The sequence below is a fragment of the Nonomuraea sp. NPDC003754 genome, assembly GCF_053605785.1.
Genome location: NZ_JBSGJX010000001.1, coordinates 397,730 through 511,072 on the forward strand (window position 1 = coordinate 397,730; position 113,343 = coordinate 511,072).

98 protein-coding genes (2 of these 98 only partly in view) are annotated in these 113,343 nt (G+C 71.4%); 52 read left to right on the top strand and 46 right to left on the bottom strand.

The window, feature by feature from the left end:
- The 3 genes in view from ACWEVS_RS01795 to ACWEVS_RS01805 are tightly spaced (each overlapping or abutting the next) and all read left to right on the top strand, a layout consistent with a single transcriptional unit that may run on beyond the window.
- Positions 1 to 3,945, top strand: the 3' portion of a protein-coding gene (locus ACWEVS_RS01795; protein WP_452549463.1) for a glycoside hydrolase family 38 N-terminal domain-containing protein. It extends 273 nt beyond the left edge of the window; the window shows 3,945 of its 4,218 coding nt (coding positions 274-4,218); its start codon lies off the left edge, out of view; the stop codon is at positions 3,943 to 3,945.
- A complete protein-coding gene (locus tag ACWEVS_RS01800; RefSeq protein WP_452549464.1) occupies positions 3,942 to 4,715 on the top strand; it encodes a DUF7158 domain-containing protein in 774 nt (257 codons plus the stop codon). Before ACWEVS_RS01795 ends, ACWEVS_RS01800 begins: the two co-directional genes overlap by 4 nt.
- Positions 4,715 to 5,659: an ROK family protein gene (locus ACWEVS_RS01805; RefSeq protein WP_354906286.1), complete on the top strand. Its 945-nt coding sequence runs from the start codon at positions 4,715 to 4,717 to the stop codon at positions 5,657 to 5,659. The genes ACWEVS_RS01800 and ACWEVS_RS01805 overlap by 1 nt, the downstream gene beginning before the upstream one ends.
- On the opposite strand, the gene ACWEVS_RS01810 is transcribed toward ACWEVS_RS01805, so the two are convergent.
- Positions 5,622 to 5,801 (bottom strand): hypothetical protein, encoded by a 180-nt coding sequence (locus ACWEVS_RS01810; protein WP_354906287.1) that lies wholly within the window; start codon positions 5,799 to 5,801, stop codon positions 5,622 to 5,624. The genes ACWEVS_RS01805 and ACWEVS_RS01810 overlap by 38 nt on opposite strands.
- 475 nt (positions 5,802 to 6,276) lie before the next feature.
- Between ACWEVS_RS01810 and ACWEVS_RS01815 the strand changes: the two genes are divergently transcribed.
- The 3 genes from ACWEVS_RS01815 (at position 6,277) to ACWEVS_RS01825 (ending at position 11,382) form a co-directional block, all read left to right on the top strand.
- The gene (locus tag ACWEVS_RS01815) at positions 6,277 to 7,494 is read left to right on the top strand and encodes a hypothetical protein (RefSeq protein ID WP_452549466.1); all 1,218 of its coding nucleotides are present in this window, start codon (positions 6,277 to 6,279) and stop codon (positions 7,492 to 7,494) included.
- Positions 7,491 to 8,054 carry a DUF3105 domain-containing protein gene (locus ACWEVS_RS01820; RefSeq protein WP_452549468.1) on the top strand — a complete coding sequence of 188 codons (564 nt, stop codon included), beginning with the start codon at positions 7,491 to 7,493 and terminating at the stop codon, positions 8,052 to 8,054. Before ACWEVS_RS01815 ends, ACWEVS_RS01820 begins: the two co-directional genes overlap by 4 nt.
- A 235-nt stretch (positions 8,055 to 8,289) precedes the next feature.
- Positions 8,290 to 11,382: a tetratricopeptide repeat protein gene (locus tag ACWEVS_RS01825; RefSeq protein WP_452549469.1), complete on the top strand. Its 3,093-nt coding sequence runs from the start codon at positions 8,290 to 8,292 to the stop codon at positions 11,380 to 11,382.
- An 8-nt stretch (positions 11,383 to 11,390) separates the two neighbouring features.
- On the opposite strand, the gene purH is transcribed toward ACWEVS_RS01825, so the two are convergent.
- Together purH and purN are read right to left on the bottom strand one after the other, a co-directional pair.
- Positions 11,391 to 12,956 carry a bifunctional phosphoribosylaminoimidazolecarboxamide formyltransferase/IMP cyclohydrolase gene (gene purH / locus ACWEVS_RS01830; protein WP_452549470.1) on the bottom strand — a complete coding sequence of 522 codons (1,566 nt, stop codon included), beginning with the start codon at positions 12,954 to 12,956 and terminating at the stop codon, positions 11,391 to 11,393.
- The gene (gene purN, locus ACWEVS_RS01835) at positions 12,953 to 13,576 is read right to left on the bottom strand and encodes a phosphoribosylglycinamide formyltransferase (protein WP_452549472.1); all 624 of its coding nucleotides are present in this window, start codon (positions 13,574 to 13,576) and stop codon (positions 12,953 to 12,955) included. Before purN ends, purH begins: the two co-directional genes overlap by 4 nt.
- 77 nt (positions 13,577 to 13,653) lie before the next feature.
- On the opposite strand from purN, the gene ACWEVS_RS01840 reads away from it, so the two are divergent.
- A complete protein-coding gene (locus tag ACWEVS_RS01840) occupies positions 13,654 to 14,070 on the top strand; it encodes a hypothetical protein (RefSeq protein WP_449919999.1) in 417 nt (138 codons plus the stop codon).
- Between the two features lie 4 nt (positions 14,071 to 14,074).
- On the opposite strand, the gene ACWEVS_RS01845 is transcribed toward ACWEVS_RS01840, so the two are convergent.
- The 3 genes from ACWEVS_RS01845 to sucC all read right to left on the bottom strand — a co-directional run bounded on the left by ACWEVS_RS01845 (position 14,075) and on the right by sucC (position 17,975).
- Positions 14,075 to 15,697 (bottom strand): cell division protein PerM, encoded by a 1,623-nt coding sequence (locus ACWEVS_RS01845; RefSeq protein ID WP_452549474.1) that lies wholly within the window; start codon positions 15,695 to 15,697, stop codon positions 14,075 to 14,077.
- A gap of 221 nt (positions 15,698 to 15,918) precedes the next feature.
- Positions 15,919 to 16,794, bottom strand: a complete 876-nt coding sequence (gene sucD / locus ACWEVS_RS01850; RefSeq protein WP_354906295.1) for a succinate--CoA ligase subunit alpha — start codon at positions 16,792 to 16,794, stop codon at positions 15,919 to 15,921.
- Positions 16,794 to 17,975: an ADP-forming succinate--CoA ligase subunit beta gene (sucC, locus tag ACWEVS_RS01855; protein WP_354906297.1), complete on the bottom strand. Its 1,182-nt coding sequence runs from the start codon at positions 17,973 to 17,975 to the stop codon at positions 16,794 to 16,796. Before sucC ends, sucD begins: the two co-directional genes overlap by 1 nt.
- A 310-nt stretch (positions 17,976 to 18,285) precedes the next feature.
- Between sucC and ACWEVS_RS01860 the strand changes: the two genes are divergently transcribed.
- The 5 genes from ACWEVS_RS01860 to ACWEVS_RS01880 all read left to right on the top strand — a co-directional run bounded on the left by ACWEVS_RS01860 (position 18,286) and on the right by ACWEVS_RS01880 (position 21,981).
- Positions 18,286 to 19,107, top strand: a complete 822-nt coding sequence (locus ACWEVS_RS01860) for a hypothetical protein (RefSeq protein ID WP_452549476.1) — start codon at positions 18,286 to 18,288, stop codon at positions 19,105 to 19,107.
- A gap of 182 nt (positions 19,108 to 19,289) precedes the next feature.
- Positions 19,290 to 20,129, top strand: a complete 840-nt coding sequence (locus tag ACWEVS_RS01865; protein ID WP_452549478.1) for a hypothetical protein — start codon at positions 19,290 to 19,292, stop codon at positions 20,127 to 20,129.
- A 323-nt stretch (positions 20,130 to 20,452) separates the two neighbouring features.
- Complete coding sequence (locus tag ACWEVS_RS01870) at positions 20,453 to 20,827, top strand: hypothetical protein (protein WP_452549479.1); 375 nt, start codon at positions 20,453 to 20,455, stop codon at positions 20,825 to 20,827.
- The gene (locus ACWEVS_RS01875) at positions 20,824 to 21,378 is read left to right on the top strand and encodes a hypothetical protein (RefSeq protein ID WP_452417276.1); all 555 of its coding nucleotides are present in this window, start codon (positions 20,824 to 20,826) and stop codon (positions 21,376 to 21,378) included. Before ACWEVS_RS01870 ends, ACWEVS_RS01875 begins: the two co-directional genes overlap by 4 nt.
- A 132-nt stretch (positions 21,379 to 21,510) precedes the next feature.
- A complete protein-coding gene (locus tag ACWEVS_RS01880) occupies positions 21,511 to 21,981 on the top strand; it encodes a hypothetical protein (protein ID WP_452549481.1) in 471 nt (156 codons plus the stop codon).
- A 131-nt stretch (positions 21,982 to 22,112) separates the two neighbouring features.
- Here the strand turns inward: ACWEVS_RS01880 and pcrA are convergent, their stop codons facing one another.
- The gene (gene pcrA / locus ACWEVS_RS01885; RefSeq protein ID WP_449919978.1) at positions 22,113 to 24,362 is read right to left on the bottom strand and encodes a DNA helicase PcrA; all 2,250 of its coding nucleotides are present in this window, start codon (positions 24,360 to 24,362) and stop codon (positions 22,113 to 22,115) included.
- 95 nt (positions 24,363 to 24,457) lie between these two features.
- Between pcrA and ACWEVS_RS01890 the strand changes: the two genes are divergently transcribed.
- Together ACWEVS_RS01890 and ACWEVS_RS01895 are read left to right on the top strand one after the other, a co-directional pair.
- A complete protein-coding gene (locus ACWEVS_RS01890) occupies positions 24,458 to 25,159 on the top strand; it encodes a PIG-L deacetylase family protein (protein ID WP_449919976.1) in 702 nt (233 codons plus the stop codon).
- A gap of 51 nt (positions 25,160 to 25,210) precedes the next feature.
- Positions 25,211 to 25,957: an ABC transporter permease gene (locus ACWEVS_RS01895; protein ID WP_449919973.1), complete on the top strand. Its 747-nt coding sequence runs from the start codon at positions 25,211 to 25,213 to the stop codon at positions 25,955 to 25,957.
- On the opposite strand, the gene ACWEVS_RS01900 is transcribed toward ACWEVS_RS01895, so the two are convergent.
- From ACWEVS_RS01900 to ACWEVS_RS01925, 6 genes are all read right to left on the bottom strand, one after another.
- Positions 25,899 to 26,579: a CPBP family intramembrane glutamic endopeptidase gene (locus tag ACWEVS_RS01900; protein WP_449919972.1), complete on the bottom strand. Its 681-nt coding sequence runs from the start codon at positions 26,577 to 26,579 to the stop codon at positions 25,899 to 25,901. The two genes, ACWEVS_RS01895 and ACWEVS_RS01900, sit on opposite strands and share 59 nt — an antisense overlap.
- Before the next feature lie 9 nt (positions 26,580 to 26,588).
- The gene (locus ACWEVS_RS01905; protein WP_354906309.1) at positions 26,589 to 26,852 is read right to left on the bottom strand and encodes a WhiB family transcriptional regulator; all 264 of its coding nucleotides are present in this window, start codon (positions 26,850 to 26,852) and stop codon (positions 26,589 to 26,591) included.
- A 62-nt stretch (positions 26,853 to 26,914) separates the two neighbouring features.
- Complete coding sequence (locus ACWEVS_RS01910; RefSeq protein WP_449919969.1) at positions 26,915 to 27,577, bottom strand: neutral zinc metallopeptidase; 663 nt, start codon at positions 27,575 to 27,577, stop codon at positions 26,915 to 26,917.
- Positions 27,578 to 27,681: 104 nt separating this feature from the next.
- A complete protein-coding gene (locus tag ACWEVS_RS01915; protein WP_354906312.1) occupies positions 27,682 to 29,082 on the bottom strand; it encodes a glutamate--cysteine ligase in 1,401 nt (466 codons plus the stop codon).
- Between the two features lie 140 nt (positions 29,083 to 29,222).
- Positions 29,223 to 29,855 (bottom strand): response regulator transcription factor, encoded by a 633-nt coding sequence (locus tag ACWEVS_RS01920; protein WP_354906314.1) that lies wholly within the window; start codon positions 29,853 to 29,855, stop codon positions 29,223 to 29,225.
- Positions 29,852 to 31,054: an ATP-binding protein gene (locus ACWEVS_RS01925; RefSeq protein ID WP_449919966.1), complete on the bottom strand. Its 1,203-nt coding sequence runs from the start codon at positions 31,052 to 31,054 to the stop codon at positions 29,852 to 29,854. The genes ACWEVS_RS01920 and ACWEVS_RS01925 overlap by 4 nt, the downstream gene beginning before the upstream one ends.
- Positions 31,055 to 31,178: 124 nt before the next feature.
- On the opposite strand from ACWEVS_RS01925, the gene ACWEVS_RS01930 reads away from it, so the two are divergent.
- The 8 genes from ACWEVS_RS01930 (at position 31,179) to ACWEVS_RS01965 (ending at position 41,774) form a co-directional block, all read left to right on the top strand.
- Positions 31,179 to 32,942, top strand: a complete 1,764-nt coding sequence (locus ACWEVS_RS01930) for a PspC domain-containing protein (RefSeq protein ID WP_452549484.1) — start codon at positions 31,179 to 31,181, stop codon at positions 32,940 to 32,942.
- On the top strand, positions 32,932 to 33,150 hold the full coding sequence (locus tag ACWEVS_RS01935; protein WP_449919960.1) for a hypothetical protein: 219 nt from the start codon (positions 32,932 to 32,934) through the stop codon (positions 33,148 to 33,150). Before ACWEVS_RS01930 ends, ACWEVS_RS01935 begins: the two co-directional genes overlap by 11 nt.
- A gap of 138 nt (positions 33,151 to 33,288) precedes the next feature.
- Positions 33,289 to 33,756 carry a (2Fe-2S)-binding protein gene (locus tag ACWEVS_RS01940; RefSeq protein WP_354906321.1) on the top strand — a complete coding sequence of 156 codons (468 nt, stop codon included), beginning with the start codon at positions 33,289 to 33,291 and terminating at the stop codon, positions 33,754 to 33,756.
- Complete coding sequence (locus ACWEVS_RS01945) at positions 33,753 to 36,143, top strand: xanthine dehydrogenase family protein molybdopterin-binding subunit (protein ID WP_449919958.1); 2,391 nt, start codon at positions 33,753 to 33,755, stop codon at positions 36,141 to 36,143. Before ACWEVS_RS01940 ends, ACWEVS_RS01945 begins: the two co-directional genes overlap by 4 nt.
- Positions 36,140 to 36,982: an FAD binding domain-containing protein gene (locus ACWEVS_RS01950; RefSeq protein WP_452549486.1), complete on the top strand. Its 843-nt coding sequence runs from the start codon at positions 36,140 to 36,142 to the stop codon at positions 36,980 to 36,982. Before ACWEVS_RS01945 ends, ACWEVS_RS01950 begins: the two co-directional genes overlap by 4 nt.
- A 310-nt stretch (positions 36,983 to 37,292) precedes the next feature.
- On the top strand, positions 37,293 to 37,964 hold the full coding sequence (locus ACWEVS_RS01955) for an SRPBCC family protein (RefSeq protein WP_452417271.1): 672 nt from the start codon (positions 37,293 to 37,295) through the stop codon (positions 37,962 to 37,964).
- Between the two features lie 79 nt (positions 37,965 to 38,043).
- The gene (locus tag ACWEVS_RS01960; RefSeq protein ID WP_452549488.1) at positions 38,044 to 40,728 is read left to right on the top strand and encodes a CDP-glycerol glycerophosphotransferase family protein; all 2,685 of its coding nucleotides are present in this window, start codon (positions 38,044 to 38,046) and stop codon (positions 40,726 to 40,728) included.
- A complete protein-coding gene (locus tag ACWEVS_RS01965; protein WP_452549490.1) occupies positions 40,725 to 41,774 on the top strand; it encodes a glycosyltransferase in 1,050 nt (349 codons plus the stop codon). Before ACWEVS_RS01960 ends, ACWEVS_RS01965 begins: the two co-directional genes overlap by 4 nt.
- Here ACWEVS_RS01965 and ACWEVS_RS01970 read toward each other — a convergent pair.
- The 3 genes from ACWEVS_RS01970 to ACWEVS_RS01980 are packed head-to-tail and all read right to left on the bottom strand — an operon-like array spanning position 41,759 to position 45,238.
- Positions 41,759 to 42,802, bottom strand: a complete 1,044-nt coding sequence (locus tag ACWEVS_RS01970; RefSeq protein ID WP_354906330.1) for a sulfotransferase family protein — start codon at positions 42,800 to 42,802, stop codon at positions 41,759 to 41,761. The two genes, ACWEVS_RS01965 and ACWEVS_RS01970, sit on opposite strands and share 16 nt — an antisense overlap.
- Positions 42,795 to 43,703, bottom strand: a complete 909-nt coding sequence (locus ACWEVS_RS01975; RefSeq protein ID WP_354906331.1) for a CDP-alcohol phosphatidyltransferase family protein — start codon at positions 43,701 to 43,703, stop codon at positions 42,795 to 42,797. The genes ACWEVS_RS01970 and ACWEVS_RS01975 overlap by 8 nt, the downstream gene beginning before the upstream one ends.
- A 35-nt stretch (positions 43,704 to 43,738) precedes the next feature.
- Positions 43,739 to 45,238, bottom strand: coding sequence for a glycosyltransferase family 2 protein (locus ACWEVS_RS01980; protein WP_452417266.1), 1,500 nt, complete (start codon positions 45,236 to 45,238; stop codon positions 43,739 to 43,741).
- Positions 45,239 to 45,362: 124 nt separating this feature from the next.
- Between ACWEVS_RS01980 and ACWEVS_RS01985 the strand changes: the two genes are divergently transcribed.
- Both ACWEVS_RS01985 and pseI read left to right on the top strand, forming a co-directional pair.
- Positions 45,363 to 45,863, top strand: a complete 501-nt coding sequence (locus ACWEVS_RS01985) for a GNAT family N-acetyltransferase (protein WP_452549492.1) — start codon at positions 45,363 to 45,365, stop codon at positions 45,861 to 45,863.
- Positions 45,860 to 46,903 (top strand): pseudaminic acid synthase, encoded by a 1,044-nt coding sequence (gene pseI / locus ACWEVS_RS01990; protein ID WP_449919942.1) that lies wholly within the window; start codon positions 45,860 to 45,862, stop codon positions 46,901 to 46,903. Before ACWEVS_RS01985 ends, pseI begins: the two co-directional genes overlap by 4 nt.
- Here pseI and ACWEVS_RS01995 read toward each other — a convergent pair.
- Positions 46,896 to 47,843, bottom strand: a complete 948-nt coding sequence (locus tag ACWEVS_RS01995; protein WP_449919939.1) for a PseG/SpsG family protein — start codon at positions 47,841 to 47,843, stop codon at positions 46,896 to 46,898. The two genes, pseI and ACWEVS_RS01995, sit on opposite strands and share 8 nt — an antisense overlap.
- Before the next feature lies 1 nt (position 47,844).
- The gene (locus ACWEVS_RS02000) at positions 47,845 to 48,573 is read right to left on the bottom strand and encodes a cytidylyltransferase domain-containing protein (RefSeq protein ID WP_449919936.1); all 729 of its coding nucleotides are present in this window, start codon (positions 48,571 to 48,573) and stop codon (positions 47,845 to 47,847) included.
- Between the two features lie 128 nt (positions 48,574 to 48,701).
- On the opposite strand from ACWEVS_RS02000, the gene pseB reads away from it, so the two are divergent.
- Positions 48,702 to 49,661: a UDP-N-acetylglucosamine 4,6-dehydratase (inverting) gene (gene pseB, locus ACWEVS_RS02005; RefSeq protein WP_354906340.1), complete on the top strand. Its 960-nt coding sequence runs from the start codon at positions 48,702 to 48,704 to the stop codon at positions 49,659 to 49,661.
- Positions 49,661 to 50,800 (top strand): DegT/DnrJ/EryC1/StrS family aminotransferase, encoded by a 1,140-nt coding sequence (locus tag ACWEVS_RS02010; RefSeq protein WP_452549494.1) that lies wholly within the window; start codon positions 49,661 to 49,663, stop codon positions 50,798 to 50,800. Before pseB ends, ACWEVS_RS02010 begins: the two co-directional genes overlap by 1 nt.
- On the opposite strand, the gene ACWEVS_RS02015 is transcribed toward ACWEVS_RS02010, so the two are convergent.
- Genes ACWEVS_RS02015 through ACWEVS_RS02025 form a run of 3 tightly spaced genes read right to left on the bottom strand, consistent with a single transcriptional unit; the run spans position 50,778 to position 55,155 of the window.
- Positions 50,778 to 52,655, bottom strand: coding sequence for a glycosyltransferase family 2 protein (locus ACWEVS_RS02015; RefSeq protein ID WP_452417258.1), 1,878 nt, complete (start codon positions 52,653 to 52,655; stop codon positions 50,778 to 50,780). The genes ACWEVS_RS02010 and ACWEVS_RS02015 overlap by 23 nt on opposite strands.
- 11 nt (positions 52,656 to 52,666) lie before the next feature.
- Positions 52,667 to 54,325, bottom strand: a complete 1,659-nt coding sequence (locus ACWEVS_RS02020; RefSeq protein WP_452549496.1) for a hypothetical protein — start codon at positions 54,323 to 54,325, stop codon at positions 52,667 to 52,669.
- Entirely contained in the window at positions 54,316 to 55,155 is an 840-nt protein-coding gene (locus ACWEVS_RS02025) for a hypothetical protein (protein ID WP_354906346.1), read from the bottom strand. The genes ACWEVS_RS02020 and ACWEVS_RS02025 overlap by 10 nt, the downstream gene beginning before the upstream one ends.
- Positions 55,156 to 55,328: 173 nt before the next feature.
- Here ACWEVS_RS02025 and ACWEVS_RS02030 point away from each other — a divergent pair, with 173 nt between their 5' ends.
- The 8 genes from ACWEVS_RS02030 (at position 55,329) to ACWEVS_RS02065 (ending at position 63,541) form a co-directional block, all read left to right on the top strand.
- Positions 55,329 to 55,568: an acyl carrier protein gene (locus ACWEVS_RS02030; RefSeq protein ID WP_354906348.1), complete on the top strand. Its 240-nt coding sequence runs from the start codon at positions 55,329 to 55,331 to the stop codon at positions 55,566 to 55,568.
- Positions 55,555 to 56,301: an SDR family NAD(P)-dependent oxidoreductase gene (locus ACWEVS_RS02035; protein WP_354906350.1), complete on the top strand. Its 747-nt coding sequence runs from the start codon at positions 55,555 to 55,557 to the stop codon at positions 56,299 to 56,301. The genes ACWEVS_RS02030 and ACWEVS_RS02035 overlap by 14 nt, the downstream gene beginning before the upstream one ends.
- A 69-nt stretch (positions 56,302 to 56,370) precedes the next feature.
- On the top strand, positions 56,371 to 57,762 hold the full coding sequence (locus tag ACWEVS_RS02040; RefSeq protein ID WP_452549498.1) for an AMP-binding protein: 1,392 nt from the start codon (positions 56,371 to 56,373) through the stop codon (positions 57,760 to 57,762).
- The gene (locus ACWEVS_RS02045) at positions 57,759 to 58,787 is read left to right on the top strand and encodes a LuxE/PaaK family acyltransferase (RefSeq protein WP_449919921.1); all 1,029 of its coding nucleotides are present in this window, start codon (positions 57,759 to 57,761) and stop codon (positions 58,785 to 58,787) included. The genes ACWEVS_RS02040 and ACWEVS_RS02045 overlap by 4 nt, the downstream gene beginning before the upstream one ends.
- On the top strand, positions 58,787 to 60,154 hold the full coding sequence (locus ACWEVS_RS02050; RefSeq protein ID WP_452549500.1) for an acyl-CoA reductase: 1,368 nt from the start codon (positions 58,787 to 58,789) through the stop codon (positions 60,152 to 60,154). The genes ACWEVS_RS02045 and ACWEVS_RS02050 overlap by 1 nt, the downstream gene beginning before the upstream one ends.
- A 71-nt stretch (positions 60,155 to 60,225) precedes the next feature.
- Entirely contained in the window at positions 60,226 to 60,954 is a 729-nt protein-coding gene (locus ACWEVS_RS02055) for a polysaccharide deacetylase family protein (RefSeq protein ID WP_449919915.1), read from the top strand.
- A 42-nt stretch (positions 60,955 to 60,996) separates the two neighbouring features.
- Positions 60,997 to 62,376, top strand: a complete 1,380-nt coding sequence (locus ACWEVS_RS02060; protein ID WP_449919912.1) for a hypothetical protein — start codon at positions 60,997 to 60,999, stop codon at positions 62,374 to 62,376.
- 10 nt (positions 62,377 to 62,386) lie between these two features.
- Entirely contained in the window at positions 62,387 to 63,541 is a 1,155-nt protein-coding gene (locus ACWEVS_RS02065; protein WP_452549502.1) for an acyltransferase family protein, read from the top strand.
- On the opposite strand, the gene ACWEVS_RS02070 is transcribed toward ACWEVS_RS02065, so the two are convergent.
- The 6 genes from ACWEVS_RS02070 to ACWEVS_RS02095 form a co-directional block, all read right to left on the bottom strand.
- The gene (locus ACWEVS_RS02070) at positions 63,528 to 63,914 is read right to left on the bottom strand and encodes a winged helix-turn-helix transcriptional regulator (protein WP_452549584.1); all 387 of its coding nucleotides are present in this window, start codon (positions 63,912 to 63,914) and stop codon (positions 63,528 to 63,530) included. The two genes, ACWEVS_RS02065 and ACWEVS_RS02070, sit on opposite strands and share 14 nt — an antisense overlap.
- 170 nt (positions 63,915 to 64,084) lie before the next feature.
- Positions 64,085 to 64,261: a hypothetical protein gene (locus ACWEVS_RS02075; protein WP_452549504.1), complete on the bottom strand. Its 177-nt coding sequence runs from the start codon at positions 64,259 to 64,261 to the stop codon at positions 64,085 to 64,087.
- 425 nt (positions 64,262 to 64,686) lie between these two features.
- On the bottom strand, positions 64,687 to 66,237 hold the full coding sequence (gene guaA / locus ACWEVS_RS02080) for a glutamine-hydrolyzing GMP synthase (protein ID WP_452549506.1): 1,551 nt from the start codon (positions 66,235 to 66,237) through the stop codon (positions 64,687 to 64,689).
- Between the two features lie 178 nt (positions 66,238 to 66,415).
- The gene (locus ACWEVS_RS02085; RefSeq protein ID WP_452549508.1) at positions 66,416 to 67,246 is read right to left on the bottom strand and encodes an SDR family NAD(P)-dependent oxidoreductase; all 831 of its coding nucleotides are present in this window, start codon (positions 67,244 to 67,246) and stop codon (positions 66,416 to 66,418) included.
- Positions 67,247 to 67,358: 112 nt separating this feature from the next.
- Positions 67,359 to 68,852 carry a DUF885 family protein gene (locus ACWEVS_RS02090; protein WP_452549510.1) on the bottom strand — a complete coding sequence of 498 codons (1,494 nt, stop codon included), beginning with the start codon at positions 68,850 to 68,852 and terminating at the stop codon, positions 67,359 to 67,361.
- A complete protein-coding gene (locus ACWEVS_RS02095) occupies positions 68,849 to 69,829 on the bottom strand; it encodes a LacI family DNA-binding transcriptional regulator (RefSeq protein WP_452417245.1) in 981 nt (326 codons plus the stop codon). Before ACWEVS_RS02095 ends, ACWEVS_RS02090 begins: the two co-directional genes overlap by 4 nt.
- A 91-nt stretch (positions 69,830 to 69,920) precedes the next feature.
- Here ACWEVS_RS02095 and ACWEVS_RS02100 point away from each other — a divergent pair, with 91 nt between their 5' ends.
- Entirely contained in the window at positions 69,921 to 71,153 is a 1,233-nt protein-coding gene (locus ACWEVS_RS02100; protein ID WP_452549512.1) for an MFS transporter, read from the top strand.
- Here the strand turns inward: ACWEVS_RS02100 and ACWEVS_RS02105 are convergent.
- Complete coding sequence (locus ACWEVS_RS02105; RefSeq protein WP_449919894.1) at positions 71,146 to 72,507, bottom strand: pyridoxal phosphate-dependent decarboxylase family protein; 1,362 nt, start codon at positions 72,505 to 72,507, stop codon at positions 71,146 to 71,148. The two genes, ACWEVS_RS02100 and ACWEVS_RS02105, sit on opposite strands and share 8 nt — an antisense overlap.
- A 66-nt stretch (positions 72,508 to 72,573) precedes the next feature.
- On the opposite strand from ACWEVS_RS02105, the gene ACWEVS_RS02110 reads away from it, so the two are divergent.
- Positions 72,574 to 73,041, top strand: coding sequence for an Lrp/AsnC family transcriptional regulator (locus ACWEVS_RS02110; RefSeq protein ID WP_449919891.1), 468 nt, complete (start codon positions 72,574 to 72,576; stop codon positions 73,039 to 73,041).
- Positions 73,042 to 73,052: 11 nt separating this feature from the next.
- Positions 73,053 to 73,793 (top strand): N-acetyltransferase, encoded by a 741-nt coding sequence (locus ACWEVS_RS02115; RefSeq protein WP_452417240.1) that lies wholly within the window; start codon positions 73,053 to 73,055, stop codon positions 73,791 to 73,793.
- On the opposite strand, the gene ACWEVS_RS02120 is transcribed toward ACWEVS_RS02115, so the two are convergent.
- The 4 genes from ACWEVS_RS02120 to ACWEVS_RS02135 are packed head-to-tail and all read right to left on the bottom strand — an operon-like array spanning position 73,777 to position 78,550.
- Positions 73,777 to 74,520 (bottom strand): MBL fold metallo-hydrolase, encoded by a 744-nt coding sequence (locus ACWEVS_RS02120; protein ID WP_449919888.1) that lies wholly within the window; start codon positions 74,518 to 74,520, stop codon positions 73,777 to 73,779. The genes ACWEVS_RS02115 and ACWEVS_RS02120 overlap by 17 nt on opposite strands.
- A gap of 15 nt (positions 74,521 to 74,535) precedes the next feature.
- Positions 74,536 to 75,390, bottom strand: coding sequence for a pyridoxal-phosphate dependent enzyme (locus tag ACWEVS_RS02125; RefSeq protein ID WP_452417238.1), 855 nt, complete (start codon positions 75,388 to 75,390; stop codon positions 74,536 to 74,538).
- Positions 75,387 to 77,033, bottom strand: coding sequence for an FAD-dependent oxidoreductase (locus ACWEVS_RS02130; RefSeq protein WP_452417236.1), 1,647 nt, complete (start codon positions 77,031 to 77,033; stop codon positions 75,387 to 75,389). Before ACWEVS_RS02130 ends, ACWEVS_RS02125 begins: the two co-directional genes overlap by 4 nt.
- Entirely contained in the window at positions 77,030 to 78,550 is a 1,521-nt protein-coding gene (locus tag ACWEVS_RS02135) for a succinic semialdehyde dehydrogenase (RefSeq protein WP_449919881.1), read from the bottom strand. The genes ACWEVS_RS02130 and ACWEVS_RS02135 overlap by 4 nt, the downstream gene beginning before the upstream one ends.
- Before the next feature lie 56 nt (positions 78,551 to 78,606).
- Here ACWEVS_RS02135 and ACWEVS_RS02140 point away from each other — a divergent pair, with 56 nt between their 5' ends.
- Positions 78,607 to 80,664: a serine/threonine protein kinase gene (locus ACWEVS_RS02140; RefSeq protein WP_452549514.1), complete on the top strand. Its 2,058-nt coding sequence runs from the start codon at positions 78,607 to 78,609 to the stop codon at positions 80,662 to 80,664.
- 66 nt (positions 80,665 to 80,730) lie between these two features.
- Positions 80,731 to 82,935 carry a protein kinase domain-containing protein gene (locus ACWEVS_RS02145; RefSeq protein ID WP_452549516.1) on the top strand — a complete coding sequence of 735 codons (2,205 nt, stop codon included), beginning with the start codon at positions 80,731 to 80,733 and terminating at the stop codon, positions 82,933 to 82,935.
- Here the strand turns inward: ACWEVS_RS02145 and ACWEVS_RS02150 are convergent.
- On the bottom strand, positions 82,905 to 83,156 hold the full coding sequence (locus ACWEVS_RS02150) for a hypothetical protein (RefSeq protein WP_452549518.1): 252 nt from the start codon (positions 83,154 to 83,156) through the stop codon (positions 82,905 to 82,907). The genes ACWEVS_RS02145 and ACWEVS_RS02150 overlap by 31 nt on opposite strands.
- Between ACWEVS_RS02150 and ACWEVS_RS02155 the strand changes: the two genes are divergently transcribed.
- Complete coding sequence (locus ACWEVS_RS02155; protein ID WP_452549519.1) at positions 83,155 to 85,221, top strand: beta-propeller domain-containing protein; 2,067 nt, start codon at positions 83,155 to 83,157, stop codon at positions 85,219 to 85,221. The two genes, ACWEVS_RS02150 and ACWEVS_RS02155, sit on opposite strands and share 2 nt — an antisense overlap.
- A 126-nt stretch (positions 85,222 to 85,347) precedes the next feature.
- Here ACWEVS_RS02155 and ACWEVS_RS02160 read toward each other — a convergent pair whose 3' ends face one another.
- Together ACWEVS_RS02160 and ACWEVS_RS02165 are read right to left on the bottom strand one after the other, a co-directional pair.
- Positions 85,348 to 87,084, bottom strand: a complete 1,737-nt coding sequence (locus ACWEVS_RS02160) for a glycerol-3-phosphate dehydrogenase/oxidase (RefSeq protein WP_354906388.1) — start codon at positions 87,082 to 87,084, stop codon at positions 85,348 to 85,350.
- A 65-nt stretch (positions 87,085 to 87,149) separates the two neighbouring features.
- Positions 87,150 to 87,920, bottom strand: a complete 771-nt coding sequence (locus ACWEVS_RS02165; RefSeq protein ID WP_449919872.1) for a DeoR/GlpR family DNA-binding transcription regulator — start codon at positions 87,918 to 87,920, stop codon at positions 87,150 to 87,152.
- A gap of 103 nt (positions 87,921 to 88,023) precedes the next feature.
- Here ACWEVS_RS02165 and ACWEVS_RS02170 point away from each other — a divergent pair, with 103 nt between their 5' ends.
- The 5 genes from ACWEVS_RS02170 to ACWEVS_RS02190 are packed head-to-tail and all read left to right on the top strand — an operon-like array spanning position 88,024 to position 92,473.
- Positions 88,024 to 88,896 carry an SIS domain-containing protein gene (locus tag ACWEVS_RS02170; protein WP_449919870.1) on the top strand — a complete coding sequence of 291 codons (873 nt, stop codon included), beginning with the start codon at positions 88,024 to 88,026 and terminating at the stop codon, positions 88,894 to 88,896.
- Positions 88,893 to 90,026, top strand: a complete 1,134-nt coding sequence (gene nagA / locus ACWEVS_RS02175; RefSeq protein ID WP_452417228.1) for an N-acetylglucosamine-6-phosphate deacetylase — start codon at positions 88,893 to 88,895, stop codon at positions 90,024 to 90,026. Before ACWEVS_RS02170 ends, nagA begins: the two co-directional genes overlap by 4 nt.
- Positions 90,026 to 90,904: a 1-phosphofructokinase family hexose kinase gene (locus tag ACWEVS_RS02180; protein WP_452549522.1), complete on the top strand. Its 879-nt coding sequence runs from the start codon at positions 90,026 to 90,028 to the stop codon at positions 90,902 to 90,904. Before nagA ends, ACWEVS_RS02180 begins: the two co-directional genes overlap by 1 nt.
- A gap of 10 nt (positions 90,905 to 90,914) precedes the next feature.
- Positions 90,915 to 91,736, top strand: a complete 822-nt coding sequence (locus ACWEVS_RS02185) for a class II fructose-bisphosphate aldolase (RefSeq protein ID WP_449919863.1) — start codon at positions 90,915 to 90,917, stop codon at positions 91,734 to 91,736.
- A gap of 32 nt (positions 91,737 to 91,768) precedes the next feature.
- A complete protein-coding gene (locus ACWEVS_RS02190) occupies positions 91,769 to 92,473 on the top strand; it encodes a hypothetical protein (protein ID WP_452549524.1) in 705 nt (234 codons plus the stop codon).
- Positions 92,474 to 92,596: 123 nt separating this feature from the next.
- Here the strand turns inward: ACWEVS_RS02190 and ACWEVS_RS02195 are convergent, their stop codons facing one another.
- On the bottom strand, positions 92,597 to 93,376 hold the full coding sequence (locus tag ACWEVS_RS02195; RefSeq protein ID WP_452417223.1) for a phosphotransferase family protein: 780 nt from the start codon (positions 93,374 to 93,376) through the stop codon (positions 92,597 to 92,599).
- Positions 93,377 to 93,432: 56 nt separating this feature from the next.
- Positions 93,433 to 94,005 (bottom strand): TetR/AcrR family transcriptional regulator, encoded by a 573-nt coding sequence (locus ACWEVS_RS02200; protein ID WP_449919856.1) that lies wholly within the window; start codon positions 94,003 to 94,005, stop codon positions 93,433 to 93,435.
- A gap of 72 nt (positions 94,006 to 94,077) precedes the next feature.
- Between ACWEVS_RS02200 and ACWEVS_RS02205 the strand changes: the two genes are divergently transcribed.
- Complete coding sequence (locus ACWEVS_RS02205; protein ID WP_452549526.1) at positions 94,078 to 94,647, top strand: dihydrofolate reductase family protein; 570 nt, start codon at positions 94,078 to 94,080, stop codon at positions 94,645 to 94,647.
- A gap of 123 nt (positions 94,648 to 94,770) precedes the next feature.
- Here ACWEVS_RS02205 and ACWEVS_RS02210 read toward each other — a convergent pair whose 3' ends face one another.
- Positions 94,771 to 95,889: a GuaB3 family IMP dehydrogenase-related protein gene (locus ACWEVS_RS02210; RefSeq protein WP_449919853.1), complete on the bottom strand. Its 1,119-nt coding sequence runs from the start codon at positions 95,887 to 95,889 to the stop codon at positions 94,771 to 94,773.
- 9 nt (positions 95,890 to 95,898) lie between these two features.
- Positions 95,899 to 97,383, bottom strand: coding sequence for an IMP dehydrogenase (gene guaB / locus ACWEVS_RS02215; RefSeq protein ID WP_452549529.1), 1,485 nt, complete (start codon positions 97,381 to 97,383; stop codon positions 95,899 to 95,901).
- Between the two features lie 419 nt (positions 97,384 to 97,802).
- On the opposite strand from guaB, the gene ACWEVS_RS02220 reads away from it, so the two are divergent.
- Positions 97,803 to 98,813 (top strand): helix-turn-helix transcriptional regulator, encoded by a 1,011-nt coding sequence (locus tag ACWEVS_RS02220; protein WP_354906406.1) that lies wholly within the window; start codon positions 97,803 to 97,805, stop codon positions 98,811 to 98,813.
- A gap of 28 nt (positions 98,814 to 98,841) precedes the next feature.
- Entirely contained in the window at positions 98,842 to 99,219 is a 378-nt protein-coding gene (locus ACWEVS_RS02225) for a DUF5319 domain-containing protein (protein WP_354906407.1), read from the top strand.
- 106 nt (positions 99,220 to 99,325) lie between these two features.
- Here ACWEVS_RS02225 and ACWEVS_RS02230 read toward each other — a convergent pair whose 3' ends face one another.
- From ACWEVS_RS02230 to groES, 3 genes are all read right to left on the bottom strand, one after another.
- The gene (locus ACWEVS_RS02230; protein ID WP_354906501.1) at positions 99,326 to 99,964 is read right to left on the bottom strand and encodes a sigma-70 family RNA polymerase sigma factor; all 639 of its coding nucleotides are present in this window, start codon (positions 99,962 to 99,964) and stop codon (positions 99,326 to 99,328) included.
- A 618-nt stretch (positions 99,965 to 100,582) separates the two neighbouring features.
- Entirely contained in the window at positions 100,583 to 102,205 is a 1,623-nt protein-coding gene (gene groL, locus ACWEVS_RS02235; RefSeq protein WP_449919847.1) for a chaperonin GroEL, read from the bottom strand.
- A 151-nt stretch (positions 102,206 to 102,356) separates the two neighbouring features.
- Positions 102,357 to 102,668 carry a co-chaperone GroES gene (groES, locus tag ACWEVS_RS02240; protein WP_148036826.1) on the bottom strand — a complete coding sequence of 104 codons (312 nt, stop codon included), beginning with the start codon at positions 102,666 to 102,668 and terminating at the stop codon, positions 102,357 to 102,359.
- Positions 102,669 to 102,951: 283 nt separating this feature from the next.
- Between groES and ACWEVS_RS02245 the strand changes: the two genes are divergently transcribed.
- From ACWEVS_RS02245 to ACWEVS_RS02255, 3 genes are all read left to right on the top strand, one after another.
- Positions 102,952 to 103,575: a Uma2 family endonuclease gene (locus ACWEVS_RS02245; protein WP_449920565.1), complete on the top strand. Its 624-nt coding sequence runs from the start codon at positions 102,952 to 102,954 to the stop codon at positions 103,573 to 103,575.
- Positions 103,576 to 103,586: 11 nt separating this feature from the next.
- On the top strand, positions 103,587 to 104,972 hold the full coding sequence (locus ACWEVS_RS02250; protein WP_452549531.1) for a class I SAM-dependent methyltransferase: 1,386 nt from the start codon (positions 103,587 to 103,589) through the stop codon (positions 104,970 to 104,972).
- A gap of 148 nt (positions 104,973 to 105,120) precedes the next feature.
- A complete protein-coding gene (locus ACWEVS_RS02255) occupies positions 105,121 to 106,701 on the top strand; it encodes a hypothetical protein (RefSeq protein WP_452549533.1) in 1,581 nt (526 codons plus the stop codon).
- Positions 106,702 to 106,720: 19 nt separating this feature from the next.
- On the opposite strand, the gene ACWEVS_RS02260 is transcribed toward ACWEVS_RS02255, so the two are convergent.
- Genes ACWEVS_RS02260 through ACWEVS_RS02275 form a run of 4 tightly spaced genes read right to left on the bottom strand, consistent with a single transcriptional unit; the run spans position 106,721 to position 112,782 of the window.
- Positions 106,721 to 109,732 carry an alpha-mannosidase gene (locus ACWEVS_RS02260; RefSeq protein ID WP_452549535.1) on the bottom strand — a complete coding sequence of 1,004 codons (3,012 nt, stop codon included), beginning with the start codon at positions 109,730 to 109,732 and terminating at the stop codon, positions 106,721 to 106,723.
- Between the two features lie 27 nt (positions 109,733 to 109,759).
- A complete protein-coding gene (locus ACWEVS_RS02265; protein WP_452549537.1) occupies positions 109,760 to 110,626 on the bottom strand; it encodes a carbohydrate ABC transporter permease in 867 nt (288 codons plus the stop codon).
- A gap of 1 nt (position 110,627) precedes the next feature.
- Positions 110,628 to 111,500, bottom strand: a complete 873-nt coding sequence (locus ACWEVS_RS02270; protein WP_452549539.1) for a carbohydrate ABC transporter permease — start codon at positions 111,498 to 111,500, stop codon at positions 110,628 to 110,630.
- Positions 111,501 to 111,504: 4 nt separating this feature from the next.
- The gene (locus ACWEVS_RS02275; RefSeq protein ID WP_449919835.1) at positions 111,505 to 112,782 is read right to left on the bottom strand and encodes an ABC transporter substrate-binding protein; all 1,278 of its coding nucleotides are present in this window, start codon (positions 112,780 to 112,782) and stop codon (positions 111,505 to 111,507) included.
- Between the two features lie 100 nt (positions 112,783 to 112,882).
- Between ACWEVS_RS02275 and ACWEVS_RS02280 the strand changes: the two genes are divergently transcribed.
- On the top strand, positions 112,883 to 113,343 hold the start of the coding sequence (locus ACWEVS_RS02280; protein WP_452549542.1) for a LacI family DNA-binding transcriptional regulator. 571 nt of this gene lie beyond the right edge of the window; 461 of the gene's 1,032 nt are visible here — the first part of the coding sequence; the start codon lies at positions 112,883 to 112,885; its stop codon lies beyond the right edge, outside the window.

The window sequence follows — 113,343 nt, forward strand, 5'->3', positions numbered from 1 at the left end:
GAGGAGCCGGGCTGGACGATGCACATGGTGTCGCACTTCCACTACGACCCCGTCTGGTGGAACACGCAGGCCGCCTACACCAGCCCGTGGGAGCTGCTGTCGGGTGACGCGACCACCAGGCCGCTGTGGGAGCGCAACGCGTTCGCCCTGGTGGAGGCGCATCTGGCGCTCGCGGCACGCGACCCCGACTACAAGTTCGTGCTGGCCGAGATCGACTACCTGAAGCCGTTCTTCGACACCCACCCCGAGCGCAGGGCCGACCTGCGCCGCCTGATGGCCGAGGGCAGGGTGGAGCTGATGGGCGGCACCTACAACGAGCCCAACACCAACCTGACCGGCGCCGAGACCACGATCCGCAACATCGTGTACGGCATCGGCTACCAGCGCGACATCCTCGGCGGCGAGCCCCGTACGGCATGGCAGCTCGACGCCTTCGGCCACGACCCGCAGTTCCCCGGCTACCTCGCCGCCGCCGGGCTGACCGGCAGCGCGTGGGCGCGCGGCCCCTTCCACCAGTGGGGCCCGATCAGCAAGAACTTCAAGCAGGCCAAGAACGACGCCACGCTGATGCAGTTCCCGAGCGAGTTCGAGTGGATCTCGCCCTCGGGGCTCGGTGTCGTGACGCACTACATGCCCGCGCACTACTCGGCGGGCTGGTGGATGGACTCCTCGGCGACGCTGGAGGAGGCGATGGCGGCGGTTCACGAGCTGTTCGCGAGCCTGAAGCCGGTGGCCGCCACCAGGAACGTGCTGCTGCCCGTCGGCACCGACTACACCCCGCCGAACAAGTGGGTGACGGAGATCCACCGGGAGTGGGCGGCGCGGTACGTGTGGCCGAGGTTCGTCTGCGCGGTGCCGCGCGACTTCTTCGCCGCGGTCAGGGCGGAGACCAGCACGTTCAGCCCGCAGACGCGCGACATGAACCCTGTCTACACCGGCAAGGACGTCTCCTACATCGACACCAAGCAGGCCCAGCGCGCCGCCGAGGTGGCCGCGCTCGACGCCGAGCGGCTGGCCGCCTTCGCGTCGCTGCTGGGTCTGGGCCGCTACCCGCACACGGCGCTGGACAAGGTGTGGCGGCAGCTGGCCTACGGCGCCCACCACGACGCGATCACCGGCTCCGAGTCCGACCAGGTCTACATCGACCTGCTCACCGGCTGGCGGGAGGCCTACGACCTGGCGGCCGACGCCCGCGACCGCGCGCTCGACGCGCTGCTGGGCCGGGTGGCCGTGGACGGCCGCTCGGTCGTCGTCACCAACACGCTCTCCTTCGCCCGTGACGGCCTGGTCAGGGTACGGCTGGAGCCCGGGCTGCGGGTGGACGCCCCCTCCGTCGTCGAGGACGGCACGCACGTCTTCCTCGCCGAGGACGTGCCCGCGCTCGGCTGGCGGTCCTACCCGGTGGTCGAGGGCGAGGCGGACGGCTGGCGGCCCGTCGAGGGCCACACCGTCGAGAGCAACCGCTGGCGTGTCACCGCCGACCCGACCCAGGGCGGCGGCCTGACCTCCGTCACCCGTGACGGCCGCGAACTGCTCACCGGTCTGGCCAACGAGCTGCGGCTCTACGAGGAGTACCCGCAGCACCCGGACATGGGCGAGGGCCCGTGGCACCTCATGCCGACGGGCGCGACCACCGCCTCGGGCGCGACCACCGCGACCGTGCGGGCGGAGACCAGCCCGCACGGCTCCCGCCTGGTCGTCTCAGGAGAGGTCGGCGACCTGACCTACGAGCAGGTCGTCACGCTGAGGGACGAGCGGGTCGAGTTCACCACCCGCGTCCTCGACCACACGGGCGCCGACCGGCTGCTCAGGGTTCGCTTCCCGGCTCAGGTGCGCGGCGCGCTGCCGGTCTCGGACGTGGCGGGCGCGGTCGTCGGGCGCGGTTTCGCCCTGCCCGACGTGGACAGCGCCGAGCACCCGTGGACGCTGGACAACCCGGCCAACACCTGGTTCGGCCTGTCGTCGACCGCCCGCGTCGACCTCGGGCCCGCCGGTGCCCGCGCCATCGGCGTGGCGGAGATCGTCGTGTCCTCCCAGGAGGCGGCGGCCACCGCCCGTGACCTGGTGGTGGCGCTGGCCAGGGTGGGCGTGACGGCGACCGTCTCGTCGGCCTCGGGCTCCAGGTACGGCTGGCTGGACGTCGACTCCAACCTGCCCGACGTGCGCATCGTCCTGGGCGGCCCCGACACCAACCCGCTGGCCGCCGAGCTGCTGTCGCGCAGCGACCCGGCCTTCCTCGACGCGCTCAAGTCGGGCGAGCGGCGCGTGTGGGTGCCGGCCGAGAAGCCGCTGGCCGAGGTGTGGCAGCCGAGCGCCGACCTGCGCGACGTGCGGGCCCTGCCCGCGCTGATCGTGGCCGACCCCGCCGACACGCTGCTGGACGGCGCGGTCGTCCACGCGTCGTGCCCGCTGGGGCGCGAGGAGCTGGAGGACAGGACGGTCGCGCTGCTCGCCTACGGCCTGCCGGGCTTCGCCGTCGACCCCTCGGGCGCGCTGCACCTGTCGTTGATGCGGTCGTGCACGGGCTGGCCGTCCGGCGTGTGGCTGGATCCGCCGCGCCGTACGACGCCTGACGGGTCGGGCTTCCAGCTGCAGCACTGGACGCACGAGTTCTCCTACGCGCTGGCGGCCGGTGACGGCGACTGGCGCGCGCTCGGCCTGCCCGCGGCGGGACAGGAGTTCATCACGCCGCTGCTGCCGCGCGTCCTGGACGCGCAGGGCGGCGACCTGCCGTCGCCGCACTCGCTGCTGCGCGTGGACCCGCCGCGCGAGGTGCTGTTCAGCACGGTCAAGGCCACCGGCAACCCGCACGCGCACGGCCTGTCCGGGGCCGGGGCCGGGGACGGGAACGGGGACGGGGACGGGGACGGGGTGACGATCAGGCTTGTCGAGTCGACCGGCCTGGGCGCGACCGCCGCCCTGCACTCGCCGGTGCTCCCGCTCGACGCGCTGGTCCCCTCCGACCTGCTCGAAACCCCCGACCGGCCGACCCCGTCCGGAGAGAGCCACGCCACGCCCGACCGGCCGACCTCGTCTGGGGCAGGCCACGCCGCTTCCGACCGGTCGGCCGGCTCCGGGCCCGTCGCGCCGCTCGAGCTGTCCGGCGCCGAGGTGGCCACGTTCGTCGTCCCTGCGGTGCTCGACCAGGCGGGCGCGGAGCTCGGTGCGACGGCTGAGCCGGCGCAGCCGGTCTACAGCCGGTACTGGCTGCACAACAAGGGCCCGGCGCCGCTCGGCTACCTGCCCGTGAGCCTGGCCGTCTCCCCCGGCCTGGTCACCCCCGAGGGCCCGTTCGAGGTGGACGTCGTCGTCTCCTCCCACCTGGTGGACGCGGCCCACGAGGGCGTCGTGACCCTGGACCTGCCCGGCGGCTGGACGGCCGAGCCGTCCCGGCGGGTCTTCCGCCTGGAGCCCGGCGGTCATGCCCGCTTCCCCTTCACCGTCACGCCGGCGCAGGGCTCCGGCCTCCACTTCGTGACCGCCCGCACCCGGGTGGGCGAGCAGGTGATCGAGGACGCCGTCACCGTCGCCCTCGGCCCGGTCCCCGAGCTGCCCGCGCCGGTCGAGTCGGTGCCCGAGGACGGGGTCGCGGCGCGGGGCACCACGGCCGCCGACGGCAGGCCGACCGGGTTGACGGTCCGCGCCGTCACCGGCTCGCTGTCGCTGCGTCCCGGCGACCGGGCGGCCCTGACCGTGCGGCTGGCCAACACGACCGCGGGGACCATCCGCGGCGAGGCCCAGCTCGCCTCCCCGTGGGGCACGTGGGAGTTGCTGCCCGAGGTCGTCCAGGGCTTCGAGGTGGCTCCCGGCGAGACGGTGGACGTCGCCTTCCCCGTCACGGTCCCGCCCGACGCTCAGGAGCTGCGCTCGTGGGCGCTGGCCAAGGTCATGTGGTTCGGCAGGTGCCAGTACGCGCCAGCCGTCCGCCTGGAGGTGGCACGATGACGCGCCCGCAGGTGATCGGCACGGTCGACGGGCAGCCCGTCCCCCGTGAGCTGCTCGACGTCCGCCTGCGCGACCTGCGCGAGGGGCCGCTCAGCGCCGCGCTGCCCACGCCCGGCAGCCCCGAGGACAGGCAGATGGCCCGCTGGGTGACGCAGGTCGTCCTGACCGAGGTCCTGTGCGAGCGGGAGGCGCTGGCCAGGGGCCTGGCGCCGCTCGAAGGACCGCCGCTCGACCGCCTCGCCGCGGTCGAGCTGGGCTCCATCAACGCCGCCGCCTGCAACGGCAGCCCGTGGGTGCGCGCCGTCCACCGTGCCGTGGCCGCCGCGGCGCAGGTCCCGCCGGCCTGGTCGGCTCCCCCTCCGGCCGCCCGCACCCCCCTCCACCTGGTACGGCACGCCCTGTTCGGCGACGAGCCGGCCGCCCGCGCCGCCACGCCCGGCGACCTGGAACGGCTCGGCGCGATCAGTCTCGACTCGCTGCCTTCCGCGATCGCCGAGGCGTTGCGGCGCCTGCCGTACGGGACGCAGGCCGGGCCGGTCCGCGACCCGCTGGGCTGGCACGTGGCCGTCGCCGAGCCCGCGCCCGTCACCGACCCGGGCGCCCGCAGCGACAGCGGCAGCGGCTCCGGGGACGCGCCGCTCGCCGAGGCCGCCGGGCGGCGCGCGTTCGCCCGCTGGCTGGACGAGCAGCGGGCCACCCGGGTGGAACTCGTCCCCGGTCTCGAACATCCTGGCGACCCTCGCCAGCCCGACAACCACCACAAACACTGATGACCCACGTACTGGCCGTCGACATCGGCGGCACCAAGCTCGCGGCGGCCCTCGTCGACCGCGCGGGAACCGTCCTGCGCTCGGCCACCCGCCCCACTCCGCGCGAGGACGTCTTCGGCGCGCTCGCCCTGCTCGTCGGCGAGGTCGTGGCCGAGGGCCCGGCGCCCGTCGCGGTCGGGATCGGCTGCGCGGGCCCGCTGAACCTGGCCACCGGCACGGTCAGCCCCGTCAACATCGGCACCTGGCGCGGCTTCCCGCTGCGCGAGCGGGTGCGGGAGCTCACCGGGCTGCCCACCGTGCTGGCGGGCGACGCCCAGTGCTTCGCGCTGGGCGAGCACTGGCTCGGCACCGGCGCCCGAAGCCCGTCGATGCTCGGCATCGTGGTCTCGACGGGCATCGGCGGAGGGCTGGTCATCGACGGCGCGCCGCTGCTCGGCCCCACAGGGAACGCCGGACACGTCGGGCACATGACGGTCGACCCCGCCGGCGAGCCGTGCGCGTGCGGGAGCCGGGGCTGCGTCGAGAGGTACGCCAGCGGGCCCAACCTGGTCCGCTGGGCCGTCGAGAACGGCTGGACCCCCTCGCCGGAGGGGGCCGCTCCCGACGGGGCGCTGCTGGCCGGGGACGCCGCGGCGGGTCACCCCGTGGCGCTGGCGGCGTTCGAGCGGGGCGCCCGCGCGCTGGCCGCGATGATCGTCTCCACGGCCGCCGCGGTCGAGGTGACGGATGTGGTCATCGGCGGCGGCGTGGCCAACGCGGGCCCGATCCTGTTCGACCCGCTCCGCCGCGCGATGGACGAGCTGGCAGGACTCGACTTCGTCCGGCGGGTCGAGATCCGCCGGTCCAGGCTGGGTGTGCGGGCCGCGCTGGCCGGGGCCGCCAAGCTGGCCTGGACGGCGACGCCGGCTACCGCCGTTCCGCCTGAGCCTCGCGACGCTCGATGATCCTTCGCGTGTAGGGGATGACCTCCACGACCTTCGCCCCGAGGTAGGCGCCGATGAAGGCCAGCACCAGCAGGACGATCGGACTCGTGGCGAACCCGTTCACCGTCACGAACACCTGCAGGATCACGTCGAGCATCGGCATATGCGGACTCCGGGGAAAGAACCAGACAGAGGACTCACCATAACCGGCGGCCACGCATGGTCGACGCGGTTCAAACCTGTCCCGGCCGCCACTGTCTTCTCCCATTCGCCTTCGCCTTTCCGCGGCAAGGAGGCGAAGAGGATTCGGATGCCGATCCGATAGCCGGCGTTTCTACGGTTGTCCCATGCCTCGAGGAGAGCGGCCTCCAATGGGGGGGCGGGGGCACTCGCCTGCGCTGGTCGCCGCGCTCTTCCTGGCCGGAACACCCGACGCGGGCACGCCATCGGGCCGCCCGCCGACCGTGGAAGGGAGGCGAACCATGAGGATCGAGATCAAGCGGATCGAGAACGTCCGTCTGACCGGCGACTGCTTTGGCACCTGGAACAACCCTTGCGGGTGACGAGTCGCGTGGTCATGAGTCCCGGACGGCGCAGCCGTCCGGGACTCATGACCGGAGGAAGGAAGGAGGGGCACCTTGTCCGAGGAGGAGGCAAGGGCGGCGCTGTGCCGCTTCGTCGTCGGTCACGACGGGAACGATTTCGTGATCGGCCGGCCCGATCTCGGCGTGTACGTAGCGGTGCCCGAGCCAGGGGCCGTGTTCGTCGAGGCCGTGCGGAACGGAAGCGCACTCGCCGAGGCGACGGCCAAGGCCAGTGACGTGGCAGGTCAACCGGTCGACGCCGACGACTTCCTGGACGGGCTGGCCGCGGCGGGGCTCCTGGAGCCGCCGCACCTCCCCGGCGCCGGGCGCGCGCGGAGCAGGCGCCGGATCCGCTGGATCGAGGGCGTCAGCCAGGTGTCGGCCCGGCGCCTGTTCGGCGTCGGCGCGTGGACCGTCTACGGCCTGGCATGGGTGTTCGTCGTGGCCGTGCTGGCGCTGCGGCCCGACCTGCGGCCCGCCTACGAGCACGGGTGGTGGTTACCCGATCCGGTGATATCGGTTCTCGTGCTGTTCCCCGTCAGCGTCGCGCTGACCGCCTGCCATGAGGGGTGGCACTGGCTCGCCGGACGCGCCGCCGGCATACCGGCGGTCTTCCGCGTGTCCTACCGGGGCGCTTTCCTGGTCTTCGAGACCGATCTCACGCAGATCGTGGCCACGCCGCGGAACCGGCGTTACGGTCCCTTTCTCGCCGGGATCGCCATCGACGGCCTCGTCATCGCCTGCGCGCTGGCCGTACGGCTGGCCAATCGCGACGGGTGGCTGGCCGTGCCCGGCGTTGTGGACCGGTTGCTCGCGGCCGTGGTCCTGGTCCAGTGCCTCGCCGTCGCCTGGCAGTTCGCGGCCGTGTTCATGCGCAGCGACATGTACGCGGTGCTGGCCAACGCGCTCCGCTGCCACGACCTGTACCGGACCACCTGGCTGCTGTTGAAGGACCGTCTGTGGCGGCTGTCCGCGGGCGAGGCGGCTGAACTGGCCGCGACGGGCGAGCGCGATCGGGCGGTCGCCCGGTGGTTCTCCCTGCTGTACCTGGCCGGAATGATCGGCGTCGTATGGCTGGTACTGAACTTCGGCCTCCCCTTCATGATCGGAATGGTGACCTGGGCGGCCGCGAATCTCGCCGGATTCCAGCTCACGTCCTGGGTGTTCTGGTCGTCGCTGCTCATGGCGATGTTCGTGGTGGTTCCCCGGGTGGCCCCCGCGTTCCTCGCTGTCCGGGAGCACCGGCGGCGGAAGGAGGGCGCGTTGCGATGAGCCGGCGATGGATCTGGCGGCTGGCGACCGGCGCCGCTCTTGCCGCCACGCTCATGGCGCTCGCCTCAGGGCCGTACCAGGTCATCTTCGGCTCCGTCACGGGGTCGGTCGCGAGCAGCAGGCACGCGCCGTGCCTGCCCGGCCTCGAGGTGCCCGTTCTCGACAGCCCGCACATCCCCGAGGCGGAAGGCGCGGGCGTCCGCTACAACTCCCAGCCGCCGACGTCGGGGCCGCACTTCGCCTTCACCGTGGCGACCGGAATCTACGACTCCCCTGTCCCTCCCGGCCTGTACGTGCACGCGATGGAACACGGTCATGTCGTCATCCACTACTCACCGGACACGCCACCGGCGCGGGTGGACGCGCTGAAACGGATCGCCCGCCGGTACGGCGCCGACGTCGTCATGTTCCCCGACCCGGCGATGGGCGGCGGCATCGCCCTCACCGCCTGGGGCAGGCTCGACAGGATGATCGAGCCCGACGAGCCTCGCATCTCGGCCTTCATCGAGAGGCTGAGCGGGCGCTACGTCCACGGCTGGAGCAACCCGACCGACTGCTGAGTCGATAGCGATTGGATAGCGCGGTTTCGGAGGATACCTGGGACATCGTTCGTCTCCGAGAGGAATCCTGATGCGCGCGTTCTTCGCCTCGTTACTGAGCGGGCTCGCCCTTGTCACCGTGCTCACCGCGGCGTCCACACCATCCGAGAACGAGGGACAGACGCGACCGGCGACCGTCCTGGCAGGGCCGTGCGGCCCCTTGTGGGGGACGATCTGCTGATCTCATGATCTTCCCATGGACGACAAGACCGGTACCGGCGAAGCGACAGCGGGCGAGGGCTCAGGCGACGTCGAGTTCCGCCTGCTCGGTTCGTTCGAGGTGCGAGCCGGCGGTCGCGCCCTCCGCCTCGGCGGCCCGAGGCAGGAGAAGGTGCTGGCGGCGCTTCTGCTCAACGCCAACACGGCGGTGAGCACCTCGGCGCTCGTCGACGCGATGTGGGACGACGACCCTCCGGAGACGGCGAGGGAACAGGTCCACAACGCGGTCGCGACGCTTCGCAGGAAGCTGGGGCCGCTGAGCCGGATCCTGGTCACGGAAGGGCGCGGATACCGGCTCGACATCGCCGAGGAGCAGGTCGACGCCAGCCGGTTCTCGCGCGCGATCGAGGCCGCGCGGAGACAGCGTGACGCCTCTGCCGCCGTCACCATGGTGTCCGAGGCGCTGGAGCTGTGGCGTGGCCCCGCGCTGTGCGGGATGACCGGGCGCGTCATCGAGGCCGCCGCGACCCGGATGAACGAACACCGGCTGTCGGCATGGGAACTCCTCATAGATCATCAGCTCGAGCTCGGCGAGGTGGCGGGTCTGGTACCCGACCTCGCCGAGCTGGCGGCGGCGAACCCGTTACGCGAAAGCCTGGTCGGCAGGTTCGCGCTCGTGCTCGCCCACGCGGGACGCCAGTCGGAGGCGCTGGAGGTCTACGAGCGCACCCGCGTGCTCCTTGCCGACGAACTCGGCGTCGACCCCAGTCCCGAACTGCGAGCCGTTCACGCCCGGTTGCTGCGCGACGAGGCCCGGCCCGCGCCACGCGAACGGCGCGACATCGGGCCGAACGCCAGGCCGAACGTCCTGCCGTACGACATCGCCGACTTCACGGGACGGACGCGGGAGATCGACCGGCTGCTCGGGATGACGGCCGCGCCCGCGACCACCGCGATCGTGATCACGGCTGTGGACGGCATGCCAGGTGTCGGCAAGACCGCGCTCGCGGTCCACGCCGCGCATCTGCTCGCGGCCCGATATCCCGACGGGCAGCTGTTCATCGATCTGCACGGTCATACACCGGGCCAACGCCCGCTCGACCCGTTCACGGCGCTCGACCTGCTCCTGCGGGATCTCGGCCATCCGCCGGAGCAGATACCCGACACGCTGGAGAAGCGGATCGGCCTCTGGCGGGCCGAGGTGGGCGGCAAGAGCGTGCTCGTGGTCCTCGACAACGCGAAGGACGCCGCCCAGGTTCGCCCGCTCCTGCCGGGAACTCCCTCGGCGCGGGTCCTGGTGACCAGCAGGCGGCGGCTGACCGCGCTCGAGGGAGCGACGTCGTTCTCGCTCGAGCAGCTGACCCCCGCTGAGGCCGCTGAGCTGTTCGTCCGCATCGCCGGCGCCGACCGCACGGCCGCGCGTCCCGAGCTGGTGGACCAGGTGGTGGCCATGTGCGGGTTGCTGCCGCTGGCCATCCGGATCGCGGCCTCCCGGTTCGCGCACCGCCCGGCCTGGACCCTGACGACCCTGCTCGACCGGTTACGCGACGAGCGCCGCCGCCTGGCCGAGCTCACCGCGAGCGACCGGGGCGTCATCGCCGCGTTCACCGTCTCCTACCAGCACCTCTCCGATGCCGAACAGCGCCTGTTCCGCATGCTCGGCGTCCATCCCGGCGCCGACTTCGACGCCTACGGCGTGGCGTCGCTCATCGGCGTGGACGTGGCGGAGACCGAGCGACTTCTGGAGAACCTTCTCGACGTCCACCTGCTGATCCAGCTCGCCGCCGGCCGCTACCAGTTCCACGATCTGATCAGGCACCACGCGCGGATGCTGGCGGAGCAGGAGGAGAGCGAGCAGTCCCGCCTGTCGGCGGTGCGGCGGCTGGTGGACTACTCTCTCAGGCTCGGGCACGCGTGCGAGACCCTGATCAATCCGGGCCGCCAGCTCGGCGAGATGGACGCGGAGGACCACCGCTCGCCGTTGCCCGTTCTGCGGACCACCACCGGCGTCCGCGACCTGATCAGGGCCGAGCACCGCAACCTCACCGCCGTCATCGGCCGGGCGGAGGAACTCGGGCTGCTGACACCGACGTGGCGGCTGTCCGCGACGTTGGGACCGCTGTTGCAACGGCACGGCCACGGCGACGAGGCGCTCGAGTGCTACGGCGCCGGGCTGCGCGCGGCCCGAGCCGCCGGTGACCGCGCGGGCGAGGCGACCGTGTGCCGGCACCTGGGCGTGGCCTACATCGGGATCGGCCGGTACGGCGACGCCCTGGAGGCGCTGAGCGCCGGCCTCGCCCTCGAGGAGACCCAGGACGGCACCGCCCGGTTGCTGAGCAACATGGGGATCGCGCTCATCCGGATCGGACGGTTCGAGGAGGCCCTCGGCCATCTGGACAGGGCGCTGGATCTCCTGAGGGTGGAGGGCACACCACACGATCTCGCCATGGTGCTGACCAACATCGGCGTGGCCCACACCCAGCTGGGCCGCTATGCCACGGCGACCGACAGTCACCTGCGCGCGCTGGAGATCCAGCGCCCGCTCGGCAACCCCTTCGCCGAGCTGCTGAGCCTGGTGAACGTGGGATGGGTGGCGACGCTGTCCGGCGATCTGGAGACCGCGTCGGACCATCTCGAGCGCGGGCTGGCCCTCAGCCGCCAGATCGGCGCGAGAGAGGTCGAGGCACGTGCGCTGTTCCTGCGCGCCGACTGCCTGCGGCGGGCCGGGAAACCCGCGCGGGCGCTGGAGGACTGCAGGCAGGCGCTCGTCTTCGCCAGGGAGATGGGTGATCGCGACATCGAGGGGTCGGTGCTCAACGTCCTGGGCCGGGTCCACCAGGCGATGGGCGACGTGGAGGCGGCGGCCGACTGCTTCACCACGGCGCTGCGCGTCATCGAGGACGGAGGGCAGGCGGCCAAGTCCGCCTCGGCGCATGAGGGGCTCGGCGAGGTCTGCTGGGCGAGAGGCGACCAGCGCGGGGCGCTGACCCATTGGGAGAGGGCGCTGACCATCGCCACCGCCGCGGGTCTTCCCGTCGCCGAGAACCTGCGCCACCGTGTGGCTGCGGCGAGGCAGGCGCTCGCCGGTCACGAACGGCCATCGCCCCCTGCCCAGGGGCGATGGCCGTAGCGTGCCGGTCAGTGGAAGAAGTGCCGCGTCCCGGTGAAGTACAGGGTGACGCCGGCCTTCTCGCAGGCCGCGATGACCTCGTCGTCCCTGATCGACCCGCCGGGCTCCACGATGGCCTTCACCCCGGCCGCGATGAGCACCTCGGGGCCGTCGGCGAACGGGAAGAACGCGTCGGAGGCCGCCACCGACCCGGCCGCCCTGTCGGCCGCGCGGGTGACCGCGAGACGGCAGGAGTCGACCCGGTTGACCTGGCCCATGCCGACGCCGACCGTCGCGCCCGCGGCCGCCAGCACGATCGCGTTGGACTTCACCGACCTGGACGCCCGCCAGGCGAAGTCGAGCTCCCGCAACAGCTCGGGCGTGGCCGCGGGCCCCGCCTTCAGCTCCCAGTTCCGCGGCGCGTCGCCGGGGGCGTCGATCCGGTCGGCGGTCTGCACCAGCAGCCCGCCGTCGACCCTGCGGAACTCGGTGGCGTTGGCCGGCCGCTGCCCGCACCGCAGCAGGCGCAGGTTCTTCTTCCCGGTGAGAACGGCCAGCGCCTCGTCGGCGAACGAGGGCGCGACCACCACCTCGGTGAACACCTCCGCGATCTGCCTGGCCAGCTCGACGCTCACCTCCCCGTTGACCGCGATGACCCCGCCGTAGGCCGACACCGGGTCGCAGGCGTGGGCCTTGCGGTGGGCGTCGGCCACGTCGGCGCCGACGGCGATGCCGCACGGGTTCTGGTGCTTGATGATCGCGACACACGGCGCGTCGAAGTCCCACGCGGCCCGCCAGGCGGCGTCGGCGTCGAGGTAGTTGTTGTAGGACATCTCCTTGCCGTGCAGCTGCTCGGCGTTGGCGAGCCCGCCGTCCTCGGAGACGTACAGCCAGGCCTGCTGGTGCGGGTTCTCGCCGTAGCGCAGGACGTTCTTGAGCCGGCCGGCCGTGCCGCTGAACCGCCGGTCGCCGGTGTAGGTCTCGGCGAACCAGGTCGCCACGGCGACGTCGTAGGCGGCCGTGTGCGCGTAGGCGCGGCCGGCCAGGCTCCTGCGCTCGTCGAGGGTGAAGCCGCCCTCGTCGAGGGCGCGGTAGATCTCGCCGTAGGAGCCGGTGTCGACCACGACGGCGCACGTGGCGTGGTTCTTGGCGGCACCGCGGATCATGGCGGGGCCGCCGATGTCGATCTGCTCGACGCACTCGGCGTCGGAGGCGCCCGAGGCCACGGTCTGCTCGAACGGGTAGAGGTTGACCACGACCAGCTGGAACGGGTCGATCTCCAGCTCGTTCAGCTGGGCGACGTGGTGCTCCTTGGTCAGGTCGGCCAGCAGGCCCGCGTGGACGCGCGGGTGCAGGGTCTTGACCCTGCCGTCCAGGCATTCGGGGAAACCCGTCAGCTGCTCGACCTTGGTGACGGCGATGCCGGATGAGGCGATCGCGGCCGCCGTGCCCCCCGTGGAGACGATCTCCACCCCCGCGGCGTCGAGCGCTCGGGCCAGCTCCTCGAGCCCGGACTTGTCGTACACCGCGATCAACGCGCGCCTGATGGCGATGCGGCTGTCGGGCTGGGCAGCGCCCTCGCTGCGCTCGGTCACTTCTTCTCTCCTCCTGGTCCGATGCGGACGGTACGGCCGGCGACGGTCCAGCCCTCGCGGACCATCCGGCCGACGGTGTCGACGAGCAGCTCTCGTTCGACGGTCTTGATGCGCTCGTGCAGCTGGTGCTCGTCGTCCCCGTCGAAGACGCGCACCGCCTCCTGCGCGATGATGGGCCCGGTGTCGACGCCCGCGTCGGCCAGCATCACCGTGCAGCCGGTGACCTTGACGCCGTGGGCCAGCGCGTCGCGCACGCCGTGGGCCCCGGGGAAGGACGGCAGCAGCGCGGGATGGGTGTTGACCACGGGGAAGGCGCTCAGCGTCGGCTCGCCGAGGATCTTCATGAAGCCGGCCGAGACGACCAGGTCGGGCCGGTAGGCGGCGATGCGCGCGGCGACGGCGGCGTCCCACTCGGCGCGGGAGCCGTACCCGGAGAGCTTCTCGACGAAGGTCGGCACGCCCGCGCGCTCGGCCCTGGCCAGCCCCTCGATGCCGTCGCGGTCCGCACCCACCGCCACGATCGTCGCGCCGTACGACGGATCTGCTGAGGCATCCAGAAGGGCCTGTAGGTTGGTTCCAGAGCCGGAGACGAGAACCACAAGCCGACCTGCCTGCGACACAGGCGCACTCCATTCACATGCTCGGGGTGGGGTTGCCAGGGTATCTGTTCCTCGTCCGGCAACGTTGAGGAGGTCAGGTGACGACACCGGTGCAGGCACCGGGCGACCAGCAGCTCGCGGAGTCCGCGGGCCGCAGGGCGATATGGCTGGCCATAGCGGCGCTGGCCATGACGTTCATGCTTCCGCTCGCCGGCCTGGTCATGGCGGTCTTCGCCCTGCTGGCGGGATTCAGGGCGCGGCCGGCGCTGCGCGCCGCCGGCAGGTCCACGGGCGTCGCGGTGGGCGGCATCGTGATCTCCGCGATCGCGCTGCTGCTGTCGGCGTCGGCGACGGCGATGCAGCTGTACCTGATGAACGAGTACGCCGCCTACCAGGAGTGCAGGAAGGGGGCGGGCACGGTGGCCGCGCAGAACGCGTGCTTCGCGGAGTTCAGGAACGCTGCGGCGGCCAAGCTCCCGCCCGGTGTGATCGAGTTCCTGGGCGCGGTGGAGTAGCCGCCTAGTCGCGGTCCCAGGCGTAGGGGTCGAGGTAGATGACGTGGCCGCCGCGGTCGTCGGACTCGTCCACGATGTCGCGGCGGGGCGGCCCTGACCGTTCGGGGCCGCGCGGCTTGGCCTGCGCCAGCGTCTCGGCCGCCGCTGAGGCGTGCTCGTCCTGCCAGTCGTCGCGGATGACCGGGATGGGCTGGGTGTCGGCCTCGGTGGCGTCCATCCAGTGGCCGGGCAGGGCGCGCCCCTCCGGCTCGGCGAAGCCGACCTTGCTCGCCGCCTTCGCGATGGCCGCGCCGGCCTTGCGCGCCGTGTCGAGCTTGCGGGCGATCGGGCCCTTGCCGCGCGCCCCCTGGTAGAGCAGCCACCAGTTGGCCAGCCCCGCCGAGATGCCGGCGGCGACGCCGACCTCCAGGCTGACCGACAGCGCCACCTCCCAGGCCGAGGGGCCGACCACGGCCAGCCTGGCCCCGCCGATCGAGCCGCCCGACAGCTCGGCCAGCAGCCCCGCGGCCAGTCCCGTGGTGACGCCGGTGACGAACCCCCACAGCGGTGCCGCCTCGTACGACGGCGACGGCGCGATCCTGGCGACCACCACGCCCGCCACGGCGCCGGCGGCGAACGGCAGCGCGATCAGCCCCATCATGACGGCCGGCACCGGCCCGTTCTCGGGGAGCGCGCCGAGCAGCGGCAGCGTCGGCACGTAGCCGAGCTGCACGCCCGTCGGCGCGACCAGCGTGCCGGTGCCGACGGCGAACCCGGGACCGGCGATGTAGGCCAGCCCCCAGATGACGGCGTTCAGCAGGTACAGGGCCTGGACCAGCAGGAGCAGCAGCCCGCCGACGAACCCCGGCGCCAGGCCGTCGGTCAGCTCGCGTACCTGCTGGAAGTTGACCGCGATCGCCACCAGCACCAGCACCAGGCCGGCGACCAGCATGACGGCGACGGCGACGGCCGTGCCGACCGTGACGGCGCGCACCCGCTCGGGCAGCAGCCGCAGCATCGACCGCCACGGGCCGATGGTGCGCGCGGTGGCCAGCACGCCCGCCACGAACGCCAGCAGGAAGTGGCTGAGCAGCGCCTCGCCGATGAACGGCTGGGTGACGTCGTTCCTGGCCACCAGCGCCATCAGCCCGGCCAGCAGCGCGTACGGCGCGGCCAGCGACACCCCCGCCTGCGCCACCAGCACCAGCTGGGCCTTGCGCCGGGCGCTCGCCTGCTCCTTCGGGCTGTTCTTCGGCAGCCGCGCGGGCAGCCGCAGCCGCAGGTCGGCGTCGCGCGCCATCCACATGGCCGCCTTGTACAGCAGCACCGAGGGCAGCACCATGAGCCCCAGCGGCAGCAGGCCGAGCTGCCCGCCCGACCAGGAGAACCCGGTGTGGTGCGCGGCCAGCCAGATCTGCGCCGCGGTGCGGAACACCCCCGGCAGGCCCGCCCCGAGCGCGCCCCTGGGCGCGGCGATCCAGCCGACCAGGGTGAGGGTGACGAGCACGGCCAGGCCCACCCCGAGCGTGGCCGCAGCCGCGAGCATCCCTGAGACGGGCAGCGGCCGCCGCGTCTCGTCGTCATCTCCGGAGATCTTGCTGAGTACCGTCCGGGGAGCTGTCCGCAGGTGATCGAGAAGGGCCGTCACAGTGCTCGATGTTCTCAAGTTTTCAGTCAAGAACCTCTCAGCCGCGCCGTGAGTCGCCATTCATCCTGGACGGCAGGCCGCGATCGAGCGGCGCCTGCCACGTCACGGCGGGCACCGGAGTCCCGCTGGAGTGGCGTGGACATGCGGACGGCCACCGGGTGACCCCGGTGGCCGTCATCACGCTCCGCCGTACGGAGGAGAGCCCCCGCGATGGACGGGAACTAGCGCGACTGCATGATCTCGCGCATGAGGCGGGCGGTCTCGGAGGGCGTCTTGCCGACGCGGACGCCGACCTTCTCCAGCGCCTCCTTCTTCGCCTGGGCGGTGCCGGCCGAGCCGGACACGATCGCGCCCGCGTGGCCCATGGTCTTGCCCTCGGGGGCGGTGAAGCCCGCCACGTAGGCCACGACCGGCTTGGTCACGTGCTGCTCGATGTAGGCGGCGGCCCGCTCCTCGGCGTCGCCGCCGATCTCGCCGATCATCACGATCGCGTCGGTGCCCGGGTCCTCCTGGAAGGCCTGGAGGGCGTCGATGTGCGTGGTGCCGATGACGGGGTCGCCGCCGATGCCGACGGCGGTGGAGAAGCCGAAGTCACGCAGCTCGTACATGAGCTGGTAGGTCAGCGTGCCGGACTTCGACACCAGGCCGATGCGGCCCGCGGTGGTGATGTCGGCGGGGATGATGCCCGCGTTGGACGCGCCGGGCGAGGCGATGCCGGGGCAGTTCGGCCCGATGATGCGGGTCTTGTTGCCCTTGGCGACCGCGTAGGCCCAGAAGGCCGTGGTGTCGTGGACCGGGACGCCCTCGGTGATGACCACGCAGAGCGGGATGCCCGCGTCGATGGCCTCGATGACCGCGTCCTTGGTGAAGGCCGGCGGCACGAAGACGACGGAGACGTCGGCCCCGGTCTGCTCCATGGCCTCCTTGACCGTGCCGAAGACGGGCAGGTCGAGGTGGGTGGTGCCGGCCTTGCGGGCGTTCACGCCGCCGACGACCCTGGCGCCGGAGGCGAGCATGCGCTTGGCGTGCTTGGTGCCCTCACCGCCGGTCATGCCCTGAACAATGATCTTGCTGTTCTCGGTCAGCCAGATTGCCATTACGCACCTACCGCAGCGAGCTCGGCGGCGCGCTTGGCCGCGTCGTCCATCGTGTCAACAAGCTCGACGCCCTTGAGCCCGGCGTCGCGCAGGATCTGCCGCCCCAGCAGGGCGTTGTTGCCGTCCAGCCGGACGACCAGCGGGCGGGTCACCGCCTCGCCGCGCTCCTCGAGCAGCTTGAAGGCCGCGACGATGCCGTTGGCGACCGCGTCGCAGGCGGTGATGCCGCCGAAGACGTTCACGAAGATCGACTTCACCGCGACGTCGGACAGGATGATCTCCAGGCCCGCGGCCATGACCTCGGCGCTGGCGCCGCCGCCGATGTCGAGGAAGTTGGCGGGCTTGGGCTGACCGGGGAAGGCCTCGCCCGCGTAGGCGACGACGTCGAGGGTGGACATGACCAGGCCCGCGCCGTTGCCGATGATGCCGACGTTGCCGTCGAGCTTGACGTAGTTGAGGTCCTTCTCCTTGGCCGCGGCCTCCAGCGGGTCCTCGGCGGCCTTGTCGGCGAACTTCTCGTGGTCGGCCTGGCGGAAGGTCGCGTTGTCGTCGAGCGTGACCTTGCCGTCGAGGGCCTTCACCTGGCCGTCGGCCGACAGGATCATGGGGTTGACCTCGACGAGCGAGGCGTCCTCGTCGACGAAGCAGCACCAGAGCTTCTCGATGAGCTCGGCCGCGCCGTCCAGGGACTTCTCGGGCAGCCCGCCGGCGACGGCGATCTCGCGCGCCTTGGCGCGGTCGACGCCGGTCAGCGCGGAGACCGGCACCTTGGCGACCTTCTCCGGGGCGCTGTGCGCGACCTCTTCGATGTCCATGCCGCCGGCGGCGGAGCAGATCGCGAGGAAGGTACGGTTCGCACGGTCGAGCAGGAAGGAGAAGTAGTACTCCTCCGCGATCGCGCTGGCCTCTTCCACCAGCACCTTGTGGACCGTGTGGCCCTTGATGTCCATCCCGAGGATGTCGGTGGCCTTCGCGACGGCGTCCGCCGCGTCGTCGGCGACCTTGACGCCGCCCGCCTTGCCGCGACCCCCGGTCTTGACCTGGGCCTTGACGACAACGCGGCCGGTCAGCTGCTCGGCAGCCGCACGCACCTCCTCCACGGTGTGCGCGACGATGCCGCGCGGCACCGGGATGCCGTAGTCCGCGAAGAGCTCCTTCGCCTGATGTTCGAACAGGTCCACGAGGGTCCGTCCTTCTCCTTGGTCGCTCCCCCTCCTCACTCGCTTCGCGGAACGCCTCGCTCCTCGGCCTTCCACTCCGCTCGCTCGGTCGGGCTCGCTCCCTGCTATTCGACTGATGTTCGACGGCCCGGGCCCACCCCCGTGTGCCGGGCGTTTCCGCCAAGGAAGCCTAGTCCCAAGCTCGACCTGCCCAGGTCATCGGGTCATAGATATCGCTCGCGCGCCATACCAATGTGCGGCAAATCGCCTGATTGTCCTCTTTAGCGATCTAGGATGTCCCGCACATCTGACCGAAGGGGCACAAACCAACATGAGGCGTTTGATCGCCGCCACCGCGCTCACCGCAGCCGCGGTCGCGGTCGCCACCCCCGCTTTCGCGTACTCCGCCGCGCCGAAGAACCCGGTGGAGGCGCTGAAGAAGCAGTTCGTCGCCGGCAAGGGCGTCAAGGTCTCCGAGACCACCACCATGACCACGGACGGCAAGCCGTCCGGCGGCGTCGGCCGCATGACCGGCGTCCTCGCGTTCGGCAAGAAGGGCGTCGTCGCCTCCGACCTGACCCGCCGCACCAAGGGCCCGAAGGTCGCGGACGACGACGAGTTCGCCGCCCTGTTCAGCCCCACCAGGTACATCAGCGTCAACGACCAGACATACGCCAAGGGCGGCATCTACTCCCGCGACCTGCCCGAGGGCAAGAAGTGGGTGCGCGTCGACGGCGCGCCCGACGCCACCATGTCCAGCAGCCAGCTGATCAACATCTTCGACGCCTCCGTCCTCAAGACGGTCCTCAAGGGCGCGTCGAGCGTCCGCGGCGGCGTCTACAAGGGCGCGATCAGCCTCAACGACCTCAGCAAGGCGTCGGGCGGCAGCCGCCTGCCCGGCAAGGTGGGCAAGGTGAAGGTCGCCTACGCGGTCACCGTGAACTCCAAGCTGCTCGTCACCAGGGTGACCACCGTGGCGAAGCTGGACTTCGGGCTGCTGGGGGTCATGAGCATGACCGCCGACACCCGCTACAGCGACTGGGGCACCAAGGTCGTCATCACCGCTCCCCCCGAGGAGGAGGTGGTCGACGCGGCCGACCTCGGGACCGAGGTTCCCGACCTGCCCAGCGTCCTCACCGAGGCCGCCGGCTAGGAGCCGACGCCGTCGAGAGCCCGGCCGCCCCTCGACGGGGGCGCCGGGCTTTCCGCTGCCCGGGGTGCCGAGCCACGCCTCCTGTCCTTCACGCGCCATGCGCACGGTGTCCCGAATGATGAGACGCGGTCGTGATCTTCAAGTGAAAAGATCTTTCCTCCCCCTCCAGAAGGAAGAAACACATGAAGCGAACCATCGTCGGCCTCGCCCTGGCCACGGGCGTCGCGCTGATCACCGCCGTACCCGCTCAGGCGGCAGCGCCCAAGGCCGACCCGGTCAAGGCGCTCAAGGCCCAGTTCGTCCCGGGCAAGGGCGTCAAGACCACCGCCACCCTCAGGATGTCGATCTCCGGTGACCCCGTCATCACCGCCCGCGAGACCGGCGCCCTGGCATGGAGCAGGTCGGGCGTCGCCGCCTCCGACAAGACCGTGAAGTTCAGCCTCGACCCGGTCGTCGTCTCGGCGCTGGAGGAAGGCGACGAGGACGGCGCGGCGCTGAAAGACCTGGTGCGCACCCCGACCCGCCAGATCAACATCAAGAACTGGAGCTACCTGTCGGGCGGCCTCGTGGCCGGCTCCCTGCCCGAGGGCAAGACGTGGGTGCGCGGCCCGCGGACGGACGCGGCCAGCCTCGGCGGCCCCAGCGTCGACCTCTTCTCCCCCGGCACGCTCAAGACGCTGCTGTCCAGCGCCTCCTCCGTCAAGAACGGCCTGGCCAAGGGCACCATCAAGGCGGGCAAGCTGCCCAGCAGGCCGCTGGGCTTCAAGGCCAGCCAGAAGGTCACGTGGGCGCTCTGGTTCGACAGCAAGGGCCTCGTGAGCCGGTTCACCACCAAGATCTCGTTGCCGATGGGCCGTGGCGAGACGATCGACTTCACCGCCGACAGCAGGTACACCGGGTGGGGTTCCACGGTCAAGGTGACCGAGCCCGCCGCCGAGTCGTGGGTCGACGCGAAGGACCTCGACAAGGAGCTCCCGAACGTGCCCGGCATGCCCGAGTCGCTGACCGAGGCGTCCAAGTAGGGCGACCCCTCACTGACCTCGCCTGAAGCGGGCGGGTGAGGCGTTGGACGCGTGCCCGAGCGGTGGAGGAGACACCCTCGGGCACGCGTCACCTCCGTACCAGGGCCTCGGCGTAGGTTCCTGCTCTTACTGATCGGCTGCACCGTTCTCCCGAGTTCTCGGCGGCGGATCAAGGTCCCGTTCCACAGTCGCCGAGCCGGAGAACGGGTTACCCTGAGGGCCGCTTCGATCAGAAGAAAGGCATTCGATCGAAGCCGGATTCCGTCGCGACGCGATTCTCGCCTGCCCTTTGGCCGAAGTCAGGGAGTGCGAAGATGGTCGCCATGAGCGTGAAACGGCAGGGCGAGGTCTTGAACGAACTGGCCGAGGCGATCCGGAACATGCGGATGCCAAGCGCGCCGGGCATCCGGCAGGCTTCTGTCGAGCCGTACGTCGACGCCGATGGCGAGGCGGCGCTCAGGGCCGTGATCATCCTGGACGCACCCGATGAGGACGGGTGGTCGGCCGATTTCACGCATGCGCTACGTAAGCAGGTGAACAGGCTCGCCGCCGAACGCCATCTCGACGAGCACGTCTACCTCACACTGTTCACCCAGGAAGAGTTCGAAAACCGAGAAGACGCCGACGAACGGGCGGAGGACAACAGCACAGGCGCCATCGACCGGGCTCTGACCCGGGATCAGCAGGACAGCCTGTGAGGCGCGATTTCAAGGCAGACGATTACCTCCACCTCGCGGACACCCTCGCAGGCCGTACCGCAGGGCGGGGCCGTCCTCGAACTGCCTACCTCAGACGTGCCACCTCAACCGCCTACTACGCGCTCTTCCACGAACTCGTTCAGCATGGCGCAAGACGTGCGGCCAGGAACGGGCCGACTGAGCATCAGCAAGCCATCGGCCGCTGGTACGCCCATGGCAACTTCAAGAAGGCCGCCCGATGGGTGGAGGACATCGCGAGCGGACGCACCCCACCGAACCCCGTCCGGCTTCTTCTGGTCGATCCCCTCATCGGAGGCGTCCCGGCGGACCTCGAAGTGCTGGCCAGCGCGTTCAGCGAACTCCAGGAAGCCCGGCACGGCGCGGACTACGACCCTGCCTTCGACGCAACCCGCCTGAGCGCCCTCGGCCACGTCAACACCGCTCGCTCCGGTATCGAGGCCATCAAGCGAATGGACAAGGCAGACCTTCACCAGTTCGACATGTTCCTCCTTCTCGCCCTGGGCGGCGACCGTACGATCAAGAACAGCTGACCAAGCGACATTGCGCGAAGTACCCGACCGCTGTCCTTACTCGCTTGCGGCAAGAAGTGCCCGAAGTCCTGCGGAGCGGGGTGTGAACAGAACCGCGGAGTCCTAGGGCCGTCAACGGAGACGGGGTGCTGGGTGGGAACACGGCAGGCCCGCAAGGCGGGCGGTATCGCGGCCAGAACGACGGTCACCGGGGCGGTGGCAGGCGCGGCGGCCGGTCTCCTGACCATGGTGGTGATCCTCTCCGCCCTGATGGTGGAGTATCAGGAAGGGGAGATCACGCTCATGGCCATCCCAGGACTGTTCACGTTGGTGCTGGTGTCGCTGCTGCTGGGGGCGGTACTCGGGCTCCTGGTGGCGGGCACCGCGCTGGTGGCGCTCATCCCGCTGGCCGGGTGGGCGCGGCACACCGCGTGGCGGGCCAGGCTGCTGGTCGCGTGCGCCTGCGTGCTGAGCCTGGCCGGGTGGGAGGCGGTCTACGTGGTCTTCACCTCCAACGGGGAGCCGTCCTTCTGGACCAGCGCGATCCTGCTCGGGCCGCCGCTGCTCGCGGCGGCGGCGGCAGGCGTCTGGCGCGGCCCCGACCTGCTCACCACAGCACCATGACGCCCTCCGCCGGAACGAGCTCGCACGGACACGATCCGGTGCGGTAGCGCAGGTGGACCGTGCCGTTGTGGTAGCCGGAACCGGACGCCCTCGCGAGCGGAGGGATCCCCTCGCCCGCGAGGGCCGTGCCCCTAGAGCTTCTCCAGCGGCGCGTAGGCGAGCAGGAGCGTCTTCTCGCCGCCACCGCCGAAGTCGATCTTCACCTTGGTCTTCTCGGCCACCCCGTCGACGGACACCACGGTGCCCAGGCCGAAGGCGTCGTGCGTGACGCGGTCGCCCGGCGCCAGCGACGGCAGCTGCTTGCCCCCCGCCTTCTTCGCCGGAGCCGGAGCCGCCTTGCGCGCCGTCGCCGCGCTCCACGCCGACTTCTCCGGGTCGGTACGCCACTCGATGAGCTTGGCGGGCACCTCGTTGACGAAGCGCGAGGCCGGGTTGAACGACGGCGAGCCCCACGAGCTGCGCACCGCCGCCCGGGTGATGTAGAGGCGCTGCTCGGCACGGGTGATGCCGACGTAGGCCAGGCGGCGCTCCTCCTCCAGCTCCTTCGGCTCGCCGAGCGAGCGGATGTGCGGGAAGACGCCGTCCTCCATAGCGGTGAGGAAGACGACGGGGAACTCCAGGCCCTTGGCGGTGTGGAGGGTCATGAGCGTCACCACGCCCTGCCCGCCGTCGCTCTCCGGGATCTGGTCGGCGTCGGCCACCAGCGAGACCTGCTCGAGGAACTCCACCAGGGTGCCCTCGGGGTTGGCCTCCTCGAACTCGGTGGCGACGGAGATCAGCTCGTTGAGGTTCTCCAGGCGCGACTCGTCCTGCGGGTCTTCGGAGGCCTCCAGCTCGGCGCGGTAGCCGGTGGCCGCCAGGATCTCCTCGGCCAGCGCCGAGGGCGGCATGCCCTCGGCCTTGCCGATGAGGTCCTCGACCAGCGCGACGAAGTCGCGGATCGCGTTGAGCGACCTGGTCGCCATGCCGTACGCCTCGTCGGCCCTGCGCAGCGCCTCCCAGAAGGAGATGCGCTCGCGCGAGGACAGCGCCTCGACCATCGCCTCCGCGCGGTCGCCGATGCCGCGCTTGGGCACGTTGAGAATGCGCCGCAGAGAGACCACGTCGTTGGGGTTGGCGACGACCCGCAGGTAGGCCAGCAGGTCCTTGACCTCCTTGCGCTCGTAGAAGCGCACGCCCCCGACCACCTTGTACGGCAGGCCGGTGCGGATGAAGATCTCCTCGAACACGCGGGAGGCGGCGTTGGTGCGGTAGAAGACCGCCACGTCACCGGGCCGCACGTCCTCCTCGTCGGAGAGCCGGTCGACCTCCTGGGCCACGAACATGGCCTCGTCGTGCTCGTTGTCGGCCACGTATCCGACGATCTTGGGCCCGTCGCCCTGGTCGGACCACAGGTTCTTCGGCTTGCGCGACTCGTTGCGCGCGATGACCGCGTTGGCGGCGGCCAGGATGTTCTGGCTGGAGCGGTAGTTCTGCTCCAGCAGGATCGTGCGCGCGTCGGGGTAGTCGCGCTCGAACTCCAGGATGTTGCGGATCGTCGCGCCGCGGAAGGCGTAGATCGACTGGTCGGCGTCGCCGACGACGCACAGTTCGGACTGGTCGGCGCCCGAGCGCACGGGCTCGCCGTCGACGGTGGTCAGCTGCGGCCGCCCGACCAGCTCCCTGATGAGGATGTACTGGGCGTGGTTGGTGTCCTGGTACTCGTCGACGAGCACGTGCCGGAAGCGCATCCGGTAGTGCTCGGCCACCTCGGGGAAGAGCTGGAAGAGCACCACGGTGTTCATGATGATGTCGTCGAAGTCCATCGCGCCGGACTCGGTCAGCTTGAGCTGGTAGGCCTTGTAGGCCTCGGCCAGCACCTTCTCCAGGTGCGAGCCCGCCCTGTCGATGGCGCTCTCGTAGTCGATCAGCTCGTTCTTGAAGTTGCTGACCTGCGCGGAGAACGAGCGCGGCGGGTAGCGCTTGGGGTCGAGGTCCATCTCGCGGCAGACCATGGCCATGAGCCGCTGGGAGTCGGCCTGGTCGTAGATGGAGAAGCTGGACGGGTAGCCGAGCCGCTTGGCCTCCCTGCGCAGGATGCGCATGCAGGCGCTGTGGAAGGTCATCACCCACATGGCCTTGGAGCGCGGGCCGATCAGCTTGTCGATGCGCTCCTTCATCTCCCTGGCGGCCTTGTTGGTGAAGGTGATCGCCAGGATCTGGCCGGGGTGGACCTCGCGCTCGGCCAGGAGGTAGGCGATGCGATGGGTGAGCACCCGCGTCTTGCCTGACCCCGCCCCCGCGACGATGAGCAGGGGGCTGCCGTGATGGATCACGGCCTCGCGCTGCTGCGGGTTGAGGCCGTCGAGCAAGGGGTGGTCAACAGAGACTTGGGTGGGCACGGACCTAGGGTAAAGCGCCCCACCGACAAACGCGCCCAGGAATGCGCCGCCGTTCCGCTGGGTTGCCTGATTCGTCCCCCATTGAAGGAGTCAATATGGAGTTCGCCCGGGTCCTGGTGGTGACCGCGCATCCCGACGACGTCGACTTCGGCGCGGCGGGCACGATCGCGCAGTTCGTCGACAAGGGCGTCGAAGTGACCTACCTGCTCGTCACGGCAGGCGACGCGGGTGGTCACGAGCGCGAGACCGACGGCGAGGGCATGGCCGAGCTGCGCAGGGCCGAGCAGGCCGCGGCGGCCAAGGCGGTCGGCGTCACCGACGTACGTTTCCTGTCCGGTTACCGGGACGGCAGGGTCGAGCCCACCATCGAGCTGCGCCGCGACATCGCCGGGGTGATCCGCCAGGTGCGGCCCGACCTGGTGATCACGAGCACGCCCGAGCGCAACTACCAGTTCATCGGCCCCAGCCACCCCGACCACCGCGCGGTCGGCGCCGCCACGCTCGACGCCGTCTACCCCGACGCCCGCAACCCCTACGCCTACGAGGAGCTGGCCGGCCTCGAGCCCTGGACGGTCGGCGAGGTGTGGCTGATCGGCAGCATGACCCCCGACCACTGGGTGGACATCACCGAGACCATCGACCGCAAGCTCGCCGCGCTGGCCGCGCACGCCAGCCAGGTCGGGCACCGCGAGGGGTTCGAGGAGTTCGTCCGCGAGCGCTGGGCGGGCATCGCGGTGAAGGGCGGCCTGGGTGAGGGCCGCTACGCCGAGGCCTTCCAGGTGGTCCCCACCGCATGACCCCACGCTGCCCAGGAGCGGCCCGCGCCGCTCCCAGGTAGAAACCTGTCCATGGGACTCACGCTCACGCCCGCCCTCGCCGTCACGGTCGTCCTGCTGGCCGGGGGCGGTGCCGCCGTGGCCCGGCTGGGCGGGCTCGGCCACGCCCGCGCCGTCCTCACCGCGAGCCTGCGCGCCGCCCTCCAGCTGGGCGCCGTCTCCCTGGTGATCACCTGGGTGATCGGCGCCCCACCCGCCGTCGCCGGCTTCTTGCTCGTCATGTACGGCGTGGCCGCCGTCACCGCGGGCCGCAGGATCAGCAAGGAACGCCCGTGGCCCGCCGCCCTCCCCATCGCGGCCGGCACCCTGCCGGTCCTGGTCGCGCTGTTCGGCACCGGAGTGGCGCCCATGCGCGGCGTCACCGTCATCCCGATCGCGGGGATCCTGCTCGGCGGCTGCCTGACCGCCACCGCGCTGGCCGGCAGGCGCGCCCTCGACGAGCTGCGCCAGCGCAAGGGCGAGGTCGAGGCCGCGCTGTCGCTCGGTTTCCTCGACCGGGACGCCAACCTGGAGATCTGCCGCCCGGCCGCCGCCCAGGCGCTGATCCCCGCGCTCGACCAGACCAGGACGGTCGGCCTGGTCACGCTGCCCGGCGCGTTCGTGGGGATGCTGCTCGGCGGCGCGCGGCCGCTGGAGGCGGGCGTGGTTCAGCTCGTGGTGCTGGTCGCCCTGCTGGCCGCCGAGGCGGTCGCCGTGCTGGTCACGGTCGAGCTGGTGGCGCGGGGGCGATTCGGGCGAACAGATAGCCCAGCGAGTTAGTGGCCAGATGCAGCAGCGCGGGCGCCAGGAGCCCCCGGTGGCGGCGCAGCTCGCAGAACAGCACGCCCGCCGCCGCCGTGGAGACGACGCTGCCCACCACGACCCTGGCCATGTCGCCGTCGCCGGAGGTCAGCTCGCCGAGCGCCGGGTTGGCGCGGGCCATCTCCATCGAGGGCAGGATGTGCCACAGCCCGAACAGCGTGGACGAGACCGCCGTGGCCGTCACCGTGCCGTGGTCGCGGCGCAGCATGCCGTACAGGGCGCCCCTGAAGCCGACCTCCTCCAGCAGGACCGTGCCGACGGGCACCTGGAGCAGGACCGCCTCGACGACCTCGGCCGTCGACAGCGACAGCGCCCGCTCGTCGTGGAACAGCGCCCGCGTCCGCGGGACGGCGATGCCCGCGGTGTAGCCGGCGGCGACGGTGGCCGCCAGCGCGGCGCCCGCCCTGGCGCCGGGCATGCCGCGGGTGAAGCCGATCTCCTCCCACGACAGGCCCGACTTCCTGGCCATGGCCACCAGGGCGCCGGTGGCCAGCGCGGAGGTGAGGGGGGCGAGCCTGGGGGCGACGCGGTTGTTCATGACGTTGGCCGCGACGAGGACGGCGAGGGAACGAAGCAGCACCCCTGCAGGCTATGCGGTCCGCTGCCGCCATCCGGCGGGGAAGCGCAGCCGTCTGCGCTCGTCGGGGGTGAGCCCGCCCCAGATGCCCTCGGACTCGCCCGCGCGCACCGCGTAGGCCCTGCACTCGGCGAGCACCTGACAACCCGAGCAGACCGCCTTGGCCTGCGCCTCCTGCGCCGGCGACGGCGCGGGAGGGAAGAAGAGATCGGGGTCGCTGGTCCTGCAGGCACCCCGCCGCAACCAGCCGATCTCCTTGACGTTCCCCAGTGGCATGCGTTCACGCTAGACCGCCCGACCGGCGGCCGCATCACCCTTGAGGCGTACTTCCGCCTACGTCAGCAGGAACCCACGCCCTTGGTGTAGCCCGTCGTGAACGCCTGCTGCCGCTGCTGCGCGGTGCCGTGGGCGTCGGGGCTGAACCAGTCGTCGTCGGGGTCGCCCGCCTCCTGCAGGTTGAGCATCAGTTCCTTGTCGTCGCCCGGCTCGGCGCTCAGCACGTCGGCCTTCACCAGCCCGGCCAGCGCCGCGCCCGCGTAGCAGTCCGCCTGCAGCTCGTACTGCACGTTGAGCTCGAACTCCGTGCCCAGCTGCGCCTGTACGGCATGGCCGATCTCGTGCGGGATGATCAGATAGGTGGAGCCGTCGCCGAGCTGCTTCCACAGCTGCTCCATCCAGTCCTTGTCGTAGGCGATGAAATGGCCCTCGGGGCAGTAGAAGGCGTTGCCCGACGCGGCCGGCTCGCCGCCGCACGCTGGGCCCTTGTCGCCCCGGTAGGGGATGAACTCGGTGATCGGCCGGTAGACGCGGCCGATCGATCGAAACTGCGCGGCCCAGAACTGCTCGGTATAGGTCTGGGCGAGCTGAACGTCCTCCTCGAAGGTGTCGCCCTGGACGCCGGCGCTCGAGCTCGCGCCGGCGGTCGAACTCCCGCCGGCGCTGCCGCCGCACGAGGCGAGCAGCAGCATCAGGAGGGCGGCTGTCAGGAGACGCGCGGTCATACCTCCATCCTGCCTGGCAGGCTCGGGACACGCGCCGTTGGGGCGGGCGCGGGCAACGGCGGGACAGGGGGCCGGGGTTCAAGGGGTTCCAGGGTTACGCGATGTCAGAGGGTCCACGCGTGGGCGGGCTCGTTGGCGTGCATGCGGTCGATGTACTCCAGCGTCATCCTGCGCAGCGCCTCCCGCCGCTCCCCGCCGAACGCCTGGACCGCCTCCACCTGCCAGGTCGCTCCCGTCCTGCCCAGCAGGCAGCGTCCCTCGATCACCCCGAGCAACCGCTCGGCGACCGGGGTGTCGACGCCCCACTGCGCGAGCCCCTCGGCCGCCATGGGCAGCAGCCTGCGCAGGATCAGCTCGGCCGCCGGGACGTCGCCGAGCCCCGGCCAGTACAGCCGGGCGTCGATGCCGTGCCTGGCCGCGCCGGCCAGGTTCTCCTCCGCCGTGGCGAACGACATCTGGCTCCACACGGGCCGCTCGGCGTTGGGCAGCACCCGCATGAGCCCGTAGTAGAAGGCCGCGTTGGCCGCGATGTCCAGGACCGAGGGGCCCGCCGGCAGGACGCGGTTCTCCACGCGCAGGTGCGGGGTGCCGTCGACGACGGCGTAGACGGGCCGGTTCCACCGGTAGATGGTGCCGTTGTGCAGGGTCAGCTCGTCGAGGGATGGGATGCGTCCCGCCGCCAGCTCCTCGTGCGGGTCCTCGTCGGAGCAGATCGGCAGCAGCGCGGGGAAGTAGCGGACGTTCTCCTCGAACAGGTCGAAGACGCTGGTGATCCATCGCTCGCCGAACCACACGCGGGGCCGTACCCCCTGGCTCTTGAGCTCGGTGGGACGGGTGTCGGTGGCCTGCTCGAACAGCGCGATCCTGGTCTCCCTGTGCAGCTCCTTGCCGAACAGGTAGGGCGAGTTGGCCGCGACGGCCACCTGCGGGCCCGCGATGGCCTGGGCGGCGTTCCAGTGGGCGGCGAACGCCTCGGGGCTGACCTGCAGGTGCAGCTGTACGCTGGTGCAGGCGGCCTCGGGGGTGATGCTGTCGGCGTAGGTGTCGAGCCGTTCGACGCCCTCGATGAACAGGTGCAGGTCCTCCCCCCTGGCGGCGAAGATCTGCTCGTTGAGCAGCTTGTAGCGCGGGTTGGCCGACAGGGTGCCCTCGTGGGTGTCCTCCTGGTGGAGGGTCGGCAGGATGCCGATCAGGACCAGGTGGCCGCCCTGGGTCCGGGCGTGTTCCTCGGCGTGGTTGAGCTTGGCGCGCACCGTCTCCTCGAGGCGGAGCGCGCCGTCGCCCTGGAGGCTCTGCGGCGCGATGTTGATCTCGACGTTGAACTGGCCGAGCTCGGTGGCCCAGTTGGGCTGGGCGATGGCCGCCAGGACCTGCGCGTTGCGCATCGCGGGCTCGCCGCGCTCGTCGACCAGGTTGAGTTCGATCTCCAGCCCGGCCTGGGGCCGGTCGAACTCGAAGCGCGACTCCCGCAGCATCTGGGCAAACGTGTCCAGATTTCTCCGCACTTTGTCACGGTAATTCCGTCGATCATCTCGACTGAACACGACGACTGGCACGTCTCTGCCCATATCCGCAATGTCGCATGAGACCCGGGCTCCTTCAAGGCTCGGACCCCTCGCGACCTCGGCGAAGTCGTCAACCGCCCTTACACGAGGCGCCTGGCGGTGGCCCAGCGCGACAGCTCGTGCCGGTTGGACAGCTGGAGCTTGCGGAGCACCGACGACACGTGGGTCTCCACGGTCTTGACGGAGATGAACAGCTCCTTGGCGATCTCCTTGTAGGCGTAGCCGCGCGCGATCAGCCGCAGGACCTCGCGCTCGCGCTGGGTGAGCGAGTCGAGTTCGGGATCGATGGAGGGCGCCTCCGTCGAGGCGAAGGCGTCGAGCACGAACCCCGCCAGCCGGGGGGAGAACACCGCGTCGCCGTCCGCGACCCGGCGGATGGCGTCGGTCAGCTCGCGGCCGCTGATGTTCTTGGTGACGTAGCCGCGCGCCCCGCCCCTGATCACGCCGATCACGTCCTCGGCGGCGTCGGAGACCGACAGGGCGAGGAAGCGCACCTGCGAGCCCGCGCCGAGAACCCTGCGCAGCACCTCCTGGCCGCCGCCGCCCGGCATGTGCACGTCGAGCAGCACCACGTCGGGCTCCAGCGCGGCGACCGCCTTCACCGCCGACTCGACGTCCTCGGCCTCGCCCACGACCTGGATCGAGTCGCCCAGCTCGGCCCGGACGCCGGAGCGGAACAGCCGATGGTCGTCGACGATCAGCACGCGAATCATTTCTCCACCTTCATGGTCAACATCACTTCCGTGCCCTCGCCGGGCTCGGTGCGCACCCTGGCGCTGCCGCCGTGGCGCTCCATTCTCCCGATGATGGACTCCCTGATCCCCATGCGATCCAGCGGCACCTCGTCCAGGTCGAAGCCCTTACCCCGATCTTTCACGAAAATTGTGACTTCTTCACCCTCTACCTCCGCATAAACGGAGATGACCGGGCTTTCAGAATATTTCGCTGCGTTGACCATGGCCTGCCTCGACGCCTTGAGCATCGCGGCCAGCCTGCCGCCCGAGTCGAGATCGACGTCGCCGACGCAGACGACCTCGATCGGCACGCCGTGGGCGTCCTCCTCCTCCGCCGCGATCCGCCGTACGGCGGCGGCGAGCGTGGCGTCGGCGTCCTGGGCCGGCTGGTACAGCCAGTTGCGCAGGTCGCGCTCCTGCGCCCGCGCCAGCCTGGTGACCTCGCGCGGATCGTGCGACACGCGCTGGATCAGGGTGAGGGTGTGCAGCACCGAGTCGTGCACCATCGCGGCGACCTCGGCGCGCTCCTCCTGCCTGATCCGCTCGCGCCGTTCGAGCTGCAGTTCCTTCCACAGGCCGGCCAGCCACGGCGCGGCGATGACCGCGAGACCGCCGACGACGACGGCCGTGTAGAGCAGTCCGGGCCTGGCGGCGTCCAGCTCCCCCTCGAGGAAGAGGAAGCCGATCGCGCCGGCGACCACCAGGATCACGCCGAGCAGCGTGCGCACCCGGTTCTGGCGCATGCCCTTGGTGGCCCCGCTGACCCAGCTCTGGCGCCGCTCGGGATCGGCCTGCTGCCACAGGATGAGCGCCCCGATGCCGCCCACCGCGAACGGCACCATGCCGAGCCCGCCCTTGGACGCGCCGGTGAGCCACCCGAACGCGAACAGCGCCACGCCGATCGCGGTGAAGGCGGCCAGCTGGCTCCAGTCGCGCGGGGGCACCGCGCCCTCGTGCTGCCTGCGCGGCGTGATCATCCACAGGACGGCGTAGGCGACGACGCCCACCCCGTCCACGACGCTGAGCAGCACGAAGCTCAGCCTGATCACAATGGGGTCCAGCTTGAGCTGGGTGGCCAGCGCCTGGGCCACGCCGCCCACGAGCCGGCCCTCCAACGGACGGATCAGGCGGGGAAAGGGCGCGTCGTCCGTCTCGCGCAGAGTCTGTTGGTCAGCCATAACACCGCAATAGTCACACGTCGCGGCCTCGCGGGCATCAGGGAAGAGCCCTGGTTCGTCTTCTCGGGGTCGCCTCAGGGGAGTCCCGGATGCGGGCCGGCACCCGGCACGCCACCATGGTGTCATGACCGAAGCGCCGCCCATCGACCAGGCAGCCCCGCCTCGCGTGCTCAAGAGGAGCGACGAGGGCAGGATGCTCACCGGCGTCTGCGCGGGCCTCGGCCGTTACACGCGGATCGACCCGGTGGTCTTCCGCGTCGGTTTCCCCATGCTGGTGCTGGGTTCCGGCATCGGCCTGTTCCTGTACGTCGCCGCCTTCCTGCTCATGAAGGAGAGCAACGGCCGTCCCGGCTACGTCGAGCAGTGGACCAGGCGCGACTTCGACGCCGAGACCGTGTTCGCGCTGCTGACCGGGATCGCGGGGTTCGGCCTCATCGTCAACCTGGCCACGGTGTGGCTGGGCACCGGCACGCTGGTGGTCGCCACGCTGATGGCGATCACGCTGCTGACCGCGCACGCCAGGGGAATGGACCTGCCGGCTCTGGCGCGGTCGCTGCCGGAGCGGCTCAACCGCAGGACCGAGCCGCTCGCCCCGGAGGACATCGGCCACGGCCCTGCGCCGACCGGCCTGCGCAGGGAGCCGGCGCCGGTCAGGCGCGAGGCCCCGCCGACGACGTCGTTCGCGACGGCGGCCTTCCGCACGCCCCCGGCGCCCGGCACGCAGGCCCCGGTCACCCCGCCGGCCGGCGACGCGCCACAGCCTCAGGAGGTCCGGCACGCCGAACCGGTCCGGCCCGCCGACGAGGACCAGCACACTCAGCAGATCCAGGGCGCCCAGGACATCCAGGAGGCCCAGGACGTCCGGGAGACCCCGGATGTCCAGGAGACCCGGGAGGACCGGGACAGCGGGGAGGGGGCGGACCTGCGGGGTCCGGCGCCCGAAGAGGGGCACCGGCCCGGCGCCGATCGACCCGCCGCCCCTGAGCCGCAGCCGACCGTCGAGATCCACCAGCCGCCGGCGTGGCAGGCGAGCCGCGAGGCCGAGCGGCCGGCGCCGACCCGGGTCAACGAGATCCCCGGGGCGGAGCCGTACGGGCCGCCCATGCCGCCGCGCCGCCAGGCGCCCCCGCCGCGGCAGCCCGCCTACTCCTACGGCGAGCCGTTCGCGCCGCACGGTCCCTTCCAGCCGCTGGACCCCCGCAGGCGCGCCGGCTACTCGCCCTACGACCTGAGCCGGTACGGCCCGCAGGTCGACACCCCGCGCCCCAGGCGACGCAGGTCGTTCACCGGCGTGATCACCGTCCTGCTGGCATTGATCGTTGGAGGGATCGTCGTGGCGGCCCAAGCCACCTCAGGATCCACCGCCCCCAGCCTCACCGCCGTGGGCGGCGCCATGCTCATCACCATCGGCGCGGGCCTGCTGGTGGCCACCTGGCTCGGCCGCGGGGCCGGGCTCATCGCGCTCGGCACCGTGCTGACGCTCATCATCAGCGTGAGCCTGATGCTCGGCAACCTGCCCGGGAAGATCGGCACGTCCACCTGGACGCCGACGACGATGGCCGAGGTCCGGCGCACCTACGAGGTGGGCATCGGCGACGGCACGCTGGACCTGTCGGAGCTGAAGCTCTCACCTGGCGCGAAGGTGACGTTCAACGCCAAGCTGGCCGTCGGCGAGCTCGTCGTGATCGTCCCGCCGACGGCGCGGGTCGAGGTGCACGCCACCTCGAGGGTGGGCGACGTCAAGGTCGGCCCGTCGTTCGAGGGCGGCACGGACGTGGAGGTCGACAGGGTGCTCGAGCCCGAGACCCCGCCGAAGGGCGAGCCGCCCACCATCGTGCTGAACCTCAAGGGCGGCCTGGGTGACATGGAGGTGCGCGTTGCGGCGTGACCCGTACCTTCCGCAGCCCTCCCGGCAGCCGCTGCTGCACCGCACCGACTGGATGGCTCTGCTCAGCGGCATCCTGTTCGTGGTCCTCGGCATCCTGCTGGTGACGGGCGTCATCAGAGACTTCGTCCTGCTGCTGGCGCTGCTGTTCGGCTGCCTGGGGCTGGCCGGTGTCGTCGCCGTCGTCGCGCGGTCGGTGCGCCGCACTTGACCTGGCGTTAGTTAGGCGTACGTTCCATTTATCGATGAGAAACGCCCCCCGGACCGCCGCCTCGCTCCGAGCGGGCGCATCACCGCGGCGGCCCGGCACGCGCCTTTCTCGCCGACCTCAGGAATCGAGGGAGGACGTATGCCTCGCATCTCCGTCACCGTCGACGGGATCCGCTACGAGGAGGACGTGGAGCCGCGGCTCCTCCTCGTGCACCTGCTCCGAGATCGTCTGGGAAAGACCGGGACTCCCGTCGGCTGCGACACCAGCAACTGCGGCGCCTGCACCGTCATGCTCGACGGCAAGAGCGCGAAGAGCTGCTCCGTGCTCGCCGTACAGGCGGACGGCGCGGAGGTCGTCACCATCGAGGGCCTGGCGTCCGACGGCACCATGCACCCGATGCAGCAGGCCTTCCACGAGGAGCACGCGCTGCAGTGCGGCTACTGCACGCCCGGCATGGTCATGGCCGCGATCGACCTGGTCAACCACAACCCGGACCCGTCGGAGGAGGCCATCAGGGAGGGTCTCGAGGGCAACCTCTGCCGGTGCACCGGCTACTGCAACATCGTCAGAGCGGTACGGCGAGGGGCGGCGGTGAGGACGCCATGACCGAAGAACTCGACGCCGGCCTGGTGGCCGAGCAGGTGGCCGAGAGCGGCCAGCTGTCCGAGCCGGCCGACGGCCGGGAGGTCGGCAGGGCGCGCAGGCGCAAGGAGGACGCCCGCCTGCTGACCGGACGCACCCAGTGGACCGACAACATCCAGCTGCCCGGCATGCTGTACGTCGCCTTCAAGCGCAGCCCCATGGCGCACGCCAGGATCACCGGCGTGGACGTCTCGGCGGCGAAGGACATGCCGGGCGTGGTGGCCGTCTTCAGCGGACAGGACTTCGCCGGCGAGCAGGGCAGCCTGCCGTGCGCGTGGCCGGTGAGCGAGGACGTCGTCATCCCCGACCACCCGCCGATGGCGGTGGAGACGGTGCGCTACCCGGGCGAGGCCGTCGCCTGCGTGGTGGCCACCGACCGTTACCTGGCGGCCGACGCGCTGGACGCCATCGATGTCGACTACGAGCCGCTGCCGGCCGTCATGGACATGAGGCAGGCGCTCACCGACGCGGGCCCGAAGGTCCACGAGGCCGGGAACAAGGCCTTCACCTGGACGTTCGCCCAGGGCGACATGGAGGCGGCGCTCAGGGACGCGCCCGTGCTCGTCGAGCGCACCTACGTCCAGCAGCGCCTCATCCCGTCGGCGATGGAGCCGCGCGCGGTGGTGGCGACCACCGACGGCGACGGCTTCACGCTGTGGACCGCGACGCAGGTCCCGCACGTGCTGCGGGTGATGCTGGCGCTCACGACGGGCGTGCCCGAGCACAAGCTGCGCGTCATCGCGCCCGACGTGGGCGGCGGGTTCGGCTCCAAGCTGCAGGTCACCGCGGAGGAGGTGCTCTGCCTGCTGCTCACCAGGAAGCTCGGCAAGCCGGTCAAGTGGACCGAGTCGCGCTCCGAGGGCAACCTGACCGTGCACCACGGCCGCGACCAGATCCAGCACGTCACGCTGGCCGCCGAGTCCGACGGCAGGATCAGGGGGGTGAAGGTCGAGCTGCTCGCCGACATGGGGGCCTACCTCATGCTGGTCACGCCCGGCGTGCCGCTGCTCGGGGCCTTCATGTACAACGGCATCTACAAGATGGACGCCTACAGCTTCGACTGCACGGGTGTCTTCACCACCAAGATGCCGACCGACGCCTACCGCGGCGCGGGCCGTCCCGAGGCCACCTACGCCATCGAGCGGGTCATGGACGAGCTGGCCGCCGAGCTCGGCCTCGACCCCATCGAGGTGCGCAGGCGCAACTGGATCAGGCACGAGGAGTTCCCGTACACCACGATCGCGGGGCTCACCTACGACTCGGGCAACTACGAGGCGGCCACCGAGAAGGCGCTGGCCCTGTTCGGCTACGACAAGCTGCGCGCCGAGCAGGCCGACAGGCGCGACAGGGGCGACCCCGTCCAGCTCGGCATCGGCGTCAGCACCTACACCGAGATGTGCGGCCTGGCGCCCAGCAGGGTGCTCGGCTCACTCAGCTACGGCGCGGGCGGCTGGGAGCACGGTTCGGTGCGCATGCTGCCCACCGGCAAGGTCGAGGTCGTCACCGGCACCTCGCCGCACGGCCAGGGCCACGAGACCGCGTGGAGCCAGATCGTGGCCGACTCGCTGGGCGTGCCGTTCGAGGACGTCGCGGTCATGCACGGCGACACCGCGATCTCGCACAAGGGCATGGACACCTACGGCTCGCGCTCGCTCGTGGTGGGCGGCATGGCCGTCCTGAAGGCCTGCGAGAAGGTCAAGGAGAAGGCCCGCCGGCTGGCCGCGCACGCGCTGGAGTGCTCCCCCGACGACCTCGAGTTCACCCGCGGCGCCTTCACGGTGAAGGGCACCACGTCGAGCAAGACGATCCAGGAGCTGGCGCTGGCCGCCTTCGCCGCTCACGACCTGCCCGACGGCGTGGAGCCCCGGCTCGACGCCGACGCCACGTTCGACCCGGAGAACTTCTCCTTCCCGCACGGCACGCACCTGTGCGCGGTCGAGGTCGACACCGAGACCGGCCTGACGAAGATCCGCAAGTACGTGGCGGTCGACGACGTCGGACACGTGGTCAACCCGCTGATCGTCGAGGGTCAGGTCCACGGCGGCCTCGCCCAGGGCATCGCGCAGGCGCTGTTCGAGGAGGCCGTCCACGACGCCGACGGCAACCTGTTGACCGCGACCATGGCCGACTACCTGGTGCCGTCGGCCGCCGACCTGCCCGACTTCGTCACCGACAGGACCGAGACGCCCGCGACGTCCAACCCGCTCGGCGTCAAGGGGGTCGGCGAGGCGGGCACGATCGCCTCGACTCCGGCCGTCGTCAACGCCGTCGTCGACGCCCTGCGGCCACGAGGCGTCCACGACATCCAGATGCCATGCACGCCCGAACGGATCTGGAGGGCCATCCGATGATTCCGGCCCAGTTCGACTATCTGCGCCCCACCTCCCTCCGGGAGGCGAGCGAGGCGCTGGCCGCCGACGAGGACGCGAAGGTCCTCGCCGGGGGGCAGTCGCTGCTGCCGCTGCTGCGCCTGCGGCTGTCGTACCCGTCGCTGCTGGTGGACGTCAGCAGGATCGAGGAGCTGGCCGGCATCCGCGACGAGGGCGAGCACGTCTTCATCGGCGCGATGGCCACGCACGACGAGGTGATGCGCTCGGCCGTGGTCACCTCCGGCTGCCCGCTGGTGGCCATGGCCGTCGCCACCGTCGCCGATCCCGCGGTACGGCACCGCGGCACCTTCGGCGGTTCCCTGGCCCACGCCGACCCGGCGGGCGACCTGCCCGCGGTGGCGCTCGCGCTGGAGTGCGTGCTGGTCACCTCGTCGAGGGAGATCCCCGCCGCGGACTTCTTCCTCGACTACCTGGAGACGGCGCTCGAGCCGGGGGAGATCCTGGTGGGTGTCAGGGTGCCCAAGCTGGGGCCGGGGTGGGGCTTCCACTACGAGAAGTTCCACCGTACGGCGCAGGCCTGGGCGATCGTCGGCGTGGCGGCGGCGGTCCGCAGGTCCAACGGCTCGATCCAGGAGGCGCGGATCGGGCTCACCAACATGGGGCCGACTCCGCTGCGCGCCGGCGCGACGGAGGCGGCGCTGCGGGGGGCCGAGCTCGGCGACGCGGTCGCGCAGGCGTGCGCGGCGGCGGCGGAGGGCACCTCCCCCACGGCCGACCTGCACGCCCAGCCCGACTACCGGCGGCACCTGGCCCAGGTGCTGACGCGGCGGGCGGTGCTGGCGGCGACCGGCGCCCCCTGACCCACCGGTTCCCGAGGGCGCCCCGTGCCACCGGTTTCGAGGGCGCCGCGAGCCACCGTTCCTGAGGGCACCTCGATACGCCGGGGTGTCCTCGGGGCGGGCCGTTCCGGGGGACGGCCGGGCGCGGGCTGCCCGGAGCGCCTGATCGTCGCCGCGGAGGGCAGATGCGTCCTGCGAGGAACCGGCTCGTGCGGTCCTGCGGAGCAGGCGGTCCTGCCGATTCCCTCGTACGGGTCCGGAGGGTAGCCGTCGAAGGGCGCGGGGGACGAGGCTGAGAGAGCGTGAGCAGACAGGTGGAAGGAGCGGATCGATGGCGATGCGGTTCGAGCACGAGTTCACGGTTCCTGTCCCGATCGAGCAGGCCTGGGCGGCGCTGCTCGACGTCGAGCGCGTGGCGCCGTGCCTGCCGGGGGCGACGCTCGACACCGTCGAGGGGGAGGAGTTCACCGGCCGGATGAAGGTGAAGGTGGGCCCGATCACCGTCACCTACCGGGGCGGCGCCAGGTTCGAGGACGTCGACAAGGACGCCTACGCCCTCACGCTCGGCGCCTCCGGCAAGGAGGCGCGCGGTTCGGGCACCGCCAGCGCCACGGTCACCGCCCGGCTGACCCCGTCGGACGGCGCCACCACGGTGAAGGTCGAGACCTCGTTCAACGTCACGGGACGGCCCGCGCAGTTCGGCAGGGGCGTCATGGCGGAGGTGGGCGCCAAGATCATCGACACGTTCGCGGCGAACCTGGCCGAGCTGTTGGGCGAGCCCGCCGCCGAGGAGCGCCATCTGGCGGCGGTCCCGGAGATCGAGGAGGAAGAGCAGGACGTCCGGCCGAGCGGCACGCTGCGCACCTCGCGCACACCCGACGAGGAGGCGCTCGACCTGCTGGAGATCGCCGGAGCGCCGCTGCTCAAGAGAATCGCGCCCATTGTCGGGGCAATTGTCGGAATAGCCCTAGTTGTGTGGCTAATCCGGCGAATTGTCCGGTAAAAAGGCCATCAAGTCACGACACTTGGGCAATTGCAGGGGAATGTCTTTTTCGAGCCTCAGGACTCGGGGGAGAACACGCATGCCGGACTGCACCGTTGTCGTGATCACCTACAACGACGCCGCCCGCCTCCCCCGGGCGGTCCGCTCCGTGCTCGACCAGACGCTCCGCGACCTCGAAGTGATCATCTGCGACGACGCGAGCACCGACGACACCCCGCGCGTGGCCGGGGCTCTCACGCGCGCCGACCCCCGGGTGCGCTACGTGCGCAGGCAGGTCAACTCGGGCGGATGCGGAGCGCCGCGCAACGACGGGCTCGACGCGACGCTCTCGCCGTACGTGATGTTCCTCGACAGCGACGACACGCTGCCGCGGCACGCGTGCAAGAGCCTGCTCACCGAGATCGAGCGGACCGGCGCCGACTTCGTCTCGGGACAGATCGCGCGGCTGTACGAGTCGAGTGGCCGGACCCACCGCTACTACCCGCACCTGTTCGCGAAGCGGCGGGTGGTCGAGGGCATCCGCGAGGAGCCTGAGCTGTTCCTCGACTGCTTCACCACCAACAAGCTGTTCGACGTGTCCTTCCTGCGCCGTCACGCGCTGCGCTTCCCCGAGGACATCCTCTACGAGGACCACGTCTTCGGCGCCGAGATGTACTGCACGGCGCGCAGGTTCGCGGTCGTGCCGTGGACCGTCTACCACTGGCACAGGCCGCAGGACGGCACCTCCATCTCGATGAGCACCAAGGAGATGGACAACGTCCGTCACCGCCTCGAGGCGGCCAGGCGCAGCGACGCGGTGCTGCGCGCGCACGGGTTCGGCGACCTGGTGCCCGATCGGCAGTACCGCTTCGTCCGCCAGGACCTGCGCGTCTACCTCAACCCGCTGCCCTCGCGCGACGTGGCGTGGGCCGCGGAGTTCGCCGGGGTGGTCAGGCCGTACCTCGCCCGGATCCCCGGCGAGGTGCTGGAGCGGCTGCCCGCCACGGCGCGGGTGTGCTGCCACCTGATCCTCGCCGGCAGGGCCGAGGACCTGCGCGTGGCCGCCAGGTCGCTGAACGGCCCGCAGGCGCCGCCGCGCGAGGTCGTCACGCGCGGCGGGCGCACGTACTGGGGCCGCACCCCGGCGCCCGGCATGGACATCACCGCGCTGCACCTGGCCGAGCTGCCCTACACCGCCTCCAGGCTGCGCCACGAGGTGGTCGCGCTCGCGTCGGCGGGCACGCGGATGCGGCTGCGGGTGCGCACCTACGACCCCTTCGGAATCCTCACGGCGGCGCCCGGGTGGACCGCGTCCCTGCGGTGCGGCACCGTCAGGGCGCCGCTGTCACCCGTGCCCGACCCCGACGGCGGCTACCTCAGCGAGGTCACCGTCGATCTGGCCAGGCTGCGGGGACGGGGTGACCCGCGCATCGGCTTCACCGGACCCGACGGCCGCACCACGACGGACGTGCTGCTCGCCGACCCCTGCATGGCGCCGTTCACCCTCCGCCACCTGCGGGTCAGCGCCGAGGGCAGCGCGGGCCAGCTGTGCGTGCGCCCGCGGCGCACGCCGCGCGTGGCGCTCTCCCGGCTGAAACGGGTCGTGCTCAGGAGACTGGGCATGCCCCGGATGAAGCTGGCCGCCTACAAGGCGCTGATCAGGCTGGTCCCGCCCCGCCCTGACCTGGCCCTGTTCGAGGCCGACTGCGGCAAGGGCTACACCGGCAGCCCCCGCGCCGTCTACGAGGAGGTACGGCGCCGCGGCCTGCCCGTCAGCGTCGTCTGGTCGGTCGCCCGCGGCCGGGCCGACTTCCCCTCCGACGCCGCCCTCGTCCGGCGCGGCAGCTGGCGCTACGTCTGGACGATGGCCCGCGCGGGCGTCTGGGTCGACAGCCACGGCTTCCCCCTCGACCATCCCAAGCCGCGCGGCACCCGCTACCTGCAGACCTGGCACGGCCAAGGCATCAAGTCGATCGGTTTCGACGCCCCCGACCTGCGCGCCGACCTGCCCGGCCCGCGCGAGCAGTGGCGCGCGGCCGTCGCCCGATGGGACGCGCTGATCTCGCCGAGCGCCGAGTTCTCCCGCTACTTCGTGCCCGCTCTCGGCTACGAGGGCCGTGTCCTGCGGTACGGCACGCCGCGCTGCGACGCGCTGGTGCGCGGCCGGCCGCCGGAAGGCGTGCGCGAGCGGCTGGAGATCCCGCCGGGACGCAAGATCCTCCTCTACGCGCCCACGTACCGCGACGGCGCCAAGGGCTCGGGCGCCTCGGTGCGCGTGGACCTGGAGGAACTGGCCGAGGCGCTGTCGGGCGAATGGGCGCTGATCCTGCGCACCCACCCCGTCGAGCGCTACCAGGTGCCCCCGCACCTGCGCCACTTCGTCACGCCGGCCGGCTCCTATCCGGAGATCAACGACCTGATCCTGGTCTCCGACGCGCTGCTGACCGACTACTCGTCCGTGATGTGCGACTACGCGGTGACGGGCAAGCCGATGCTGTTCTTCGTCGACGACTGGGACGAGTACCGGCTGACCGAGCGCGGCGTCAACACCGACCTGCCTGCCATCGCGCCGGGCCCGTGCGTCACCACGACCGCCGAGCTCGTCGAGTGCCTGCGCCACCTGCCCGCGGTGCACGCCTCCTTCGCCGCCAGGTACGCCGCGGCGCGCAGGCTGTGGTGCGAGGAGGAACGGGGTGACGCCGCCGCCAGGGTCGTGGCCGACTTCTTCCGGGCGCCGCTCGCCGTACCTGTGGCCGAGCGGTCCCCGCTGCCGGGTGCGACGTGAGCGGGCCGCTGGTGTTCGCCTGCGTGGACGCCGACACCCTCGGCGGCATCCAGCAGGTCACCCACACGCTCGCGCAGGGTCTGGCGGAGCGCGGCCACGAGGTGCACGTCGTGGGCCTGCACCGGGCGCGGGATCCGTTCCGGTACGTCGCGCGGCCGCTCTACCGGCGGCACGTGGTCAACCGGTCCTCCCGGGCGTCGCGGTTCGAAGGAACGCGGGTGCGCAGGCTGTTGACCGGGATCGGGCCCGGCTTCGCCGTCCTGACCTCGCCGGGAGTGGTGACGCGGCTGTCGGGGCTGCTGCCCGCCCGGACGCGCACCATCGGCCAGTACCACGGCTCCTACCAGCACGCCCGCATCTGCTCGCACCTGGGTTCGATCAGGAAGCACTACGGCGGTCTCGACCAGGCCGTCTTCCTCAGCGAGGACGACGCGCGGCTGTTCGCCGAGCACGCGCTGCTGCCCAACACCTGGTCGCTGCCCAACCCCCTGCAGGGCTGGCCCGGCGCGCGGGCCGAGCTGTCGGCGCCGAGGGTGCTCGGCGTGGGCAGGCTGGCGGGCGTGAAACGGTTCGACCGGCTGATCAGCGCGTTCGCCGAGGCGGCGGCCCCGCCATGGGAGCTGCACCTGCTCGGCGACGGGCCCGAGGAGCCGAGGCTGCGCGCCTGGGCGCGGAAGGAGGGCGTCGCCGACCGGGTGGTGTTCCGCGGGCGCGTGCCCGCGGCGGCGATGACGCGGGAGTACCTGTCGGCCTCGATCGTCGCCCTGTCCAGCGAGCACGAGGGCCTGCCGCTGGTGCTGATGGAGGCGGCCGCGCACGGCCTGCCCTCGGTCGCCTTCGACGTCTCAGGAGGGGTGCGCTCGATCGGCGGGCTGCTCGCGCCCCCGGGCGACGTGCCCGCCCTCGCCGGACGGCTCGCCGCCCTCATGGGGTCGGCGGACGAGCGGCGGCGCCTGGGCGCCGCCGCTCGCGCCAGGGCCGAGACGTTCCGTCTGGAATCCGTGCTCGACCGCTGGGAGGAGCTGTTCGCTCACATGACGCGCTGAGGGATCTCCGCCTCGGTGCGCTGCTGGGGGACCCCGGCGAGCGAGCGCTGGGTCGAGGTCAGCAGCGCCGCCACGGGACCGGGCTCACGGAAGCGGAGGAACCGGTCGCGCATGCTCTTGCGCAGCCGTGCCCCGCGCCGCTTCTGCATGACCTTCTGCAGGCGGGCGACGTGTTCCATCGCCGCCTGCGGCACGCCGGTCAGCTCGTAGCCGTTGGCCTCGAGCCGCTTGCCGAGCGCCTGCTCGCACAGCCTGATCTCCCACTCGTCGAGGCGTGCCGACCAGCTGCCCACCCGCGACTTCATGACCTCGCCGTGCGTGTTGCTGTGCCAGACCTTGTGGACGGGCACCGCGACGCTGGCCACCTCGTGCGGCGAGCACATCGCCGGGTCGAAGTCCTCGTCGAGGAAGTAGCAGAGCTTCTTCAGCTCGGTCGCGGGGTCGTCGGTCAGGTCCTCGTAGCGCAGCTCGTAGTAGCTGTCCTCCGGCATGGTCTTGCGCAGCCGCCTGCCGGCGTCGATCGCCTCCGCCCAGATGGAGATCGCGTGGAAGGAGTCGTGCTTGAACCACGGCATCTCCTTCAGCGAGGAGACGCAGTCGCGACCGTCCCTGATCAGGTGCACGAACTGCGCGTCAGGGAACAGCCTGACCAGCATGTCGACCTGCTTGACGTAGCTCGGGCGCTTGTCGCCCCACCGGGGCTTGCCGAAGCGTTCGGCGTACATCCTGAACGCGATGCCGATCACCGAGCCGAGCGAACCGGGCCCGTCGACCGCCTGCCTGATGAACTCGTCCCTGTCGATGCCCAGCTCGCGGAACTTCGTACGCTCCCCCGACATCCACTCGGCCAGCGCGAGACGGTTGGCGCCCAGCCGCATGTCACCGAACGAGCGACGCTTGTTGTAGACGGCGCCCACGAACCTGGTCTCCGGCGGCACCGCGATCCTTGGGTGCTGGTGCAGCATGAGCTGCAGCAGCGTGGTACCCGAGCGCGGACAGCCAACGACGAATATCGGCCTGTCAGACATTTAGTGAACCCCCCATTGGCACGTACTCTCGGCTCTCCTCGGGCTTGGGGACCGCGCTGTTGCGGCGGGTGAAGAGCCACATCCGATAGACAAGGAAGATCTCGTTGGTCAGGAACAGGACGCTGATGCCCGCGATGACGGGGATGAGTGACGACTGTCCCAGCAGCGGCGCGATCACGAAGACCGTCGCGTGGAATTCGATGCCGCTGATCACGTGGGATCTGACCCTCCGCCTGGCCATGGCTCTGGTGAGCCTTCGCAGCATCCGGCGCCGTGGCCCGGGTCGCTGCGGCCTCGAGGGCGGTGCCTCCGTCTGGTGCGCCGGTGCCGGCCGCGTCCCCTGCAGCGAACTCGGCTGGCGTACCAGTGGCTGGTGCGCTCTCGGCGCCGGCAGCTGAGGCGGCGTCCTGGAGGCGATCTCCTCTCTGATCGTCTCCCTGACCCGCTTCATCTGCGGCGCGTTGACGTACCTGAACATGTCGAGCACGGCCACGACGGCGCCCAGCACGATGAAGGCGACGTTGCCCGTGGCCGCGTACTGGCCGTAGGCGAGACCGGTGGCGCAGCACAGCTCCCTGATCCTGTCGCCCATGAAGTCGAGCCACAGGCCGAACGGCGTCCCCGTGCCCTTGAGTCGGGCGATCTTGCCGTCGACACAGTCGATCATGAAGCTCAGGTAGAACAGCACCGCCCCCGCGGCGAGCTGACCGGCCGCCAGACACGCGGCCGACGCCATGCCGAGAACCAGCGAGAAGACCGTGAGCCCGTTCGGCGTGATGTTCGTTCGGTTGGCGACGAACAGCGCGACCCGGCAGGCGACCGGGTCCACGAAGTACACGGTCCACCACGAGTCTCTCCGCTTGCATGTCGCGTGGACATCATCGAGCGAGTAGGTCCTCATGGATCCCAGCATGACGACAGCCCGTTGTTCTTCGATTACTCTCTGGAACTACTGGAGAATGTCCATGCTGCTTCTTGACCATCCCGGCACCCCTGGGGCTCCTGGGTAGATCCCCCAGCGTCCAGGTCGTCGTCGTCAGCGCCGTCGAATTGCTCTGCCATGGGCGCCAGCCGAAGGTAGCCGTCCTTGACCAGGTCGCGGTAGGTGGCGCGCACGCCGATCCGCCACGTGCCGCTCTCGAGCGCGGCCGTGTCGATGGCGGCGGTGAAGGTCCTGCGCTTCTTCCAGCGGGCCTTCAACGGCAGCGCGGTCTGGCCGCGTTCCAGCCAGAGCGCGACCTTGACCCTGCGGCCCTCCAGCCGCCTGATGAAGACCTCGCCCTCCAGCTTCAGGCGGCGGCCGTCCCGGGCGGCCTGGCTGATCCTGGCGACGAGCCTGAGCTCCTCGCTGATCTCGTAGACCTTGTAGGGAATGTCCAGCCGCTTGTCGCCGAGGTAGGGGAAGTCGCCGTACCAGCCTTTGGTCTTGCCGCGCAGCTGGACCGCGCGGGGCTCCCCCGCCGCCTTGACGCGGTACTTGCGAACCTCGGCGAGTTCCTTGACCAGTCCCTTGCGGAGCAGGTGCAGTTCGAGGCGGCGCAGCGCGGGAGCCTCCTTCACCACCGAGCGGCGCAGCCCGGACAGCCAGTTCCTGCCCAGTTCGAGCAGCTCGCCGCGGTCGTCGGCGCTGGAGTCGGCGACCGCCTGGAGGAGGAAGGCGGTGTCCTTCTCCAGCACCACGCGGTCGAAGGGCACCACCAGCCGCGGCGCGGCCTCGGCCATGAACCCGCGCACCTGCCTGATCGCCTGGTGGCGCGCCATCAGGTTGGGCAGCTCCTCACGCCGCTGCGTGATCGAGGGCTCCCCGACGTCCCGCTCCCTCCACCGGTAGACGACGTCGGACAGGACGTCGACCTGTTCGGCGGCGACGTGCGCCTTGATCGCGACGGACAGGTCCTCGTAGATGCCTTCGGCGAACTCCAGCTCGGCCGCGTCCCAGAAGGAACGCCGGTACACCTTGTTCCACACCGTCCGGTCTCTGACCAGGACGCGCATGCGGGAGATGTGGGTGCGCTCCACGCTGCGCCTGAACGGCTTCATGTGCAGCGCCGACGGCGACAGCTCGCCCGAGCGCAGCCGTTCGACGCCGCCGCAGGCCAGGTCGGAGCCGGTCGTTTCGAGGGAGCCGACGAGCGCGTCGTAGGCGCCGGACGGCACCAGGTCATCACTGTCGGCGAAGGCCAGGTAGGTGCCGCTCGCGTGCCGTACACCGGTGTTGCGGGCAGGGCCGGGGCCGCGCCGCTCCTGGGTGACCAGGGTGAATCTGGGGTCCGCCTCGACGAAGGCCGCGGCCATCGCCCGGCTCCCGTCGGTGGACCCGTCGTCCACGAGGATCACTTCGAGATCCCGCAGGGTCTGGGTGGCGAGCGACTCCAGGCATTCGGTGATGTACGGCTCGACATTACAGAACGGCACTATCACGCTGAGCAGGGGCATGCTCGCAGCATGCCTGGCCCATGACCGCCCGGCAGCCGCCATGCCTGTCCCTGATCAGCTCTTTACCCACACGCGAATCCGCTACGTTGGGCATCGACACGAGCACGCTTCGTAGGGGGACGAGGTGCTGAGACACGTCCGCGAGCACGACCTCGAGATCATCCGGGGCTGGCGCAACCATCCGAAGGTCAGGGCGGCCAGCCTGACCACCCACGAGATCGGCCCCGACGAGCACGCCCGCTGGTGGGCGACCCTGAGCGGCGACCCGAGCCGGCAGGTGCTGGTCTACGAGCACACCGGCGTCCCGTCCGGCGTGGTGACCTTCGCCGGTCTCGGCCCCGGCGTCACGACCGCGACCTGGGGCTTCTACCTCGACATCGACGGCCTGGAGTCGTCGGGCGAGCTGCTGCGGGCGTGGATCGGCCTGGAGCGGGCCGCGATCGAGCACGCCTTCGGCCCGCTCGGCCTGGTGAGGTTGCGCGGCGAGGTGCTCGAGGACAACGAGTCGGTCAGGCGCCTGCACCGGCGCTTCGGTTTCGCCGAGATCGGCTCCGACACCCGGGCCGTCGACGGCGCCGACAGGAACGTCATCACCATCCAGCTCAGCAGAGAGGACAACGCGTGATCTCCATCGCGGGGCGCGAGATCGGGGCGGGGCACCCGCCGTTCGTCATCGCCGAGATGTCCGGCAACCACAACGGCGACCTCGGCCGGGCGCTGGCCATCGTCGACGCGGCCGCCGCCGCGGGGGCCCACGCGCTGAAGCTGCAGACCTACCGGCCCGACACCATCACCGTCGACGCCGACGGCCCGGCCTTCCGCATCGGCGAGGGCCACGCGCTGTGGGGCGGCGAGAACCTCTACCGGCTCTTCGAGCGGGCGCACACACCGTGGGAGTGGCACCGGCCCATCTTCGAGCGGGCGCGCGAGCGGGGGATGGTGCCCTTCTCCTCCCCGTTCGACCCGACGGCGATCGACCTGCTGGAGAAGCTCGACGCGCCCGCGTACAAGATCGCGTCGTCGGAGATCGTGGACCTGCCGCTGATCAGGCTGGCGGCGGCCACCGGCAAGCCGCTGGTCATCTCCACTGGCATGGCGACGATCGCCGAGATCCACGCCGCCGTCGAGGCCGCCCGCGAGGCGGGGTGCACCCAGCTGGCGGTGCTGGCCTGCACCGTCTCCTACCCCGCCGACCCCGCCGAGAGCAACCTGCGGGCGCTGCCGCTCCTGGCGGGCGTCACCGGCACGGTGGTCGGCGTGTCGGACCACACGCCCGGGATCGGGGTGCCGCTCGCGGCGGTCGCGCTGGGCGCCTGCCTGATCGAGAAGCACGTCACGCTCTCGCGTGACGACGGCGGGGTCGACTCCGCCTTCTCCCTGGAGCCGGCCGAGCTGGCGGCGCTGGTGGTGGAGAGCGAGCGGGCCTGGCGCTCGCTCGGCGCCCCGGTGCTCGGGCCGCGGCCGAGCGAGCGCGAGGGCCTGCGGTTCCGGCGCTCGCTCTACGTCGTGCGCGACGTGCGGGCGGGCGAGCCCGTGACCCCCGACAACGTCAGGTCGATCAGGCCGGCGGGCGGGCTGCCGCCGGCGGCGGTGAGCACGGTGATGGGCCGCACCTTCACCAGGGACGTCACCCTGGGCACGCCGTTGACCTGGGACCTCATCTGAGCAGGGCGTCGACGACGCGTTCCCTGCCCCTGCCGTCGACGAGCTCCCGGCCGCGCGTGCCGTACTCGGCTCGCAAGCCGGGGTCGGTGAGCAGACGGCGCAGCGCGGGCACCGCGAGCTCGGCGCTGCCGCCGAGCCCCGCCGCCAGGCCGCGGCCGACCAGCGCCTCGTATCCGATGAGCTGGTTGTCGGCCACCCAGGTGAGCGCGGCGGGCACCCCGAGATACAGCAGCTCCCAGACGGCCGAGCCGGCGGCGGTCACCACGAGATCGGCGGCGGCCATCAGGTTCGGCAGCAGGTCGGTGGGCGGCATGACGGTGATGCCCTCCCCCGCCTCCAGCGGGGCCGGGCTGATCACGGTGGCGGTGAACGGCACGCCGGTCGCCCGCAGCGCCTCGACCCACCGCGGCGTGACCCCGGCGGCGTCGGTGCCGCCGAAGAAGCACAGCACGTGGGGCACGGCGACCCCCGGCCAGCGGGGCGGGCGGATGGCGCGCCGCACGCTGTCGCGCAGCAGGACGTAGCGCGCCCCCGCCAGCCTCACCCCCGGGTACGGCAGCCGGCAGGGCACCTCCTCGGCGCCGAGGTTCTGGTCGAGGTAGAGGTGCGCCTCCTGCCCGAGCGGATCGCCGTCGATGATGGCCAGCACGCGGGTGCCGGCCGCCATGAGCGCGGCTCCCGTCCCGGGCGGCAGCGTGTAGGAGTCGAGCACGACGAAGTCGAGCCCGAACGCCGCGAGCCGTTCGGGCTCGGCCGGCGCCGGGCGCACGGGCAGGGCGCGCAGGTCGAGCTGCCGCCACGCCCACGGCAGCGAGCCCATGTCGCCGAGGAAGGACACGCGGGTGCCCCGCGCGCGCAGCTCCTCGGCCAGCGCCACGCAGCGGATCAGGTGCCCCACACCGATCGTGGTGCCCGCGTCGCACCGGATGCCGACGCGCACGCTACGCCTCCCGCAGCGCCTTCTGCTCGACGTGTGCGTTGATCATGCACGCCTCCGGTCGCGCACGCAGCCATGCGACCAGCTCGCGCACGCGGGCGCAGCGGTCGCCCAAGGCGGCCACCATCAGGGCGATCAGCCGCCAGTCGTCCTCGGTGTCGAGCGTGACGCGCAGGTCGGGAGCGGCCGGGCGGTAACTGAGGCCGAGCAGGTGGAAGTCGTCAGGATGAGTGTAGATGTGGGAGGTGACGTGCGTGCGGTGGTAGCCGGTGGCGACCTTGCCGACCGCCTCCAGTACGTCTCTGCCGACGATCTCGACGTCCATGCCGCGCGGCAGCGTACGGACCAGGCTCGTGGTCAGGTAGTCGAGCCCCGGCAAAGCCTGGTAGGCCAGCGCCGCCTGACCGATGACCTCGGGGTCGAGCAGCGGGCAGTCGGCGGTGAACCGCATGACGGCCTCGCACGGGCGGCTCTCCAGCGCGCCGAGGAACCGGGTCAGCACGTCGTCGACGGGACCGCGGTGCCAGGCGACGCCGATCCGCCGGCACTCGGCGACGACCGCGTCGTCCGCGGCCTGCCCGGTGGTCGCCACGACGAGGTCGTCGACGGCCCCCGACCGCTCGACGGCCCTGACCACCCAACCGAGCACCGAGCGACCCCCCAGGTCGCGCAGCACCTTGCCGGGCAGCCGGGTTGATCCCATGCGCGCTTGAATGACTCCGACAATACGCACTGATGCCCCATTCCCCCGTGTGACCGTGCGTGTCTGCTTCGTCGCGCTAGGCTACCGGCCAGCCTGCGCAGACGCAGGTCGTACCACCGAAATGAGGGGGCGGCGTGAGCGTGGTGAGCGGATCGTCAATGTTGATCACGGGGGGCACGGGCTCCTTCGGCAAGGCCTTCGTGCGCCACGCCCTCGACCATCTCGGCGTGCGCCGCCTGGTCGTCTTCTCCCGCGACGAGCTCAAGCAGTACGAGGCCCGGCAGTTGTTCGGCGAGGACGAGCGGCTGCGCTGGTTCATCGGCGACGTGCGCGACCGCGACCGGCTGACCCGCGCCATGCACGGCATCGACTACGTCGTCCACGCCGCCGCGCTCAAGCAGGTCGACACGGCCGAGTACAACCCCTTCGAATACGTCAGGACCAACATCGCCGGCTCGCAGAACGTGGTCGAGGCGGCGATCGACTGCGGCGTGCGCAAGGTCGTGGCGCTGTCGACGGACAAGGCCTCCGGCCCCGTCAACCTGTACGGCGCGACCAAGCTCGTCGCCGACAAGCTCTTCGTCTCCGCCAACCACTACGCCGCCGGCCACGTCACCAGGTTCGCCGTGGTCCGCTACGGCAACGTGGTGGGCAGCCGGGGCTCGGTCGTGCCGTTCTTCCTGCGCCTGGCCAGGGAGGGCGCGAGCCTGCCGATCACCGACAAGCGGATGACCCGCTTCTGGATCACGCTCGAGCAGGCGGTCGGGTTCGTCGTCGACTCCTTCGACATGATGCAGGGCGGCGAGCTGTACGTGCCGCGCATCCCGAGCATGCGCATCACCGACCTGGCCGAGGCGCTGGCCCCGGGAAGCCCGATGGAGGAGATCGGCATCCGACCGGGCGAGAAGCTGCACGAGGAGATGATCGGCCCCGACGACGGCAGGCGCACGCTGCGCCTCGCCGACCGTTATGTGGTCCAGCCGACGATCGCGACCTGGGGCTACGTCCCGCCGCAGGGCGGTGAGGTGCTCCCCGAGGGATTCGCCTACCGCTCCGACACCAACGACCGGTGGCTGTCGGTCGAGGACCTGCGCGCCATGGTGATGGTGAGCGCCTGATGCTGCCCTACGGACGCCAGTCGATCGACGAGGCCGACATCGCGGCCGTCTGCGAGGTGCTGCGCGGCGACTGGCTGACGACGGGTCCCGCCGTCGCGCGGTTCGAGCGCGAGCTGGCCGCGTGGACGGGCGGGGTGCCGTGCGTCAGCGTCACCTCGGGCACGGCGGCGCTGCACGTCGCCTACGCGGCGGCGGGGATCGGGGCGGGTGACGAGGTGGTCACCTCACCGCTGACGTTCGTCGCCACCGCGGCCACGGCGGTGCTGCTCGGGGCCAGGGTGGTCTTCGCCGACGTGGAGCCGGGCACCGGCACCCTCGACCCGGCCGCGGCCGCCGCCGCGGTGACGGCGCGGACCCGCGCGATCACCGCCGTCGACTACGCGGGTCACCCCGCCGACTACGACGAGCTGCGGCGGGTCGCCGACGGGTGCGGCGCGCTGCTGGTCGGCGATGCCGCCCACTCGATCGGGGCCGCCTATCGCGGGCGGGCGGTCGGCTCGGTCTGCGACCTGACGACGTTCTCGTTCTTCCCCACCAAGACGGTCACGACGGCCGAGGGCGGCGCGGTCGCCGTGCGTGACGCCGAGCTGTTCCGGCGCGCGGCGATGTTCAGGAACCACGGCCTGGTCCGTGACCCGGCCCTGCAGCGCGACCCCGAGGTGGGCGGCTGGCACCAGGAGGTCCACGCCTTCGGGCTCAACTACCGGCTGCCCGACGTGCTGTGCGCGCTCGGCGTCAGCCAGCTGCGCCGCCTGCCCGCGTTCATGGCGCGCAGGACCGAGCTGGTGGCGCGCTACACGAAGCTGCTGGGCGGGGTGCCGGGCCTCACGCTGCCCGTCCAGCGCGACCACGTCACGCCCTCGTGGCATCTCTACCCCGTCCGGATCCATGACGGGCGGCGGCGCGAGGTCTACGACAGGATGCGCGCCGCCGGCATCGGGGTCCAGGTCAACTACGTCCCCGCCTACTGGCATCCGGTCTTCGAGGACCTCGGCTACCGCCGCGGCCTGTGCCCCGAGGCAGAGGCGTACTACAGCGAGCAGCTGTCGCTGCCGCTCTTCCCCGATCTGACCGACGGCGAGCAGGACCGCGTCGTCGAGTGCCTGGCGGGCATCCTCAGCCGGCGCTCCGCTCCCTGATCATGAGGCAGCCGTCCTCGCCCCTGTCGACGAGGTAGCGCCGGTCGCCGACCTCGGCCTCGGGCTTGGCCGCGGTCTCCACCACGAGCCTGACGATCCTGCCCTGGTCGATGACGACGTCCCACCAGGCCTCCTCCTGCTGGGAGTCGTCGATCGCGGCGAAGGACAGGCGGCTGGTGAAGGCGTTGCCGTCCAGGTCGACGGGGAAGTAGATCTCCTCGCCGTCGTGCCGGCGGATCAGGCGCAGGACGGGCTCGCCGTCGCCCAGCGCGCGCAGCTCTCCCGACACCACGAGCCGGTCGTCCTGGACGTGGCACTCGCGCACGACGGCGTCGCGCCGCAGCAGCCGGATCCCCCACGCGCCACGGAAGGACCGCACGGGCACCAGCCACCGGCCGCCCATGCGGACGGGCACCGGTGTCGAGGGCGGATCCCAGCGCACGCCACCGACCTTGCCCTCCAGGCACAGTCCTGGACGGCGCAGCTCCACGCGCAGGTCCCAGTGGCCGACCCCGCGGGCGGGCAGCGCGGCGGGGTCGATCGTGAACGCGAAGTCGTAGCCGCTCTCCAGGGCCGCGCCGGCGCCCCAGGCGATCCTGTCCCAGGAGGGGAAGGCCGTCGCCTGGCCCAGCGGTATCCTCGCGCCGCTCTTGCGCTCCCGCAGCGACACGCTGAGCCTGGCCCGGCCGAGGGCGCCGGCGTCGAACCTGCCGATCGCGGCCCTCCCCTCGCCGCGCAGCTTCCCGTCCTGCCAGTCCAGCCGGACCAGCCGGGAGGTCAGGGACAGGTCACGGGACAGCGGCGTCAGATGGCCCGGCAGCTGGGGGTGCTCGGCGACCCAGCGCCGTCCCCGCAGGCCGGACCTGCGCATCAGAGGCTGCAGGGCGCCGCTCTCCACCTCGTCGACGACGTCCAGCAGCGGGCCGAGCTCGCGCCGGCGCAGGAGGTGGACCAGCAGCCGGCGCGCCCACGGCAGGTCGAGCCAGCCCGAGAGCGGGACCTGGTCGAGGTAGGAGACGGCCAGGTCGACGATGTCGGGGGGCAGCGCGTCGCCGTGGTGGGCGACGGCCTCCACCACCACCTGCATGTCGATGTCGAGGGTGTCGGTGTCGAAGGCGGCGGCCAGCTTCGGCGCGCCTCCGCGCAGGATCCTGGAGGCGTCGCACACCGACAGCAGCCGGTCGCGCAGGTTGTCCGGCTCGAGCTTGCGCTGGGTGATGGACGAGTCGGCCTCGTCGCGCTGCCGCCAGTGGTAGACGACCTCCCGCAGCACGTCGACGGAGGCGGCGCGGACGTGCGCGGCCATGGTGACCGGCTGGTCCTCGTACATCCGGTCGGGGAAGGCCAGGCGCAGCTCGTCCCAGAACGCGCGCCGGAAGACCTTGTTCCACACCATGCGGTCGCGGATCAGCAGCGGATGGCGGGTGATGTGGGTGCGCTTCATCGAGGTCCTGAAGGCCTGCCGGTGCGCCCACGACGGCACCAGCTGCCCGCCGATGAGCCGCTTGGCGTTGCCGCAGGCCAGGTCGGAGCCGGTCGACTCGAGCGACCCGACCAGCCTGCGCAGCGCGTCACGGGGCACCACGTCGTCGCCGTCGACGAAGGCGAGGTAGCGGCGCGTCGCGTGGCGCACCCCGACGTTGCGGGCCATGCCGGGGCCGGTGTTGCGCTGCCTGATCAGGCGGAACCTGTCGTCGGCCGCGCACAGCGCCGCCGCCGCCGCCGCGCCGCCGTCCGTCGATCCGTCGTCGACGCAGATCACCTCGAGGTCGCGCAGGCTCTGCGCCGCCACCGACTCCAGGCACTCGCCGACGTACTTCTCCACGTTGTGGAAGGGAATGATCACCGAAAGCACAGCGACTCCCTTCAACCGGAGAACGTACGGAGGACCCTGCGGGCCAGCCGTCTGGGGCGCGCCAGCCTGCGCGACAGCCGGTGACGCAGCGACCTGCGGACGGCCTGCGCCTTGCGCTGCGCCTTCTTCAGCTTCGCCTTGGTCTTCCTGAGGTCGCGCTCGCGGTAGGTCAGCTTGGTCTCCAGCCTGGACACCCTGGCCTGGGAGTCGGTCAGCCGCCGGTGGAGGTGGTCGCGGGCGTCGAGCAGCTCGCGGTAGTCGGGCGGCGTCTGGCCTGGCTCGATGACCGCGCCGATCTCCTCGTCCAGTTCGGTGGCCGCCACCAGGTGCTCCTTGTCGCACGGGATCCCGCACATGCCGGCCAGCGTGAGCGCGAGCTGGTCGGCCTCGACCGGCCACGGCCACGGGTGGTGGTGGCCGGCGGCGAGCAGCCGTACGGCGAAGCGCCACAGGATCCGGCAGAGCACCACCTCGACGGCGGGCGCGTCGTCCAGCGTCCACCCCTCCTCGGCCAGCCGCAGCCGCTCGCCGTCCCAGACGAGGTTGTCGGTGGTCCCGAAGACCGCGACCGCGGGATCCTCGCCCTTCACCCACGCGCCGAGCACGGCGAAGGTGCGCCTGAGCGCCCGCAGGTCGTCACGGGCGCACCCCTCCAGCAGGATCTCCTCCAGCACCCTGCCGTGCGGGATGGGCGTGCGGGCGGCCGGATCCGCCAGGCGCACCCGTCCGGCGGCTGGCGGCGCCGACATCACCGTACGGCTCCAGCCGTGGCCGCCGTAGACCACCTCGTGCACCACGGGGCCGCTCTGGAGCAGGCCCATCGGCAGGATGGCGTGGTGGGCGGCGACCGGGCCCTTGGCCGCGACGGTCACCCACAGCGGGGCCAGCCGGTCGGCCAGGTCGTGCCGGAAGGCGGTGCGGGTCAGGTGGAGCGGGTCGGCGACGATCATCCTCGCGTCGTAGCCCCTGGCGCTGAGGGGGACGGCGAGCGCGTCCGGCGGGCGCTGGGCCAGCACGTGGGTGGCCAGCAGCGCGCGCGGCGCCTCACGCGTGGGGTAGGCCGCGTAGCACGTCTCCGTGGCGAAGCGCAGCGCGTGGAGCTCCAGCTCGACCGTCTCGGGGCCGTTGGGGTAGGTGACGTCGAAGCCGTGGGGCGTCCACTGTGAGTCGTCGCCCTCGCGACCGGCGGGCCTGGCCGACACGAACCGGTCCACGCCCAGGTCGTTCTCCACGCCCAGGACCAGCCGCCCGCCCTCGGCGACCAGCTCCGACAGCGCGGCGAGCGTCTCCCGCCAGGTCTGCGGCGGCTCCTCGGCCGAGTGCAGGGCGGCGATCCCGTCGAAGGCGAGCACCAGGTCGTACGGCGCGGCCTGCGCGAGCGTGTCCAGCCTGCCGCAGTAGACGCTCGCCGCCGGATGCCTGGTGGCCAGCGCGCAGGCGTCCGGGTAGGAGCGCAACAGCGCCGACAGCGACCCGGCCCGCGCGGCGACCAGGTCGAACAGGCCCTGGGGATGCGGTCCGACGACCAGCACCCGGCCCCGTTCGGGCACCAGGAGGGACACCAGTTGCGTGGCGACGGCCCCCCAGTCCCTGGCCTGCGTCAGGTCCGACCACAACAGCATCTCGCCACCGATCAACTGGACATTGTCCGGCGTCGTGTTCACGCGCATCGCGCCTTTCTCCATCCGAACAGGCGTCGCAGCTCTTCCGGGCTCGCCTGGTAGTCGAAACCGAGCTCGCGCCGGGCCACCTCGCGGGCGAGCTCGCGATCGACGCGCACGCCGTGCAGGTCGGGCCACAGGCGCATCCGGCGCTCCGTGCCGCCGTACTCGGGACGTTCGTCCTCGTACTGCATCGGGTCCCCGTACACGGCGATGTCACAGCCGACGGACGCGCCGTAGAACAGGGCGCTGCCCAGCCGGTTGGAGGCGACCCTGCGGTGGCGGCGCAGCTCGGCCAGCTGCCCGCGCAGGAAGTCGCGGCCCTTGCCGTCCCAGCGCGAGCCCCGGTGACCGTGGCTGATGACGCGGAATCCGGCCGATTCGTAGGCCCGCCTGATGCCCGCGTCGCCGTACTCGAGCCAGTAGAGGCAGACGGTCACCGGCCCGGTCTCCACCTCGCGGATCTCCGCCGCGAGCCTGGCGTGGTCGCCGTTGACCGAGCTCTTCTCCCAGCCGTGGAAGGGGTACCAGATCGTGCCCTCGCGCTCGTCCTCCGGCACCCGTCCCAGGTCGGGCTCCAGGTGGAGCAGGTAGACCCAGGGAGCGCCGATGAGGTAGTGCTGCCTGCGGCCCATCGACCAGCCTCTGCGGCGCAGCACGTCGGACCAGACGAACCGGGGGTAGCCGGGGCTGCACCACTTGTCGTTCGGCGGGAAGCCGTGAAGGTAGTTCCAGCCGTGTTGCACGAATCCCTGGATACGTTGGGGCGTTCCCTGAGCCATCCCGCAGTAGCGTCCGAAGATCTGTGAGTGCCCGTACCAGTGATTGGATTCGTCCACACCGAACCTCCTCGTGAGCCTGCGTTCGGCTGACGTTTCCATTCGCCCCCGTGAGCCGCGCGGCTCTATACCCATCCATTACTCGCGGTGGAAGTTGCCTTCACGCGCCGCCCCCCTGCCCACCGCCGCGACGCTACACTGCGTTTCGATTCTGTCGCACATAGTGAGGAAACATGAGACATCTCGATCGTCTGCGCGTCGTCTTCCGCAGCGCGCTCAACCTGCCGGACGGCACCGACGTCGACGCGCTGGAGTATCGCGGCGTCCCGCAGTGGGACTCCCTGGGCCATATGGCGCTCGTGGCCGCGATGGAGGACGAGTTCGACATCGTGATCGACACCGACGACATGCTCGACATGAGCTCGTTCGGCAAGGCCGTGCTGCTGCTGGAGAAGCAGGGTGTCGCGGCCTGAGCCGCGGGTCGCCCTCGTCACCGGCTCCACCAAGGGCATCGGCAGGGCGGTCGCGGCCAGGCTCGCGGCCACCGGCCACGAGGTGGTCGTCCACGGCCGCGCGGCCGAGGCGGCGGAGAAGGCGGCGGCGGAGCTGGCCGAGCGGACCGGCGGGGCGGTCGGCGCCGTCCACGGCGACGTGGCCGATCCCGACGCCGTCGCCGCCATGATGCGTGAGGTCCACCGCAGGCACCGGCGGCTCGACGCGTTGGTGATCAACGCGGGTGTCCACGAGGCGGCCCTGCTGGGCATGATGCGCGGCGCGTCGGTGAGCCGCCTGTTCGAGGTCAACGCCATGGGCGCGACGCACACCCTGCAGGCCGCGGTGAAGCTGCTGCGCAGGGGCACGGCTCCGGCCGTGGTCCTCGTCTCGTCCGTCATGGGCGCCAGGGGCGGCGCGGGACAGGCCGTCTACTCCGCCACCAAGGCCGCCGTGCTCGGTCTCACGCTGGCCGCGGCCAAGGAGCTCGGGCCGTCGGGGATCAGGGTCAACGCCGTCGCGCCCGGCTTCGTCGAGACCGGCATGCTGGAGTCGCTGGACGAACCCGGCCGCGCCGCCACGATCGCCGCCACGCCGCTCGGCAGGCTCGGCAGGCCGGACGACGTCGCCGCGAGCGTGGCCTTCCTGCTGTCGGCCGAGGCGGCTTTCGTCACGGGTCAGGTCCTCGGCGTCGACGGCGGCCTGGTGCTCTGACCCCGTCCGGCGCCCCGCAGCAGGAGCGCCGCGACGATCGGTGCCCGGCAGGGCAGGAAGGCACAGCGAATGGACCCGTTCCCCCACCCGCACGCGAGTCTCGTCGTGGCGGAAACGCAGGACGTGCTCGGCGCCGTCGAGCTGACCGCGCGCATCGCCGACGCGGCGCGCAAGCTGGCCGCGGCGCCGCCGGGGCCGCTGTTCCTCGGCATGCGCAACGACCTGCCGTCCGTGCTCGCCTATCTGGCCGCGCTGCGCTCGGGCAGGCCCGTCGCCCTGCTCGACCCCGCCCTTCCGGCGGCCGTGCTCGCCGACCTGACCGACCGCTTCGCGCCCGCCGCCGTCGCGGGGTTCCAGGCCACCACCGCGGGGTTCGAGCCCGCCGTCGCGGGGTTCCAGCCAGCCGCCGCGGGGTTCGAGCCCGCCGCCGTCGCGGGGTTCGCCGTCGCGCACCGGCCGCGGCCGCGCGCCGCCCCCGACCCGCATCCCGACCTGGCCGTCCTGCTGACCACGTCGGGCTCCACCGGCAACCCCAAGCTCGTCCGGCTCTCGCACCGGGCCGTCATGGCCAACGCCCGCGCCATCGCCCAGGCCCTGCGCCTGACCCCCGCCGACGTGGCACCCACCAGCCTGCCGCTCCACTACAGCTACGGCCTGTCGGTGCTCAACAGCCATCTGGCGGCCGGCGCCACCATCGTGCTCACCGGCGCGAGCCTGCTCGAACGGCCCTTCTGGCGCCAGCTGGCCGAGCATCGCTGCACCTCGCTGGCGGGCGTGCCGTACCAGTACGAGATGCTGCGCCGGCTGCGCTTCGACCCCGCCGCCCATCCCGCGCTGACCACGCTGACCCAGGCCGGCGGCAGGCTGCGCCCCGAGCTGGTCGCCGAGTTCGCCGCCAAGGTCGACCGGTTCTTCGTGATGTACGGCCAGACCGAGGCCACCGCCCGCATCGCCGTGCTGCCCCCCGAGCGCCTGCCGGACAAGCTCGGCTCGGCGGGTGTCGCGCTGCCCGGCGGCGCGCTCGGCGTCGAGAACGGCGAGATCGTCTACCGCGGCCCCAACGTGATGATGGGCTACGCCACGAGCGCGGCCGACCTGGCCAGAGGCGACGACCTCGGCGGCGTGCTGAGGACCGGCGACCTGGGGTATGTCGACGAGGAGGGGTTCCTGTTCGTCACCGGCCGGGTGAAGCGCATCGCCAAGGTCTACGGGGTGCGCGTCAACCTCGACGACGTGGAGCGGCTCCTGCGCGACTGCGGTCCCGTCGCGGCCACCGGCGGCGACGACAGGGTGACGGTGTGGACCGAGGGCCTGGACCGGGGCGCGCGCGAGGCGCTGGCCCGGCGGCTGGCCGGCGAGCTGCGCCTGCACTGGAGCGGCTTCGACGTGCGAGAGGTGGACCGGCTGCCGCTCCTCGCCACCGGAAAGATCGACTATCGAGCGCTGGAGGCCCGCGCATGAGCGTCTTCACCCTGACCCAGGCGGCCAAGGAGGCGGCGCTGCTGCCCCAGCTGGCCGCCATGACCGAACGGCACAGGCGCGACTGCGAGCCGTACCGGCGGATCATGGCGGCGATCGGGGCGGCGCCGCCGTACGCGTCGGTCGCCGACCTGCCGTGGCTGCCGGTGCGGCTGTTCAAGACGCACGAGCTGCGCAGCGTCCCGCCGGAGCGGGTGTTCAGGGTGCTGACCTCCAGCGGGACGAGCGGGCAGCGGCCCAGCCGCGTCCACCTCGACAGGGAGGCGGCGGCCACGCAGACCCGCATGCTGGCGGCCACCATGCGGGTCGTGCTCGGCGAGCGGCGGCTGCCCATGCTCGTCGCCGACAGCAGGGCGGTCGTGCGCGATCCGACGCTGAGCGCGCGCGGCGCGGGCGTGCTCGGCATGATGACCTTCGGCAGGGACCACGCCTTCGCCCTCGACGAGGAGGGCAGGCCCGATCCGCGGGCGGTCGCGGACTTCCTCGCCGAGCACGGGCGCGAGCCTTTCCTGATCTTCGGGTTCACCTTCATGGTCTGGCTCTACCTGCGCGAGCTGGAGGCCGACCTGTCCAACGGGATCCTGGTCCACTCCGGCGGCTGGAAGAAGCTGGCCGACCAGGCGGTCGACAACGCCGCCTTCCGCCGCCACTTCGCCGAGCGCACGGGGCTGACCGCCGTGCACAACTTCTACGGCATGGTCGAGCAGATCGGCACCGTCTACCTGGAGGGCCCCGACGGCGGCGGGCTGTACTGCCCCGACTTCGCCGACGTGGTGGTCCGCGACCCCGCCACCTGGCAGGAGGCGCCGGTGGGCGTGCCCGGCGTGATCGAGGTGGTGAGCACGCTGCCCACCTCCTATCCGGGGCACGTGCTCCTGACCGAGGACCTCGGGGTGGTCCACGGCGTTGACGACGGGGTGTGGCCCGGCAAGAGGTTCTCCGTCCTGGGCCGGCTGCCCAGGGCGGAGGCGCGCGGATGCGGCGACACGTTCGGAGCGGCGGCCTGATGATCGACATCCTGTTCCCCGTCCCCGGCAGGTCGACGCCGGAGACGCTGGTCGCCGAGCTGGCCGCCCCGCCCGCCGGCGGGCCGCTGGTGGTCGGCGACGACCGGATGCGCGCCTTCCTCACCACCTTCGGCGCCAGGCTGCTCAGCCCCGCGATCTCCCGCCGCCACCCCGAGCTGGGCTCGCTCGGGTTCTTCCTGCGCCGCGTCGAGCTGGCCAGGGCCATCGACCTGCTCGACGGCGAGCACCTGAGGGTGCCGCGCGGGCTGGTCTTCCACGTGCCCCCGGCCAACGTCGACACCGTCTTCGTCTACTCGTGGGCGCTGTCGGCGCTCATGGGCAACCACAACGTCGTACGGCTGTCGCCGCGCTCGGGAGCGGTCGCCCGCACCATCGTCGACACCCTCGCCAGGGCCCTGCGCGACGCCGACCCGGCCGTCGCGCAGACGCAGCGGATCGTCTCCTACGACCGTTCCGAGGAGGCCACCGCCGCCTTCTCGGCCGCCTGCGACCTGCGGGTCATCTGGGGCGGCGACGCCGCCGTCACGGCCATCCGGCGCCACCCGCTCGCGCCCCGCGCCCGCGACCTGACCTTCCCCGACCGCTCGTCGTTCGCCGTCATCCGGTCGGTGGCGTGGCTGGGCAGCTCGCCGGCCGTACGGGCGGCCGCCGCCGAGGGCTTCGCCAACGACTCCTACTGGTTCGACCAGGCGGCGTGCTCGTCTCCCCGGACGGTGTTCTGGGTCGGCTCGGCCGCCGACACCGACAAGGCGCACGCCGACTTCACGCTGCGGCTGGCCGGGGCGATCGCCGCCCGCGGCTGGAACGTCGACGCGGCCATGGCGGTCGAGAAGCGCGTGGCCACCTACGGGATGGCGGCCGACGGCGACGGCAAGTCGATCACCTTCCACGGCAACACGCTGGCCGAGGTACGGCTGGCGACCCCCACGGCGATGCCGAGGCGCTGGCTCGGCATGGGCACCTTCGCGCACACCAGGCTCGCCGACCTGGCCGAGCTGGTGCCGCTCGTCGAGCGCAAGGACCAGACGATGACGCACTTCGGCTTCGCGAAGGACGAGCTCGAGACGCTGGCCAAGGCGCTGGCCGGGCGGGGCGTCGACCGCATGGTGCCCTTCGGCTCGGCGCTGACCTTCCACCGGGTGTGGGACGGGGTGGACCTGCCCTCCGAGTTCACCCGCATGGTGACGGTCCACGCGCCGGTCCAGGACCGGCCGCCCGCCCGGACCGACGCGCGCGGAGGCAGAGACGCCCGCGGGAGCGGTGACCCGCGCGGGAGCGGTGACCCGCGCGGGATCAGTGACCCGCGTGAGAGCAGTGACCCGCGTGGGGGCAGCCGCGGGCAGTGACACGCGCGAGGGCACTCGCGATGGGGCACGATAGACGAGGTCCGTTGATCCCCCGTCGATGGAGGTGCCCGATGTTCTCGCGCGGTCTCGTCACAGCCGCCATGACCGCCACGCTCCTGCCGGCTTTCCCCGCGCACGCGACCCTCCCGACGCCATCCGCGCGGGCCGCCCTCCACGGTGGTGCGGCGGCCACGGTCGACTGCGCCAAGGTCAAGTGCCTGGCGCTGACCTTCGACGACGGGCCGGGAGCCGCGACCGGCACGCTGCTGACCACCCTGCGGAAGTCGGGCGTCAAGGCCACGTTCTTCCTCATGGGCAAGCACGTCGAGGAGCGGCCCGCACTGGTGAAACGCATGGCGGCGGAGGGGCACGAGATCGGCAACCACACCTGGTCGCACCCGAGCCTTCCCACGCTGTTCGACGAGGAGATCACCACGGAGCTGAAGGCGACCCAGGACGCCGTCGCCCAGGTGACCGGCAGGGCGCCGAGGCTGTTCCGCCCGCCGTACGGGCAGACCGACGACCGGGTGGCGGCGCTGGCCGGCGACGAGGGGATGGCGCAGGTGCTGTGGACCGGCACCACGCTCGACTGGAAGCTGCGCGACGAGAAGAAGATCAGGGCGGTGGTGCTCAAGCTGGCCAGGCGCGACGGCGTCATCCTGATGCACGACGTGGTCCCGCAGACCGTGCGGGTGATGCCGGCGCTGGTCAAGGAGCTGAAGAAACGCGGCTACCATCTCGTGACGGTGTCGGCGCTGCTCCAGGGGCGCAGGCTCGCACCGGGTGAGACCTACCCCTAGCCCGTTTTGCGCTGATCCACTTCCCTCCGGACAATAACCTCGATGATCGTCGAACGCTCCACGGCACGGATCTTCCTCAGTGTTCAGGCAGTGCTCCTGCTGTGGTGGGCCGCGTACTATCCCGGTCTGTTCAGCCGCGACTCGGTCCTCTACCTGAGCCACACCATCGTGGGCCCATGGGTGAGCGACCACTCCGTCCTCTACGACGCGATGCTGTGGCTGAGCGTGAAGCTCACGGGCGCCGTCAGCCCGGTGACGCTGCTGCAGACCACGGCGATGGCGCTGGCGGTCTCGCTCCTCGCGCAGGAGCTCAAGGGGCTCGGCGCGCCGAGGATCCCGACGACCGTGGCCGCGGTCCTGCTGCCGTTCGCGCCGCCGTTCGGGGCCTTCTCGGTGACGTTCTGGAAGGACGTGCCGTTCACCGCCTGCATCATCGGCATCACGGCCGTCTGCGCGCGGATCGCCAGGAACAAGGGCCCGACCCGAGGGACACTGCTCGCGCTCGGCGCCGTGATGCTGGGCGCGGGGCTGTTCAGGGCCAACGGGTTCCTGGTCGTGGGCATCGTGGTGGCGGTGCTGCTGGTCATCGGCAAGGGGTTCAGGAAGCGGCTGGCGGCGGTGGGGCTGCTCGCCGCGGGCGTGCCCGTCCTGCTCACCAACCTCGTCCTGCCCCAGGTCGGCATCGTGCCGCCGTCGCGCACGTTCGTCTACCACACCGCCTACGGCGACATCGCGGTGGCCTGGAAGGAGCGGACGGACCTGTTCACCACGCGGGACGTGGCGCTCATGGCCCAGATCGCACCGCTCGAACGCTGGTGGAGAGGCGGCAACTGCAACACGATCAACCCGCTGATCTGGCGCGGCGACTTCGACTGGCGGCGCTCCGACGAGCTCAGCCCGCAGGTGATGGAGCTGTGGAAACGCATCCTCCTGCAGGCGCCGGACCAGGTGGTCAAGACCAGGTTGTGCAGGGGCGCGATCGCGTGGCGGCCGGGGGCCGACCGCTGGTCGGAGGGCGGCGAGACCTACCACTTCTCTCGCCGGTGGTTCGCCTGGGAGTACGTCGGGCCCGACATGATCGAGCGGCATCCCGAGCTCGAGAGCTTCAACCTGAGCCCGCTGTCGTGGCCGCTGCACGACCTGGCCGACGGGTGGCTGTCGGCCTCCTTCGAGCCCGACCTCGACTGGCTGGTGTGGCGGGGGCCGATCTGGTGCTACGCCGCGTACGTGGCGCTCGCCGCGGCGGCATGGCTGCGCGGCAACCGGTGGGTGCTCGGCATCGCGGCGGCGATCCTCGGCCAGCAGCTCGCGGTGCTCGCCAACATCTCCGCCCAGGACTTCCGCTACATGGCCTCGCCGATCTTCATCGGCTTCCTCATGCTTCCTCTGCTTGTGCGCTTCTGGCGAGCGGGGCGCCGGTAAGCTCGGTCAAATGACAAGACGGCTGGCGTGGCTCGACGCTCTGCGGGGCCTGGGCGCGACAGCCGTCCTCGTCGAGCATCTCAACTACCACGTCCTCGACCAGCTGCGGCCGCGCTGGATGAACCTCGGGATCTACGGCGTCCTGGTCTTCTTCCTGGTCAGCGGCTACATCATCCCGGCCTCGCTGGAGCGCAGGGGTGACGTGCGGGCGTTCTGGATCAGCAGGGTCTTCCGCCTCTACCCGCTCTACCTGCTGCTCATCGCCGTCACGCTGGCGCTCTCGCCGCTGCTGCCGCTACGCGGCGACACCAACGTGTTCGCGCACCTCACGATGCTGATGGAGGTCACGGGCTCGGCGGGTCTCGTCGAGCCGATGTGGACTCTCTCCTACGAGATGGTCTTCTACCTGCTGGTCACCGGGTTGTTCGTGGCGGGCGTGCACCGGCGCAGCGGGTGGTTCGCGCTCGCCTTCGCGCTGCTGGCGACGCTGGTGGCCTTCACCCTGCCCCGCGAGGGGCATCTGCTCGACGGCCCGTGGGCGCCCGTCGCCGTGCTGGTCGTGGCCGCGGCCGGCCTGGCCGGCGTGCTGTCCGGCTCCCGCCCGGCCCGTACGGCGGGCGCGGTCGTGCTCGCCGTCCTGGCCGTGACGTTGGTCTGGATCGGCAGCAGGGAGTCGTGGCAGGGGGCGATGGTCCTGTCGGTGATGTTCACCGGCACCGCGATCCACCGCTGGGAGCACGGCCGGAGTTCGGGGCTGTGGCCGGTGGCCGGGGTCGCGGCGCTGATCGTGCTGGTGCCGTTCCTGCGGCCGGTGACGTTCAACGGCCTGACGAACCTGGCCACGATGGGCCTGGCCGCGGCGACGTTCGCGCTGTTCTTCGCGCTGCGCGGGCGGTCGCTGCCGCGCGTGCTGGCCTGGCTGGGCCTGATCAGCTACTCGATCTATCTCGTGCACGTCCCGCTGATCAAGCTGGCGCTGCTCGTCGTCGGCGACCCCGGACGCTTCCCGTGGCCCGCGCAGTTCGGTCTCGGCCTGGCGTTGTTCGGGGCGATCCTGGCCACGAGCTGGGTCACCTACCGTTTCGTCGAGCTGCCCGCCCAGCGCTACGGCAGGCGGCTGATCGAACGGCGGGCCGCCGGCCGCGGTCTCGTCACTGCTGCCTAGCGTCGTAGAGCTCCCGCGACCTGGCGATGCACGAGCTGTGCCGCCGTGACCAGTCGGTGAGCGTGAGCATCGCCTCGTACAGCTCCAGCGCCATCGGCGTCGCCTGGTACTCCACCTTGGGCGGCACGGTCGGGTAGACGGTGCGGGTCAGCATCCCGTCGCGCTCCAGGTTGCGCAGGGTCAGCGTCAGCATGCGCCGGGAGATGCCCTGGATGAGCCGCTCCAGCTCGGTGAACCTGATCGGCTCGCCCGCCGCCGCGACGATGATCTGGATGGCCCACTTGCCCGCGATCCGGTCGAGGATCTCCCTGGGCGGGATCGGGGGCGGCCGTCTGGGCGGCCGTCGCCATCCTGGGGGCCGCGCTCGCAGCAGCCCTGATCATGCTAACGCGCCACCGGACGGCCGAGGTGAGCGAGGAGCGGGCACGGCAACTGGCTTGACGATCGCAGTCACTCGATTACCATAGGTGATGCACCGCCCACTAGGGCGGTGAAGTGGGGCCGGGTTTTCCGCCGGATGGCGGGCGCCCGGCCTTTGCGCTGTCAGGACGCGGTCGCCTCGCACGAGAGTTCCACCAGCCCGTCCAACGCCTTGAGGTGCCGCTCCTCTCCGCGCGCGAGCTGCGCCGCCGCGGCGCCCACCACGATGTCGGCCACCCACAGCAGCGGCGTCCACCTCGCCGAGGCGTGCACGAACGTGAACTGCCGTGGGCGCCCCACGAGCGCCGAGAGCCACCTTGCGGTCGATCTGGTTCTGCCGATCCTCGCGACGGTCGATGACCAGGTGGCCGACGCAGGGAGCCAGACTCAGCACCGCCCAGCCCAGCGCCCGCGCCCGCGCGGCCTCCTGGCGCTGCGGGCCGGAGAACCGGCAGGCAAAGACGCTCGCCTCGACATCCAGCGACGCGACCGCCCGCACGAGGGCATCGCGCACCGCCTCGCCTTCCTTGCACCAGTGCGGCGGCCGGCCGGTGGGGACACAGTCGGTCAGCAGGTGGCGCACCTCGTCGTCGAGCGACGGCTCGGCACGCACCACGGCCAGAGGTACAGCCCCTGCCTGTCATGGATCGATTCGTCGATGTATCCGAAACGCAAAGGGGGAGTCACGGAAGGCGATTATTCCGTGACTCCCCGCTACGCGATGCCTACTCCCACTCGATGGTGCCCGGAGGCTTGCTGGTCACGTCGACCACGACCCGGTTGACCTCCCGCACCTCGTTGGTGATGCGCGTCGAGATCCGCGACAGCACGTCGTAGGGCACCCGCGCCCAGTCGGCCGTCATGGCGTCCTCCGAGGTCACCGGGCGCAGCACCACCGGGTGACCGTAGGTGCGGCCGTCGCCCTGGACGCCGACCGAGCGGACGTCGGCCAGCAGCACCACGGGGCACTGCCAGATGTCGCGGTCGAGACCCGCCCTGGACAGCTCCTCCCTGGCGATGGCGTCGGCCTCGCGCAGGAGGTCGAGCCGCTCCTGGGTGACCGAGCCGATGATGCGGATGCCGAGCCCCGGGCCGGGGAACGGCTGGCGCCACACCATCGCGGCCGGCAGGCCGAGCTCCTCGCCCGCCCTGCGCACCTCGTCCTTGAACAGCGTGCGCAGCGGCTCCACGAGCGAGAACTGCAGGTCCTCCGGCAGGCCGCCGACGTTGTGGTGCGACTTGATGTTGGCCGTGCCGGTGCCGCCGCCCGACTCCACCACGTCGGGGTAGAGGGTGCCCTGGACCAGGAAGTCGACCGGCCCCTCCGACATGATGGCGCGCTGCTCGTCCTCGAAGACGCGGATGAACTCGCGGCCGATGATCTTGCGCTTCTCCTCCGGATCGGTGACCCCGTCGAGCGCCTTCAGGAAGCGTTCGGCGGCGTCGACCACGCGGAGCTTGACGCCCGTCACGGCCACGAAGTCGCGCTCGACCTGCTCGGCCTCGCCCTTGCGCAGCAGGCCGTGGTCGACGAACACGCAGGTGAGGCGGTCGCCGATGGCGCGCTGCACGATGGCGGCGGCCACCGCGGAGTCGACGCCGCCCGACAGCGCGCAGATGGCGCGGCCCTCGGGGCCGATCTGCTGCTGGACGGCGGCCACCGCGTCCTCGACGATGTTGAGCATCGTCCACGACGGACGGCATCCCGCCGCGTCGAGGAAGTGCTTGAGGACGGCCTGGCCGTGCTCGGAGTGGAGCACCTCGGGGTGGAACTGCACGCCGTACAGGCCGCGGCCGGGGTGCTCGAAGGCGGCGACCGGCGTCTCGTCGGTCGCGGCGGTGACGGTGAAGCCGACGGGCGCCGCGGCGACGCTGTCGCCGTGGGACATCCAGACGGTCTGCTTGGCGGGCAGCCCCGAGAAGAGCACGCCCTCGCGGCCGACGCGCAGCTCGGTGCCGCCGTACTCGGCGACGCCGGTGCGGGCCACCTCGCCGCCCAGCGTCTGGGCCATGGCCTGGAAGCCGTAGCAGATGCCGAAGGTCGGCACGCCGGTCTCGAACAGGCCGACAGGAACGGCGGGCGCGCCCTCGGCGTAGACCGAGGAGGGGCCGCCGGACAGGATGATCGCCTTCGGCTTCTTCGCCAGCATCTCGTCGACCGACATCGTCGAAGGGACGATCTCGGAGTAGACGTGGCATTCGCGCACCCGCCTGGCGATGAGCTGTGCGTACTGCGCACCGAAGTCGACCACGAGCACTGTGTCGAATTCAGACACCGAAAGAACCCCCAACCAGGTGAATGCGGTGCTCCCAGTGTATCCGCAGGCCGACGGACACCCGGCAGGACGTGTCATGACCAGTACGCGGATCTTGTCGGGGCAGGCGTGACATGGGCGTTGTGGGGGACCGGCTACCTGAATGCCGTCAGGACGACCGGCCGGGCTCGCGCCCGCGTCACGCGTAGTCGGGCGGCTCGGGCACGTCGCCGTCCAGCAGGGCGGCGGTCTGCTCGCGCAGGTTCCGGTCGTAGCTGGGGTGGGTCAGGACCAGGAAACGCTCGTTCCTGATGGCCTCGACGGTCGCGTCGGCGACCTCGGCCGGCTCCTTGCCCTTCTCCACCAGGGTGTCGAGCCATTCCTGGGAGGCGAGGTCGTCGCGGGTGCGGGCCACCGCCAGGTCGGCGGGCCTGACCCGTTCGGAGCGGCTGATGCCGGTGCGCACCCCGCCCGGGCACAGGGCGGTGACGCGCAGCTTCGAGCCGACCTGGCGCAGGTCGTGGGCCAGCGCCTGGGAGGCGGCCAGGGCGGCGTACTTGCTGACCGCCTGCCCGCCGAGGTTGGGCCCGGCGAACAGGCCGGCGACGGACACGCTGTTGACGATGTGCCCCTCGGTGTCCTGCTCGATCATGCGGGGCACGAACTCGCGGATGCCGTGGAGCACGCCCCAGACGTTGACGCCCAGCAGCCAGGCGAAGTCCTCCTCGGTGCGGGTCCACATGCGCCCGCCCTGGAAGACGCCCGCGTTGTTGCACAGCACGTGGACCCCGCCGAGCTCGTTGAAGGCCCGGTTGGCCAGATGCTGGACGGCCGGCGCGTCGGAGACGTCGGTGATCTGGGTGAGCACCTTGACCCCCGAGATCATCGCGGCCGTCCGCGCCAGACCCCGTGGATCGACGTCGGCCAGCATCAACGCCATGCCTTCGGCCGCGAACCGTACCGCCAGCGCCCTGCCGATCCCGCTCGACGCCCCTGTCACCACCGCGACCTTGCCGGAGAGCTCCCGCACCGCCCCTCCCTAGCGCTCGCTTGCAAGAGACGTTAGCGTGATCTCAGGCGTGAGGAAAGGACACCAGGGGGCGCGGTAAGCGTTACCCACGCCCGCCGGAGTGCCGGTCGGTTCAAAGTGCCCGGTCGAGCAGGCCGAGCGGCGGCGAGCCCAGGTCGAGCATCGCCTTGTGGAAGCGCTGCAGCGTGAACTCCGCGCCCCAGTCGGCGCGCGCCCGGTCCCTCAGGTCCTGGATGAGCAGCTTGCCCCAGGTGTAGCGGCCGTAGGTGGGGTCGAAGGTGGCCCTGCGCGCCTCCGACAGCGCGGCGGGCCCGGCGAGCTGGGTGTCGGACTCGAAGCGGCGCGCGCCGTCCTCGACCGTCATCTGCCCGGTGTGGACGCCGATCGCGCAGGCCAGCCGGGTGACGCGGATCAGCGCCTCCAGCCAGACGCCGATCTCGAAGCGCGGGTCGTGGGCTTCGAAGCCCTCCTCCACGCACAGCTCCTCGCCGTAGTGGGCCCAGCCCTCGGCGAACGACATCGACAGCAGGTGGCGCCGGATGTCGGAGCTCACGTGCCGCAGGGCACGGCCGTGGGAGAAGTGGCCCGGCGCCACCTCGTGCACGTTGATCGCCGGCAGCGTCGTGTCGCTGAAGACCTCGAGCCACTCCTCCTGCTCCTCGCGCGGCCAGGAGGCGTCGGGCGGGGTGATGTGGTACCAGGAGGGGCCTTCGGGCTCGCCCGGCGCGTTCCACGCCATCATGGCCATCGCCCAGCGGCGCGACTCGGGCGCGAGCCCGACCAGGCACTCGCCGTCGTGGTAGGGGACGAGGTCCTTCTCGCGGGTGAACGCGATGGCCTTCTCGGTGCCGACCCTGGCCGCCTCGATCACGCCGTCGGCGTCGGGGTGCTGCTTGACCAGCTCGCGCGCCACCTCCAGCGGCGGCCTGCCCGGCTCGCCGAGCCTGGCGCACGCGTCGGCGAGCCGGGCCATCAGCCGGTCGCGCTCGGCGTCGGCGCGCTCGGCGAGCCTGCCGAGATCGACGGGCATGCCCTCACCGCCGCCCATCAACCGGGCCAGCGCCTGCCCGCCGAGCGCGGCGTCGGGCTCGCCCTCGGCGGCGGCCCGCTCGACGTGCGCCACCAGCCTGGCGTGCGCCTTCAGCGCCGCCTCGTCGGTGACGCCCGCCGCCAGCCCCTTGACCGCGCCGAGCAGCGCGGTGGCGACCGGCGCCGGCACCCGGTCGAGGGAGGCGATGGCGTGGTCGGCCGCCTCGGGCCACAGGCTCAGGTGCGCGGCCTTGGCGGCGGCCCGCTCCTGCTCGGGGGCGTAGTCGCGGTCGTAGCAGGCCACGTCGAGGTTGGACAGGTGGAACAGCGGGTTGCGGCGGTGGAGCTCGAGCTCGCCGAAGGTGACCCGCGCCGCCTCCTCGAACACCTCCAGGTGGGCGGCGTCGTAGGCGTCGGCCGGCGCGGGCCCCACGCCGACCCGCGCCAGCCCGGCCCGCACGCCCTCGGGCGACAGGTCCTGGACGCTGCCGTCGTACTCGTGCCGGCCGCCCGTCTCCCGGGCGTCGGCCTGCGCCAGGTCGAGGACGGCGCGCAGCCGCGCGTCGAGGTCGGTCATGTGGAGTCCCTTCCGATGAGCTCGAGTGTCCAGATGCCGACGTCGCCGCAGCTCTCGCCGCGGACCAGCCGGTCGATCACCGTGGCAATAGTGGCAGGCGCCACCGACAGGTCGGGCCGCACGGTGGTCAGCCTGGGCCTGGTCAGCCGCGAGAGCGGCAGGTCGTCGCAGCCCACCACCGCCACGTCGCCCGGCACGCCGAGGCCCGCGTCGTGGAGCGCGGCCAGCAGCAGCATCGCGTAGTCGTCGTTGTAGGCGAACACGCCCTCGCCGCCCGACAGGCCGGCCACGAACGCGGCCGCCTCGCCCTCGTCGAAGGCCAGGTCGACGGCCTTGACGGGGACGCCGACCGACCGCGCGCCGCGCAGCCGTTCGAGGCCCATGGGCCGGATGCCCTCCTCGCGCGGCACGATCGCCACGATCCCGTCGCGGCCCCTGTCCACCAGATGCCGTACGGCGAGCGCGCCCACGCCCTCGTGGTCGGCGAGCACGGAGGGGATGCCGGGCACCGCCTTCAACCCCATCCCGACGACCGCCTTGACCCCCGCCGCGCGCAGCACCTCGATGCCCGCGCCGGTCAGTCTGGCCCCGTCGGCCAGCACGGCGGCGGGCCGCAGCTCGGCCCACGCCTTCGCGGCGGCGACGCCTTTCACGTGGCGCGCGCCGCCGTACTGGACCATCGTGTAGCCGCGTCCGCCCAGCTCCTTGTCGAGCCCCTCGATGAGGCCGGTGGCCAGCGGGCCCTGGGGGATGTCCGGCAGCGCGACCAGCACCAGGCCGCTGCTGCCGGTGCGCAGGGTGCGGGCGCCGGCGTGCGGGACGTACCCCAGCCGCTCGGCCGCGTCGCGCACGCGGGCCCTGGTCTCCTCGCTGATCCGGCTGCCGGGCCGATCGTTGAGCACGTACGAGACGGTGGCCTGGGAGACGCCCGCCGCCCTGGCCACGTCCATGCTGGTGGCGGGCCTGTTGCCGCTCATCACGTTCAGAACATTCCTCTTGTCAGAAGTCGTCACTCGATGCTATCCAGTGCTTATACGTATAACCACCCCCCACAAGTCAGGAGTCGCCATGGTCCCCACCACTGGCGTCCGGCGGGACGGCCTGCCGAAGCTGCTCACCGTCCTCGGCGCGGGCAACGCCGTCATGTACGCGCTCTACTTGGGCGTCGGCGGCCTGCTCGTGCAGGTCCAGATCGCCGAGATCGACCCCGCCGACAAGGTCGCCAACGTCGGCCTCGTCGCGGGCGTCAGCGCGATCTTCGCCACGGTGTTCAACCCGATCGGCGGCACGCTGTCCGACAGGACCACCCGCTCCCGCTGGGGCAGGCGCAACCCGTGGATCATCGGCGGCGCGCTCGCCGCCCTGGCCACCATGCTCCTGATGAGCCAGGTCTCGACCATCCCGATGATCCTGCTCGCCTGGTCGCTGGCCCAGGCCATGATGAACATCTACCAGGCCGCGATCACCGCGATCGTCCCCGACAGGGTGCCGGAGGAGCGCCGCGGCACCGCCTCCGCCGTCCTCGGCGTCGCCCTGTCGATCGGCACCATCGCCGGCACGCAGGTCGCGGTCTTCTTCGTCGGCGACATCTCGCTCGGCTACCTCGTGTTCGGCTCGGCCGTCGTCCTCGGCGCGCTGCTCATCGTGACGCTCACGCACGACCCTCGGCCCGGCGAGTACGAGGTGGTCACCACCCCGAGGCGGTCGCTCGCCGACTTCGTCTCCGCCCTGCGGCACCGCGACTTCCTGTGGGTCTTCCTGGGCCGCGCGATGATGATCCTCGGCTACTTCATGCCGCTGATGTTCACCCTCTTCATGCTCCAGGACAACATCGGCATCCCCAAGGACCAGGCGCCGCAGGCCGTCGCCACCATCACGATCGTCTCCACGCTGACCGGCATCCTCGCCACCGTGGTCTGCGGGCCGCTGTCGGACCGGCTCGACCGCCGCAAGCTGTTCGTGACGGTCTCGGGCGTCGCGGCGGCGCTGTCCATGCTGCTGCCCCTGCTGTGGCCGACCTGGACGTCGATGCTGGTGTTCTCCGCCGTGCAGGGGGCCGCGTTCGGCGCGTACAGCGCGGTCGACATCGCCATCGTCACGCTCGTCCTGCCCAGCAAGAAGGACGCCGCCCGCGACATGGGCATCCTCAACATCGCCAACGCAGGACCGCAGATGATCGCCCCGTTCCTGGCGGCGACGATCATCGCGAACCTGGGCGGCTACCCCTCGCTCTGGCTGGCGGCCATCGTCATCTCGCTCGTCGGAGCGGTCGCCGTCCTGCCCGTCAAGGGGGTCAGGTAGTGATCCGGCCGCCCGCGACGGCGTCGAGCAGCGCCTCCAGGTGCTGCTCGTCCGTCGCGGGCGCCATGACGGTGACGCGCAGGTGGCGCACGCCGTCCAGCTCGGTCGAGGTCAGGTGGAAGGCGCCGTCGGCCATCAACCGCTCGCGGATCGCCGCCTGGTCGCCGTCGCCGTACCTGAAGCAGACGATGTTGCTCTCCGGCTCGTACGGCAGGACGAAGCCGGGCCGCCGCCGCGCCAGCTCCCAGAACCTGTGCGCGGTGTCGTACTGCCTGGCCACGTAGTCGCCGAGCCCCCGCTCCCCCCGCCACGCCAGGTTGAGGAAGACCTTGAGGCCGAGCGCGGCCTTGGTGCACTCCACGGTCCTGCTGATGAGGTCGAAGCCCTGGTCGCCGTAGAACAGGTAGCTGGCCTGCTGCTGGAAGGCCGCGTCGAGATCGGCCTCCCGCCGCACCAGGACCGCCGCCGACAGCCCCGACGTGCGCAGCATCTTGTGCGCGTCCCAGATCACCGAGTCGGCCAGCGAGATGCCGTCCAGCAGGTGCGCGTGCCGCTCGCTGAGCAGCGCCGACGCGCCGTGCGCGCCGTCCACGTGGAACCAGACGTCGTGCTCGCGGCACCACTGCCCGATGGCGCGCAGGTCGTCGTACAGTCCGGTGCCCGTGGCGCACGCGCCCGCCACCAGCGCCATCGGCCGCCGGTCGAAGGAGGACGGCAGGCGGGAGACGTCGATGCGGCCCAGCGGGTCGGTCGGCAGCGGGATCACCGCGTGGCTGCCGAGCCCGAGGATGCTCGCCGCCCTGGCCACCGAGTAGTGCGCGGACGGCGGGGCGAGGATCGCCAGGTCGCCGGGCACCCCGTCCTCCCACGCCGAGGGCGCCACGCGCGCCCTGGCGGCCAGCAGCGCGGTCAGGTTGGCCAGCGAGCCGCCGTGGGTGAGCACGCCGCCGCCCTCGGGGAAGCCGACCTTGTCCAGCATCCACCGCAGTACCTCGAACTCCACGGTGGCCGCCGAGGCGCCCATCTCGTAGATCGCCATGGGGTTGTTGGTGGCGCCGTGCACGAAGTCGGCCAGCGCCGAGGGGAAGTCCGGCGAGGCGACCTGGTGGGCGAGGTAGGCAGGGTGGTGCAGCCTGGTGCCCTCCTCGAGGAAGGCCCGCAGGAAGCCGCGGAAGGTCTCGGGGGTGAGACCGCCCTTCTCGATCAGGTTCGCGAGGTGCAGGCGCTCGGCCAGCTCACGCGGCGGGGTGCGGGTGAGCACCCTGGCCGCCCCGCGCTGGCTGTCGTCGACGTAGCGCGCCAGTTCCTCGACCGCGACCTGGGCCGCGCTCTCGAACTCCTTGATGTCCCACATAGGGCCATAATCGGGTCAGCGTGCGGCGAGAGGCCAGAGCGCCCGAATCGAAGGAGCCGATTGACCATGAGTGCCGAACTGGATTCGATCGACCTCGCGATTCTGAAGGAGCTGCAGAACGACGCGCGGCTGCCGAACAAGGAGCTGGCCGGACGGCTCGGCGTGGCCCCCTCGACCGCGCTCGAACGCGTCAGGTCGCTGCGCCGCCGTGGCGTGATCACCGGGTTCAGGGCGACCATCGACACCTCGGCGCTGGGCCGGCCGCTGCAGGCCTTCCTCGCGCTGAAGGTGCGCCCGCACACCAGCCAGCTGGTCGATCCGCTGCGCGTGTTCATCCTGGGGCTGCCGGAGACGATCGCCTTCTACGCCGTCGCCGGGCCCGACGACTTCCTCGTGCACGTGGCGGTGGCCGACGCGGAGAGCCTGCACCGGCTGGTGCTGGACAAGTACCTGGTGCGCCCCGAGATCGTGCACCTCCAGACCACGTTGATCTTCAGGACGTACGACCAGCCCGTGCAGCGGCCCGCTGTGTGAAGATGTCGGCCATGACCCTGCAGATCACCACGCTGGCCGAGCGACCGGATCTCGCGGACGCCTTGTGGGACATGCCGAACCCCTGGCCCACGTTCATGCTCAACGACCCCATCGCGGGGTTGTACTACACGGTCGCCGAGACCGAGTTCGCCGACTACGTGCTGGTCGCCGTCCACCCGGACGCCCCCGACACCATCGTGGCCCGGGCGTGCTCGGTGCCCTTCCAGCGGCCGGACGGCGACCTGCCCGACGACGGATGGGACGCGGTCGTGCGCTGGGGGTCGGCCACCCGCAGGAGGGGCGACCGGCCGAACGCGATCTCGGCACTCGAGATCACCATCAGAGAGGACCTCCAGGGCGGCGGCCTGTCGGGGCAGATGCTCGGCGCCATGCGGGCCAACGCGGCCAGGATGGGGTTCGGCGAGCTGCTGGCGCCGGTACGGCCGAACCAGAAGCATCTCGAGCCGCGCACGCCGATGGCCGACTACGCCTTCCGCACGCGTGAGGACGGCCTGCCGTACGACGCGTGGCTGCGGGTGCACGTACGGGCGGGAGCGAAGATCATGAAGGTGGCGTCCCGGTCGATGGTGGTGCCCGGCACGCTCGCCGAGTGGCGCGCGTGGACGGGGCTGCCGTTCGACCGTACCGGCCCGGTCGAGGTGCCGAAGGGACTGGTGCCCGTCCACTGCGACCTCGACCAGGACCACGCCGTCTACGTCGAGCCGAACGTCTGGGTCAGCCACCCACTGTGACCTGCTCGCCGGGCTTCAGCAGGTGCAGCCGGTCGGACAGGCCGGCCCGCTCGAAGGCCGCCACCAGGGTGTCGGGCCCCTGGGAGAAGTGCCGCCAGTGCTCGAAGTGCAGGGGCACGACGTGGCGCGCCTCGAGGATCGCCGCGGCCTCGGCGGCGCCGTCGCTCGGCAGGGTCAGGTAGGCGTCGCCCAGGAGCGGCGTCTGGGCGCCGCCCGCGAACAGCACGGCCACGTCGACCGCGCCGACCCGCTCCCTGATCCGCCTGACCACGTCGAGCGAGGCGTTGTCACCGCTGACGTAGACGGTGGGCAGGCCGTCGCCCGACAGCACGAAACCGGTGACCTCGCCGACCACGTGCTCGCTGCCGTCAGGGCCGTGCTGGGCGGGCACGCCGGTGACGCGCAGCGCGCCCACCTCGACGCTCTCCCAGTTCGGCAGGGCCCTGACGGCGCCGCCGAGCCGTCCGGCCGCCTGCCCGGTGGACAGCACCAGGGGCACGGTCTCCAGGTAGGCGCGGCCCGCCGTGTCGAGGTTGTCGGGATGCTGGTCGTGCGAGAGCAGGACCAGGTCGGCCGGCTCGGGTCCGAAGGCCGGCCCCGCCGTCTTGGTGAGCACCCGCTGGCCGATCGGGTAGTCACCCGGCGGGTCGAACGTCGGATCGACGACCAGCCGCACACCGCCGAGCTCGATGACGGCCGTCGGACCGCCCGCGTAACGAATCTCCATGGTGTGCTTCGACGCTCAGCGCCCGGCGGCTATTCCGCCCAGCACGGTCACGATCAGGCCACCGCTCATGCGCTCGGCGAGCATGAGCCCTGCGGCCAGGGCGGCACCCGACGCGTCACCGGCCACGATGCCGGTCACCTCGCGGATGCGTGCCGCCGTCGCCCTGCTCGTCTGGTCCGGGACCGGGATCACTCTGTCGACCAGGTCGCCCTTGAACCCCGGCTCCATCCGCGGCCGGCCGATGCCCTCGACCCGCGACGGCATGCCCGTGGCGTAGTCGGCGGCGTCGAGCGTCCACCCGGGGAAGTAGGCGGAGTTCTCCGGATCGGCCACGGCCACGCGCGTCCTGCGGCCGAGCGTCGCCGAGGTGGCGCCGGTGTTCGCGCCGACCACCACCCAGTCGGGTGTCACCTGCGCGAGCAGCTCGTCGGCCAGGTCGTGCTCGGTCGCCCGCCCGAACTGGTCGAGGAAGTGCCCCTCGACGGCGCGCGCCGCGTCGTAGATCGCCAGTGGCGGCGTGACGAACCGGCACTCCCCGCCCAGCTCCTCCACCCGGCGCGCCCGCTCCTCCGTGCGCCGGCCCGGCATCACCACGATGTACGGCAGGCCGAGCCGCCGGGCGAACCAGGCCTGGGCGACGGCCGCGTTGCCGCCCGTCGCCTCGACCACGGTCATGCCCTCGGTCACGAGCCCCTCGCTGATCGCCCTGCGGAACAGCGCCCTGGCGTGCCGGTGGCGCATCGTCCCGGTCGGATGCGCCGACTCGTCCTTCAGCAGCACCCTGACGGGCCCGCCGGTCGGGAACTCGATGAGCGGGGTCGGCCCGTCCGGCTCGTCCAGCAGCGCGAGCGCCCACTCCCTCCAGCTCACGACACGACCGTCAGGCGCAGCGCTCCCGGCGCCGCCTCCGGTACGGCGGGCCGCGCGGGCGCCACCGGCGCGAGCTTCCGGTAGGCCGAGCCCGTCGCCGGGCGCGGATCGGCCTCGCCCGCGTTCGGCCAGAACGCCATGGCACGCTCGGCCTGCGCGGTGATGGTGAGCGAGGGGTTGACGCCGAGGTTGGCCGAGATGGCCGAGCCGTCCACGACGTGCAGACCCTCGTAGCCGTGGACCCGGTGGTAGGGGTCGATGACCCCGCTCTCGCGGGACTCGCCGATGGCGCAGCCGCCGAGGAAGTGCGCGGTCGCCGGGGTGTCGAACAGGTCGAGCCACGTCCCGCCTGGCACGCCGCCGATCTCCTCGGCCGCGTGCCGTACCGCCTCGTGGCCGGCCGGGATCCAGGTCGGGTTGCTGCCGCCCTGGCTGCGCAGGCCGAACAGCGACCTGCGGGTGGTGATGGCGTTGTGGTTGGCCTGCATGACCAGCGCGATGATGGTCCGCTCCGACCAGCGGCGCAGGTTCAGCAGGCGCAGCGCGGTCAGCGGGTCGGCGGCGACCTGGCGCACGAAGCCGCGCCACCGGGAGCCGTCGCCGTCGACGAGGAGGGTGCGCAGCAGGCCCATCGCGTTGGAGCCGTCGCCGTAGCGGACCGGCTCGATGTGGGTCTCGGCGTCGGGGTGGATCGAGGAGGTGATCGCCACGCCGCGGTTGAGCTTCTCGCCGTCGCCCGACAGCCGTTCGAAGCCGAGCAGCGCCTCGGAGTTGGTGCGGGTCAGCGCGCCCAGCCTGGGCGACAGCCGCGGCAGCGTGGTGGCTCTGAGCCGGTGCAGCAGCCGCTGCGTGCCGTAGGCGCCCGCCGCGAAGACCACCTGCCGGGCCCGGAAGGTACGGCGCTGCCACGGCGCGCCGGTCCGGTGCGCGGTGACCAGGTAGCCGTCGCCGTCGGGCCGGACCGAGACCGCCGTGCACTCGGGATAGACCTTCGCGCCCGCCCGCTCGGCCAGGTAGAGGTAGTTCTTGGTCAGCATGTTCTTGGCGCCGTGGCGGCAGCCGGTCATGCACTCGCCGCACTCGACGCACCCCTGGCGGGCCGGGCCCGCGCCGCCGAAGTACGGATCCACTCCCGAGGGCCCGAAGTACACGCCGACGGGCGCCAGGCGGAAGCTCTCCTCGACGCCCATCCTTTCCGCGACCTTCCTCATGACCTCGTCGGCGCGGGTGAGCGTCGGGTTGACCACCACGCCGAGCATGCGTCTGGCCTGGTCGTAGTAGGGGGCGAGCTCCGCCTTCCAGTCGGTGATCGCCGCCCACTGCGGGTCGCGGAAGAACGGGTCGAGCGGCTCGTAGAGGGTGTTGGCGTAGACGAGCGAGCCGCCGCCCACCCCCGCGCCCGCCAGCACCATGACGCGGGTGCCCTTCGCGCCGACGAGCACGTGGATGCGCTGGATGCCCTTGAGCCCGAGCCAGGGCGCCCAGAGGAAGTCGCGCGCCCGCCACGAGGTCGCGGGCAGCGTCGACTCGTCGAACCTGCGGCCCGCCTCCAGGACGCCGACCTTGTAGCCCTTCTCGGTCAGGCGCAGCGCGGCGACGCTGCCGCCGAAGCCCGAGCCGATCACGATGACGTCGAAGCTCACTTCAGCCGCAGTTTCTTCATCGTCTTGAGCAGGCCGGCCAGCAGGGCGGCGTACTTGTCGTACGGCATGCCCGCGGGCGGGTCGAAGCCCAGCCACGACGCCTGGCTGGCCACGGTCTGCACCTCGGTGAACTTCAGCAGGCCCTCGACGCCGTGCCTGCGGCCGAGACCCGAGGCCTTCATGCCGCCCATCGGCGCGTCGTAGGAGGCGTAGGCCGAGCCGTACCCCTCGTTGATGTTGACCGTGCCCGCCTTCACCCGCGCGGCCAGCGCCCGCCCGCGGGCCGGGTCACCGGTCCAGATGGAGGCGTTAAGGCCGTAGATCGTGTCGTTGGCCAGCGCCAGGACCTCTTCCTCTGTGGAGTAGGGGTAGAGGCTGACGACGGGGCCGAAGGTCTCGTCGCGGCAGAGCGCCATCTCCTCGGTGACGCCGGTCAGCACGGTCGGCTCGTAGAACAGCGGTCCGAGGTCGGGGCGGGCCCGGCCGCCCGTCAGCACCTTGGCGCCCTTGTCCACCGCGTCGGTGACGTGGGCTATCACGCCGTCGAGCTGCCGCTGGAAGGTCAGCGAGCCCATCTGGACCGACCAGTCGAGGCCGGCGCCGAGCTTCATGCCCTCGACCTGGCGCACCAGGCGGTCGGCGAAGGCGTCGAAGACCTTCTCGTGCACGTAGAGGCGCTCGATCGAGATGCACAGCTGGCCGGCGTTGGTGAAGCAGGCGCGGATCGCCCCCTGGGCGGCGACGTCGAGGTCGGCGTCGTCCAGCACGATCATCGGGTTCTTGCCGCCGAGTTCGAGCGAGCAGCCGACGAGCCGCTTGGCCGCCTCCTCGGCGATCCTGCGTCCGGCGCGGGTCGAGCCGGTGAAGGCGACGTAGTCGGCGCCGTCCATGAGCGCGTCGCCGATGTCGGCGGGATCGCCCAGCACGACCTGCCAGATGTCGCGCGGCATGCCGAGCTCGGTCAGCAGGTCGATGGTCCACAGCGTCGACTGGGAGGTCTGCGTGTCGGGTTTGTGCACGACCGCGTTGCCGGCCAGCAGCGCGGGCACCACGTCGCCCGCGCCGAGCGTCAGCGGATAGTTCCACGGCGAGATCAGCGCGACCACACCCTTGGGATGGCGCAGCTCCATCACGCGGGTGGCCACGGGGAAGACGCCCTTGCGCGCCTTCGGCGCGAGCAGTCCAGGGGTCCGGCGGGCGTAGTAGAGCGCGCAGCCCGCGACGTCGAGCACCTCCTCGAGGGCGTGCCTGCGGGCCTTGCCCGTCTCCTGCTGGATGATGTCGAGGATCTCGGCGCGGCGGTCGAGGATCGCGTCGTGCAACCGCAGGAACGGCTTGGCGCGGTCGGCCGCGGGACGGGCGGCCCACGCCTCCTGCGCGGCGCGTGCCCGTTCGTAGGCCGCGCGGACGTCGTCGGAGGTGGAGATCGGCATCGCGGCCAGTGGTTCGCCGGTGAACGGGACGATGATCTCCTGCGTCCTTCCGCTGGAGACCACGTGGCTGAGGCTTTGCGGCATACCTGGAAGAATATTCGGTCGCTCAACCGTTATGGCGGCGCGCGACAATCTCAGATATGCGGTCCTACGATCCGCGCAGGTCAGGAGACCCGATCAGTCTCGGTGGCTACACGATCGCCGGCCGGCTCGGCGAGGGCGGCCAGGGTGTCGTCTACCTCGCCACCGACCCCACGGGCGCGCGTGTCGCGATCAAGTGGCTGCGTTTCGGCGACGCCGTCGCCGCCGAGCGGTTCCTGCGCGAGGTCCAGGTCGCCCAGCAGGTCGCGCCGTTCTGCACGGCCCAGGTGCTGGCCACCGGCGCCGAGCACGACCGGCCCTACATCGTCAGCGAGTACGTCGAGGGCCCCACCCTGCAGCACGTCGTCCGGGAGCAGGGGCCGCGCGCCGGGCCGGCGCTGTACCGCCTCGCGATCGGCACCGCCACCGCGCTGGCCGCCATCCACCAGGCGGGCATCGTCCATCGCGACTTCAAACCGGCCAACGTCATCATCGCCCCCGACGGCCCCCGAGTGATCGACTTCGGCATCGCCAGGGCGCTCGACACCACGGCCACGATCAGCTCCACGCCGGTGGGAACACCGTCGTTCATGGCGCCCGAACAGTTCCTCGGCCACCCCGTCGGCGCCGCCGCCGACCTGTTCGCCTGGGCCAGCACCATCGCCTACGCCGCCTCCGGCAGGGCGCCCTTCGGCAGCGACACCATGCCGGCGGTCATCAACAGGATCCTCCACGGGCGACCCGACGTCTCGAACCTCGACGAGCCGCTGTCCGGGGTCGTGCACGCCTGCCTGTCCAAGGACCCGACCCTGCGGCCCACCGCCGAACAGGTCATCATGCGGCTGCTGCAGCACCCCGTGGCCCCTGGCGGCATGCTGCGCGAGGCCGCCGCCGCCTCCATGGTGAGCTCCACCCGCCTCTCCCCCGCCCACGGCGCCCCGCGTCACTGGAGCGGCGGGGCCGGCGGTCCTCCGCCGCGCGGTCCCACCGCACCGCCGCCGGGACACGCGGAGGGCGGGGCGCCGCCCGCCCAGCCGCGGGCCCCGGCGCGGTCCGGCAAGCCCGGGAGACGGCTGGCCGCCGGACTCGCGGCGGGGATCACCGCGCTGCTCCTCGTCGTGGTGGCCGTCGCCGTGCCGTGGGGACGGTTCCTGGGCCGGGAGACGCCCTCGGCCTCGCCGGCCGTACCGACGAACGCGCCGGCCCCGCCGTCCCGGCCGGCCGCGACCCCGCGGGGCCAGGCGGCGCGGCCGTTGCCCGGCACGCAGGCCGCCATCTACGAGCGCCCCGGCGATCCGATCACGCTCACGTCCTACAGCGCCTACGACAAACCCACCAAGGACTGGACGAACTACGCCAGGGACGCGTTGACAGGCCCGTTCCGCCGCTACGGCGGCTACTGGGAGACCGCGCTCTCCCCCGACGGCCGCTACATCGCCGGACGCAGCAAGAACTACACCTCCGACGACTACGACTCCGTCGAGATCACCGACACGAGGACCCGTAGCAAGATCGCTTCCATCAAGACCGTCAAGAGCCCGCTGATCAGCCCCATCCACGCCTGGTCGAACGACGGCTCGAAGATCCTGCTCAACATCGAGCACCCCAAGGGCGAGAGCACGCGCAACATGGGCTTCGTCATCGTCGACGTACCGGCGCGGAAGGCGAACGTGGTCAGGATGGCGGGCGAGAACGACGCCGGGTTCGGATGGGACGGCCAGACCGCCGGCGTGGTCCGCGTCTACGGCCCCGACCTGCGCTTCTTCGACGCCGCGGGCAACCGGCTGCACGACGCCGTCAACATCGGCACGCTTCCCGTCGACACGCAGGACCTCTTCTCCCCGTCGGGCCGGTCATTCGCCACGAAATGCCCCGAGGGCGACGACGGCGAACTGTGCCTGTGGGACAGCGAGTCCGGAGCCCGGCTGCGCAACGTCACGACCTTCTGCGACAAGCTGCTCGGCTGGTACGACGAGACCCACCTGTACTGCTGGGAGAACGACAACGCCGCCAAGGACCGCGTGGAGGTGGTCGACTTCGCCGGCGCGGAGATCCGCACCCTGCTCGACGTCCCGGACGGCGAGGACATCAGCCCCACCTTCACCAGGACCACCTGAGGGGTTTCCGGGGTGGAAGAATGTTCGGTGGCTCAACCGTTATGGCGACACGCGAGAATTCCGGGTATGCCGCCCTACGATCAGCTCAGATCTGGCGATCCCGCCAGACTCGGTGACTACACCCTCCTCGGCAGGCTCGGCGAGGGCGGCCAGGGCGTCGTCTACCTCGCCGCCGACCCCACGGGCGCGCGTGTCGCGATCAAGTGGCTGCGTCCGGGCGACACCGTCAGCGCCGAGCGGTTCCTGCGCGAGGTCCAGGTCGCCCAGCAGGTCGCGCCGTTCTGCACGGCCCAGGTGCTGTCCACCGGCGCCGCGGACGGCAGGCCGTACATCGTCAGCGAGTACGTCGAGGGCCCGTCCCTGCAACGCGTCGTCCAGGAGCAGGGCCCGCGCTCGGGCCCGGCCCTGCACCGCCTCGCGATCGGCACCGCCACCGCGCTGGCCGCCATCCACCAGGCGGGCATCGTGCACCGCGACTTCAAGCCCGCCAACGTCATCATCGCCCCCGACGGCCCGCGTGTGATCGACTTCGGCATCGCCAGGGCGCTGAACGCCACCTCCACCATCAGCTCGGCCCCCGTGGGGACACCGTCGTTCATGGCGCCCGAGCAGCTCCTCGGCCACCAGGTGGGGCCCGCGGCCGACATGTTCACCTGGGCCAGCACGATCGCCTACGCCGCCTCCGGCAGGGCGCCCTTCGGCAGCGACACCATGCCCGCGGTGATCAACAGGGTGCTCAACGCGCCGCCCGAGGTGTCCGGCCTCGACGAGCCGCTGCGCGGGGTGGTGCACGCCTGCCTGTCCAAGGACCCGGCCCTGCGGCCCACCGCCGAACAGGTCATCATGCGGCTGCTCCAGCACCCCGTGGCGCCCGGCGGCATGCTGCGGGAGGCCGCGGCGGCCGCCTCCATGGCCGGCGCGCCGCAGGCCGTGCCCGCCCACGGCGCCCCGCACGGCTCCCCCCACGGCTCCCCCCACAGTGCCCCGCACGCCGCCCCGCACGCCGCCCCTCAACCCGGCCCCCATCCCGCCGCGCACCCGCACGGTCCCTCCGGCCCGCCCTCGCACGGTCCCTCGGGCCCGCCCTCGCACGGTCCCTCGGGCCCGCCCTCGCACGTCCCCTCGGGCCCGCCGCCGCAGGGACAGTGGGCGCCGAACGCGTGGGCACAGCCCACCTATCCGCAGGGGGCCTACCCGCCGCCGAAGAAGAGCAGGGCCGGGCTGGTGGCCGGCCTCGTGGCGGGAGCCGTCGCGCTGCTCGTCGTGGTCGCGGTCGTCGCGGTGCCCTGGGGAAAACTCTCCGGCCGCGCCGAGTCCTCGCCGTCACCCTCGGTCGACGCGCAGCGGCGCACGAACACCCCGTCGGCCGCCCCTTCCCGTACGGCCGTGCCGACGCAGGGGCTGGCCAAGCAGCGGCTGCTCGGCACGCAGGCCCTGGCCTACGAGCACCCCGACGACCCGATCAAGCTCACCTCCTACGAGATCTACAACAAGAACTCCAAGGAGTGGGTCAACTACGCCAGAGGAGCGCTGACGGGCCCCTTCCGCCGCTACGGCGGCAACTGGGAGACCCTGCTCTCCCCCGACGGCCGCTACATCGCCGGACGCAGCAAGAACTACACCTCCGACCGCTACGACTCCGTCGAGATCACCGACCGGACGACCGGCAGCAAGACCTCCGTCAAGACCGTCAAGGAGCCGCTGATCAGCAGCATCCGCGCCTGGTCGAACGACGGCTCGAAGATCCTGCTCAACATCGAGCAGTCCAAGGGCGACGACTGGCTCTACCTGGGCTTCGCCATCGTCGACGTGGCCACGGAGAAGGCGAAGGTGGTCAGGATCACCGGCAAGAGCTCCTTCGGCTGGGACGGCGAGACCTCGGGCGTGGTCGCCGTCCACGGCTCCGACCTGCGCTTCTTCGACGCCGCAGGCAACCGGCTGCGCGACGCCACCGACATCGGCGAGCTGCCCGTGGGCACGCAGGACATCTTCTCCCCCTCCGGCCGGTCGTTCGCCACCCGCTGCCCCGACGCCGACTCGGGCGAGCTGTGCGTGTGGGACAGCACGTCGGGAGAGCGGCTGCGCAAGGTCTCCACCCCCTGCGACAAGCTCCTCGGCTGGTACGACGAGACCCACCTCTACTGCTGGGAGCTCGACAACGCCACCAAGGACCGCATCCAGGTCGTCGACTTCGCCGGCAAGGAGGTCCGCACGCTGCTCGACATCCCCGACGGCGCCGGCTACAGCCCCACCTTCACCAGAATCTCGTGAACCCGGTATCTCGCGAACCAGGCGACCCCGCGAACCCGGGCGATCTCGCGAACCCGGGCGATCTCGCGAACCCGGGCGATCTCGCGAACCCGGGCGATCTCGCGAACCCGGGCGATCTCGCGAACCCGGGCGATCTCGTGATCTCGGCCTCGTGAACCCGGGCGATCTCGTGATCTCGGCCTCGTGAACCGTTCGGCGGGCGCGCCCGTGTAGGTGGTCATGAAGACGCTGATCCGGACGGCACTCACCGCCGCCGCCCTCGCGACGGCGACCGCCGCCTGCTCCTCGTCCGTCGCCCCGCGCGCGGCGGCGCCGCTCGACCTGAGCGACGTGAAGCTGGTCTCCTACAGCAGCTGCGACGACATGCTGTCCGGGCTGCGCGAGAACACCGCCAAGAACGTCTCCTCCTGGGGTCTCGGCGGGCCGCCCATCATGTACATGGAGCGCGCCGACGTCGCGGGCAAGGCCGTCCCCCAGTCGACGGGTCAGGGCCAGGCCGCCGACCACTCCACCACGAACGTGCACGAGCAGGGCGTCGACGAGCCCGACCTGGTCAAGACCGACGGCAAGCGGGTCATCACCGTCAGCCACGGCAAGCTCCGCGTCATCGACGCCGCGACCAGGAAGGTCACCGGCACGCTGGAGCTGGCCAAGGAGAACTGGGTGGCCGGCGACCTGCTCGTGTCGGGCGACCGGGCGCTGGTGCTGTTCAACGGCGGCGGCATCCCGTTCGGCGCCGTCGCCAAGCGCGCCTTCGCCCCGACCGGCGGCCCGCAGTACGTGCTGGTGGACCTCGCGGCCGAGCAGCCCAAGCTGCTCGGCACCTTCGAGCCGCGCGGCATGCACGTCGACGCCCGGCTGGTGGGCTCCACGGTACGGCTGGTCGTGCGCAGCCAGCCCGACATCACCTTCCCCCAGCCCCGCGACAGCGTGCCTGAGGCCGAGCGCATCAGGGTCAACCAGGCCGTCGTACGGCAGGCGCCGATCTCGGCCTGGCTGCCGAAGTTCACGATCACCGACGCGGCCGGCAACGCGCGCGAGGAGTCGGTGGCGTGCGAGAAGGTCAGCCACCCCGACGAGTACACGGGGACCTCGCTGCTGACGGTGCACTCCATCGATCTGGCGCAGGACCTGACGGCCGCGGCGGCCAACCCGATCGCCGTGGCCGCCGACGGCGACACCGTCTACGGGACGGGGACGAGCCTGTACGTCACCAGCAACCCGCGCTGGTGGTTCCCTGTCCCGATCGAACCGCGCCCGGTGGAGGACGTGCCCACGCCGAACTCCTCCACGAGCTCCTCGGAGCCGGCCGCGCCCTCGGTCAGCGCCTCCGCCCCTCCGGCGTCGCCCGGCACGTCCACGAGCTCCTCGGGCGCGGGCCTGGCCCCCATCGACGGGCCGTCTCCCGCGACGACCGCCGCGCCGGTCCCCAGCCCGGCCGTCCCGCCGGAGGAGACCGAGGTCCACCGCTTCGACATCAGCAAGCCGGGGGCGCCGGCCTACCTCGCCTCCGGCAAGGTGCCCGGCAGGCTGCTCAACCAGTACGCCATGTCGGAGTACGAGGGCAACCTGCGCGTCGCCACCACGACGGCCGACCAGAAGTCCAGCTCCAGCAGCGTCCACGTGCTGCGCGCCGACACCCTGGCCAAGGTCGGCGAGGTCGGCGGCCTGGGCAGGAACGAGCGCATCTACTCGGTCCGCTTCATCGGCCCGGTCGGTTACGTGGTGACCTTCCGCCAGGTCGACCCGCTCTACACGCTCGACCTGCGCGACCCCGCCGCGCCCAGGGTGACGGGCGAGCTCAAGATCACTGGCTACTCCGCGTACCTGCACCCGGCCGGCGACGGCCGCCTCATCGGGCTCGGCCAGGAGGCCAGCGAGAAGGGCCGGACGCTCGGCACCCAGGTCTCGCTGTTCGACGTCAGCGACCCGGCCGCGCCGCGGCGGTTGTCGCAGCTGTTCCAGAAGGAGTCGGGCTCCGAGGCCGAGTGGGACCCGCACGCCTTCCTGTACTGGCCGAAGAGCGGCACGGCAGTCATCCCCGTGTCCAGCTACCGGAACGGGCAGTCGGACTCGGGGGCGCTGGTCCTGAAGATCACCGACACGGCGGTGACGTCGGTCGGGACGATCAAGCACCCGCGGGTGAAGGAGGGCGACTACACCTACGAGCCGAACATCCAGCGCTCGATGGTGATCGGCGACTCGCTGTGGACGGTGTCGCCGTCGGGGATCAAGGTCAACGACCTGAACTCGCTGGACGAGCAGGCCTGGATCCCGCTCGCCTGACCCGCGGTCTCATCCCCGGTCCCGCCGCTGCACGGGGGCGGCGGGCCGGGGATCCTCATGACCGGACCGGCGGGGCCGCCTCAGGCGCGTGCCGTTCGCGGCCGCCGTGCGGCCGGGGCCAGGCCCTCAGCGGGGGGTCGGCTGGGCGACCGGCACGATCTCGGGCGCGCCGAGACGGATGGCGTCCGCCTCCTGGTCGGTGTCCTGCTCCTGGGAGAGCCGCTCTGCCTCCACCCGCTTGCAGTAGTACTCGACCTCTCTCTTCACGTGGTCGTCGTCCCACTCCAGGGGCCCGGCCATCAGCTCGGCCGCTTCCTGCGCCACCGCGAGCCCCCGGTGGAAGGTCTCGATCGAGATGTGGGTGCGCCTGGTCAGCACGTCGTTGAGGTGCCTGGCGCCCTCGTGGGTGGCGGCGTAGACGACCTCGGCGCGCAGGTGGTCGTCGGCCCCGTTGAGCGGCCTGGCCAGCGAGCGGTCCTGCTCGATCAGCTCCAGCACCTCGTCGACGAGCGTGCCGTAGCGCTGCAGCAGGTGCTCGATGCGGGCCACGTGCAGGCCCGAGTCGCGCGCGAGCCGGTGACGGGAGTTCCACAGCGCCTGGTAGCCCTCGGCGCCCACCAGCGGGACGCGGTCGGTGCAGGAGGGGGGGACGCGCTGGTCGAGGCCGTGCGCGACCGCGTCGACCGCGTCCTTGGCCATCACCCGGTAGGTGGTGTACTTGCCGCCCGCGATCATCACCAGGCCCGGCACCGGGTGGGCGACCACGTGCTCCCTGGACAGCTTGGAGGTCTCCTCCGACTCCCCCGACAGCAGGGGGCGCAGCCCGGCGTAGACGCCCTCGACGTCGTCCCTGGTCAGCGGGACCGACAGCACGCCGTTGACATGGTCGAGCAGGTAGTCGATGTCGACCCGCGAGGCGGCGGGGTGCGCCCGGTCGAGAGTCCACTCGGTGTCGGTGGTGCCGATGATCCAGTGCCGTCCCCACGGGATCACGAACAGCACGGACTTCTCCGTGCGCAGGATGATGCCGGTCATCGAGTGGATCCGGTCGCGCGGGACCACCAGGTGGATGCCCTTGGAGGCGCGCACGTGGATCTGGCCCCTGCCGCCGACCAGCTCCTGGATGTCGTCGGTCCAGACCCCGGTGGCGTTGACCACCTGGCGCGCCCTGATCTCGAACTCGGTGGAGTTCTCCAGGTCCAGCACCCGCACCCCGGTGACCCGCTCCCCTTCGCGCAGGAAGCCGACCACCTGCGTCCGCTGGGCGACGTGCGCGCCGTAGGCGGCCGCGGTGCGCAGCGTGGTCATCACGTAGCGGGCGTCGTCGACCTGGGCGTCCCAGTACTGCACGGCGCCGGTGAAGGCACTGCGCTTGAGCGCGGGCGCCAGCCGCAGCGCCCTGCTCCTGGACAGGTGGCGGTGCCCGGGCATGCCGCGGGTCAGGCCGGAGGCGAAACCGAGGGTGTCGTAGAGCGCCACGCCCGCCCCGACGTAGGGACGTTCCCATCCGTAGTGGGTCATCGGGAACAGGAACGGCACCGGCCGCACCAGATGGGGCGCGATGCGCTGCAGCAGCAGGGCCCGCTCCTGCAGCGCCTCCCTGACCAGGTCGAAGTTGAGCTGCTCCAGATAGCGCAGACCGCCGTGGATGAGCTTGGAGGAGCGGGAGGAGGTGCCGGAGGCGAAGTCGCGCGCCTCCACGAGGCCGACGGACAGGCCGCGGGTGGCCGCGTCGAGCGCCACTCCCGCGCCCACGATGCCGCCACCGACGACGACTACGTCAAGCTCCCGTTCCGCCATCGCGGCCAGCGCGGCCGTCCTCTCGACGGGACCCAGCCTGGAGGCTCCGATGTTGGCCGTCATGACAACGAACGTACCCGCTTTCGTTCGGGTCGAGCGTTGACGTACGTCGGGCTACGCCACGACGTTCACGCGCGGATCACCTTCACGCCCGCGTCCGCGAAGCGGCTCGCCATCTCGTCGGACAGCCGCTCGTCGGTCACCAGCGTGTCGATCTGGTTGACGGGGCAGATCCTGGCGAAGGCCCGCTTGCCCAGCTTGGAGGAGTCGGCCACGACCACGACCTGGGCGGCCCTGCCGATGAGCAGGCTGTTGACCGAGGCCTCGCCCTCGTGGTGCGCGGAGGCGCCGAGCTCGACGTCGAGGGCGTCGACGCCGAGGAAGGCCACGTCCAGCGTCACCTGGTCGAGCACGCCGCTCGCCAATGGTCCGATGAGCTCGTAGGACTGCTGCCGCGCCACGCCGCCGGTCACCACGATCTTCACGTGCTGGCGGACGGTGAGCTCGGCGGCGATGTTGAGCGCGTTGGTGACGATCGTGAACCCGGTCTCGAGCGTCGAGCGGGTGGCCAGGGTGCGGGCCAGCTCGGAGGTCGTGGTGCCGCCGTTCATACCGACCACGGCGCCCGGCGCGATCAGGTCGGCGGCGGCCGCGGCGATGCGGTGCTTCTCGTCGGCGTGGCGCGCGGTCTTGTAGCGCAGCGGCAGGTCGTAGCTGACGCTCTGCGCGACGGCGCCGCCGCGGGTGCGCATGAGCATCTGCTGCTGGGCGAGTTGGTCGAAGTCGCGGCGGATGGTCGCGGTGGAGACGTCGAGCGATTCGGCGGCCTCCTCGACCGAGAGCCGTCCCTCCTGCGCCAGCAGCTCGAGAATCGAGTTCCATCGGTCATAACGGCTCATGGAGGCAAGCCTGGCACATCCGATGACCCGCCCACCAGCACTGCACAGTTGTGCTCTTTTGTGCTATAAAAAGAGCAGAAACAATCACAATCGGGAGGAAGCCTTGACCACCCACACCGAGGCCGAGATCGCGTCTCAGCCCGACTGCTGGCGGCGTGCCGTGGCGAACATTCCGGCCGACGCCCTGCCCAAGCCGGGCGAGCGGGTCGCCGTCGTCGGCTGTGGCACCTCCTGGTTCATCGCGATGGCCTACGCCACGCTCCGCGAGCGGGCCGGCCTGGGCGAGACCGACGCCTTCGCCGCGTCGGAGGCGCCGCTCGGCCGTTCCTACGACCGGGTGCTGGCGCTGACGCGCTCCGGCACCACCACCGAGGTGCTCGAACTGCTGGGCAAGGTCGGCACCAGGACCACGGCCATCACCGCAGACCCCGACACGCCGGTCATGAACCTGGCCGACCAGGTCATCGTCCTCGACTACGCCGACGAGCGGTCCGTCGTGCAGACCCGCTTCGCCACCACCCAGCTCGCGCTGCTGCGCGCCAGCCTCGGCGAGGACCTCACCCAGGCCATCGCCGACGCGGGCGAGGCCGTCTCCGCCCCGCTCGACGCCGCGCTGGTCGAGGCCGAGCAGTTCAGCTTCCTCGGCACCGGCTGGTCCGTCGGCCTGGCGCAGGAGGCGGCGCTGAAGATGCGCGAGGCGTCCCGGTCGTGGACCGAGGCGTACCCGGCGATGGAGTACCGCCACGGCCCGATCAGCATCGCGGGCCCCGGCCGCGTCACCTGGATGCTCGGAAGCGCCCCTCAGGGGCTGCGCGAGCAGGTCGAAGCCACCGGCGGCACGTTCTTCGAGACCGCGCTCGACCCGATGGCCGAGCTGATCCGCGCCCAGCGGGTCGCCGTCGCGCGCGCCTTCGCCCGCGGGCTCGACCCCGACGAGCCGATGCACCTCACGCGATCTGTGATTCTTTCTTCATGAGCCTTACTCTCGCCGACGCCCGTATCGCGACTCCCGAGGGAGTCCACGACGGGTGGCTGACCATCGAAGACGGCCGCATCACGCATGTCGGTCACGGATCCGCCCCCCGAGCGGGCCACAGCCTGGCCGGGCGGCTGGTCGTGCCCGGCTTCGTCGACATCCACAACCATGGCGGCGCGGGCGGATCCTTCCCCACTGGTCAGCAGGACAAGGCGCGCGACGCCGTCGCGCTCCACGAGAGTCACGGCACCACCACGATGGTCGCCAGCCTGGTGACGGGGTCGGTGGCGGACATCGCCGCCGCCACCTCGTCCCTGGCCGACCTGTGCGACGACGGCCTGCTGGCCGGCATCCACTTCGAGGGCCCCTACATCTCCAAGGCCCGCTGCGGCGCGCACAACCCCAAGCTGCTGCGCGAGCCCGACCCGCGGGAGTTCGGCGAGCTGGTCAAGGCAGGCCGCGGCCACGTGCGCATGCTGACCATCGCCGCCGAGCTGCCGGGGGCGCTCGACACCATCCGCGCGGCGGCCGGCGAAGGCGTCATCGCCGCTCTCGGCCACAGCGACGCCACCTACGACCAGACCATCGCGGGCATCGACGCGGGCGCCACGGTCGCCACCCACCTCTACAACGCGCTTCCCCCGCTCGGCCACCGCGCGCCGGGGCCCATCGCCGCCCTCCTGGAGGACGAGCGCGTCACCATCGAGCTGATCAACGACGGCGTCCACGTCCACTCCGCCATGCTCCGCCTCGCCTACACCGTCGCCGGCCCCGAGCGCACCGCGCTGATCACCGACGCGATGGCCGCCACCGGCATGGGCGACGGCACCTACGTGCTCGGCTCCATGGAGGTCGACGTCCGCGACGGCGTGGCCCGCCTGGCCGAGGGCGGTTCCATCGCGGGCAGCACCCTCACCATGGACGTCGCCTTCCGTCGTGCCGTCCAGCAGGTCGGGCTGTCCGTCGCCGAGGCCGTCGAGGTCTCCTCGCTGACCCCCGCCCGCGTGCTCGGCATCGCCGACCAGGTGGGGTCCATCACCGCGGGCAAGATCGCCGACCTGGTCGTTCTCAACGATTCCCTCGAGGTCGCCGGCGTCATGAAGCGCGGCGGCTGGATCACGGAGCCCTGATGATCCTCACCGTCACGCTCAACGCCGCCCTCGACGTCACCTACCGGGTGCCCGACGCCGACTGGGACGGGGTGAACCGGGTCTCCTCGGTGCACAGGCGTGCCGGTGGCAAGGGTGTCAACGTCGCGCGGGTGCTCGCCGCCTTCGGCCGTGAGGTCGTGGTGGCGGGCCTCGCCGGCGGCCCCACGGGCACGGCCATCCGCGCCGACCTCGACGCCGCGGGCCTGCCCTGCGCGCTCACCCCGATCTCCGGCGACTCCCGCACCACGCTGGTGATCCACTCGGGCACCACGGCGCTGTTCAACGAGCCGGGCCCGCAGGTGACCGGCGCCGAACTCGACCTCTTCCTGACCGACTTCGAGCGCCTGGCCGCGGACGCCGAGGCCGTCGTGATCTCCGGCAGCCTGCCCCGCGGCGTCCCAGCCGACCTCTACGCCACGCTGTCCGCCATGACCGGCGTGCCGACGATCGTCGACGCCGACGGCGAGCCGCTGCGCCACGCGCCCAAGGGGCGGCCCTCGATCGTCAAGCCCAACAAGGACGAGCTGTCCAGGGCCTTCCCTGACGGCGGGGCCGAGGCGGTCCTGGCCGAAGGCGCGGGGGCGGTCGTCGTGTCCATGGGCGAGGAAGGGCTGCACGCCATCACGCCGGCGGGGACCTTCCGCGCGCGCATGCCGTACCGGGTGGAGGGCAACCCGACGGGGGCGGGCGACGCGCTGGTGGCGGGCCTGACCCTGGGGCTGGTGGAGGAGCTGCCGTGGCCCGACCTGCTGCGCAGGGCGGCCGCTCTCGGCGCCGCCGCCGTCGCCGCGCCCGTGGCGGGCGACTTCGATCGTGGCGTGTTCGACGCCATCCACCCCGAGATCGTCATCTCTTAGAAGGAGCCCCATGCCTCTCGTCGGCATCGCAGAGATCGTCAACAGCGCGAAGGCTGGCGTCGGCGCGTTCAACGTGATCCAGCTGGAGCACGCGACCGCGATCGTCGCGGGCGCCGAGGCCGCGGGCGCGCCGGTGGTCCTGCAGATCAGCGAGAACGCCGTCCGCTACCACGGCGCGCTCGAACCCGTCGCCCTCGCCGCGCTCGCCGTAGCCAGGCGCGCGGCCGTGCCCGTCGCCGTCCATCTCGACCACGCCACCGACAGGGCGCTGGTCGAGGAGGCCGTCGCGCTCGGCATCGGCTCGGTCATGTTCGACGCCTCCGCGCTGCCCGACGAGGAGAACGTCGCCGCCACGGCCCAGGTCGTCGCCCACTGCCACGCCCACGGCGTGTGGGTGGAGGCCGAGCTCGGCGAGGTCGGCGGCAAGGACGGCGTCCACGCGCCCGGCGTGCGCACCAAGCCGCACGAGGCGGTCGACTACGTCGCCCGCACCGGCGTCGACGCCCTCGCCGTCGCCGTCGGCACCTCCCACGCGATGACGACCAAGGACGCCGTGCTCGACCTGGCGCTGATCGCCGAACTGCACGCCGCGGTGCCGGTGCCGCTGGTCCTGCACGGCTCGTCGGGGGTGTCCGACGAGAACCTGCGCGACGCCGTACGGCACGGCATGAAGAAGATCAACATCGCCACGCACCTCAACAAGGCCTTCACCGGGGCCGTCCGTGACTACCTGGCCCGCGATCCCCAGGTCGTCGACTCCCGCAAGTACCTCAAGGCGGCCCGGGACGCGGTCGCCCGCGAGGTCACCCACCTGCTCGGCGTCCTGTCCTGAACCGGGAGCGCGCCGCATCCGTGTGAGTGGGCATGCGCCTGCTCGCCGTTCTCGCCCTCGTCGCCGCCTTCCTCCTGGCCCCTGCCGGTACGGCATGCGCCTGCAGCTGCGCCTCCCTGACCCCGAAGGAGGCGGTGAAGGACTCGGCCGCGGTGTTCACCGGAACGGTGCAGTCCGTCCGCCGGCTGCCAGGATCGCTGTCCGGTCCCCCGCCGCCCTTCGTGGTCACGTTCGCGGTCGACCAGGTCTACAAGGGCGGACGCGCGGCGACGGTCGAGGTGGCGACCAACGCCGACTCGGCCGCGTGCGGCTACGACTTCGCCAAGGGTGCCCGGTACCTGGTGTTCGCGTCGCCGGTGGCGGATGACGGCGGGATGTTCCCGACGCATCCCGGCACGTCGCTGTCCTCGTCGCTGTGCTCGGGGAACGTGAAGCTCGAAGCGGGCCGCAGCGGACCGCTGCGGCGGGGTGACGAGGCCGGCTCGCCGGACGACTTCGGGCGGTCCGTCACCACGGAGCTGCTCGCCGCCCTCGGCACCCCGGCCCCGCCCGTCATGAGCTCTCCGGTCGCCCAGGCCGCCTCGCCGGGGGCCGCGGGTGAGCACGCGAGCGTCCCGGCCGCCGGCTCCTCCCCCGGCGGCCCGCCCTGGGGGCTGATCGGGGGCGCCGTCGCGGCGACCGTCCTGATGGTGGGGCTGGCGGTGGGGCTGGCCCAGCTGCTGGCCAGGCGGCGCTGAGGCACCGCCCGCCGTCCAGGGTCCGGCACCTCGCGGCCCGCCTCGCGGAGGGTCAGGCGGCGGTCAGCCGCCGTCCAGCGGTCCGGCACCTCGCGGCCCGTCTCGCTGAGGGTCAGGCGGCGGTCAGCCGCCGTCCAGCGCCCGCAGCACCCGCTCGACCTGCTTCGCGAACGTCCCCGGCGGGTTGCGCGGCCCCTCCCCCGACAGCAGGAACAGCCACGTCAGCGCCTGCAGCCTGCGGCACTCCCGCACCCTCGCCGCCTCGTCGCGGTCGAGTTCGACCCTGGCCAGCACGTCCACCTCGCCGTCGACCCACGCCGACACGTGTTCGGCGAGCTCGGCCAGCTCGTAGGCCCGGTCCGAGCGGCCGGAGTCCTCGAAGTCGACCACCCGCACGCGGACGCCGTCCCACAGGAAGTTGGACAGGTTGCCGTCACCCGCCCCGAACGCCGGACGCACGCCGGCCGTACCCGGGCGCCATCCCTCCAGCCACCTGGCGCCCTCCCGCACCGCCAGATCGGCGCGCGTGCCCCGCGGCCGCCACGCGGCGCACCACGCGCGCACCTGCGCGGCGAGCTGTTCGACCTGCCACGGCCGTTCGGGCAGGTCCCGCAGCACCCGTGCGGGCACCGCCGCGTGCAACCGGCCGAGCGTCGCCGCCAGCTCCGCCAGGGGCGCGGCCCCGGAGGGCACGCCGCGCACCGGTGTCCCGTCCACCCTGGACATGACCACCACGCCGGGCTCGAAGGCGATGGGCGCCGGCGCCAGCCCTGGCGCGTGCTCGCCGAGCAGGGTGAGCGCGCGCCACTCGCGCTCGTCCGCGCCCGTCTTCCCGTCGACGTAGCGTTTGGTGACCACGTCGCCGTCGAAGGTCACCTCGTGCGTGTGCTGGAGATCGGCCATCACGGTGCGCCTGGGGGTGAGGCAGTCATAGCGGAGCAGTCTAGGCGCCGTCGTTCTCAGCCGAGGATCAGTCGCTCGGCCGCCCGGGCCACGAGTTCGTCGGCCTCCTCCTCGGAGAAGACGTCCGGCAGCGTCAGCCGCTCCACGATCAGCCAGTTCAGCGCGAGATAGAGCAGTTTCACCGCCGTCGCGTCGCCGGGCAGCCCCGACCCCAGGTGGATGCGCACGTTCCCCTCCACGTCGGCACGGATCCGCTCGGTCAGGACGGCCCGCAGTTCGGGCCTGCGTGTCGCCTCCAGCCGCAGCTCCAGCAGCGCCAGGTACCCGGTGGAGTAGGCGCTGATTCTGGCCACCATCTCCCTGAGCAGCTCGACGACCCTGTCCTTGTCACGCGGGCCGGTCAGAGCGAGCGTCATGGTCGTCTCGTCGGGCTCCAGCCGCTCGTAGATCCGCCCTCCCGCCTGGGTGAGCAGGTCGTCACGGCTGGAGAAGTAGTTGGACGCGGTCCCCGGCGGCACCGCCGCCTGGGCGTCGACCGCCCTGAACGTCAGCCCCCTGGCGCCCTCGCGGGCCAGCACCTCGATGGCCGCGTCGACGAGGGCCGCCCGCCGCTCCGGATTCCTGCGCACTTGACACCACTCCAGATGTAGTACTACGTTCTAACCACTTCATTCAGAGTACTACAAACGGAGTTGCTGCTTATGCGAAAGCTCGTGTACTACGTGGGCGTCTCGATCGATGGCTACATCGCGGGCCCCGGCGGCGAATGGGACTTCTACCCGGTGAGCGACGACATGGCGGCCTGGATGAACACCGAGCTGCCGGAGGTCGTGCCGGCGCACGTCCGCGCGATGATCGGCCTCGACGCTCCCGCGCGCCGCTTCGACACGGTCGTCATGGGGCGCGGCACCTACCTGCCGGGCCTGGACGCCGGCATGACCAGCCCCTACACCCCGCTGCGGCACCACGTCGTGTCCACCACGCTGCCCGACAGCACCGACCCCCTGGTCGAGATCGTCAGGAGCGAGCCGCTGGAGCTGGTGCGGCGGCTCAAGAAGGAGGACGGCATGGACATCTACCTGTGCGGCGGCGGCAAGCTCGCGGCCGCCGTCCTGCCGGAGATCGACGAACTGATCATCAAGCACTACCCGGTGGTCGCGGGCGACGGGATCCCCGCCTTCGCCGGCGGGTTCCGGCCCACCCGGTTCGCGCCCACGCAGAGCAGGACGTTCAGCAACGGCGCCACGGTCACGTGGTACGCCAGGGCATGAGGACGTCCACCGGCAGGCCGGACGGCGGGCCACGGCGTACCCACCGACCCGACCGCACCCCGAGCCGGAGACGCCGGAGACCCGCACCCCCGGACGGGGCGCGGGTCTCCTCAGGTCAGGACGTCAGCGCTGGATCGGCGCGACGACCACCTCGACCCGCTGGAACTCCTTGATGTCGGAGTAGCCGGTCGAGGCCATCGTGCGCTTCAGCGCACCCATCAGGTTCATCGACCCGTCGGCCACGGTGGACGGCCCGTGCAGGATCTGCTCCAGCGTGCCCACCGTCCCGAACTGCACCCTGCGCCCGCGCGGCAGGTCGGGGTGGTGCGCCTCGGAACCCCAGTGGAACCCGTGACCGGGAGCCTCCGTCGCCCGCGCGAGCGGCGAGCCCACCATCACCGCGTCGGCCCCGCAGGCGATCGCCTTGGCGATGTCGCCCGAGGTGCCCATGCCGCCGTCGGCGATCACGTGCACGTAGCGGCCACCTGACTCGTCGAGGTAGTCGCGCCGCGCCGCCGCCACGTCGGAGATCGCCGTGGCCATCGGGACGGCGACGCCGAGCACGTTGCGCGTGGTGTGGGAGGCGCCGCCGCCGAAGCCGACCAGCACGCCCGCCGCGCCCGTGCGCATCAGGTGCAGGGCCGCGGTGTAGGTGGCGCACCCGCCCACGATCACCGGCACGTCGAGCTCGTAGATGAACTGCTTGAGGTTCAGCGGCTCGGCCTTGCTCGAGACGTGCTCGGCCGAGACCGTCGTGCCGCGGATCACGAAGATGTCGACGCCCGCGTCGATGACCGTCTTGTGGAACTGCACGGTGCGCTGCGGCGACAGGCGGACCGCGGTGGTCACGCCGGCGTCGCGGATCTCCCGGATCCTGCGCCCGACCAGCTCCTCCTTGATCGGCGCCGTGTAGATCTCCTGGAGCCTGCGCGTGGCCGCCTCGGCGTCGAGCTCGGCGCACTCCTCCAGCAACGGGCTCGGGTCCTCGTAGCGGGTCCACAGGCCCTCGAGGTCGAGCGGCGCGAGGCCGCCCAGCTTGCCGATCATGATCGCCGTGGCGGGCGAGACGACGCTGTCCATCGGCGCGACCACCACGGGCAGCTCGAACCGGTAGGCGTCGATCTGCCAGGCGATCGAGACCTCCTCCGGGTCGCGCGTGCGCCGCGAGGGCACCAGGCCGATCTCGTCGAGCGCGTAGGCACGGCGGCCGGTCTTGCCGCGGCCGATCTCCACCTGAGTCATCAAAAACAGTTACCTTCTGTGATAGTTCGGAGCTTCGACCGTCATCTGGATGTCGTGCGGGTGGCTCTCCTTGAGACCCGCGGAAGTGATCGGCATGAGCCGGCTGCGCTCGTGCATCTCGTCGATCGTGCGGCACCCGGCGTACCACATGCCCTGGTGGAGACCGCCGACGAGCTGGTAGGTGACCGCCGAGACCGGCCCGCGGTAGGGGACCTGGCCCTCGATGCCCTCGGGGATGTACTTGTCCTCGGAGCCGACCGTGTCCTGGCCGTAGCGGTCCTTGCTGAAGGAGGTGCCGCCGCGCTCGCGGTTGCGGACCGCGCCGAGCGAACCCATCCCCCGGTAGGACTTGAACTGCTTGCCGTTGATGAAGATCAGGTCGCCGGGCGACTCCTCGCAGCCGGCGAGCAGGGAGCCGAGCATGACGGTGTCGGCGCCGGCCGCGATGGCCTTGACGATGTCTCCCGAGTACTGCAGGCCGCCGTCGCCGATCAGCGGGACGCCCGCGGGGCCGCAGGCCAGCGACGCCTCGTGGATGGCGGTGATCTGCGGCGCGCCGACGCCCGCCACCACCCGGGTGGTGCAGATCGAGCCGGGGCCCACACCCACCTTGACCGCGTCGGCGCCGGCGTCGATGAGCAGCTGCGCGCCCGCCCGGGTGGCGATGTTGCCGCCGATGACGTCGATGCCGTGGCTGTTGGCCTTGACCTTGGCGATCATGTCGCCGACGCCCTTGGAGTCGCCGTGGGCGGTGTCGACGATGATCACGTCGATGCCCGCGTCGATGAGGGCCTGGGCGCGCTTCTCGGCGTCGCCCGCCACGCCGATGGCCGCGCCGACGACCAGGCGGCCGTCGGCGTCCTTGGTCGACAGCGGGTACTGCTCGCTCTTGGTGAAGTCCTTGATGGTGATGAGGCCGCGCAGCCTGCCCTGGGCGTCGACCAGCGGCAGCTTCTCGATCTTGTTGGCCTTCAGCAGCGCGAACGCCTCGTCGCGCGACACCCCGACCGGCGCGGTGACCAGCGGCATCGGGGTCATGACCTCGCGCACGGTCCGGCTCTGGTCGCTCTCGTAACGCATGTCACGGTTGGTGACGATGCCGACCAGTACGCCGCCGGCGTCGGTCACGGGGGCACCGGAGATGCGGTAGTTGGCGCACAGCCGCTCGACGTCGGCGAGGGTGTCGTCGGGCGAGCAGGTCACCGGATTGGTGACCATGCCGGCCTCGGAGCGCTTGACCAGGTCGGCCTGCTGAGCCTGCTCCTCGATGGACAGGTTGCGGTGGAGGATGCCGATGCCGCCCTGGCGGGCCATCGCCACGGCCATGCGCGCCTCGGTCACGGTGTCCATCGCGGCCGAGACCAGCGGGATGGACAGCGTGATGCCGCGCGAGAGCCGGGTTGCCGTGTTGGCATCGCCCGGCTGCATGTCCGAATAAGCGGGAACGAGCAACACGTCATCGAACGTGAGCCCCGTCTCTGTGAACTTGGACATGCCGTGACCCCTCCAGCTGCCATTCATGCTTGTGACAGCCAGTTTAGTGGGTAGGCCCAAAAGGATCAGGGTGGGGATGGAGGACGATGACCCCCACGGTCCGTCGTCCTCCACGCATCGTGAAGTGCCGGAGAACCGGGGCGGTCGGTGATCCGCCCCGGTTCTCCGGCCACCGGCAGCCTCGGACGAGGCGCGGAATGCCACCGGACCCCCCTCCGTGTCCAGGTGGCGGCGCTGTTCGTCCTGCTGGTGCCGACGCTGGGTTAATGCTGCGTTACGCGATGGCACATCGCAATGTGAAAACGTGCAATTGCACGAAGTTGCACGTGGCGCGAAGCAGTCGGCGCAAGGGCGGGACACGGCCCTGCGACCGGGTTATCCTCGCGGCACGCCCGTGTCCCCCCTACGGAGCACCGCACATGCGCAACCACTCCAGCACCACGTCGGACCCTCTCGAGACCCTCGGCCTCGATCCGGGGCAAACCGCGCTCTACACGGCGGTGCTGAGACTGCACCGGGCCACGGTGACCGAGCTCGCCGCGGCCATGGACGGCCCCGCCGACGCCGTCGGCAGGCAGCTCGACGACCTCGTCCGGCTGGGCGTCGTCGACGAGCAGTCGGGCCACTACCTCGCCCGCCACCCGGCCGGCGCCCTCGGCAGGCTCATCGCCCAGCGCCTCGACCTGCTGGCGGAGGAGAGCCGCCGCATCGACTCCGCCCTGTCGTCCATCCGCCACCTGATCCGCGACTACGACGCCGGCCGCGACTACCAGAGCGGGCCCTTTCCCGTCGAGCTGGTCAGCGGCGCCGACATCCTCTACGAGAGCGTGGTCGGCATGGCCGTCCAGGCGCCGCCGATGGACCTGCTCACCGCCATCCCCGACGAGCGCACCATGCTCGACTTCGCCCGCAAGTTCGCCGACCCATGGGTCGACGCCCAGCAGCGCGAGCTGCTGTCGCTGCGCGCGGTCATCCCGGTCTCGACGCTCACGCTGCCGGGCGTGCGCGACCAGCTGACCCGCTTACTGGCCAGCGGAGGCCAGGTCCGCACGCTCGACCGGGTGCCGAGCTGGTTCATGACCGCGGGGCCCGGGGTGGCGGGGCTGCCCGCCACGTGGGGCGGCAACCTGCCCGACCACGCCTACAACTTCTACGTCGTCCGGGCGCCGATCGTGGTGGGGGTGCTGCACTCGCTGTTCGAGGAGCTGTGGGCGCGGGCCGTACCACTGCCCTGGGGACGCAAGGGCGACGGCATGGTGCAGGTGCTGCGGCTGGCCGCGCAGGGCATGTGCGACGACTCCATCGCGCGCCATCTCGGGGTGTCCGTCCGCACCGTCCGCGCCAGGTTCGCCGACGCCATGGCCGAGCTGGGCGCCCAGTCACGTTTTCACGCGGGCGTGGAGGCCGCGCGACGAGGATGGCTCACCTGAAGGACCCCATCGGTCTTATGGTGGGAAGGTGTTGGAAGATGTGCCACCGGACCCGTTCGCGGACGACCCGAACGATCCCAGCTCGGCCCTGGGCGATCTCGACGACGCCGAGCCGCTGACCGCTGCCGAGCGCGACGAGGCCATCACCGACCTGGCCGACGTCGAGGTCTTCCGCTCCCTGCTGGAGCCGCAGGGTGTGCTGGGCCTGGTCCTCGACTGCCCGGAATGCTCCGAACAGCACTTCTTCGACTGGGACCTGCTGCGCGGCAATCTCCGCCAGATGATCGAGAACGGCCAGCCGCAGGTGCACGAGCCGGCCTTCCATCCGGACCCGTCCGACTACGTCAGCTGGGAGTACGCCAGAGGCTACGTCGACGGCGTCATCGACACCGAAGAGCGACGCTGACCGACGTCCTCCAGCAGCGCCGCGAGCAGCGCGGCGGCCGGATCACCGAGGGGCGGCGGCTCGCCCCGTGACAACGCGTCGAGGAGCGCGTCGCTTTCTTCTTCGGTCAAGCGATCGACTCCAGCTCGGCCATCTGCCGGAGCCTGGCCAGCGCCCGATGCTGGGCGACCCTCACCGCACCTGGTGTCATGCCGAGTACATTACCTGTCTCCTCGGCCGACAACCCCGACACCACCCGCAACAGCAGCAGCTCGCGCTGGTTGTCCGGCAGCCGCGACAGCAGCCTGCGGGCGTGCTCCACCTCGATGTAGCGGACGACCGTCTCCTCCGGCCCCGGCCCCTCGTCGGGCCCGTCGGGCAGATCCTGCGTCGGTACGGCGGAGCGCACCGAACTGCGCAGCGCGTCGGCCACCTTGTGGGAGGCGATCCCGAACACGAAGGAGGCGAACGGCCGGCCCATGTCACGGTAGCGGGGCAGCGCGGACAGCACGGCGATGCAGACTTCCTGCGCCACGTCATCGGCGATGTGATATTGCCCGGAAACCCTCCCCAGTCGCGCACGGCAATAGCGCACCACCATGGGACGGAGCTCCCCGAGCAGAGATTCGATCGCGGTGCGATCCCCCTGGACGGCGAGGCTCGTCAGTTCCCGAAGGTCGGACTCGTCCGCTCGTGCCGGAAGTCTCGACGCAAGCCTTACCCCAATTTTGGCGTCGGCGACGCTTCCCTCGCTCACGTTAGGCATGATGCCCGCACTGATCGTGCCTGTCGTCATAGCGAACGGCTACGGATTGGTCACATTGAAGCGACGATAACGCGGCGTAATCGGTCCGCCACACTAAGGGTTTCGGTGTGTGACGATATTTCAGGCCATTAGCTGAAATGCAGGAAACACGTCAGACGGGGGGACGCTTTACGAACGTGTTCGGTTTACCGCGAAATAGTTCTCTTTCCGGACAACTTCGCACTCGCCCATGCATCGCCTTTCCGCGAACTCTCCGTCACCACCCCACCGCCGAAACCGCACCTGCGAGGACGGGTCGTTGCGGCGGGCGTTCCCGCCTCGGCGTGGCCCCTTCCGCCTTCCGTGCGCGGTTCAGGACGTCGGTTCAGGGGGCGTGACGTAACGGCGGCCCGCCCCGTCCCGCTGGAGTGGCGTGGCAGGACGGACCCCGGCCCCGTGCCCACGGTGGGCGTGGGGGGCTTGCCGTACGAGGGACTGCCACCCCGGAGCGGCCCTCACCCGTGCGGCAAGGGACTGCCGCCCCGAGGGGCCGTCACGTCGCCTGGCAGGGGCGGATCGTCCCAGGAATGCGAAAGGTCCGCGCCCCGGGACGGGACGCGGACCTCAGGTCGACGCAGGTCAGTGGCCGTGGCCGTGACCGTGGCCGTGACCACCGGCGGCCGGGGCCTCCTCCTCGGGCTTGTCCACCACGAGAGCCTCGGTGGTGAGCAACATGCCCGCGATGGACGCGGCGTTCTGGACGGCCGAGCGCGTCACCTTCACGGGGTCGATGACGCCCTGCGCCACCAGGTCGCCGTACTCGCCGGTCGCGGCGTTGAGGCCGTGACCCGCGGACATCTCGGAGACCTTGTGGGTGACGACGTAGCCCTCGAGACCGGCGTTCTCGGCGATCCAGCGGGCCGGCTCGATCAGCGCGCGGCGGACGACGCCCACACCGGTCGCCTCGTCGCCGGACAGACCGAGGTCGTCCAGGTCCTTGGAGACGTGGATGAGCGCGGAGCCACCGCCGGAGACGATGCCCTCCTCGATCGCGGCGCGGGTCGCGGAGATCGCGTCCTCGAGGCGGTGCTTCTTCTCCTTGAGCTCCACCTCGGTGGCCGCGCCGACGCGCAGCACGCAGACGCCGCCGGACAGCTTCGCGAGGCGCTCCTGGAGCTTCTCACGGTCCCAGTCGGAGTCGGACTGCTCGATGGCGAGCTTGATCTCCTTGACGCGGTCCTCGATCGCCTGCGCGTCACCGGCACCGTCCACGATCGTGGTGGCGTCCTTGGTGACGACGACACGGCGGGCGGTGCCGAGCACCTCGAGGCCGACCTGGTCGAGCTTGAGGCCGATCTCCTCGCTGACGACCTGGCCGGCGGTCAGGATCGCGATGTCCTGCAGCATGGCCTTGCGGCGGTCACCGAAGCCGGGGGCCTTGACGGCCACCGAGGTGAAGGTGCCGCGGATCTTGTTGGTCACCAGGACGGCCAGGGCCTCGCCCTCGACGTCCTCGGCGATGACCAGCAGCGCCTTCTTGGTCTGGGCGACCTTCTCCAGCAGCGGCAGGAAGTCGGCGATCGAAGCGATCTTGCCCTGGTGGATCAGGATGTACGGGTCCTCGAGGACCGCTTCCATGCGCTCGGGGTCGGTGACCATGTAGGCCGACAGGTAGCCCTTGTCGAACTGCAGGCCCTCGGTGAACTCGAGCTCCATGCCCATGGCGTTGGACTCTTCGACGGTGATGACACCGTCCTTGCCCACCTTGTCGAACGCCTCGGCGATCAGCTCGCCGATCTTGGCGTCCTGAGCGGAGATCGTCGCGACATTGGCGATCTCCTTCTTGTCCTCGACAGGGCGCGCGGAGGCCAGCAGCTTGTCGCTGACGGCCTTGGCGGCCTGGTCGATGCCGCGCTTGAGCGACAGCGGGGAAGCGCCCGCGGCCACGTTGCGCAGGCCCTCGCGGACCATCGCCTGGGCGAGGACGGTCGCCGTGGTGGTGCCGTCACCGGCGATGTCGTTGGTCTTGGTCGCCACTTCCTTGGCGAGCTGGGCGCCGAGGTTCTCGTACGGCGCCTCGAGCTCGACCTCGCGAGCGATGGTGACGCCGTCGTTGGTGATGGTCGGCGCCCCGAACTTCTTGTCGATGACCACGTTGCGGCCGCGCGGGCCCAGGGTCACCTTCACTGCGTCCGCGAGGGCGTTGACGCCGCGCTCAAGCGCGCGCCGCGCGTCCTCTTCGAACTCCAGGATCTTCGGCATGGGAAAAGTCCTCTCAGCGTCCCATCCGGAGACGTACGAGGGCCGCCGTCGCCTGCCTCAGCCGACGCGTCGGGCAGATGGCGGTCCATCAGGCACGTCCGTTGGCGGTGAAAGCCCCGGGCACTTGGCGGGCCCGGGGCTTTCTCACGGCTTACTTCTCGATGATGGCGAGAACGTCACGGGCGGAGAGCACGAGGTACTCCTCGCCGCCGTACTTGACCTCCGTGCCGCCGTACTTGCTGTAGAGGACGATGTCGCCCTCGCTGACGTCGAGCGGGATGCGCTTCTCGCCGTCCTCGTCCCAGTTGCCCGGGCCCACCGCGAGGACCTTGCCCTCCTGCGGCTTCTCCTTGGCGGTGTCCGGGATGACCAGGCCGGAAGCGGTGGTCTGCTCGGCCTCAAGCGGCTGGACCACAATGCGGTCGCCGAGCGGCTTAACGGGAACCTTAGTGGCGGTCGTCACGATCGGACCTCCCCTTCAGATTTGGATGATCTAGAAGAGGCGACCAGCTGGGCCTGCCGTCGCGGGTGTCAGACCTGCCTCGTCGCACGTTGGCACTCTCAAGGGGAGAGTGCCAACACGAAACAGTATGCAAGCAGGCCTTGCCCGTCAACACGAACCGCTCTGCTCAGCTCAGAGCGATACTCGGGCGCCGGAAAACTCCCCTCCCGGACGACACGGAGCCGCGAAAGGGGGAACACTGGACCACGTGACGACCAGAAACGGCGGTGACGACGACGCTACGATGCGTGACGTGACCAGCACGATGGATGACGTGCGCCACGTCCTCGCCAACTGGCCGTTGCCACCGGAGGGCGGGTGGACGGCCGACGACCTGGACCTGCTCCCCGAGGACGGGCCCCATGGCGAACCGGATCTCTTCAAGCATGTCGAACTCGTCGATGGAGCCCTCCTCCTCATGTCCCCCCAGAGACGCTTCCACGATCTCGTCATTCGCCGCCTCGCCACGGCTCTCGAAGGCCAGGCCCCTCTGGACCGCGGAATCGCGGCCCAGATGGACGTCACCATCGCGCCCCGCCAGCGCCCCTGCCCCGATCTCGTCGTGATCGACGCCACGGTCGCGGCCGACCTGGACCGCACGGCCTACACACCCCGTGAGGTCCACCTGGTGGTGGAGGTGGTCTCGCCGGAGTCGGAGCATCGTGACAACCACGTCAAGCCCGGCATCTACGCCGCGGCCGGCATCGAGCACTTCTGGATCGTGAAAGACGAGAACGGCAAGCCCGTCATCCACACCTACGAGCTCGACGAGGTCGTAGGCGCCTACGTCGCCACCGGCATCCACCGCGACCGGCTCGCCGTCTCCGTCCCCTTCCCCATCGACATCACGCTCGACGCCCTGCACTAACGTCGTATGGCGTGGACCACGACGCCTTCCTCGCACTCCTGACACCTCGCGGCCAGAAGGCCCTCGCCGAGGCCGTCGAACTGGCGAGCGGGGACCCCGTCGTGGCCGCGACCAGGCTGCGCAGGACCTACGACGCCGCCCTCACCTCCGCCGCCCTCACCCAGGCGAAGCTGCGGGAGCGGGGCAGGGCGAAGTTCGGCGACGACGCGGCGCTGATGTACTTCACTCCGCACGGGGTCGAGCAGGCCACCCGCCGCGAGGTCGCCGAGCACCGTGCCCGCCGGATCGCCCTCCTCACCGCCAGGCCCGCCGCTCCCGCGTCTCCGCACGAGATCCCCACCACGCCCCAGGGGGCACCACCCCGGCCCGGCTCGCGCCTGCGGGTGGTCGACGTCTGCAGCGGCATCGGCGGCGACCTCGTCGCGCTGGCGCGCGCCGGCTGCGAGGTGGACGCCGTCGACACCGACCCCCTGACCGTCTCCGTCGCGCTGGCCAACGCCGACGCGCTGGGGCTGTCCGACAGGGTCACGGTCCGTACGGCTGACGCCGCCTCCGTGGACCCGGCCGCCTACGACGTCCTGTTCGCCGATCCCGCCCGCCGTACCGCGAAGGGGCGGACCTTCGACCCGAACGCCTACTCCCCCACCTGGCCGGTCATCCTCGACCTGCTCGAGCGGGCACCGGCGGCGTGCCTGAAGGTGGCGCCGGGGATCGCCTACGAGTTCGTCCCGCCGGGCGCCGAGGCCGAGTGGGTCTCGTTCAAGGGCGAGGTCAAGGAGGCCGCCATCTGGACGGGCGCCCTGTCCGGCATGGCCGTGGACGCGGGCCAGGCAGCGACATCCGCGGGCCAAGCGGGGACGGACGCGGGCCAGGCGGGGACGGACGCGGGCGGGCGGGCCGTACCCCGAGCCCGGATCGGCGAGGCGGCGGCGGGCGCCGCGGAGTTCGGCAGGAGGGCCACGTTGCTGCCCGAGGGCGGCACGCTCACCCCCACGGGCGCGCAGGCCCCCGTCGGCCCGGTGGGGCGCTACGTCTACGAGCCGGACGGCGCCGCCATCCGCGCGCATCTGGTCGCCGAGGTGGCCGCCATGGTCAACGGGCGCCTGGCCGACCCGTTGATCGCCTACATCACCGGTGACGATCTCGTCGACACCGTCTGGGCGTCCAGGTACGAGGTGAATGAAGTGATGCCGTTCTCGGTGAAAAAACTGAGAGCGGCACTTCGCGCGCGCAATGTCGGAAACGTGACCATCAAGAAACGCGCCTCGGCGGTCGACATCGAACGGTTGCGCAGTGATTTGCGACTGTCCGGAAACATATCCGCGGTGGTCATTCTGACCCGAATCTCCGACCGCCCTTCCGTGCTTATCTGCACCCCTCCCGAACTGGGTAAATGACAAATCAGGGCGATACATCGACAATCACGATCTTTTAAAGTCGACACCGAAAGATCTTGATCGAGCTACTAAGGTGGCCGGGCGAGAGTTCACCCCTAACGATTACCCACCGCTGCGCGGCAGACGTCGGCGAGTGAAGGAGCTTTCGGTGGATCACTCCAACCACACCACCCTTCTCCAGGCAGGCAGCCAGACCGCCATCTCCGACAGGATGCGCGAGCTGCTCGCGCGGGCCGCGCAGGACCACGTCTACGAGCAGCGCACGCAGGGCGCGGTGCTCGACGAGATCCGCCAGCGCCTTGAGGGCATGGAGTGGCTGCTGCGGGAGGTCCGCGAGCGCGAGCTCGGCGGGCTGACCGGCACGCTCGAGACCGTGAGCGGCCGCCTCGACGACATCACCACCAGGCCGCCGAGCTGGGCTGAGGGCCTGGCCCAGCACGTGGAGGCGGTACGCGACCACGTCGACGCCGTCGGCGAGCAGGTGGGCGGCATCGAGGCCCGGGTCGCGTCCGTCGGCGAGCGGGTCAAGCCGGTGGCGGAACTGCCCAACCTGTGGGCCGACATCAGCACCGTCAGCGAGACCCTCGACGAGGCGCTCAAGCGGATCGAGTCGGTCATCGCCAGCACCGACGGCATCGCCAAGCGCCTCGGCGACTTCGCCGGCAAGCTCGGCCAGCTCAGCGCCAGCATGGACGCCGCCGCCAACCGTTTCACCCGCCTCGACAAGTCGATGGCCGAGCTCACCAGCCGCACCGACCGCATCGAGAGCGGCGTGAAGGGCCTGCCGGAGATGGTCGAGACGAAGCTCAAGGCGGTCGACGGGTCGCTGGCCGCCTCCACCGAGCTGCTCTCAGCCGCCATCGAGGAGGTCGGCGCCAGGGTCGACGCCACCGAGACCCGCCTGACGGGCCGCCTCGACGGTGTCGACAGCAGGATCGACCGGGCCGACGGCCGGCTCATCGCCGTCGACAACCGGCTGACCACCGTCGACGGGCGCATCGAGACCGCCGACGAGTGCCTGGCCGACATCGACACCCGCCTCCACGGCGTCGACGCCCGTCTGGGCGGGCTCGACTCCCGCCTGTCCGGCGTCGACCAGCGCCTGGGCGCGCTCGACGGCCACCTGGGCCGCCACGACGACCGCTTCGACGGGCTCGACGGGCGGGTCGACGGCCGGTTCACCACGCTCGACGAGCGCATGGCCGGCGCGGCCAACCACCTCGCCGAGACCGCCACCCGCACCGAGGGCCGGTTCAACGACCTCGACTCCCACCTCGACACGCTCGACGAGCGGCTGGCCGAGGTCGAGGAGCGCGTCGTCGGCCGCTTCGACGGCATCGACGCCACGCTCACCGGCATGTCCAGCGCCGCCGAGAAGGCCGGCGAGCACCTCGAGGCCATCGACGACCGGGTGGAGGCGGTCAACCAGCGGGTGGGCCAGCTGCCCGTCACGCTCGGCATCGGCGAGCGGGTCGGCGAGTTGCTCGACAGCCAGACGACGGAGCACGTCAAGCGCCTGGAGGCGATCGACGAGCGGCTGACCACCGCGGCCGCCGCCCTCACCGACGCCGTCGCGGCCAGGCCCGACCGGGCCGAGCTCGCCGAGAGCGTCTCGGGCATCGTCGAGCCCGCCACGAGCGACCTGACCAAGCGGCTGGGCGCGCTGGAGGAGACCATGCTCGCGCTGGCCGAGGCACTCCTGCGGCCCAGCCGCAACCCCAAGGACTAGACGATCGAGCCCACGGGCCCTACCGGCTCAGTCGCAGGGTGACCAGTTCGAACGGCCGCAGCGTCAGGGGCACCGCGCCCCCTTCGTGCTGCCGTTCCGCGAGAGGCCGCTCCAGCAGGTCCGTCGCCGTGACGCCGGTGACAGGGAAGCCCGCGGTCAGCGTCGCCCGCGCCCTGCCGCCGCGCGCCTCGTGGAAGCGCACGATCACGTCGCCGCTCCCGTCGTCGGCCAGCTTGACGGCGGTCACGACGACCGCGTCGTCGTCGATCGCGACCAGCGGCGCCACCTCGGCGTCGCCGGGGACCGTCCGTTCGGGCAGGTTGACGAAGTAGCCCTCGCGCACCGCGTCGCCGATCGTCGCGCCGGGCACGAGCGCGTGACGGAACCGGTGCACGCCCTGGTCGGTCTCGGGGTCGGGGAAGCGCGGCGCGCGCAGCAGCGAGACCCTGAGGGTGGTGGTCGTGCCGGAGTCGGCGGCGCGCACCGTGCGGGTCACGTCGTGGCCGTAGGTGGAGTCGTTGACCACGGCCACTCCCCAGCCGGGCTCCTCCAGGTGGACGAAGCGGTGGTTGCACGCCTCGAACTTGGCCGCCTCCCAGCTGGTGTTGGTGTGGGTGGCGCGGTAGGTGTGGCCGTACTGGCTCTCGGAGGCGTAGCGCTCGGCGTGCACGTCCAGCGGGAAGGCCAGCTTGAGGAACTTCTCGGTCTCGTGCCAGTCGACCTCGGTGTGGATGTCGAGCCGCCTGGCGCCGGACGGCAGGCTGAGCACCTGCCGCACCGTCGACCGGCCGAACGAGCGGGCCACCTCGACCGAGCCGGGAGCGGCGCCCGGCGCCACCTCGTCGGCGTCGACCAGGTCGGTGACGGTGTTGCGGTAGAACTCGTCCACGTCCCAGGCGTCCCACATGTTGGGGAAGTCGGGGTGGATCTGCAGCAGGTTCGCCGCCTGGCCCGGCGCGACGGTCTCCCGTCCGGCGGTCAGGTCGTAGACCGAGCGGACCAGGCCCCGCTCGTCGATCTCGACGCGGAGCAGGCCGTTGTCGAGGACGTATCCGCCCGCGTCCCGGGGGCGCAGGCCGGTGTCGGCGCCGGTGAGGGGGGTGCCGGCGGCACCGGCCGCGACGCCGCGGCGGGCGTGCGGGGCGGAGTTGAACAGCAGCGACGTGCCCGCGGCGGGGTCGCCGGCCAGGGCGCGCTGGGCGGCGTCGATGATCGCCTCCAGCTCGGCGGCGACCTGCGCGTAGGTCCGCTCCGCCTCGCGGTGCACCCAGGCGATGGACGAGCCGGGCAGGATGTCGTGGAACTGGTGCAGCAGCACCGTCTTCCAGATGCGGTCGAGCTGCTCGTAGGGGTAGGTGTGCCCGGTCCTGACCGCGGCGGTGGCGGCCCACAGCTCGGCCTCGCGCAGCAGCGACTCGCTGCGCCGGTTGCCCTGCTTGGTCTTGGCCTGGCTGGTGAGCGTGGCGCGGTGCAGTTCGAGGTAGAGCTCGCCGACCCAGACGGGCGGGTTGGGATACTCGGCCTCGGCCTTGGCGAAGAACTCGGCGGGCGTCTCCCAGGTGACGGTGGCCGAGCCCTCCAGGTCACGCATCCTGGCCGCCTTGGCGACCATCTCGCGGGTGGTGCCGCCGCCGCCGTCGCCCCAGCCGGTGGGGGCGAGGGAGTGCCGCGCGACGCCCTTGTCCTTGAAGTTGCGCGCCGCGTGGGCGATCTCGCTGCCCTTCATCGAGCAGTTGTAGGTGTCGACGGGCGGGAAGTGGGTGAAGATCCGGGTGCCGTCGATGCCCTCCCACAGGAAGGTGTGGTGCGGGAAGGTGTTGGTCTGGCTCCACGAGATCTTCTGGGTGAGCAGCCGCTTCGACCCGGCGGCCTTGATGATCTGGGGCAGGCCCGCCGCGAAGCCGAACGTGTCGGGCAGCCACACCTCGTCGTTCTCGATGCCGAACTCGTCGAGGAAGAACCGCTTGCCGTGCACGAACTGCCGGGCCATGGCCTCCGAGCCCGGCATGTTGGTGTCGGACTCCACCCACATGCCGCCCGTCGGGACGAACCTCCCGGCCGCCACCGCCTTGGTCACCTTGGCCCAGACCTCGGGCCGGTGCTCCTTCACCCAGGCCCACTGCTGCGCCTGCGACATGGCGAAGACGAAGGCCGGCTCGTCCTCCAGCAGCGCGGTCATGTTGGAGGTCGTCCTGGCCACCTTGCGGACGGTCTCGCGCAGCGGCCACAGCCAGGCCGAGTCGATGTGCGCGTGGCCGACGGCGCTGATCCGGTGCGCGGACGGCGCCGCGGGCGTGGCCAGCACGCCGGCCAGCTGCTCGCGCGCCGCGGCCGCGGTGCCGTTCACGTCCTGCAGGTCGACCGCGTCGAGCGCCTTCTCCACGGCGCGCAGGATTTCCCAGCGGCGGGCGCCCTCGACCGGCAGCTCCCGCATCAGCTCGCCCAGCACCTCGAGGTCCATCACGAGCTGCCACACGGTCTCGTCGAAGACGGCCAGGTCCATCCGGGCCAGCCGGTACTGCGGGTCGGTGCCGGCCGTCTCCTTGTCGCCGAGCGTGGTCGGCAGGAACGGGTGGTAGTCGAGGATGACGGGGTTGGCGGCGGCCTCGATGTGCAGCCGCACCTCCTCGCCGCCCTCGACCGGCGCGCCGATGCGCACCCACTGGTTACGCGGGTTGAGCCCCTTCACCGGGGTGCCGTCGGGGCGGTAGACGAGGCCCTCGCACTGGAAGCCGGGCATGTTCTCGTCGAAGCCGAGGTCGAGCACGGCTTCGACGCTTCTGCCCGCCCAGGCGGCGGGCACCGTGCCGGTGACGGTGAACCAGCTGGTGCCCCACGGCGCACCCCACTGGTCGCCGACCGCGACGGGCTCCGGTACGGCCGCCAGTCCCTCGGCGACGGGCACCGGCTCGCCGGGCGCGTGCCAGACGGCCACGTCGAGCGGCACCGACTCCGGGTAGACCGCAGGGCGGATGCGCTCGTCGAGGACGCGCTTGAGACGGGCTTCGACCAGATCGCGGTCGTCATGCATCGGGGGACTCCCTGGTGATGTGGACGGTCAACCCTTGATCGCGCCTTCCTCCACGCCTCTGAAGAAGAAGCGCTGGAGTGCCGCGAACACGATGACGATCGGCAGGAAGGAGATCATCGTGCCGGCCGCGATGAGCCGGGGGTTGGCGCTGAATGTGCCGTTGAGGTACTGCAGGCCGACGGTCAGGGTGTAGTTCTCGGGGTCGGTCAGGACGATGAGCGGCCACAGGAAGTCGTCCCACGCGCCGATGAAGGCGAAGATCGTGATGACGCTGAGCATGCCGCGCACGTTCGGCAGGCCGATGTGGCGCAGCCGCTGCCAGGCGGTCGCGCCGTCGATGATGGCCGCCTCGTCCATTTCCGGGGGGATCGACTGGAACGCGGTCCGCATCAGGAGCACGTTGAGCATCCCGATGGCGCCGGGCAGCGCGACGCCGAGGAGGGTGTCGGCCAGGCCGAGGCCGCGCACGGTGACGTACTGGGAGACGATCGTCACCTCGCCGGGCAGCACGAGCGTGGCCAGGAACAGGCCCAGCAGCAGCTTCGCGCCCCGGAAGCGGAGCTTGGCCAGGGCGTACCCGGCGATGGTGGCGCCGACGGCGTTGCCCATCACCACGATGGCGGCCACGATCAGCGAGTTGACGGCGTAGGACCAGACGGGGATGGTGTCGGCGACCTGGGCGTAGTTGTCGAGCGTGGGCTGCTCGGGCAGGAAGCTCGGCGTCTGGGTGTAGATGTCCTCCTGCAGGCTCTTGAGCGAGGTGGACAGCTGCCACAGGAACGGGGAGACGGTGAGCGCCAGCACGAGCAGGAGCAGCGTGTAGCGCAGCACCTTCTCGCCCACGCCGATCGAGTTGAAGCCGCCGCGCCGTGCGGTCTTGGCGTGCGCCGCCACGTCAGGCCGCCTTCCTGTTGAGCCGCAGGAGCAGGAGCATCGGCCCGATGGTGATGAGGAGCAGGACGATGCTGAGCGCGGAGGCGTAGCCGAGGTGGCCGGTGAAGCCACGGCTGTAGAGCTGGATGAGCATGACCACCGACATGTCCCGCCCGCCGGGCCCGCCGGTGCCGTTGGACAGCACGTACAGCTCCGAGAACACGCGTAGCGCGGAGACCGAGACGAGCACGGAGACCAGCAGCATCGTGTTGCGCACGCCGGGCACGGTGACGCTCCAGAACCGGCGCACCGGGCCGGCGCCGTCGACCGCGGCGGCCTCGTGGAGCTCGCGCCTGACGTTCCCGAGGGCCGAGAGATAGATGATCATGTAGTAGCCGAGCCCCTTCCAGACGGTCAGGCTGATCGCGCTGAACAGCAGCAGCCAGCGGTCGGTCAGGAACGGGACCGGCGCGGCGACGACGCCGAGCCACTGCGCGAAGCCGTTCACCAGGCCCCGATCGTCCAGCACCCAGCCCCAGATCAGCGCCACGACGACGGCCGAGGCGACCACGGGGGTGTAGAAGGCGGTGCGGAAGAACATGATGCCGGGCAGCTTCTTCTCCACCAGGATCGCGATCAGCAGCGGCAGCATGGTGAGCAGCGGCAGGCAGACCAGCATGAACACGATGCTGTTGAGCAGCGCGTCGGCGAGCTGGTCGTCGTCCAGCACCCGTGCGAAGTTCTCCAGGCCGGTGAAGCGCCCGCCGCCCAGCGGCTTGGCGTTGGTGAACGCCAGGACCACCGTGTTGACCGACGGCCAGACGTTGAACACGAACAGCCAGAGCGCGGCGGGTGCCACCAGCAGCCACGGCGTGAACCAGCGGCGATGGGTCATCGGATCAGTTCTTGAGGAGCTCGTTGCACTTGGCCACAGCGGCGTCGAGGGCCTCCTTGGAGGTGGTCTCACCGCTGATCGCGAGCGCGAACTGCTGCCGGATGAACTTGCTCATCGCCTCGGTGACCTCGACCGGCTGGAGCAGCTTGGCCTGCGCGAGCGAGGTGAACGCGATGACCTTGGCGTCGCCGGCGTTGGTGCCGTCGCTCTTGCTGAAGAACGGGTCGCCGGCCGACGCCTTGGTGCTCGGGAAGATGCTCACCAGGTGGGCGAAGGCGGCCTGGTTCTCCGGGCTGGTCACCCAGCGGGCCAGCGCGATCGCCGCGGGCGCGTTCTTGGTCTGCTTGGCGACCGACAGGCCCTGCACGTACAGCGGCGGCGTGCCCATCACCGTCGAGGACACCACCTTGGGCGCCAGCGACGGGTTGTCGGTGGCCAGGCTGGTGATGTAGTTGCCGCCGCCGGTGGTCCAGGCCGCGGTCTTCTCGCTGAAGAGCTTGGCGTTGCCCGCGTAGGTGTCGGTCAGGATGTCGCGCGGCAGCAGGCCCTCCTTGAAGGCGTCGCGGTACTTGTCGAGCACCGCGACGGCCTCCGGCGTGTTGAAGACGAAGCTCTTGCCGTCGTCGGCCATCAGCTTCACGCCGGCGTTGGCCAGGTCGCCGAGCTCGGGCCTGCGGCTCATCAGGTAGACCTTGCCGCCGGACTTCTCCTTGACGGTCCTGGCCTGGGCGACGAGCTCGTCGAAGGTGGTCGGCGGCCGCTTCGGGTCCAGGCCGTACTGGGTCATGAGCTCGGAGTTCCAGTAGTTGACGTCGGTGTTGAGGTACCACGGGTACCCGTACGTGCCCTGGACCCCGGCGTACTTGTAGGCGTCGAGACCGCCGGCGACGTACTCGTCGGCCAGCTTCTGGTCCACCTGGGAGACGTCGAGCAGCATGCCCTGCTTCACCAGCGGGAGCGCGAAGTCCGGCGGCAGGTTGGTCACGTCGGGGAGGGTGCCGCTGGCGGCCTGGCTCAGCACCTTGTCGGCGTAGCCCTCGCCGGGCTGGTCGAGCCACTCGACCTCGACGCCCGGGTACTTCTTCTCGAAGGCGTCGATGACGCCCTGCACGTAATCGGTGAACTTGGGCTTCAGCGCCCACGTCTGCAGGCTGACCTTGCCCTTCACCTCCCCCGTCGCCCCCGCGCTCGGCGCGGCCGCCTCCGGCCCCGCCTCGCCCAGCCCACAGCCCCCGGCTACCATCGTGGCCACGACGGCCAGCCCTGCCCAGTACCTTCGCATGACGCTCTCCTTCGGGGACTAAACCGCTCTAGTTGCGGGACTATCCCCCTGGCTAGACTCCTGTGTCAATAGCTGAGATGAACTCGTGAAGGAGCCAGTCGTGGGCCGTCCGACGATCGCCGACATCGCGAAGCGGGTCGGGGTGTCCAAGGGCGCGGTGTCGTTCGCGCTCAACGGGCGCCCCGGCGTCGGGGAGGCGACCAGGGCCCGCATCCTCCAGGTGGCCAAGGAGATGAACTGGCGTCCGCACAGCGCCGCCAGAGCTCTCGGCGGCGCCAGGGCCGAGGCGGTCGGCCTGGTGATCGCCAGGCCGGCCAGCACGCTGGGCGTGGAGCCGTTCTTCGCCCAGCTCCTGTCCGGCCTGCAGGCGGGGCTGTCGGCGCAGTCCGTGGCGACACACCTGATGATCGTCGAGGACGTCGCGGCCGAGATGGAGATCTACCGCGATTGGGCCTCCGCGCACCGGGTCGACGGGTTCATCGTGGTCGACCTGAAGGTCAGCGACCCCAGGATCGGCGCGCTCGAGGAGCTCGGCGTGCCCACCGTGGTGCTCGGCGGTCC

What these genes read in the sequence shown, in the direction of transcription:
- ACWEVS_RS01800 (WP_452549464.1), top strand. Translation starts at nt 3,942, where the DNA reads ATGACGCGCCCGCAGGTGATCGGCACGGTCGACGGGCAGCCCGTCCCC.
- ACWEVS_RS01805 (WP_354906286.1), top strand. Translation starts at nt 4,715, where the DNA reads ATGACCCACGTACTGGCCGTCGACATCGGCGGCACCAAGCTCGCGGCG.
- ACWEVS_RS01810 (WP_354906287.1), bottom strand. Translation starts at nt 5,801, where the DNA reads ATGCCGATGCTCGACGTGATCCTGCAGGTGTTCGTGACGGTGAACGGG.
- ACWEVS_RS01820 (WP_452549468.1), top strand. Translation starts at nt 7,491, where the DNA reads ATGAGCCGGCGATGGATCTGGCGGCTGGCGACCGGCGCCGCTCTTGCC.
- ACWEVS_RS01825 (WP_452549469.1), top strand. Translation starts at nt 8,290, where the DNA reads ATGGACGACAAGACCGGTACCGGCGAAGCGACAGCGGGCGAGGGCTCA.
- sucD (WP_354906295.1), bottom strand. Translation starts at nt 16,794, where the DNA reads ATGGCAATCTGGCTGACCGAGAACAGCAAGATCATTGTTCAGGGCATG.
- ACWEVS_RS01860 (WP_452549476.1), top strand. Translation starts at nt 18,286, where the DNA reads ATGAGGCGTTTGATCGCCGCCACCGCGCTCACCGCAGCCGCGGTCGCG.
- ACWEVS_RS01865 (WP_452549478.1), top strand. Translation starts at nt 19,290, where the DNA reads ATGAAGCGAACCATCGTCGGCCTCGCCCTGGCCACGGGCGTCGCGCTG.
- ACWEVS_RS01870 (WP_452549479.1), top strand. Translation starts at nt 20,453, where the DNA reads ATGAGCGTGAAACGGCAGGGCGAGGTCTTGAACGAACTGGCCGAGGCG.
- ACWEVS_RS01890 (WP_449919976.1), top strand. Translation starts at nt 24,458, where the DNA reads ATGGAGTTCGCCCGGGTCCTGGTGGTGACCGCGCATCCCGACGACGTC.
- ACWEVS_RS01895 (WP_449919973.1), top strand. Translation starts at nt 25,211, where the DNA reads ATGGGACTCACGCTCACGCCCGCCCTCGCCGTCACGGTCGTCCTGCTG.
- ACWEVS_RS01905 (WP_354906309.1), bottom strand. Translation starts at nt 26,852, where the DNA reads ATGCCACTGGGGAACGTCAAGGAGATCGGCTGGTTGCGGCGGGGTGCC.
- ACWEVS_RS01910 (WP_449919969.1), bottom strand. Translation starts at nt 27,577, where the DNA reads ATGACCGCGCGTCTCCTGACAGCCGCCCTCCTGATGCTGCTGCTCGCC.
- ACWEVS_RS01920 (WP_354906314.1), bottom strand. Translation starts at nt 29,855, where the DNA reads ATGATTCGCGTGCTGATCGTCGACGACCATCGGCTGTTCCGCTCCGGC.
- ACWEVS_RS01925 (WP_449919966.1), bottom strand. Translation starts at nt 31,054, where the DNA reads ATGGCTGACCAACAGACTCTGCGCGAGACGGACGACGCGCCCTTTCCC.
- ACWEVS_RS01930 (WP_452549484.1), top strand. Translation starts at nt 31,179, where the DNA reads ATGACCGAAGCGCCGCCCATCGACCAGGCAGCCCCGCCTCGCGTGCTC.
- ACWEVS_RS01940 (WP_354906321.1), top strand. Translation starts at nt 33,289, where the DNA reads ATGCCTCGCATCTCCGTCACCGTCGACGGGATCCGCTACGAGGAGGAC.
- ACWEVS_RS01945 (WP_449919958.1), top strand. Translation starts at nt 33,753, where the DNA reads ATGACCGAAGAACTCGACGCCGGCCTGGTGGCCGAGCAGGTGGCCGAG.
- ACWEVS_RS01950 (WP_452549486.1), top strand. Translation starts at nt 36,140, where the DNA reads ATGATTCCGGCCCAGTTCGACTATCTGCGCCCCACCTCCCTCCGGGAG.
- ACWEVS_RS01955 (WP_452417271.1), top strand. Translation starts at nt 37,293, where the DNA reads ATGGCGATGCGGTTCGAGCACGAGTTCACGGTTCCTGTCCCGATCGAG.
- ACWEVS_RS01960 (WP_452549488.1), top strand. Translation starts at nt 38,044, where the DNA reads ATGCCGGACTGCACCGTTGTCGTGATCACCTACAACGACGCCGCCCGC.
- ACWEVS_RS01970 (WP_354906330.1), bottom strand. Translation starts at nt 42,802, where the DNA reads ATGTCTGACAGGCCGATATTCGTCGTTGGCTGTCCGCGCTCGGGTACC.
- ACWEVS_RS01975 (WP_354906331.1), bottom strand. Translation starts at nt 43,703, where the DNA reads ATGAGGACCTACTCGCTCGATGATGTCCACGCGACATGCAAGCGGAGA.
- ACWEVS_RS01980 (WP_452417266.1), bottom strand. Translation starts at nt 45,238, where the DNA reads ATGCCCCTGCTCAGCGTGATAGTGCCGTTCTGTAATGTCGAGCCGTAC.
- pseB (WP_354906340.1), top strand. Translation starts at nt 48,702, where the DNA reads ATGTTGATCACGGGGGGCACGGGCTCCTTCGGCAAGGCCTTCGTGCGC.
- ACWEVS_RS02010 (WP_452549494.1), top strand. Translation starts at nt 49,661, where the DNA reads ATGCTGCCCTACGGACGCCAGTCGATCGACGAGGCCGACATCGCGGCC.
- ACWEVS_RS02020 (WP_452549496.1), bottom strand. Translation starts at nt 54,325, where the DNA reads ATGCGCGTGAACACGACGCCGGACAATGTCCAGTTGATCGGTGGCGAG.
- ACWEVS_RS02030 (WP_354906348.1), top strand. Translation starts at nt 55,329, where the DNA reads ATGAGACATCTCGATCGTCTGCGCGTCGTCTTCCGCAGCGCGCTCAAC.
- ACWEVS_RS02040 (WP_452549498.1), top strand. Translation starts at nt 56,371, where the DNA reads ATGGACCCGTTCCCCCACCCGCACGCGAGTCTCGTCGTGGCGGAAACG.
- ACWEVS_RS02045 (WP_449919921.1), top strand. Translation starts at nt 57,759, where the DNA reads ATGAGCGTCTTCACCCTGACCCAGGCGGCCAAGGAGGCGGCGCTGCTG.
- ACWEVS_RS02050 (WP_452549500.1), top strand. Translation starts at nt 58,787, where the DNA reads ATGATCGACATCCTGTTCCCCGTCCCCGGCAGGTCGACGCCGGAGACG.
- ACWEVS_RS02055 (WP_449919915.1), top strand. Translation starts at nt 60,226, where the DNA reads ATGTTCTCGCGCGGTCTCGTCACAGCCGCCATGACCGCCACGCTCCTG.
- ACWEVS_RS02060 (WP_449919912.1), top strand. Translation starts at nt 60,997, where the DNA reads ATGATCGTCGAACGCTCCACGGCACGGATCTTCCTCAGTGTTCAGGCA.
- ACWEVS_RS02065 (WP_452549502.1), top strand. Translation starts at nt 62,387, where the DNA reads ATGACAAGACGGCTGGCGTGGCTCGACGCTCTGCGGGGCCTGGGCGCG.
- ACWEVS_RS02090 (WP_452549510.1), bottom strand. Translation starts at nt 68,852, where the DNA reads ATGACCGACCTCGACGCGCGGCTGCGCGCCGTCCTCGACCTGGCGCAG.
- ACWEVS_RS02095 (WP_452417245.1), bottom strand. Translation starts at nt 69,829, where the DNA reads ATGAGCGGCAACAGGCCCGCCACCAGCATGGACGTGGCCAGGGCGGCG.
- ACWEVS_RS02100 (WP_452549512.1), top strand. Translation starts at nt 69,921, where the DNA reads ATGGTCCCCACCACTGGCGTCCGGCGGGACGGCCTGCCGAAGCTGCTC.
- ACWEVS_RS02105 (WP_449919894.1), bottom strand. Translation starts at nt 72,507, where the DNA reads ATGTGGGACATCAAGGAGTTCGAGAGCGCGGCCCAGGTCGCGGTCGAG.
- ACWEVS_RS02110 (WP_449919891.1), top strand. Translation starts at nt 72,574, where the DNA reads ATGAGTGCCGAACTGGATTCGATCGACCTCGCGATTCTGAAGGAGCTG.
- ACWEVS_RS02115 (WP_452417240.1), top strand. Translation starts at nt 73,053, where the DNA reads ATGACCCTGCAGATCACCACGCTGGCCGAGCGACCGGATCTCGCGGAC.
- ACWEVS_RS02120 (WP_449919888.1), bottom strand. Translation starts at nt 74,520, where the DNA reads ATGGAGATTCGTTACGCGGGCGGTCCGACGGCCGTCATCGAGCTCGGC.
- ACWEVS_RS02135 (WP_449919881.1), bottom strand. Translation starts at nt 78,550, where the DNA reads ATGCCGCAAAGCCTCAGCCACGTGGTCTCCAGCGGAAGGACGCAGGAG.
- ACWEVS_RS02140 (WP_452549514.1), top strand. Translation starts at nt 78,607, where the DNA reads ATGCGGTCCTACGATCCGCGCAGGTCAGGAGACCCGATCAGTCTCGGT.
- ACWEVS_RS02145 (WP_452549516.1), top strand. Translation starts at nt 80,731, where the DNA reads ATGCCGCCCTACGATCAGCTCAGATCTGGCGATCCCGCCAGACTCGGT.
- ACWEVS_RS02155 (WP_452549519.1), top strand. Translation starts at nt 83,155, where the DNA reads ATGAAGACGCTGATCCGGACGGCACTCACCGCCGCCGCCCTCGCGACG.
- ACWEVS_RS02150 (WP_452549518.1), bottom strand. Translation starts at nt 83,156, where the DNA reads ATGACCACCTACACGGGCGCGCCCGCCGAACGGTTCACGAGGCCGAGA.
- ACWEVS_RS02160 (WP_354906388.1), bottom strand. Translation starts at nt 87,084, where the DNA reads ATGACGGCCAACATCGGAGCCTCCAGGCTGGGTCCCGTCGAGAGGACG.
- ACWEVS_RS02165 (WP_449919872.1), bottom strand. Translation starts at nt 87,920, where the DNA reads ATGAGCCGTTATGACCGATGGAACTCGATTCTCGAGCTGCTGGCGCAG.
- nagA (WP_452417228.1), top strand. Translation starts at nt 88,893, where the DNA reads ATGAGCCTTACTCTCGCCGACGCCCGTATCGCGACTCCCGAGGGAGTC.
- ACWEVS_RS02180 (WP_452549522.1), top strand. Translation starts at nt 90,026, where the DNA reads ATGATCCTCACCGTCACGCTCAACGCCGCCCTCGACGTCACCTACCGG.
- ACWEVS_RS02185 (WP_449919863.1), top strand. Translation starts at nt 90,915, where the DNA reads ATGCCTCTCGTCGGCATCGCAGAGATCGTCAACAGCGCGAAGGCTGGC.
- ACWEVS_RS02190 (WP_452549524.1), top strand. Translation starts at nt 91,769, where the DNA reads ATGCGCCTGCTCGCCGTTCTCGCCCTCGTCGCCGCCTTCCTCCTGGCC.
- ACWEVS_RS02195 (WP_452417223.1), bottom strand. Translation starts at nt 93,376, where the DNA reads ATGGCCGATCTCCAGCACACGCACGAGGTGACCTTCGACGGCGACGTG.
- ACWEVS_RS02205 (WP_452549526.1), top strand. Translation starts at nt 94,078, where the DNA reads ATGCGAAAGCTCGTGTACTACGTGGGCGTCTCGATCGATGGCTACATC.
- ACWEVS_RS02210 (WP_449919853.1), bottom strand. Translation starts at nt 95,889, where the DNA reads ATGACTCAGGTGGAGATCGGCCGCGGCAAGACCGGCCGCCGTGCCTAC.
- guaB (WP_452549529.1), bottom strand. Translation starts at nt 97,383, where the DNA reads ATGTCCAAGTTCACAGAGACGGGGCTCACGTTCGATGACGTGTTGCTC.
- ACWEVS_RS02220 (WP_354906406.1), top strand. Translation starts at nt 97,803, where the DNA reads ATGCGCAACCACTCCAGCACCACGTCGGACCCTCTCGAGACCCTCGGC.
- ACWEVS_RS02230 (WP_354906501.1), bottom strand. Translation starts at nt 99,964, where the DNA reads ATGCCTAACGTGAGCGAGGGAAGCGTCGCCGACGCCAAAATTGGGGTA.
- groL (WP_449919847.1), bottom strand. Translation starts at nt 102,205, where the DNA reads ATGCCGAAGATCCTGGAGTTCGAAGAGGACGCGCGGCGCGCGCTTGAG.
- ACWEVS_RS02245 (WP_449920565.1), top strand. Translation starts at nt 102,952, where the DNA reads ATGCGTGACGTGACCAGCACGATGGATGACGTGCGCCACGTCCTCGCC.
- ACWEVS_RS02260 (WP_452549535.1), bottom strand. Translation starts at nt 109,732, where the DNA reads ATGCATGACGACCGCGATCTGGTCGAAGCCCGTCTCAAGCGCGTCCTC.
- ACWEVS_RS02270 (WP_452549539.1), bottom strand. Translation starts at nt 111,500, where the DNA reads ATGACCCATCGCCGCTGGTTCACGCCGTGGCTGCTGGTGGCACCCGCC.
- ACWEVS_RS02275 (WP_449919835.1), bottom strand. Translation starts at nt 112,782, where the DNA reads ATGCGAAGGTACTGGGCAGGGCTGGCCGTCGTGGCCACGATGGTAGCC.